117 protein-coding genes, 1 pseudogene and 1 riboswitch (2 of these 119 only partly in view) are annotated in these 111,491 nt (G+C 63.2%); of the genes and pseudogenes, 55 read left to right on the top strand and 63 right to left on the bottom strand.

Annotation, left to right across the window (positions count from 1 at the left end):
* Both NKI16_RS19635 and NKI16_RS19630 read right to left on the bottom strand, forming a co-directional pair.
* Positions 1–299 carry the 5' portion of a hypothetical protein gene (locus tag NKI16_RS19635; protein WP_023678490.1) on the bottom strand. The gene continues 109 nt to the left of window position 1, outside the view, so the window shows 299 of its 408 coding nt (coding positions 1–299); it begins with the start codon at positions 297–299; the stop codon falls past the left edge of the window.
* A gap of 141 nt (positions 300–440) precedes the next feature.
* Positions 441–608 (bottom strand): hypothetical protein, encoded by a 168-nt coding sequence (locus NKI16_RS19630; RefSeq protein ID WP_023678489.1) that lies wholly within the window; start codon positions 606–608, stop codon positions 441–443.
* A gap of 202 nt (positions 609–810) precedes the next feature.
* On the opposite strand from NKI16_RS19630, the gene NKI16_RS19625 reads away from it, so the two are divergent.
* Positions 811–972 carry a hypothetical protein gene (locus NKI16_RS19625; RefSeq protein WP_352454847.1) on the top strand — a complete coding sequence of 54 codons (162 nt, stop codon included), beginning with the start codon at positions 811–813 and terminating at the stop codon, positions 970–972.
* A gap of 13 nt (positions 973–985) precedes the next feature.
* On the opposite strand, the gene NKI16_RS19620 is transcribed toward NKI16_RS19625, so the two are convergent.
* The 7 genes from NKI16_RS19620 to NKI16_RS19590 form a co-directional block, all read right to left on the bottom strand.
* Positions 986–1,717 (bottom strand): SGNH/GDSL hydrolase family protein, encoded by a 732-nt coding sequence (locus NKI16_RS19620; protein ID WP_023678487.1) that lies wholly within the window; start codon positions 1,715–1,717, stop codon positions 986–988.
* A gap of 82 nt (positions 1,718–1,799) precedes the next feature.
* A complete protein-coding gene (locus NKI16_RS19615; protein ID WP_023678486.1) occupies positions 1,800–2,540 on the bottom strand; it encodes a DUF899 domain-containing protein in 741 nt (246 codons plus the stop codon).
* A 150-nt stretch (positions 2,541–2,690) separates the two neighbouring features.
* Positions 2,691–3,716 carry a class I fructose-bisphosphate aldolase gene (locus tag NKI16_RS19610; RefSeq protein WP_352782411.1) on the bottom strand — a complete coding sequence of 342 codons (1,026 nt, stop codon included), beginning with the start codon at positions 3,714–3,716 and terminating at the stop codon, positions 2,691–2,693.
* A 140-nt stretch (positions 3,717–3,856) separates the two neighbouring features.
* Complete coding sequence (locus NKI16_RS19605) at positions 3,857–5,053, bottom strand: phosphoglycerate kinase (RefSeq protein ID WP_352634159.1); 1,197 nt, start codon at positions 5,051–5,053, stop codon at positions 3,857–3,859.
* A 160-nt stretch (positions 5,054–5,213) separates the two neighbouring features.
* On the bottom strand, positions 5,214–6,068 hold the full coding sequence (locus NKI16_RS19600) for a lytic transglycosylase domain-containing protein (RefSeq protein ID WP_352634161.1): 855 nt from the start codon (positions 6,066–6,068) through the stop codon (positions 5,214–5,216).
* Between the two features lie 4 nt (positions 6,069–6,072).
* The gene (gene ispG / locus NKI16_RS19595; protein ID WP_352782410.1) at positions 6,073–7,326 is read right to left on the bottom strand and encodes a flavodoxin-dependent (E)-4-hydroxy-3-methylbut-2-enyl-diphosphate synthase; all 1,254 of its coding nucleotides are present in this window, start codon (positions 7,324–7,326) and stop codon (positions 6,073–6,075) included.
* Between the two features lie 200 nt (positions 7,327–7,526).
* A complete protein-coding gene (locus NKI16_RS19590) occupies positions 7,527–7,706 on the bottom strand; it encodes a YdcH family protein (protein ID WP_023678481.1) in 180 nt (59 codons plus the stop codon).
* A 239-nt stretch (positions 7,707–7,945) separates the two neighbouring features.
* On the opposite strand from NKI16_RS19590, the gene NKI16_RS19585 reads away from it, so the two are divergent.
* Complete coding sequence (locus NKI16_RS19585; protein ID WP_023678480.1) at positions 7,946–8,149, top strand: YdcH family protein; 204 nt, start codon at positions 7,946–7,948, stop codon at positions 8,147–8,149.
* A 34-nt stretch (positions 8,150–8,183) separates the two neighbouring features.
* Here NKI16_RS19585 and NKI16_RS19580 read toward each other — a convergent pair whose 3' ends face one another.
* On the bottom strand, positions 8,184–8,987 hold the full coding sequence (locus NKI16_RS19580) for an IclR family transcriptional regulator (protein ID WP_352589863.1): 804 nt from the start codon (positions 8,985–8,987) through the stop codon (positions 8,184–8,186).
* A gap of 128 nt (positions 8,988–9,115) precedes the next feature.
* Between NKI16_RS19580 and NKI16_RS19575 the strand changes: the two genes are divergently transcribed.
* The 12 genes from NKI16_RS19575 (at position 9,116) to NKI16_RS19520 (ending at position 18,487) form a co-directional block, all read left to right on the top strand.
* Positions 9,116–9,997, top strand: a complete 882-nt coding sequence (locus NKI16_RS19575; protein ID WP_031212143.1) for a transporter substrate-binding protein — start codon at positions 9,116–9,118, stop codon at positions 9,995–9,997.
* 66 nt (positions 9,998–10,063) lie between these two features.
* Positions 10,064–10,729 carry an amino acid ABC transporter permease gene (locus NKI16_RS19570; RefSeq protein ID WP_023678477.1) on the top strand — a complete coding sequence of 222 codons (666 nt, stop codon included), beginning with the start codon at positions 10,064–10,066 and terminating at the stop codon, positions 10,727–10,729.
* A gap of 1 nt (position 10,730) precedes the next feature.
* Positions 10,731–11,381 carry an amino acid ABC transporter permease gene (locus NKI16_RS19565; RefSeq protein ID WP_023678476.1) on the top strand — a complete coding sequence of 217 codons (651 nt, stop codon included), beginning with the start codon at positions 10,731–10,733 and terminating at the stop codon, positions 11,379–11,381.
* Between the two features lie 4 nt (positions 11,382–11,385).
* Entirely contained in the window at positions 11,386–12,180 is a 795-nt protein-coding gene (locus NKI16_RS19560) for an amino acid ABC transporter ATP-binding protein (RefSeq protein ID WP_023678475.1), read from the top strand.
* Positions 12,181–12,214: 34 nt separating this feature from the next.
* Positions 12,215–12,676, top strand: a complete 462-nt coding sequence (locus NKI16_RS19555) for a RidA family protein (RefSeq protein ID WP_352574784.1) — start codon at positions 12,215–12,217, stop codon at positions 12,674–12,676.
* 23 nt (positions 12,677–12,699) lie between these two features.
* Positions 12,700–13,905 (top strand): aminotransferase class V-fold PLP-dependent enzyme, encoded by a 1,206-nt coding sequence (locus tag NKI16_RS19550; protein WP_352782407.1) that lies wholly within the window; start codon positions 12,700–12,702, stop codon positions 13,903–13,905.
* A gap of 164 nt (positions 13,906–14,069) precedes the next feature.
* Positions 14,070–15,017 (top strand): metallophosphoesterase family protein, encoded by a 948-nt coding sequence (locus tag NKI16_RS19545; protein ID WP_352782405.1) that lies wholly within the window; start codon positions 14,070–14,072, stop codon positions 15,015–15,017.
* A gap of 116 nt (positions 15,018–15,133) precedes the next feature.
* Complete coding sequence (locus tag NKI16_RS19540) at positions 15,134–15,376, top strand: cupredoxin domain-containing protein (protein ID WP_502896695.1); 243 nt, start codon at positions 15,134–15,136, stop codon at positions 15,374–15,376.
* A 25-nt stretch (positions 15,377–15,401) separates the two neighbouring features.
* Positions 15,402–15,962 (top strand): sigma-70 family RNA polymerase sigma factor, encoded by a 561-nt coding sequence (locus tag NKI16_RS19535; RefSeq protein ID WP_502897610.1) that lies wholly within the window; start codon positions 15,402–15,404, stop codon positions 15,960–15,962.
* A complete protein-coding gene (locus NKI16_RS19530) occupies positions 15,959–16,792 on the top strand; it encodes an anti-sigma factor family protein (RefSeq protein ID WP_352782404.1) in 834 nt (277 codons plus the stop codon). The genes NKI16_RS19535 and NKI16_RS19530 overlap by 4 nt, the downstream gene beginning before the upstream one ends.
* A gap of 124 nt (positions 16,793–16,916) precedes the next feature.
* Complete coding sequence (gene purE / locus NKI16_RS19525) at positions 16,917–17,414, top strand: 5-(carboxyamino)imidazole ribonucleotide mutase (protein WP_023678468.1); 498 nt, start codon at positions 16,917–16,919, stop codon at positions 17,412–17,414.
* The gene (locus tag NKI16_RS19520; RefSeq protein WP_352621519.1) at positions 17,411–18,487 is read left to right on the top strand and encodes a 5-(carboxyamino)imidazole ribonucleotide synthase; all 1,077 of its coding nucleotides are present in this window, start codon (positions 17,411–17,413) and stop codon (positions 18,485–18,487) included. The genes purE and NKI16_RS19520 overlap by 4 nt, the downstream gene beginning before the upstream one ends.
* A gap of 92 nt (positions 18,488–18,579) precedes the next feature.
* Here the strand turns inward: NKI16_RS19520 and NKI16_RS19515 are convergent, their stop codons facing one another.
* A complete protein-coding gene (locus NKI16_RS19515) occupies positions 18,580–19,002 on the bottom strand; it encodes a lysozyme inhibitor LprI family protein (RefSeq protein ID WP_352621517.1) in 423 nt (140 codons plus the stop codon).
* Between the two features lie 235 nt (positions 19,003–19,237).
* Here NKI16_RS19515 and ykgO point away from each other — a divergent pair, with 235 nt between their 5' ends.
* Together ykgO and NKI16_RS19505 are read left to right on the top strand one after the other, a co-directional pair.
* Positions 19,238–19,363 (top strand): type B 50S ribosomal protein L36, encoded by a 126-nt coding sequence (gene ykgO, locus NKI16_RS19510; RefSeq protein WP_006203764.1) that lies wholly within the window; start codon positions 19,238–19,240, stop codon positions 19,361–19,363.
* A 94-nt stretch (positions 19,364–19,457) separates the two neighbouring features.
* Positions 19,458–20,057, top strand: a complete 600-nt coding sequence (locus NKI16_RS19505) for a tetratricopeptide repeat protein (RefSeq protein WP_352454860.1) — start codon at positions 19,458–19,460, stop codon at positions 20,055–20,057.
* A 219-nt stretch (positions 20,058–20,276) separates the two neighbouring features.
* Here the strand turns inward: NKI16_RS19505 and pyk are convergent, their stop codons facing one another.
* Together pyk and NKI16_RS19495 are read right to left on the bottom strand one after the other, a co-directional pair.
* Positions 20,277–21,707, bottom strand: a complete 1,431-nt coding sequence (gene pyk / locus NKI16_RS19500) for a pyruvate kinase (protein ID WP_023678464.1) — start codon at positions 21,705–21,707, stop codon at positions 20,277–20,279.
* On the bottom strand, positions 21,704–22,150 hold the full coding sequence (locus NKI16_RS19495) for a DUF1036 domain-containing protein (RefSeq protein ID WP_352489443.1): 447 nt from the start codon (positions 22,148–22,150) through the stop codon (positions 21,704–21,706). The genes pyk and NKI16_RS19495 overlap by 4 nt, the downstream gene beginning before the upstream one ends.
* A gap of 286 nt (positions 22,151–22,436) precedes the next feature.
* On the opposite strand from NKI16_RS19495, the gene NKI16_RS19490 reads away from it, so the two are divergent.
* From NKI16_RS19490 to NKI16_RS19475, 4 genes are all read left to right on the top strand, one after another.
* Positions 22,437–23,234, top strand: coding sequence for an N-formylglutamate amidohydrolase (locus NKI16_RS19490; RefSeq protein WP_352572000.1), 798 nt, complete (start codon positions 22,437–22,439; stop codon positions 23,232–23,234).
* Positions 23,235–23,260: 26 nt separating this feature from the next.
* Positions 23,261–23,569 (top strand): DUF1244 domain-containing protein, encoded by a 309-nt coding sequence (locus NKI16_RS19485; RefSeq protein WP_352589894.1) that lies wholly within the window; start codon positions 23,261–23,263, stop codon positions 23,567–23,569.
* A gap of 11 nt (positions 23,570–23,580) precedes the next feature.
* The gene (locus NKI16_RS19480; protein WP_352452498.1) at positions 23,581–24,042 is read left to right on the top strand and encodes a cupin domain-containing protein; all 462 of its coding nucleotides are present in this window, start codon (positions 23,581–23,583) and stop codon (positions 24,040–24,042) included.
* Between the two features lie 146 nt (positions 24,043–24,188).
* Positions 24,189–25,370 carry an MFS transporter gene (locus NKI16_RS19475; RefSeq protein ID WP_352703816.1) on the top strand — a complete coding sequence of 394 codons (1,182 nt, stop codon included), beginning with the start codon at positions 24,189–24,191 and terminating at the stop codon, positions 25,368–25,370.
* On the opposite strand, the gene NKI16_RS19470 is transcribed toward NKI16_RS19475, so the two are convergent.
* The gene (locus tag NKI16_RS19470) at positions 25,328–26,239 is read right to left on the bottom strand and encodes a LysR family transcriptional regulator (protein ID WP_352640807.1); all 912 of its coding nucleotides are present in this window, start codon (positions 26,237–26,239) and stop codon (positions 25,328–25,330) included. The two genes, NKI16_RS19475 and NKI16_RS19470, sit on opposite strands and share 43 nt — an antisense overlap.
* A gap of 93 nt (positions 26,240–26,332) precedes the next feature.
* Between NKI16_RS19470 and NKI16_RS19465 the strand changes: the two genes are divergently transcribed.
* On the top strand, positions 26,333–27,292 hold the full coding sequence (locus NKI16_RS19465; RefSeq protein WP_352621510.1) for an SDR family oxidoreductase: 960 nt from the start codon (positions 26,333–26,335) through the stop codon (positions 27,290–27,292).
* A gap of 65 nt (positions 27,293–27,357) precedes the next feature.
* On the opposite strand, the gene NKI16_RS19460 is transcribed toward NKI16_RS19465, so the two are convergent.
* From NKI16_RS19460 to NKI16_RS19435, 6 genes are all read right to left on the bottom strand, one after another.
* Positions 27,358–27,516, bottom strand: coding sequence for a DUF3309 family protein (locus tag NKI16_RS19460; protein WP_023678456.1), 159 nt, complete (start codon positions 27,514–27,516; stop codon positions 27,358–27,360).
* A 99-nt stretch (positions 27,517–27,615) separates the two neighbouring features.
* Positions 27,616–30,792, bottom strand: a complete 3,177-nt coding sequence (locus NKI16_RS19455) for an efflux RND transporter permease subunit (RefSeq protein ID WP_023678455.1) — start codon at positions 30,790–30,792, stop codon at positions 27,616–27,618.
* 2 nt (positions 30,793–30,794) lie between these two features.
* The gene (locus tag NKI16_RS19450; RefSeq protein WP_023678454.1) at positions 30,795–32,006 is read right to left on the bottom strand and encodes an efflux RND transporter periplasmic adaptor subunit; all 1,212 of its coding nucleotides are present in this window, start codon (positions 32,004–32,006) and stop codon (positions 30,795–30,797) included.
* Between the two features lie 279 nt (positions 32,007–32,285).
* Complete coding sequence (locus NKI16_RS19445; RefSeq protein ID WP_023678453.1) at positions 32,286–33,416, bottom strand: patatin-like phospholipase family protein; 1,131 nt, start codon at positions 33,414–33,416, stop codon at positions 32,286–32,288.
* Positions 33,417–33,442: 26 nt separating this feature from the next.
* Entirely contained in the window at positions 33,443–34,225 is a 783-nt protein-coding gene (locus tag NKI16_RS19440) for a 3-hydroxybutyrate dehydrogenase (protein WP_023678452.1), read from the bottom strand.
* Between the two features lie 184 nt (positions 34,226–34,409).
* Entirely contained in the window at positions 34,410–35,498 is a 1,089-nt protein-coding gene (locus tag NKI16_RS19435) for a citrate synthase/methylcitrate synthase (RefSeq protein WP_023678451.1), read from the bottom strand.
* Positions 35,499–35,590: 92 nt separating this feature from the next.
* Between NKI16_RS19435 and NKI16_RS19430 the strand changes: the two genes are divergently transcribed.
* Entirely contained in the window at positions 35,591–36,739 is a 1,149-nt protein-coding gene (locus tag NKI16_RS19430; RefSeq protein WP_352621508.1) for a citrate/2-methylcitrate synthase, read from the top strand.
* 68 nt (positions 36,740–36,807) lie between these two features.
* Here NKI16_RS19430 and phaR read toward each other — a convergent pair whose 3' ends face one another.
* The gene (gene phaR / locus NKI16_RS19425) at positions 36,808–37,416 is read right to left on the bottom strand and encodes a polyhydroxyalkanoate synthesis repressor PhaR (RefSeq protein ID WP_023678449.1); all 609 of its coding nucleotides are present in this window, start codon (positions 37,414–37,416) and stop codon (positions 36,808–36,810) included.
* A 278-nt stretch (positions 37,417–37,694) separates the two neighbouring features.
* Here phaR and NKI16_RS19420 point away from each other — a divergent pair, with 278 nt between their 5' ends.
* From NKI16_RS19420 to NKI16_RS19395, 6 genes are all read left to right on the top strand, one after another.
* Positions 37,695–38,879 (top strand): acetyl-CoA C-acetyltransferase, encoded by a 1,185-nt coding sequence (locus NKI16_RS19420; RefSeq protein WP_352471180.1) that lies wholly within the window; start codon positions 37,695–37,697, stop codon positions 38,877–38,879.
* 104 nt (positions 38,880–38,983) lie between these two features.
* On the top strand, positions 38,984–39,709 hold the full coding sequence (gene phbB, locus NKI16_RS19415; protein WP_352923607.1) for an acetoacetyl-CoA reductase: 726 nt from the start codon (positions 38,984–38,986) through the stop codon (positions 39,707–39,709).
* Positions 39,710–40,438: 729 nt separating this feature from the next.
* Entirely contained in the window at positions 40,439–43,846 is a 3,408-nt protein-coding gene (locus NKI16_RS19410; RefSeq protein WP_352621504.1) for a helicase-related protein, read from the top strand.
* A gap of 12 nt (positions 43,847–43,858) precedes the next feature.
* On the top strand, positions 43,859–44,245 hold the full coding sequence (locus tag NKI16_RS19405; RefSeq protein ID WP_023680553.1) for an RNA-binding S4 domain-containing protein: 387 nt from the start codon (positions 43,859–43,861) through the stop codon (positions 44,243–44,245).
* 148 nt (positions 44,246–44,393) lie between these two features.
* Positions 44,394–44,732, top strand: a complete 339-nt coding sequence (gene fdxA, locus NKI16_RS19400; RefSeq protein WP_023680554.1) for a ferredoxin FdxA — start codon at positions 44,394–44,396, stop codon at positions 44,730–44,732.
* Positions 44,733–45,100: 368 nt separating this feature from the next.
* Positions 45,101–45,682: a CarD family transcriptional regulator gene (locus tag NKI16_RS19395; RefSeq protein ID WP_006327799.1), complete on the top strand. Its 582-nt coding sequence runs from the start codon at positions 45,101–45,103 to the stop codon at positions 45,680–45,682.
* Between the two features lie 79 nt (positions 45,683–45,761).
* Here the strand turns inward: NKI16_RS19395 and NKI16_RS19390 are convergent, their stop codons facing one another.
* From NKI16_RS19390 to NKI16_RS19380, 3 genes are all read right to left on the bottom strand, one after another.
* Positions 45,762–46,532, bottom strand: coding sequence for an amino acid ABC transporter ATP-binding protein (locus NKI16_RS19390; protein WP_352621501.1), 771 nt, complete (start codon positions 46,530–46,532; stop codon positions 45,762–45,764).
* Positions 46,529–47,209, bottom strand: a complete 681-nt coding sequence (locus NKI16_RS19385; protein WP_023680556.1) for an ABC transporter permease subunit — start codon at positions 47,207–47,209, stop codon at positions 46,529–46,531. Before NKI16_RS19385 ends, NKI16_RS19390 begins: the two co-directional genes overlap by 4 nt.
* Positions 47,210–47,331: 122 nt before the next feature.
* Positions 47,332–48,105 (bottom strand): amino acid ABC transporter substrate-binding protein, encoded by a 774-nt coding sequence (locus tag NKI16_RS19380; RefSeq protein ID WP_023721021.1) that lies wholly within the window; start codon positions 48,103–48,105, stop codon positions 47,332–47,334.
* A 325-nt stretch (positions 48,106–48,430) separates the two neighbouring features.
* On the opposite strand from NKI16_RS19380, the gene NKI16_RS19375 reads away from it, so the two are divergent.
* Positions 48,431–49,288, top strand: coding sequence for an RNA polymerase factor sigma-32 (locus NKI16_RS19375; protein ID WP_023680558.1), 858 nt, complete (start codon positions 48,431–48,433; stop codon positions 49,286–49,288).
* A 13-nt stretch (positions 49,289–49,301) separates the two neighbouring features.
* Here the strand turns inward: NKI16_RS19375 and NKI16_RS19370 are convergent, their stop codons facing one another.
* The 4 genes from NKI16_RS19370 to thiB all read right to left on the bottom strand — a co-directional run bounded on the left by NKI16_RS19370 (position 49,302) and on the right by thiB (position 54,698).
* Positions 49,302–50,771, bottom strand: coding sequence for a M48 family metalloprotease (locus NKI16_RS19370; protein WP_352923604.1), 1,470 nt, complete (start codon positions 50,769–50,771; stop codon positions 49,302–49,304).
* A gap of 254 nt (positions 50,772–51,025) precedes the next feature.
* A complete protein-coding gene (thiQ, locus tag NKI16_RS19365; protein ID WP_352569612.1) occupies positions 51,026–51,817 on the bottom strand; it encodes a thiamine ABC transporter ATP-binding protein in 792 nt (263 codons plus the stop codon).
* Positions 51,814–53,433: a thiamine/thiamine pyrophosphate ABC transporter permease gene (gene thiP, locus NKI16_RS19360; protein ID WP_352569610.1), complete on the bottom strand. Its 1,620-nt coding sequence runs from the start codon at positions 53,431–53,433 to the stop codon at positions 51,814–51,816. Before thiP ends, thiQ begins: the two co-directional genes overlap by 4 nt.
* 251 nt (positions 53,434–53,684) lie before the next feature.
* The gene (gene thiB, locus NKI16_RS19355; RefSeq protein ID WP_352569609.1) at positions 53,685–54,698 is read right to left on the bottom strand and encodes a thiamine ABC transporter substrate binding subunit; all 1,014 of its coding nucleotides are present in this window, start codon (positions 54,696–54,698) and stop codon (positions 53,685–53,687) included.
* Between the two features lie 43 nt (positions 54,699–54,741).
* Positions 54,742–54,856: riboswitch (TPP riboswitch) on the bottom strand.
* 127 nt (positions 54,857–54,983) lie between these two features.
* On the opposite strand from thiB, the gene NKI16_RS19350 reads away from it, so the two are divergent.
* The 4 genes from NKI16_RS19350 (at position 54,984) to NKI16_RS19335 (ending at position 58,063) form a co-directional block, all read left to right on the top strand.
* Positions 54,984–55,628 (top strand): thiamine diphosphokinase, encoded by a 645-nt coding sequence (locus NKI16_RS19350; protein WP_023680563.1) that lies wholly within the window; start codon positions 54,984–54,986, stop codon positions 55,626–55,628.
* 15 nt (positions 55,629–55,643) lie between these two features.
* Positions 55,644–57,464 carry an ABC-F family ATP-binding cassette domain-containing protein gene (locus NKI16_RS19345; protein WP_023680564.1) on the top strand — a complete coding sequence of 607 codons (1,821 nt, stop codon included), beginning with the start codon at positions 55,644–55,646 and terminating at the stop codon, positions 57,462–57,464.
* Between the two features lie 117 nt (positions 57,465–57,581).
* Complete coding sequence (locus tag NKI16_RS19340; protein WP_023680565.1) at positions 57,582–57,764, top strand: type II toxin-antitoxin system CcdA family antitoxin; 183 nt, start codon at positions 57,582–57,584, stop codon at positions 57,762–57,764.
* Positions 57,764–58,063 (top strand): CcdB family protein, encoded by a 300-nt coding sequence (locus tag NKI16_RS19335; RefSeq protein ID WP_023680566.1) that lies wholly within the window; start codon positions 57,764–57,766, stop codon positions 58,061–58,063. Before NKI16_RS19340 ends, NKI16_RS19335 begins: the two co-directional genes overlap by 1 nt.
* A 31-nt stretch (positions 58,064–58,094) precedes the next feature.
* On the opposite strand, the gene NKI16_RS19330 is transcribed toward NKI16_RS19335, so the two are convergent.
* Positions 58,095–59,765: a hypothetical protein gene (locus NKI16_RS19330; protein ID WP_352621497.1), complete on the bottom strand. Its 1,671-nt coding sequence runs from the start codon at positions 59,763–59,765 to the stop codon at positions 58,095–58,097.
* Between the two features lie 72 nt (positions 59,766–59,837).
* Entirely contained in the window at positions 59,838–61,136 is a 1,299-nt protein-coding gene (locus NKI16_RS19325) for an adenylosuccinate synthase (RefSeq protein ID WP_023680654.1), read from the bottom strand.
* 321 nt (positions 61,137–61,457) lie between these two features.
* On the opposite strand from NKI16_RS19325, the gene NKI16_RS19320 reads away from it, so the two are divergent.
* On the top strand, positions 61,458–62,360 hold the full coding sequence (locus NKI16_RS19320; RefSeq protein WP_023680655.1) for a DMT family transporter: 903 nt from the start codon (positions 61,458–61,460) through the stop codon (positions 62,358–62,360).
* Between the two features lie 59 nt (positions 62,361–62,419).
* Here NKI16_RS19320 and serA read toward each other — a convergent pair whose 3' ends face one another.
* The 5 genes from serA to glmM form a co-directional block, all read right to left on the bottom strand.
* Complete coding sequence (gene serA, locus NKI16_RS19315; protein ID WP_023680656.1) at positions 62,420–64,018, bottom strand: phosphoglycerate dehydrogenase; 1,599 nt, start codon at positions 64,016–64,018, stop codon at positions 62,420–62,422.
* Positions 64,019–64,201: 183 nt separating this feature from the next.
* Entirely contained in the window at positions 64,202–65,377 is a 1,176-nt protein-coding gene (locus NKI16_RS19310) for a phosphoserine transaminase (protein WP_023680657.1), read from the bottom strand.
* A gap of 182 nt (positions 65,378–65,559) precedes the next feature.
* Entirely contained in the window at positions 65,560–66,309 is a 750-nt protein-coding gene (locus NKI16_RS19305; RefSeq protein WP_023680658.1) for an outer membrane protein, read from the bottom strand.
* A 234-nt stretch (positions 66,310–66,543) separates the two neighbouring features.
* On the bottom strand, positions 66,544–67,383 hold the full coding sequence (locus NKI16_RS19300; RefSeq protein WP_023680659.1) for an outer membrane protein: 840 nt from the start codon (positions 67,381–67,383) through the stop codon (positions 66,544–66,546).
* Positions 67,384–67,609: 226 nt separating this feature from the next.
* Positions 67,610–68,962, bottom strand: a complete 1,353-nt coding sequence (gene glmM / locus NKI16_RS19295; RefSeq protein ID WP_031213285.1) for a phosphoglucosamine mutase — start codon at positions 68,960–68,962, stop codon at positions 67,610–67,612.
* Between the two features lie 874 nt (positions 68,963–69,836).
* Here glmM and NKI16_RS19290 point away from each other — a divergent pair.
* Positions 69,837–70,499, top strand: a complete 663-nt coding sequence (locus tag NKI16_RS19290) for a hypothetical protein (RefSeq protein ID WP_352621115.1) — start codon at positions 69,837–69,839, stop codon at positions 70,497–70,499.
* Positions 70,500–71,083: 584 nt separating this feature from the next.
* On the opposite strand, the gene ftsH is transcribed toward NKI16_RS19290, so the two are convergent.
* The 16 genes from ftsH to NKI16_RS19210 form a co-directional block, all read right to left on the bottom strand.
* A complete protein-coding gene (ftsH, locus tag NKI16_RS19285) occupies positions 71,084–73,009 on the bottom strand; it encodes an ATP-dependent zinc metalloprotease FtsH (protein WP_023677989.1) in 1,926 nt (641 codons plus the stop codon).
* 105 nt (positions 73,010–73,114) lie between these two features.
* Entirely contained in the window at positions 73,115–74,527 is a 1,413-nt protein-coding gene (gene tilS / locus NKI16_RS19280; protein ID WP_352621495.1) for a tRNA lysidine(34) synthetase TilS, read from the bottom strand.
* A 54-nt stretch (positions 74,528–74,581) separates the two neighbouring features.
* Positions 74,582–75,691: a tol-pal system protein YbgF gene (ybgF, locus tag NKI16_RS19275; protein WP_352621494.1), complete on the bottom strand. Its 1,110-nt coding sequence runs from the start codon at positions 75,689–75,691 to the stop codon at positions 74,582–74,584.
* A 188-nt stretch (positions 75,692–75,879) separates the two neighbouring features.
* Positions 75,880–76,386 carry a peptidoglycan-associated lipoprotein Pal gene (gene pal, locus NKI16_RS19270; RefSeq protein WP_023677992.1) on the bottom strand — a complete coding sequence of 169 codons (507 nt, stop codon included), beginning with the start codon at positions 76,384–76,386 and terminating at the stop codon, positions 75,880–75,882.
* Positions 76,387–76,684: 298 nt separating this feature from the next.
* Entirely contained in the window at positions 76,685–77,956 is a 1,272-nt protein-coding gene (gene tolB / locus NKI16_RS19265) for a Tol-Pal system beta propeller repeat protein TolB (RefSeq protein ID WP_245274748.1), read from the bottom strand.
* 77 nt (positions 77,957–78,033) lie between these two features.
* The gene (gene tolA, locus NKI16_RS19260) at positions 78,034–79,191 is read right to left on the bottom strand and encodes a cell envelope integrity protein TolA (RefSeq protein WP_352569596.1); all 1,158 of its coding nucleotides are present in this window, start codon (positions 79,189–79,191) and stop codon (positions 78,034–78,036) included.
* Between the two features lie 7 nt (positions 79,192–79,198).
* A complete protein-coding gene (gene tolR / locus NKI16_RS19255; protein WP_023677996.1) occupies positions 79,199–79,657 on the bottom strand; it encodes a protein TolR in 459 nt (152 codons plus the stop codon).
* 9 nt (positions 79,658–79,666) lie between these two features.
* Positions 79,667–80,377, bottom strand: a complete 711-nt coding sequence (tolQ, locus tag NKI16_RS19250) for a protein TolQ (RefSeq protein ID WP_023677997.1) — start codon at positions 80,375–80,377, stop codon at positions 79,667–79,669.
* A gap of 296 nt (positions 80,378–80,673) precedes the next feature.
* Complete coding sequence (gene ybgC, locus NKI16_RS19245; RefSeq protein ID WP_023677998.1) at positions 80,674–81,144, bottom strand: tol-pal system-associated acyl-CoA thioesterase; 471 nt, start codon at positions 81,142–81,144, stop codon at positions 80,674–80,676.
* Positions 81,145–81,271: 127 nt separating this feature from the next.
* Positions 81,272–82,312, bottom strand: a complete 1,041-nt coding sequence (ruvB, locus tag NKI16_RS19240; RefSeq protein ID WP_023677999.1) for a Holliday junction branch migration DNA helicase RuvB — start codon at positions 82,310–82,312, stop codon at positions 81,272–81,274.
* A gap of 46 nt (positions 82,313–82,358) precedes the next feature.
* Positions 82,359–82,643 carry an AbrB/MazE/SpoVT family DNA-binding domain-containing protein gene (locus tag NKI16_RS19235; RefSeq protein WP_023678000.1) on the bottom strand — a complete coding sequence of 95 codons (285 nt, stop codon included), beginning with the start codon at positions 82,641–82,643 and terminating at the stop codon, positions 82,359–82,361.
* 40 nt (positions 82,644–82,683) lie between these two features.
* Complete coding sequence (gene ruvA, locus NKI16_RS19230; protein WP_023678001.1) at positions 82,684–83,304, bottom strand: Holliday junction branch migration protein RuvA; 621 nt, start codon at positions 83,302–83,304, stop codon at positions 82,684–82,686.
* A gap of 13 nt (positions 83,305–83,317) precedes the next feature.
* Positions 83,318–83,740 carry a type II toxin-antitoxin system VapC family toxin gene (locus tag NKI16_RS19225; protein ID WP_023678002.1) on the bottom strand — a complete coding sequence of 141 codons (423 nt, stop codon included), beginning with the start codon at positions 83,738–83,740 and terminating at the stop codon, positions 83,318–83,320.
* Positions 83,718–83,987 carry an AbrB/MazE/SpoVT family DNA-binding domain-containing protein gene (locus NKI16_RS19220; RefSeq protein ID WP_023678003.1) on the bottom strand — a complete coding sequence of 90 codons (270 nt, stop codon included), beginning with the start codon at positions 83,985–83,987 and terminating at the stop codon, positions 83,718–83,720. The genes NKI16_RS19225 and NKI16_RS19220 overlap by 23 nt, the downstream gene beginning before the upstream one ends.
* Positions 83,988–84,043: 56 nt before the next feature.
* Positions 84,044–84,556, bottom strand: a complete 513-nt coding sequence (gene ruvC / locus NKI16_RS19215; protein ID WP_023678004.1) for a crossover junction endodeoxyribonuclease RuvC — start codon at positions 84,554–84,556, stop codon at positions 84,044–84,046.
* A 265-nt stretch (positions 84,557–84,821) separates the two neighbouring features.
* Positions 84,822–85,676 (bottom strand): SDR family oxidoreductase, encoded by an 855-nt coding sequence (locus NKI16_RS19210; RefSeq protein ID WP_023678005.1) that lies wholly within the window; start codon positions 85,674–85,676, stop codon positions 84,822–84,824.
* A gap of 192 nt (positions 85,677–85,868) precedes the next feature.
* Between NKI16_RS19210 and NKI16_RS19205 the strand changes: the two genes are divergently transcribed.
* Positions 85,869–86,186, top strand: a complete 318-nt coding sequence (locus tag NKI16_RS19205; protein ID WP_245274745.1) for a winged helix-turn-helix transcriptional regulator — start codon at positions 85,869–85,871, stop codon at positions 86,184–86,186.
* Between the two features lie 38 nt (positions 86,187–86,224).
* Here NKI16_RS19205 and rcdA read toward each other — a convergent pair whose 3' ends face one another.
* A complete protein-coding gene (gene rcdA, locus NKI16_RS19200) occupies positions 86,225–86,752 on the bottom strand; it encodes a protease adaptor protein RcdA (RefSeq protein ID WP_023678007.1) in 528 nt (175 codons plus the stop codon).
* A gap of 579 nt (positions 86,753–87,331) precedes the next feature.
* Here rcdA and NKI16_RS19195 point away from each other — a divergent pair.
* On the top strand, positions 87,332–87,883 hold the full coding sequence (locus NKI16_RS19195; protein WP_023678008.1) for a DUF2269 family protein: 552 nt from the start codon (positions 87,332–87,334) through the stop codon (positions 87,881–87,883).
* A gap of 40 nt (positions 87,884–87,923) precedes the next feature.
* Here the strand turns inward: NKI16_RS19195 and NKI16_RS19190 are convergent, their stop codons facing one another.
* Together NKI16_RS19190 and NKI16_RS19185 are read right to left on the bottom strand one after the other, a co-directional pair.
* Complete coding sequence (locus NKI16_RS19190; RefSeq protein ID WP_023678009.1) at positions 87,924–88,694, bottom strand: sulfite exporter TauE/SafE family protein; 771 nt, start codon at positions 88,692–88,694, stop codon at positions 87,924–87,926.
* Between the two features lie 92 nt (positions 88,695–88,786).
* Positions 88,787–89,236, bottom strand: a complete 450-nt coding sequence (locus NKI16_RS19185) for an Lrp/AsnC family transcriptional regulator (protein ID WP_023678010.1) — start codon at positions 89,234–89,236, stop codon at positions 88,787–88,789.
* A 132-nt stretch (positions 89,237–89,368) separates the two neighbouring features.
* Here NKI16_RS19185 and NKI16_RS19180 point away from each other — a divergent pair, with 132 nt between their 5' ends.
* The 3 genes from NKI16_RS19180 (at position 89,369) to NKI16_RS19170 (ending at position 92,110) form a co-directional block, all read left to right on the top strand.
* A complete protein-coding gene (locus NKI16_RS19180; RefSeq protein ID WP_023678011.1) occupies positions 89,369–90,253 on the top strand; it encodes a DMT family transporter in 885 nt (294 codons plus the stop codon).
* Between the two features lie 176 nt (positions 90,254–90,429).
* Positions 90,430–91,077 carry a thiamine phosphate synthase gene (locus tag NKI16_RS19175; RefSeq protein WP_023678012.1) on the top strand — a complete coding sequence of 216 codons (648 nt, stop codon included), beginning with the start codon at positions 90,430–90,432 and terminating at the stop codon, positions 91,075–91,077.
* 1 nt (position 91,078) lies between these two features.
* Positions 91,079–92,110 (top strand): tetratricopeptide repeat protein, encoded by a 1,032-nt coding sequence (locus NKI16_RS19170; protein ID WP_352621490.1) that lies wholly within the window; start codon positions 91,079–91,081, stop codon positions 92,108–92,110.
* Positions 92,111–92,152: 42 nt separating this feature from the next.
* On the opposite strand, the gene NKI16_RS19165 is transcribed toward NKI16_RS19170, so the two are convergent.
* On the bottom strand, positions 92,153–93,169 hold the full coding sequence (locus NKI16_RS19165; RefSeq protein WP_023678014.1) for a zinc-dependent alcohol dehydrogenase family protein: 1,017 nt from the start codon (positions 93,167–93,169) through the stop codon (positions 92,153–92,155).
* Positions 93,170–93,282: 113 nt separating this feature from the next.
* On the opposite strand from NKI16_RS19165, the gene NKI16_RS19160 reads away from it, so the two are divergent.
* The 7 genes from NKI16_RS19160 to NKI16_RS19130 all read left to right on the top strand — a co-directional run bounded on the left by NKI16_RS19160 (position 93,283) and on the right by NKI16_RS19130 (position 99,371).
* Positions 93,283–94,140: a LysR family transcriptional regulator gene (locus NKI16_RS19160; RefSeq protein ID WP_198023577.1), complete on the top strand. Its 858-nt coding sequence runs from the start codon at positions 93,283–93,285 to the stop codon at positions 94,138–94,140.
* A gap of 138 nt (positions 94,141–94,278) precedes the next feature.
* Positions 94,279–94,845: an elongation factor P gene (efp, locus tag NKI16_RS19155; RefSeq protein ID WP_023678016.1), complete on the top strand. Its 567-nt coding sequence runs from the start codon at positions 94,279–94,281 to the stop codon at positions 94,843–94,845.
* A gap of 81 nt (positions 94,846–94,926) precedes the next feature.
* The gene (locus NKI16_RS19150) at positions 94,927–95,727 is read left to right on the top strand and encodes an inositol monophosphatase family protein (protein ID WP_023678017.1); all 801 of its coding nucleotides are present in this window, start codon (positions 94,927–94,929) and stop codon (positions 95,725–95,727) included.
* Between the two features lie 99 nt (positions 95,728–95,826).
* Positions 95,827–96,534, top strand: coding sequence for a PAQR family membrane homeostasis protein TrhA (gene trhA, locus NKI16_RS19145; protein WP_023678018.1), 708 nt, complete (start codon positions 95,827–95,829; stop codon positions 96,532–96,534).
* A gap of 115 nt (positions 96,535–96,649) precedes the next feature.
* Complete coding sequence (locus tag NKI16_RS19140) at positions 96,650–97,675, top strand: MotA/TolQ/ExbB proton channel family protein (protein ID WP_023678019.1); 1,026 nt, start codon at positions 96,650–96,652, stop codon at positions 97,673–97,675.
* A gap of 1 nt (position 97,676) precedes the next feature.
* Positions 97,677–98,708 carry a peptidoglycan -binding protein gene (locus NKI16_RS19135; protein ID WP_023678020.1) on the top strand — a complete coding sequence of 344 codons (1,032 nt, stop codon included), beginning with the start codon at positions 97,677–97,679 and terminating at the stop codon, positions 98,706–98,708.
* A 264-nt stretch (positions 98,709–98,972) separates the two neighbouring features.
* Positions 98,973–99,371, top strand: coding sequence for a hypothetical protein (locus NKI16_RS19130; RefSeq protein WP_023678021.1), 399 nt, complete (start codon positions 98,973–98,975; stop codon positions 99,369–99,371).
* A gap of 79 nt (positions 99,372–99,450) precedes the next feature.
* On the opposite strand, the pseudogene NKI16_RS19125 reads toward NKI16_RS19130, so the two are convergent.
* Both NKI16_RS19125 and NKI16_RS19120 read right to left on the bottom strand, forming a co-directional pair.
* Positions 99,451–99,708, bottom strand: a pseudogene (locus tag NKI16_RS19125) (DUF1304 family protein); the annotation flags it as partial.
* 15 nt (positions 99,709–99,723) lie between these two features.
* Positions 99,724–99,846 carry a hypothetical protein gene (locus tag NKI16_RS19120; RefSeq protein WP_280952106.1) on the bottom strand — a complete coding sequence of 41 codons (123 nt, stop codon included), beginning with the start codon at positions 99,844–99,846 and terminating at the stop codon, positions 99,724–99,726.
* A gap of 134 nt (positions 99,847–99,980) precedes the next feature.
* Between NKI16_RS19120 and NKI16_RS19115 the strand changes: the two genes are divergently transcribed.
* Both NKI16_RS19115 and NKI16_RS19110 read left to right on the top strand, forming a co-directional pair.
* Positions 99,981–101,465, top strand: coding sequence for a carboxypeptidase M32 (locus NKI16_RS19115; RefSeq protein ID WP_352640796.1), 1,485 nt, complete (start codon positions 99,981–99,983; stop codon positions 101,463–101,465).
* A 206-nt stretch (positions 101,466–101,671) separates the two neighbouring features.
* Positions 101,672–103,699 (top strand): DUF3857 domain-containing protein, encoded by a 2,028-nt coding sequence (locus NKI16_RS19110; protein WP_023678023.1) that lies wholly within the window; start codon positions 101,672–101,674, stop codon positions 103,697–103,699.
* Between the two features lie 118 nt (positions 103,700–103,817).
* On the opposite strand, the gene NKI16_RS19105 is transcribed toward NKI16_RS19110, so the two are convergent.
* On the bottom strand, positions 103,818–105,620 hold the full coding sequence (locus NKI16_RS19105) for an ABC transporter transmembrane domain-containing protein (RefSeq protein ID WP_023678024.1): 1,803 nt from the start codon (positions 105,618–105,620) through the stop codon (positions 103,818–103,820).
* 204 nt (positions 105,621–105,824) lie between these two features.
* Between NKI16_RS19105 and rpmE the strand changes: the two genes are divergently transcribed.
* Positions 105,825–106,046, top strand: a complete 222-nt coding sequence (gene rpmE, locus NKI16_RS19100) for a 50S ribosomal protein L31 (protein WP_006327661.1) — start codon at positions 105,825–105,827, stop codon at positions 106,044–106,046.
* Between the two features lie 68 nt (positions 106,047–106,114).
* On the opposite strand, the gene NKI16_RS19095 is transcribed toward rpmE, so the two are convergent.
* Positions 106,115–106,756, bottom strand: a complete 642-nt coding sequence (locus tag NKI16_RS19095) for a TetR/AcrR family transcriptional regulator (protein WP_023678025.1) — start codon at positions 106,754–106,756, stop codon at positions 106,115–106,117.
* 131 nt (positions 106,757–106,887) lie between these two features.
* On the opposite strand from NKI16_RS19095, the gene NKI16_RS19090 reads away from it, so the two are divergent.
* Entirely contained in the window at positions 106,888–107,367 is a 480-nt protein-coding gene (locus tag NKI16_RS19090) for an anthrone oxygenase family protein (protein WP_023678026.1), read from the top strand.
* A 26-nt stretch (positions 107,368–107,393) separates the two neighbouring features.
* Here NKI16_RS19090 and NKI16_RS19085 read toward each other — a convergent pair whose 3' ends face one another.
* From NKI16_RS19085 to NKI16_RS19075, 3 genes are all read right to left on the bottom strand, one after another.
* Positions 107,394–107,705, bottom strand: coding sequence for an Rdx family protein (locus tag NKI16_RS19085; RefSeq protein ID WP_023678027.1), 312 nt, complete (start codon positions 107,703–107,705; stop codon positions 107,394–107,396).
* Entirely contained in the window at positions 107,702–108,451 is a 750-nt protein-coding gene (locus tag NKI16_RS19080; RefSeq protein ID WP_023678028.1) for a YebC/PmpR family DNA-binding transcriptional regulator, read from the bottom strand. The genes NKI16_RS19085 and NKI16_RS19080 overlap by 4 nt, the downstream gene beginning before the upstream one ends.
* Before the next feature lie 237 nt (positions 108,452–108,688).
* Entirely contained in the window at positions 108,689–109,012 is a 324-nt protein-coding gene (locus NKI16_RS19075; RefSeq protein ID WP_023678030.1) for an ArsR/SmtB family transcription factor, read from the bottom strand.
* Positions 109,013–109,063: 51 nt separating this feature from the next.
* On the opposite strand from NKI16_RS19075, the gene NKI16_RS19070 reads away from it, so the two are divergent.
* From NKI16_RS19070 to NKI16_RS19055, 4 genes are read left to right on the top strand one after another with little or no spacing between them, the layout of a single operon-like run.
* A complete protein-coding gene (locus tag NKI16_RS19070) occupies positions 109,064–109,546 on the top strand; it encodes an SRPBCC domain-containing protein (RefSeq protein ID WP_023678031.1) in 483 nt (160 codons plus the stop codon).
* A gap of 28 nt (positions 109,547–109,574) precedes the next feature.
* On the top strand, positions 109,575–109,967 hold the full coding sequence (locus NKI16_RS19065) for a VOC family protein (protein ID WP_023678032.1): 393 nt from the start codon (positions 109,575–109,577) through the stop codon (positions 109,965–109,967).
* Positions 109,968–110,022: 55 nt separating this feature from the next.
* The gene (locus NKI16_RS19060; protein WP_023678033.1) at positions 110,023–110,385 is read left to right on the top strand and encodes a VOC family protein; all 363 of its coding nucleotides are present in this window, start codon (positions 110,023–110,025) and stop codon (positions 110,383–110,385) included.
* Between the two features lie 30 nt (positions 110,386–110,415).
* On the top strand, positions 110,416–110,883 hold the full coding sequence (locus NKI16_RS19055; RefSeq protein WP_023678034.1) for an SRPBCC family protein: 468 nt from the start codon (positions 110,416–110,418) through the stop codon (positions 110,881–110,883).
* Between the two features lie 21 nt (positions 110,884–110,904).
* Here NKI16_RS19055 and NKI16_RS19050 read toward each other — a convergent pair whose 3' ends face one another.
* Positions 110,905–111,491 carry the 3' portion of a TerC family protein gene (locus NKI16_RS19050; RefSeq protein ID WP_023678035.1) on the bottom strand. 178 nt of this gene lie beyond the right edge of the window, so the window shows 587 of its 765 coding nt (coding positions 179–765); its start codon lies off the right edge, out of view; its stop codon occupies positions 110,905–110,907.

Raw genomic sequence — 111,491 nt, 5'->3', positions numbered from 1 at the left:
ACGTCGCCCAGCGCCATACCACGCTCAAGATCCTCGTTGGCGGCCTCGGCGACGGTGCGCAGATGATAGCCGATGGTGACCGGACATGTCATCTCGGCATCGTGCTCGATGGCGAGAGCGGTGCGCAAAGCGCGGATATTCATGTCCATGCCTTCGGGGATGGAGCGGATGAATGCATGGACCTGGCGAGCTGTAGGAACCAGCATCGGCTGGCCTTCGACGACGTCGCCGATGGTGCGTGGCGACGGTCTTATGCCGTTGATGCCAGGCGTGTTCAGCCTGTCGTTCCAGCTTTTCATCGATCGTCCTCTCGGCCATCCGGCTCCGGCGGCCATCGCACTATGGCACGAGCCTCCTGACACCATACTGTCAGGAGGCTTCAGCATGCCCATTTCAGCTCGTCGCCAGGTCGCATCCAAACGCCACGCAGAAAGCTTGCCTCAATTGCCGCCATTGCGGCGGTCGCCATACATGTCCGGCCAACCAATATCCTTGCGGATGTCCGCCGGCAGGGTGTTCATGAATCGCTGGGTGCGGATCTCATTGCGGATCGTCCGGATCTTGCCGACATAGTGCTGCACGCTACGCAGAATGGTAATACCGTTCATGGCTGGTCTCCTCTCTTTCGATGCAGGCACTATCGCACACCCCTGCTGACAGCAGTCTGTCAGGAGGGTGCGGCTCTCATGACCGGCGTTCCGATTTATCCATCGAAGTGACAAGGCAGTGCTGAAAAGAGGCTTGCCGCAGTGGAAGCCGGCGATCCCGGAGCCGCTTTGACAGCCAGCCGCGATGCTGATCAAAGGCTGCATGTCGAAACTTCTCGCGCTCGTCATCATCCTCATGATGGTCATCCAGCTCATCAAGCCGCTCGGCTGGCCCGGGCTGAAGCGGCGCAGCGATTTCTGGAAGCTGGCGCTGCTGGCGATGGCGGCGATTTCGATTACGGCGGTGCTCGGGCACTGGACGTAGTGCGGGCGGCCCGCTACGCGACGCCCGGTTCGTTGGCGAGCACCAGGCTGACCAGATGTTCCGCCCAGGCTCGGTAGCCGGCTTCCGAAGCGTGAAATCCATCCGATGCGAAGCCGGCATCGGCATCCGTGATCGGCAGCCGGGGCGCCGGTATGGCGCCGCGTTCGAGGCAAAGGCGCTCGCCCATCCGGTTCATTTCGACGGCGCGGATTTCGAGGATCTTGCCGAGCAGCGGCGGCATTGCCGGAGCCCGGGTGAACTCCAGCACCGGCGACCACACGACGCGCGCTTCCGGCCATTTGGCGCGCAGCGCGTAGAGCAGGCCGCCAAACTCGCGCTTGAAGCGCGGTACCGAATGAAAATTCTTGGTGTCGTTGGTACCGATGGCCAGCACGATATGCGTCCACGGATCGGCCGATAGATTGGGCAGCACATGATCGCGGATCTGGCCAGAGGTTGCCGAGTTGAAGCCGGCCGCCCGCCAGCGCACGGTGCGGCCGGTGCGTTGCGCAATCAGAACTGCCAGTTGCGCGGCCAATCCGTTTTCGGAATTGCCGATGCCTACCGAGGCGGCGGAGGAATCGCCAAGCACCAGAACCGAGATTGCTGGCGCCAGGCCAGATATCTCGTGCATGACCGGACCTTGTGCCGGCAGCATGCGGGCGGTGCGGCGACGCACGCCAAGTCCTTGCCAGACATAGACCGGAAAGGCGAGCCAGGTGAGAAGGGTCGGAAAGCGCCGCATGGCAAGTCCCTTTTAGGGCATAGCGAACAGCACTTAGCGCATGTCGGGCCGAAGACGAAAGACCTTGGGTGACCGCCTGTCGTCAATGGCAGCAGCTGTCCTGCATTTCGGGCGTATCCGCATATTCGTCGTGCAGCCGCACCCAGTCCACCAGGCTATGGTGGGGACCGGTTTCGTTGCGACCCTTCGGCGTCAGGTCGAGATAGTGATAGGCGCCGATCAGCGGATCGCCGCCTCTGGAGCGCGAGATAAAAGTCAGGAAGATGTCGCCTTTCTCGTCGCGATAGAACACGCTGGTGCCGGGAAGATCCTTCGATTGCCGCGCGCGCCGCTCGAAATTGTAGGTCGTGTCGCCGGCCGCGATCTGCTTGTCGGTGAATGACACCTGCATGTCGAAGTTGAAGTCCGAAGCGTACGACGACACCCAGTCGAATTTCCAGCCCATGCGCTGCTTGTAGGGCAGAAGCTCGGCCAGCGGCGCCCGCGCCACCACCACGAGCGAGACGTCGTGGTGCCTGAGATGCTGGTTGGCACCGTCAATGTGGTCGGCAAGGAACGAGCAGCCCTCGCAACGATAATCGGCGCCCGGCCCGAACATGAAATGGTAGACGATCAGCTGGCTGTTGCCGCCGAACAGGTCGGGCAGTTTCTTTGGCCCTTGCTCGGTCTCGAAGACATAGTCCTTGCGGATCTTCAGCCACGGCAGTTCGCGGCGTTCGGCGGCGACGCGGTCGCGAAAGCGCGTCAATTCCTTTTCGCGCGCCAGATGCGCCTTGTGCGCCTGAAACCACTCTTCCTGCGAAACGGTCTTGTTGTTTGGCATCGGTCTGCTCCTCTTTTCACGGAGGACGTTCGGCAGCGAGGAATACCGACACAGAGCTGCATTTTCAGTAGCAGGAAATTGCAGACCTTGCTGCTTTCAAACGAACCCGGGCACATGGCCCGGGTCGGAGGGAACGCAACCTGAATTCCGTCAGGCGGCTTGCTCAAGCGTCGGCTGCCATTGTCCAAGCGCTGCCAGATGGTTCATGTGGGCGCGATGGGCGAAGGCGGCCTGCGCGGCGGCGACGTTCGCTGCCTTGCCGCCCCAGGCCTTCTGCGGAGCGGCCTGCAAGGCGCGGCCGTAGGAGAAGGTCAGCTTCCACGGATGCGGGCCGATGGCGTTGATGGCATTGAGGTTGGCGGTCGCCTGCTCGTCCGATTGTCCGCCCGAAAGGAAGGCGATGCCTCCAATCGCCGCCGGCACCGTCTCGCGGAACAGTTTTATGGTCTTTTCGGCGACTTCCTCGGGGCTGCTGACCTTGCCCGATTTCTTGCCGGCAAGGACCATGTTCGGTTTCAGGATGGTGCCTTCGAGGACGACGCGGGCCGCATAGAGCTCGGTGTACAACTTTGTCAGCGTCGCCTTGCTGATCTCGTAGCAGGTGTCGATGTCGTGGGCGCCGTCCATCAGCACCTCCGGCTCGACGATCGGCACGATGCCGGCCTCCTGGCAAAGCGCGGCGTAACGGGCGAGCGCATGGGCATTCGAGCCGATCGACGTGGCGGAAGGCACGCCCTTGGCAACATCGATGTCGATCACCGCGCGCCATTTGGCGAAGCGGGCGCCGAGCTTGTAATAGTCGGCAAGGCGTTCGCGCAGGCCGTCCAGGCCTTCGGTGATGGTGTCGCCGGGAAAGCCGGCCAGCGGCTTGGCGCCGGCATCGACCTTGATACCGGGGATAGCGCCTGATGCCTTGATGATGTCGACCAGCCGTGTGCCGTCGGCGGCCTTCTGGTGAATGGTCTCGTCGTAGAGGATGACGCCGGAAATGTACTTGGTCATTGCATCGCTGGCGCGGAACATCATCTCGCGATAGTCGCGGCGGCTGTCGGCGGTCGACTCGACGCCGATGACGTCGAAGCGCTTCTTGATGGTGCCGGAGCTCTCGTCGGCAGCCAGCAGGCCCTTGCCATTGGCCACCATCGCGGCGGCAATGTCCTCGAGACGTTCGCTCATCGTGCTTCTCCTGAAAGAATTGATCCGCGCCCAGCAGACCACCAGAGCAACGCAGGTTCAAGTCGAACCATTTCGCCGGGTAAGCGCGAATCGATTGAAAGTCGCGGGCGCACTCCTTCGCGCTGCTCTTGCGGCCGATCTCAGCGCTTCAAGACGTCGACGCCGGGCAACGGCTTGCCTTCCATCCATTCGAGGAAAGCGCCGCCGGCCGTCGAGACATAGGTGAAATCATCGCTGACGCCGGCATGATTGAGCGCCGCCACCGTATCGCCGCCGCCGGCGACCGAGACCAGTCTGCCGGCCCTGGTGCGCGCTGCCGCGTGCCTGGCCGTCGCCACCGTTGCATGGTCGAACGGCTCGATCTCGAAGGCGCCGAGCGGCCCGTTCCAGACCAACGTCGCGGCGCGGTCGATCCATTCGGCAATGGTTTTCACGGTTTTCGCGCCGACATCGAGGATCATGCCGTCGGCCGGCACGTCTGCTATGGCGACGGTCTCGTTGGCGGCGCCGGCCCTGAACTCCCTGGCGACAACGCCGTCGGCGGGCAGGATGATGGCGCAGCCGGCCTCGGCTGCCTCGATCATGATCTGCTTGGCGGTGGTCGCGAGATCATGCTCGCACAAGGATTTCCCGACGTCGGTGCCGCGCGCCGCTAGAAACGTATTGGCCATGCCGCCGCCGATGACCAGCGCGTCGACCTTCTTCACCAGGTTCATCAACAGGTCGATCTTGGTCGAGACCTTGGCCCCGCCGACGATGGCGACAACCGGACGGACAGGATTGCCGAGACCCTTTTCCAGCGCATCGAGCTCGGCCTGCATGGTGCGCCCGGCGAACGCCGGCAGCACATTCGCCAGGCCTTCCGTGGACGAATGGGCGCGGTGCGCAGCGGAGAAGGCGTCGTTGACGAAAATGTCGCCGTTGGCGGCGAGCTTTTCGGTGAAGGTCGGGTCGTTCTTCTCCTCAGCTTTGTAGAAGCGGGTGTTCTCGAGCAGCAGCACGTCGCCGTTATTCATGGCAGCAACGGCATTTGCCGCCTTGTCACCGATGCAGTCGGAGGCAAAGCCAACCGGACGGCCGAGCACGTCCGCCGTCGCCTTGGCGATCGGCTCGAGCGAGAATTCCGCCGCCGGTCCATCCTTGGGGCGGCCGAAATGGGCAAGCAGGATGACCTTGGCGCCCTTGCCGGAGAGCTCGGCGATGGTCGGCGCAATGCGCTCGATGCGGGTGGCGTCGGTGACCTTGCCCTCGGTGACGGGAACGTTGAGGTCGACACGGACCAGCACACGCTTGCCGCTGATATTGCCGATGTCGTCCAGTGTCTTGAAGCCGGCCATGCTGATCCCTTTCGCGAAAAATCGCGGGGACCTTACCCCGCATCGACGACGATGCAAGACCTGGCTAACGGTTCGCCGAAAATATGATTCACGTGTCGAGGACGAAGTGCCCACGGGGAGCAAGATGGCAGCAATGGCGCGAAACGCACCGACATATGGCTTACCGATTGCGCACCACGATGCATGCGCCGCCCACGCTGTGCAGTTTCTGGCAAATATCGTCGGCCTTGGCTTTGGTGTCGGCGCCGATCCGCACCGCATAGATGCCGCGCCTGCCGATCGGTGTGCGCACCCGGCTGACCACCGGATCGCGACCGCTGAGCAAGGCTGGAAACCGGCGCTTCACGTTGCTCCACTGGTTGAGCGCCGCGGCGCGACGGAAATTCCCGGCCACCTGCACCCCCCACGGCTTGATGTTGATCGACGACATCGGCACGGTTCTGGACATGATCACCGGCAGCTCGCGGCAAGCGGCAGCGAAACTCGCCTTCTTGTCGAGCGGCCGGATGACGCCGGCGTAGGCGGTATTGGTGAAGTTGTCGGCCGGCTCGCCCATGACGTCCAGAACGTAGCTTTCGGTCTCCATCGGCAAGAAGCCGCCGGAATTCAGCCAGCGCGTCACCCGGCTCTCGCCGGCATTGTAGGCTGCGGCGGCGAGGCCGAGATTGCCGAAACCGGATTTCATTTCGGCGAGGTATTTTGCCGAGGCCGGGATCGCCTGTTCGATGTCGAAGGAATTGGCGAGCCCGCGCATCCTGGCGGTGCCCGGCATGAATTGGGCGATACCCTCAGCGCCGACGGGGCTGACCGCATTGGGATCGAAACGGCTTTCCTTCCAGATCAGCCGGGCAAAGAAATCCCGGGGCAGGCCGTTCTGGTCGGCATGCGTCTCGATCAGGTTGCAAACCTGGTCGATCAGCTTCTTTTTGGCGGGCCGTGGTGGATCGGCCTGAACGGCTGTCGCCCAGATCAGCCCGCAAATGACAACCAGCGCCGCGCCCAGCAAACGCCGCATCGAACTACTCCGCCGCGGCTTTGCCGTGTTGCCCGAACCGCCGTTCGATATAGTCGGCGACCATCTTCTCGAAATCCGCGGCAATCGATGGGCCGCGCAGGGTCGCCGCCTTCTTGCCGTCGACGAACACCGGGGCGGTCGGCATCTCGCCGGTGCCGGGCAGCGAAATGCCGATATCGGCATGTTTGGATTCGCCCGGACCGTTGACGATGCAACCCATCACCGCGACTTTGAGGTTCTCGACGCCGGGATATTGTTCACGCCACACCGGCATGTTCTTGCGCAGGTCGGCCTGGATATTCTGGGCAAGCTCCTGGAACACGGTCGAGGTCGTGCGGCCGCAGCCCGGGCAGGCGGCGACGATCGGCACGAACTGCCGGAAGCCCATGGTTTGCAGCAGTTCTTGCGACACCTGCACTTCGCGTGTGCGGTCGCCGTTCGGCTCCGGCGTCAGCGAGATGCGGATGGTGTCGCCGATGCCTTGCTGGAGCAGGATGCCCATGGCAGCGGACGAGGCGACGATGCCTTTCGAGCCCATGCCGGCCTCCGTCAGGCCGAGGTGCAGCGCATGGTCGGATCGGGTGGCAAGCTCGGTGTAGACGGCGATCAGATCCTGCACGCCGCTGACCTTGGCCGACAGGATGATTTTCTCGCGCGCAAGGCCGATCTCTTCGGCCATTTCGGCCGACAGGATCGCCGACTGCACGATTGCCTCGCGCGTCACTTCCTGCGCGGTCAGCGGAAAGCCTTGGGCCTGGTTGTCATCCATCAGCCGGGTCAGCAGCTCCTGGTCAAGCGAACCCCAGTTGACGCCGATGCGCACCGGTTTGTCGTATTTGATCGCCATCTCGACGATCGCCGCGAACTGCCGGTCTTTCTTGTCCTTGAAACCGACATTGCCGGGATTGATACGGTATTTGGCCAGTGCCTCGGCACAGGCCGGGTGGTCGGCCAGGAGCTTGTGGCCGATATAATGGAAATCGCCGACCAGCGGCACGTCGATGCCGAGCCGTTCCAGCCGCTCCCGGATGGCCGGTACGGCGGCAGCGCTTTCGTCGCGATCGACGGTTATGCGCACGATCTCGGAGCCGGCGCGATGCAGCGCCGCCACTTGCGCGACCGTCTGGTCGACATCGGCCGTGTCGGTGTTGGTCATCGACTGGACGACGACTGGGGCGCCGCCGCCGACCATCACGCCGCCGACGTCGACACCGACCGACCTGCGGCGCGGGAAGGGTGAGGAAAAATATCCGGTCATGCCGGCTGCCTTTAATCTTGAAGGTCCGGGCATGAGGTGGAGGAGCAAAGATGGCTTGTCAATGGCGACTGGCGCGCAGGCCTAGCAAATCGGAAATAACAAGACGGCAGCTTGCCGCGAATCCATAGCGGTTTCCGGCAGCATAGCGATGCCACCGGAAAGATCGCGCGCCGGGCGGCGCTTCTAGTCCTGGAAGGGCTTCAGTGGGTCGTCGGTTTCGCCTTCAGTTTTTCAATCTCGTCCTTGAGCGCCAGCTTGCGCCGCTTGAGATTCACGATTTCGAGGTCGTCTACCGATGGATGGGTCATCGCATCATCGATTTCGCGTTCGATGTCGCCGTGTTTCCGCTGCAGCTCATCAAGATGGGATGCAAGAGACATGATTGGTTCTCCCTTTCATGGTTTCCTCGGATTGCAGCCGTCATGGCACGTCCACCGCAGGCTCGCTTCTGTGACGGCAGAATGACAGTGTGCCACCATCGCGCACCGATGTCGAATGCTGCGTGGTAGCATTCCACGCCAATATGAAATGTGATATGGGCTGCGCGCCGGTGCAAGAAGACCCGGTCCCGCCCAATCAGGCCCATAGTTTGGGCGCCGCAGACGTGCAGACGGTAAAAATGTCCGATCAGGAACAGGCAGATATCCGCCTCGAATATTCCCGGCTGAAGCAGGAACACGCCGATTTCGACGCCGCCATCAATGCGATGATCGCGATGAATTGCGACCCGCTGCAGATCCAGCGCATGAAGAAAAAGAAGCTCTTCCTTAAGGACAGGCTGATGGCGCTGGAAGACAAGATCATTCCAGACATTATCGCTTGAACGGACGCCGGCGCTGGCCTGCTGGAAAGGCGGCCTATGCCGCGATCGAAAGCCGCGCGGCGCGCTCGAGCAACAGCTCTATCAGGTCATCGGTCTTTTCGGTCGAGGTATCGATGGGAACCACCAGGCACATCGTCGCCTCGACCCTGCCCGGCGCTGAAAAGACCGGTGCGGCCAGACATTTCGTGTAGGCATCGACAAGGCCGGAGGTGACGCAGTAGCCGGCCGACTTGGCGACGGCGATGTCGTCTATGAAATCGTCGAGCTGCAATCTGCGGCCGTCCGGCAGCACGAGATCGTCCTCGGAGACCATATCCTCAATCGCTGCCCTGTCGAAGCCGGCGAGGAGCAGTCGCCCGGAAGCTGTCCAGGGGAGCGGTATTTGCAGACCGGTCGCCGAGCTGATCCGGAATGGCCTCGTTCCCGGGCTTGAATGGACGATGGTGTAGCGGCCGCTTTGCAGCATGCACAACTCCGAGGTCTCGCCGGTCTCGCGTGACAGATGGTCGACTTCCTGGCGCCCTCGCCTGAGCAGGTCGTTGCCCCGCACATAGTCCATTCCGTAGAGGTAGAGCTTCTTTCCGAAATAGACCCGATTGCCGTCCCCGGCCATTTCCAGCAGGCCTGCGTCGACCAGCGAGCGCACCAGCGTATAGGTCGTCGACCGCGGTGCATTCACCCCTCTGGCAAGGTCGCCAATGCCGATCGCACGCTGGGTCGTGTGGAGAAACTCCAGAATCTGGAGGACCCGGTTGAGGCCCTTCTCCCGAGAACCCGAGTTCTTGTCTTCGTCCAGACCGGCGTCCGGTCGAGCGGCCAAGGCATTGCCATCTTGCATTATCGATTCCTGATGTTAATCTGTCTTGTACAGAGTACAGGCGTCTCTTGTAAGGGACAATGACGTCAGTTGCAACCGATGCCTGTACTGCTGATCCAAAGGGGAACACAACACGAAAGGAGGTCGCCGTGAACGACACATCCAAAAGGCGTGAATTTCTGAAACTGGGAATGGCCGGGCTTGCAACGGCCGGAGTGATGAGCGCCGCTACCGCGGTCGACGTTCAGAAAGCGGCGGCCCAGGCAGCGCCGGACAGCCTGCTGCGCACCGTCCTCGAGCGCGGCAAGGTAATCGTCGGCACCGGCAGTACCAATGCGCCCTGGCATTTCGAGAACGACGCCGGCGAACTGGTGGGCATGGACATCACCATGGGTCGCATTCTCGCCAAGGGGCTTTTCGACGATCCGACCAAAGTGGAATTCGTCATGCAGGATCCGGCTCAGCGCATTCCAAACGTGACCACCAACAAGGTCGACATCACCATCCAGTTCATGACCATGACCGCCCAGCGCTCGCAGCTGATCCACTTCTCCCGACCCTACTACGTCGAAGGCATCGCCTTGCTGACCCTTCCGAACGCCGAAAACAAGACCTTCGACAAGCTGCTTGCCGGCGGTTCGGCGACGCGGATTTCCATCCTGCAAAATGTCGATGCCGAGGCTAACGTGCATATCGTCCTGCCGGAGTCGCAGGTGATGCAGATAGACACGCAGGCCAACGTGCTGCAGGCCTTGGAATCGAAGCGCGTCGACGCCGCCGCGGTCGATCTGTCAACGGTGCGCTGGCTCGCCTCGCGCAATCCGGATAAGTACTTCGATGCCGGCAAGAGCTGGTTCTCGATGCTTTATGGTGCCGCGCTGCGGCAGGGCGACCTCGACTGGCTGACCTTCGTCAACCAGACCTTCACCATCGCCATGTTCGGCCATGAAACGGCACTCTACGACGCTGCGTTCAAGGATTATTTCGGACAGGAGCCGCCGGCGCGCCATCCCGGTTTCCCGGTCATTTGATGCAAGCAGGCGGAAGGACAACGTCCTTCCGCCTTCTCTCATCACAGCCCTCCATGACGAGGACGCATGGGTTATACTCTCAACTTCAACCTTATCTGGCGGCATTTCGACAAGCTCTGGGGCGGACTGCTGCTAAGCCTCGAACTTGCCGTCATCTCGATCGCGATCGGCATCGTCATCGGGCTCGTTCTGGCGGTCTGGTACGTGTCGGCCGGACGTGCGGTGCGGACCATCATCGCGGGGTATGTCGAGTTCATCCGCAACGTGCCGCTGATCCTGCTCGTCTATCTGGTCTTCTACGGCTTGCCGACGGTGGTCGACATTGCCTACAGCGCGCAAACCTCATTCATTGCCACGCTGTCGCTCTACAGCGGCGCCTACCTGGTCGAGGTGTTTCGCTCGGGGCTCGAGGCGGTGCCGCGCGGTCAGCTCGACGCCGGCAAGGCAATCGGCCTGACGCCATGGCAAAGGCTGCTCGATGTGCGCCTGCCGACGATGCTGCGCATAACCCTGCCGGCGCTTTCCAACACATTCATATCGCTCTTCAAGGATACGTCCGTGGCGTCGGTCATCTCGGTACCCGAACTCACCTATGGCGCCCAGTGGATCAACTTCAACACGTTCCGCATTGTCGAAGTCTATCTGGTGGTGACGGCAATGTACCTGTTGACCGGCTACACGCTGCTTTTCGCGCTGCGGCTCGTCGAGCGCCGGTTCAAGGCGGCGCGCTGACATGCTGAGCCAGATCATCTACGCCTTGCCGTTCCTCGCCGAAGGCTTTGCCGTAACCTTGTGGGTGTCGCTGCTGGTCGTGGTGTTATCGCTCATCGCCGGCGTGCTGATGGGCGTCGGCCTTGTCTATGGTCCTTTTCCGCTGCGCTGGGCAGTGCGCATCTTCAGCGACACCATACGCGGCATTCCGATCCTGGTGCTAATCTTCTTCGTCTATTACGGCCTGCCCGCGGTGGGGCTGCATCTGGAATCCTTTTGGGCGGCCGTGTTCGCCCTCACCCTCTTCAAGACCGCACAAGTCGTCGAGTATCTCAGGGGCGCCGTCGGCTCGATTCCCAAGGGTCAGTCCGAGGCGGCGATGGCGATCGGACTGACCTTTCGCCAGCGGCTGGTCTACGTCATTTTTCCGCAGGCGTTCAGGCGCTTCCTGCCACCCTGGATCAATGGCGTCACCGACGCGGTGAAGGGCAGCGCGCTGGTCTCGCTGCTCGGCATCACCGACCTCATGCAGGCAATCAACCAGGTCATCGGCCGCACCTATGAGGCGATGCCACTCTACATTCTCGGTGCGCTCGTCTACTTCGCCGTCAACTACGCCCTCTCCTTGGCCAGCCGGCGCCTGGAGCGGCGTTTCTCCTTCATCCGGGAATAGCACGATGTCCAACGCCTCGCACCAGAATCCGGCACTTCTCGATGTCACCGAGGTTTCCAAAGCCTTTGGATCCGTCGAGGTCCTGCGCTCCGTCAGCCTGCAAGTGACACGCGGCGAGGTCGTGACTATCATCGGCCCCTCCGGCAGCGGCAAGACCACGCTACTGCGCTGCGTCAATTTCCTGGAGAGCTACGACAGCGGCTCGATCCGTATCGACGGCAAAGAAGTCGGCTATCGCGAGACGGGAACACGCCAGCGACGCAGCGAGCGCGACCTGGCGGCGATGCGAGCCGAGACCGGAATGGTGTTCCAGAGCTTCAATCTGTTTCCGCATTTGACTGCGGCCGGCAACATCATGCTTGGCCTGCGCAAGGTGCGCGGCAAGAGCAATGCCGAGGCCCGCACCATTGCCGAGCACTGGCTCGGCCGCGTAGGCCTCGCCCACAAAGCCGACAGTCTGCCGGCCGAGCTTTCCGGCGGCCAGCAGCAGCGCGTCGGCATCGCCCGCGCCGTGGCGATGGAGCCGAAGATATTGCTTCTCGACGAGATAACCTCGGCGCTCGACCCCGAACTGGTTGGCGAGGTGCTCGAGGTCGTGCGCAGCCTCGCCGAAGACGGCATGACGATGCTGATGGTCACGCATGAAATGGCTTTTGCGCGCGACGCATCGAGCCGCATCGTTTTCATGGCGGATGGCGGCGTCAGTGCCGTCGGACCACCCGCCGAGATTCTGGCGGCGGGGTTCGACAATGAACGCCTTCGCAGTTTCCTGGCGCGGTTTCGCGCCTCGCATTTTTGACATCGGACGGCGAAAGCTGTCGCAAGGAGCTTTTATGACGCCTTACATCCGGCTCGCGGAATTGGGCCTGACACTGCCCGAGCCGCCGAAGCCCATCGCCAACTTCGTCACCTATGCCGAGAGCGGACGGCTGATCTTCCTCTCCGGCCAGGGGCCGTTGCGCGCCGATGGCGCGCTCTGCACCGGCAAGGTCGGAGAGGATGTCAGCGTTGAAGAGGCTTACGGGCATGCGCGTCTGACCGGCCTGAACCTGCTCGCCGTCATGCATGCGGCGGCCGGCGACCTCGGCCGCATCGTGCGCGTCGTCAAGCTGCTTGGCTTTGTCAATGCGACGCCGACATTCGGCGAGCACCCCAAGGTGGTGAACGGCTGTTCCGATCTTTTCGCGGCCGTCTTTGATACGCTTGGCGGACATGCCCGTTCCGCGATCGGTGTCGGCTCGCTGCCGGGCAACATCACAGTTGAAATCGAGGCCGTCGTCGAGATCGCCGCCTGAAATCTTAAACAGGATCTACAGAGATGACGACCTATGCCGCTGACCGTTCCAACACGACAATCCGCGAACGGCTTGGCCTTCGCCCAATCATCAATGTCTCCGGCACGATGACGGCACTCGGTGCTTCGATCATCGTGCCAGAAGCGATTGCCGCAATGTCGGAAATGGCCTCGCAATGGGTCGAGATGGACGATCTGCAGCGCGCCGCAAGTAGGGTGATTGCACGCCTTACCGGCGGCGAGGCCGGCTTCATCACCGCATGCTGCGCCAGCGGCATAACAATGGCGATTGCCGGCGCGATGACCGGGACCAGCCTTCTTGCGATCGAGCGGCTGCCGGACGACACCGAGGGCCTCAAATCGGAGGTCATCGTTCAGCTTGGTCACATCGTCAATTATGGCGCGCCGATCGACCAGTCGATCCGGCTTGCCGGAGCCAAGGCAGTGCCTGCCGGCACGGTCAGCGTCACCCAGGATTATCATGTTGCCGAGGCGATCCGGGACCGGACGGCGGCAGCCCTCTACGTCGTTGCGCACCACACCGTGCAATACGGCATGCTCTCGCTTGAGGAGTTCTGCGAGATTTGCCACGCCAAGGGCGTGCCGGTGATCGTCGACGCCGCCTCGGAATACGATTTGCGTGGCTTTCTGGCGCGCGGCGCCGACATTGTTGTCTACAGCGGGCACAAATTTCTCTCAGGGCCGACAAGCGGCATCGTTGCCGGCCGCAAGGATCTGGTACGGGCCGCCTATCTTCAGAACCGGGGCGTTGCGCGCGCCATGAAGGTCGGCAAGGAGAGCATTGCCGGCACTATGGCGGCCCTGGAAGCCTGGGAGCGGCGCGACCATGCCGGCATTCGCCAGCGGGAAGACGCCGCACTGCATCTGTGGCAAACCGCATTGCAGGGCCTGCCTGGCATCGAGGCACGTGTCATTCCAGATCCGACCGGAAATCCTCTCGACCGCCTGCAGGTGTTTGTTGCGCCGGAAAGCCGCTTCACCGCCGCCGGCCTCGCCTCGGCGCTTGCGGCGGGTTCGCCGCCCGTGATCGTGCGCAACCACGAGGTCGAGCGCGGTCACTTCTTCCTTGATCCGTGCAATCTCCATCCCGGCGAGGCGGACATCGTTGCCGAACGCCTGCGGGCGGTGTTGAGTGCTGCCGATCGGCCCGCGGATGCGATGAAACCCGCTCGAAAGCAATCCGCCGGAGCGCTGCGCTGGCCGGACTAGACATCGCCAGAGCGTGGTCGAGCCAGTGCCTTCCAGCGCCGGCTTCGCATCGGCCAGTGCGCCATCACGGCAGTGTGAATGAACTTTTAGCCTTCGGGCGGAATAAACCACCCCGCCCATTGGTCTCCCAAACAGACGCCATTTCCGGCGTGCAGGAGACCGGTATGACCCACCACCACGACAATGAAGCTGACGGCATCAGCCGCCGTCATGCACTGGAATGCATGATCTGGGCCGGCACGGGAGTGCTGTGGACAATTTCGGCCGGCGTGCCGGTTTCGCTCAGCCTGCTCGGTGCGTCGCAAGCCGCCGAGGCCTTGGCCACCGGCTTCACTTTCCTCCAGATCTCCGACAGCCACATCGGCTTCGACAAGGCTGCCAACCCGCACGCCATCGACACGCTGAAGGAGGCCATCGGCAAGATCCAGGCGTTGCCGCAAAAGCCCGCTTTCATGATCCACACCGGCGACATCACCCATTTGTCGAAAGCCGCGCAGTTCGACAACGCTGCCCAGATCATCGGCGGCGCAGGCTTCGACGTGCATTATGTGCCCGGTGAGCACGACCTGATCGATGACGGCAATGGCCGGGCCTATCTCGACCGCTACGGCAAGGGCACCAAGGGCGCCGGCTGGTATTCGTTCGACCAGAACGGCGTCCATTTCATCGGCCTGGTCAACGTCGTCAACCTGAAGGCTGGCGGGCTGGGCAATCTCGGCGCCGACCAGTTGGCATGGTTGGCCGATGATCTGAAGGCGGTCACCGCCTCGACGCCAATCGTCGTCTTTGCCCACATCCCGCTATGGGCTGTTTATCCCGAATGGGGCTGGGGCACCGACGACGCGGCGCAGGCCTTGGCCCTGCTCAAGCGCTTCGGCTCTGTCACCGTACTCAACGGCCATATCCACCAGATCATGCAGAAGGTCGAAGGCAACGTTACCTTTCATACCGCGCGCTCGACCGCTTTCCCGCAACCGGCGCCGGGCACCGCAGCCTCACCCGGGCCGATGACGGTACCTGCCGGCCAGTTGCGCAGCCTGCTCGGCACAAGCAGCGTGACAGTCAAGCAAGGCGGGCAGGACCTCGCCATCATCGACAGCACGCTGGCCTGAGGGGAAATGCGATGATCCGCTTCCCATCCCGCGTCTTGGTCGTATCCCCTGTCACGTTCGGTTTGGCGGCGATCCTGATAATGGTTGCCATGCCACTGAACGCAGCAGACCAGCCAATGGTCAAGATCGAGAACTTTGCCTTCACACCGGCGGTGCTGACGGTAAAGCAGGGCACTACCGTGACCTTCGAGAATGACGACGACATCCCGCATCTGGTGGTCGCCAACGATGCCTCGTTTCGCTCCAAGGCGCTTGACACCGGTGACACATATGCCTTCACCTTCACCAAAGTGGGCGACTATGCCTATTTCTGCGGGCTTCACCCGCACATGCAGGGCAGGATCACCGTCGCTCCGTGAGGATTTTCGGAAGGTTCTGCCCGGGATGCCGGGCGATGCGACGGTGTTGAACCAAGAGGCCGTGACCGAGCGCTTTCGCGAGGTGGTTCTGCCCCATCTCGCGGATGCGCTTGCGCTCGCCCGCTGGCTGACCGGCAACGCCGCCGACGCGGAGGATGTGGTGCAGGAGGCCTGTTTGAAGGCGCATGCGGGCATCGCCGGCTATGCCGGCGGCAATGCGCGCGCCTGGCTGCTGGCGATCGTGCGCAACGCCTCTTACTCCTGGCTGGCGCGCAACCGGCCGCGCAGTATCGTCGCCGTCGGCGACCTGAGCGACCTCGATGACATGACGGCTGCACATGGCGCCGGCCTGCCGGATACGGCTAGTCCTGAGGCAAGCCTGATCGCCAAGGCCGACACGGCCGCACTCGAGGCGGCGATCGCCGCGCTGCCGCACCAATTTCGCGAGACTGTGGTGCTACGCGACATCAACGGCCTCAGCTATCGCGAGATCGCGACGCTGCTTGGCGTGCCGCTAGGCACGGTGATGTCGCGGCTGGCGAGGGCGCGCGGTCTGCTGATATCCCAACTTGGGAGGGCGCCATGAGCGCGCACAACGATGGACTGCCCGATGACCCGGCGGGCGTGGAACTGATGATCCATGCCTTGGTCGATGGCGAGCTCGACGCAGCAGCAGCATTGGCTGTCGAGCGACGCATCGCGGCCGATCCGGCGCTCGTCGCCGAGCATGCCCGCATCGCTGCGCTGCAGACGGTCGTCAGCGGGCTGCCGAGGCTCGATGTCCGTGAGGATTTCAAGGCTCGCATCGCTGCAATCGGGACAGCCGGTACGGAGAAAGTGCTGCCGGCGCCGGCGCCCGCCGCTCGAGTGCCGCCGGCACACAGAGCGGTGCACCGATTTGGCGCGTTCGACTGGCGCGCGCTGGCGGCGTCGATCATCGTTACCGCCGTGCTGGCCAGCGGTGCGACGCAATGGATGATGCTGAGCAGGGCGCCCGACAGCTTTGCCGCCGCGGTCGCCAGCGGCCATCGCCGCAGCCTGCTGGCAGCCAGCCCCGTGGACGTCGTCTCGTCGGACCGGCACACGGTCAAACCCTGGCTGGATCGCAGGGTCGGCCTGTCGCCGCCTGCGCCAGACCTTGCCAATGACGGTTTCGCATTGCTCGGCGGCCGGGTCGAGGTGATCGCCGACCAGCCGGTGCCGGCACTGGTCTACCGCCATCGCGAGCACCTGATCACCCTCGTCGCCGCGCCACAGCAAACCGGCTCGACAACCGCGCCGGTCGATCTTTCTGCCGGTGGCTTCTCGCTGGTGCACTGGAGCGACGGCGCCTTTTCCTATTGGGCGATTTCCGATACGGAACGGCCTGAACTTGACGACTTCGTCAACCGCTTCCGAGCAGCGGCCGCCCTATGACAGACCGCCCCTGTCCATGTGCGTAGCCACGGAGACGGCACAAGCGGCTTTGCCGTTTCCGGCCATCCTTGCGGCTCCCCTCGATTTCAGCTAATGCGCGCTTTTGCCGCCGGAGAGCAGAAGCTTGGACGATCACCGCGCCGACGTCGCCATCATCATGGGCAGCCAGTCCGACTGGGCGACGATGCGCCACGCCGCCGAAACGCTTGAGGCGCTTGGAATTCCGCACAAGCGCCTGATCGTCTCGGCCCACCGTACGCCCGACCGGCTCTATGACTTCGCCAAGGGCGCCAAGGCGGCCGGCTACAAGGTGATCATCGCCGGTGCCGGCGGTGCGGCGCATCTGCCCGGCATGACGGCGGCGATGACGCCGCTACCGGTGTTCGGCGTGCCGGTGGAATCAAAGACGCTGTCGGGCCAGGACTCGCTGCTATCAATCGTGCAGATGCCGGCCGGCATTCCGGTCGGCACTTTGGCCATCGGCAAGGCCGGCGCTGCCAACGCTGCCCTTCTGGCCGCCGCGGTGCTGGCGCTGAGCGACGAAAAGCTCGCCGCCCGGCTGGATAGCTGGCGCGCCGCGCAGACCGCCAAGGTGGCCGCCGAGCCCACGGACGCGCCGTGAGCCTGCCGGCGGGATCGAGCATCGGCATCATCGGCGGCGGCCAGCTTGGCCGCATGCTGGCGATGGCCGCGGCTCGCCTCGGCTACCGCATCGTCGTGCTGGAGCCGCAGCCGGATTGCCCGGCGGCACAGGTCGCCAACCGGCAGATCGTCGCCGCCTATGACGACGCGGCCGCGCTTAGCGAGCTGGCTGCGGCCAGTGCCGTCGTTACTTATGAATTCGAGAACGTACCGGTCGCGGCCGCCGCGGCACTTGCCTCTACGGTGCCGGTCTATCCGCCGGCACGCGCACTGGAAGTGGCGCAGGACCGGCTGGCGGAAAAGAAATTCCTCAACGGCATCGGCATACCGACCGCGGATTTCAGCCCCGTCGACAATGACGAGGAACTGACGGCTGCGCTGAAACAGTTCAACGGCAGCGGCATATTGAAGACGCGCCGCATGGGCTATGACGGCAAGGGCCAGCGTGTCTTCCGCAACATGGAAACAGGCGGCTTTGCCGGCACTTGCGAGGCGATGGGCAACGTGCCGTTGATCCTGGAATCCTTCGTCACCTTCGAGCGCGAGATTTCGGTGATCGCCGCGCGCGGCAGCGACGGCTCGCTCGCCGCCTACGATCCAGCGTGGAATGTCCATCGCAACGGTATTCTTCACAGCTCGACGCTGCCGGCCGGAGTAAAATCCGAGACGGCGGCTGCGGCTCAAACGGCGGCGGCAGAGATCCTTGCAGCGCTCGACTATGTCGGCGTCATCGGCGTCGAATTCTTTGTCCTTGCCGACGGTTCGCTGTTGGCCAACGAGATAGCGCCGCGCGTCCACAATTCCGGCCACTGGACGGAGGCCGCCTGCACCATCTCGCAATTCGAGCAGCACATCCGCGCCGTCGCCGGCCTGCCGCTGGGAAATCCCGCCCGGCAGTTCGACTGCGTCATGGAAAACCTGATCGGCGACGATGTCAGGCGCGTTCCTGAGCTGCTCGCCGAGCCCGATCTGATGCTGCACCTCTATGGCAAGGCCGAGGCGCGGCCCGGCCGCAAGATGGGCCATTTTACGCGCGTGAGCCGCCGCAGCTAGAGCATGATCCCGAACCGAAGGTCCGCGCTAGCGAAAAGTGGAATCCGGTTTTCGGAAAAGATCATGCTCAAACACAAAGTTAGAACCTACGCTTACTGGATTTCGCCGCTCTCGTCCTCGTCGGGGCTGGCGCAGCTCACATCGCCTTCCGCGCAGGTCGAATCGGCGGTGAGCTGCTTGGTGCGATCGTCGGTAAGCCGCGTCAGGCATTCCGATATCAGCATCGGATAGATCGAGCCGCCTTCGCTGTCCGCGGCGGAATAGCTGCATTCCGCGTCCCGAAAAGCGATCCAGGCGCGCTGCGCCGTCTGCAACAGCTTCCTGGCTTTTGCGTCACTTCCGCCGATGAGATCCTGGTAGGCCTTGTTGAGCTTGGCGTCGGCGGATTTGTAGTCCGCGTCGGCGCAGACGTTCATCATCTGCTGGCTGTCGTCGTTGCGGTCGCATTCCTGCGCATAGGCAACAGAACCTGCCGCGAGGACGACAAGACAGGCGGACACAAGAATTCGGCGCATGACGATCTCCAATTCGCAACCGCATCATTCCAGCCGTCTCAACCCTGCGCAACGCCGCAAGACGCCAGTGGCGGATATTTGATGATACGAAACGGTCCGTATCGTTTAGGCAACGCGCTTGCGGTTGACACGGGCAACGCTCCTCGTCTATGAGCCACGCACAGTTCAAAGGCGCGTCTGTGGGCGCGCCTTAATAATTCGGCCCGTGACCGGGCCCAGACCGACGGGCAAGACCATGAAGATCAAGAATTCGCTCAAGGCGTTGAAGGCGCGTCACCGCGACAACCAGCTGGTTCGTCGCAAGGGCCGCATCTACATCATCAACAAGACCGCGCCGCGCTACAAGGCGCGCCAGGGTTGAGTTTTCGACGGAGGCTGCGCGCCTCCGTCCGCATGATACGCCTCTCACGCTAAATTCAGTTTGACGATCCGGCGTCGGGGGCTAGATTCCCGCGATGCGGATTCTTTTTGCATTTTTCACGGCTTTCCTCGTTTCCGGCGCTGTCTCGCTGCCGGCGTGGGCTGAAGATCCGACCACAACTCCGCCGACAGCACCTCCGGTCGTCAAGACGAAACAGGCGCGGCTCGATCAGCTGTTTGCCGATCTCAAGCGCGAACGCAATGAAAAGGCGGCCGAGCGCATCGCCGGACGGATCGGCAGCGAGTGGTCCCAGTCGGGCAGCGCCTCTATCGACCTGATGATGCAATGGTCGCAGAAGGCGATCGAAAACCAGAAATTCGATGTTGCACTCGATTTCCTCGATCAGGTGGTGACTTTGCAGCCGACCTATGCGGAAGGCTGGAACCGGCGCGCCACTGTTCATTTCATGATGAAGAACTACGGAAAATCGATGGCGGACATCGACCGCACCCTGCAGCTCGAACCACGCCATTTCGGCGCGCTTTCGGGCCTGGCTCAGATCATGGCCGAAACCGGCCACAAGCAGTCGGCACTTGAGGCCTGGCAGCGCGTGCTCGGCATCTACCCGATGATGCGCAGCGCCCAGGACCAGGTCGCCGCGCTTTCCGAGGAGCTTGCCGGCGAAGGCATTTGAGACCAGTAAGGGAGTAGGGGAGCAAGGTAGTATGTGAGAGGTGCAGATTGCACTGTGGAACACCTACTCCCCTACTCCCCTACTCCTGAACCGGTCACAGGCTGATGCAAGCTGGCGGAGTTCGGCGTTGATCGCAGCCCAACTGCCGTCGATGCGCCCGGCTGGCGCCGTGTTTACGACGCGCCATGCAGCCGGCCTATCCGGCAGCCGCGGCCGACATTAGCGGCCGACTTCCGATCCGACATAGGCGATGCGCAACATGTTGGTCGAGCCCGGCGTCCTCAGCGGCACGCCGGCCGTGATGATGACGCGGTCGCCCGGCTTGCCGAAACCTTCATCGAAGGCGATGCGGCAGGCGCGGTCGACCATGTCGTCGAGGTCGCTGGCGTCGGGGGAAACGACGCAATGCGTGCCCCACAACAGCGACAGCCGCCGCGCCGTGTTGAGGATCGGCGACAGCGCCACGATCGGCACTTGCGGCCGCTCGCGCGCGGCGCGCAAGCCGGTCGTGCCGGACGCGGTATAGGTGATGATCGCCGACAGCTTCAGCGTCTCGGCTATTTCGCGGGCGGCGAGCGAGATCGCGTCGGCTCCGGTCGCTTCCGGTTCCGAGCGCTGCGCGTTGATAATTCCGGCATAGGTCGGGTCGGTTTCGACCTTGGTGGCGATCCGGTTCATCATCGCCACCGCCTCGACCGGATAGGCGCCGGCGGCGGACTCCGCCGAAAGCATGATCGCGTCGGCGCCTTCAAACACGGCGATCGACACGTCCGACACCTCGGCCCGCGTCGGCACCGGCGCGGTGATCATCGATTCCAGCATCTGCGTGGCGATCACCACCGGCTTGCCGGCACGGCGCGCGGCGCGGGTAATCTGCTTCTGAATGCCAGGCACGGCTTCGAGAGGCATCTCGACGCCGAGATCGCCGCGGGCGACCATCAGCGCATCCGAAAGCTCGATGATCTCGGCCAGCCGGGCGACGGCCTGCGGCTTTTCGATCTTGGCCATGATCAGCGCCCGGCCGCGTGCGATCTTGCGCGCTTCGGCCAGGTCCTCGGGCCGCTGCACGAAGGACAGCGCCACCCAGTCGACGCCGGTCGCCAGAACCGCGTCGAGATCCCGGCGGTCCTTTTCCGTCAGCGCGCCGACCGGCAGGTCGGTGTCGGGCAGGCTGACGCCCTTCTTGTCGGAAATGGTGGTGCCGGCGACGACGGTGCAGACGATCGCCTTGCCGTTGCTGCTGACCGCCTTGAGCTCGAGCTTGCCGTCGTCGATCAGCAGGCGATGACCAGCCTCGACCGAACGCAGGATTTCGGGATGCGGCAGGTAGACCCTCGTCGAATTGCCGGGCTCGGCATTGTCGTCGAGCGTGAAGGTCTGACCGGCGGTCAGCACCTCTTTGCCGTTGGCGAACTTGCCGACGCGCAGCTTTGGCCCTTGCAGGTCGGCGAGAACGCCGATCGGCCGGCCGACCGCCTCCTCGACGGCACGAATGCGGCCGACAAGCGTACGCATCAATTCATGGTCGGTGTGGCTCATATTGATGCGGAACACGTCGGCGCCGGCTTCGAACAGCTTCTTCAGCATCTCCTCGGACGAGGAGGCCGGACCGATGGTGGCGAGGATCTTGACCTTGCGGCTGCGTCTCATTGACTGTTTGTTCCCGGGGCGGCTGGAGCGCCATCCGTTGCGGGCTCGTCAGTCAGCTGGACCATCCAGCTTGCCTGCTCGCCCGTGTCATATTCCTGGAATCCGGCGCGCTGAAAGCCCCGGGCGACGCAATCGGTAACGCCGGCGATCTTGAACTCTTTTTCGGCCACGCACATGTTGATCGGGCCATCCCAGCGTCCGCCGCGCTCGGCGTCTTCTGCATAAAGATAGTAAAACCTTGATGACAACGGTCCCTCGATCAGCGTCTTGCAGCTCGATCCTTCGATGTGCCACCAGCCTTCGGTGATCCAGCCGGCCTTGGCGCGATAGCCGATGCCGACGCCGACCAGGTTCTGGGTGGCGTTGCAGACCCGGAAATCGGCCCGTGCCGGCGAGGCCGAAATCACCGCGAAAAGAGCCATGGCCGGTACCAGGAGCGGCATGGCCAAGGCGTGGCGCACACGCAGCCTGCCGGCGAAACCCATCCTGAAACCCCTCAAGAACCACATTTGCATCTCTCAACGCCCCTTTTCGGAAAAGTCCGTACGCATGTCAACGCGCCGATCTGTCCAATTCCAATCGATTTAGAAGGCTCTGGCGCGCTTGCGGTCGCCCCTGCTCAGTTTTTTGGCAGAAACCGTGGCCAAACAACGGCATTGCGCAAGCGTTCTCTTCGTGGAATGACGATACCACCCTCCCCGAAAGCCAGCGAACAGACCTTTCCCGCCAATGACCCGATCCACAGTTTTCGCGCCTTTCGATATCGTCGAAGGCGATCGCAAGCGCGGCATGGTGCTTCTGGCCGATCACGCCCGCCGCGACCTGCCGGAGGAGTATGGCAGTCTCGGCCTGCCGGCGGCGGAGTTCGACCGCCACATCGCCTACGACATCGGCGTCGAGACTGTAACCCGCGAACTCGCAAGTCTGCTCGGCGTTCCGGCGGTGCTTGCCAATTTTTCGCGACTGCTGATCGACCCCAATCGCGGCGAAGACGATCCAACGCTGATTCGCCAGCTCTATGACGGCACCGTCATCCCGGGAAATTATCCCATGGCCCCGGAGGAGCGCGAACGACGGCTGGACCGCTTTTACCGCCCCTATCATGATGCCGTCGGCGCCATGATCGCCTCTGTGGCGCGAGCATCCGCGCGGGCACCCTTCATCTTTTCGGTGCATTCCTTCACACCGACCATGCAGGGATTCGTGCGGCCGTGGCACGCCGGCATATTGTGGGACCTGGACGACCGCGTTGCGCGGCCGCTGATCGACATGCTCGCCGAGGACAAGAGCCTCATCGTCGGCGACAACGAACCCTATGACGGCGCACTGCGCGGCGATACCATGTTCAGGCATGCCATCGTCAACGGCTTTGCCCATGCGCTGCTCGAGGTCCGCCAGGACCTGATCGCCGACCGCAAGGGTGCCCTCGCCTGGGCCGAACGGCTGGCGCCGATCGTTGACGCGATAGATCGACGTGCCGATATACATGCGGTGAAAATATTCGGCTCGCGCACCGGGCCGGTATGATGAGGCCCAAGGGAGGCCAACATGACATGACCGAACTCAGCGAAGAACAAAAGCGCGATTTCGAAGCCGCTGCCTTCCGCCGGCTGGTCGCGCATCTGCGCGAGCGTTCCGACGTACAGAACATCGACCTGATGAACCTCGCCGGCTTCTGCCGCAACTGCCTGTCCAACTGGTACCGCGACGCGGCGCAAGCCGAAGGTGTCGAACTCAGCAAGGACCGGTCGCGCGAAATCATCTACGGCATGCCCTATGCCGAGTGGCAGGCACTGAACCAGGTCGAAGCCTCCGACGCCAAGAAGGCCGAGTTCGAGGCAAGACGCCCTAGGGATCACTAGGGGAGGACGCCGTGCCTAAGATTGACGTTGCCGACGTGCCCGGACGCAAGGGCTCATCCTATCCACCGCCGTTCGATGCACCCTGTGCCGAACGCGTGCGGCAGCGGCTAGGCAACGCAGGCGGGCTCACCGACTTCGGCATCAATCTCATGCGCCTGCCGCCGGGCAACTGGTCGAGCCAGCGCCACTGGCATTCGCACGAAGACGAATTCGTCTACGTGCTTGAAGGCGAGCTGACGCTCGTCGAAGATGCCGGCGAGACGGTGCTGCGCGCCGGTGATTGCGCGGCCTTTCCGAAAGGATCAGGCAACGGCCATCACATGATCAATAAATCGGGCGCGATGGCGATCTATCTCGAAGTCGGTTCGCGCTGGCCCGACGACGTCGCCACCTGCTCCGACATCGACATGATGAGCACCAACGCTGACGGCCGGTTTGTGCACAAGGATGGCGCGCCTTATCCCGAGCCGTAGGGATTTCGGAGTGGACCGCCGAGATGGTTGGCCGACGCGAGAGGACGTAGCGTCTGGTCCAAGCACTTTCGGCGAAGAGCGCTTGACTGTGAATTGAATCGATCTAATTTGCCGCGCAACGCCATTTCCGGACCGGATTCTACCCGATGGACGCGCAGAAAATCACGCAGATCGCGATTCGTGGACGCTGGGCAGTGGCCGGCATCTTCCTCGCCAACGGCTTCTTGACCGGCAGTTGGGCGCCGCAGATCCCGGTGTTCCTGACGCGACTCGACATTTCGAAGTTCACGCTCGGCTTGCTGATTCTTTTGTTCGGTGCCGGCGCCGTCACTGCCATGACCTGGTGCGGCCATCTGATCTCGAAGCATGGCTCGCGCACGGTGCTGCGCTGGTTCGGACTTGCCGGCAGCTTCGGCCTTTTGGTTGTGGCTCTGGCCCCCAACGTGCCCCTTGCGGCCGTCGCCATGTTCATCTTCGGCGGTTCGATCGGCGGCATGGACGTCGCAATGAATGCCAACGCAGTGGCAGTCGAACGGCGGCTGTCCCGTGCCATCATGTCGTCCTCGCACGGCTTCTGGAGCCTTGGCGGTTTCGCTGGCGGCGCTTTGGGCGGTTTCGCCATCCAGAACTACGGTCACCTCGCCCATGCGACAGTGGTGACGGCTCTTGCCTTTGCCGTAATCGCCGTAGCGGTCCGCTACCTGATCGCCGAGGACAAGCACCCAGTCGCCGAGCACCACAAATTCGCGCTGCCGGCAAACCCGCTGGTCTATCTGGTTGGGCTGATGGCGCTGCTGACGATGATCTCCGAAGGTGCGGTACTCGACTGGGCGGCGCTGTATCTCAGGCAGGAGCTCGGCGCCGATCTTGCCATCGCAGGCCTGGCCTATGCCGCCTTTTCCGGAGTCATGGCCATCATGCGCTTTCTCGGCGATGGCGTCCGCAACCGTTTCGGTGCCGTTACGACGTTGCGCGCCTCGGCCCTTGCCGCTGCTGCCGGCATGCTGGTGGCCGGGCTGGCTCCCTCGCCTTGGCTGGCCATTGCCGCCTTTGCCTTTTGCGGCCTCGGCATTGCCAACATGGTGCCGATTATCTTTTCGGCCGGCGGCAACCAGGAGGGCATGGCGTCCGGCACCGGCATGAGCGTCGTCACCACAATGGGTTACTCAGGCATTCTGGTGGCGCCGTCGGCGATCGGCTTCATCGCCGAACACTCGAGCTTCGGCCCGATCTTCGTCGCTCTGTCCGGGCTGCTGGTCGTCGTGCTGGTGATGGCTGGGCTCGCTCACCGCGCTGAATTTGCTGCCGAGCCTGCACCGGCTGAATAGCGCTTGAACTCTTCGTAGAGGAAATCCGCGACGCGGCGGATGCGCACGCTGGTACGCACGTCGCGATGCATGGCCAGCCACACCGGCAGCGTCGGCAGCGGGAGACCCGGCAGCACTGTCTCGACCAGCGGATCACGGTCGGCGAGCGGCTCCTGGCCAAAGCCGATGCCGTTTCCCGCCCGCACCGCTTCCCACAGCACGATCTGATTATCGGTCCTGAAGCGGAAGGCATTGCGGGCGAGCGGGACGCCGAACTGGGCAAAGCCGCGAATGATCTCGTCGCTGCGGTCGAAGCCGACCAGATCATGGCCGGCAAGATCGCGGGCCTCGCGCGGACGGCCACGCCGGTCCAGATAGGATTTTGCCGCGCAGGCGCGGAGCGGAATGTCGGTCACCTTGCGCGCGACCAGTTCATTCTGCGCCGGCTTGACCATGCGAATGGCGATATCGGCGTCGCGACGCAGCAGATTCTCGACCTGGTTCGAGGCGACGATCTCGACCTCGATGCCCGGCTCCTCGAACCCAAGCCTCGCTGTGATTTCCGGCAGCACATAGGCCGCCACCACTTCGCTGGCGGCAATGCGCACCGTACCCTCTATCGCCTCGACCGATCCCAGCGCCAGCAGCGAAAAGGCGCTCGCCTGCTCGCTCACCGCGCGGCCCCGTTCAAAGAGCGTGTTGCCCGCTTCCGTGAGCGCGTAGCCACGCCGCCCGCGCCGGAAGAGCGTGACACCGAGCGCCTGTTCCAGCTCGGTGATGTGGCGGCCGAGCGTCGGCTGGCTCGCGGCAAGTTTTCGCGCGGCGGCCGACAGGCTGCCGGTCTCCGCCACGGTGACGAAACTCTTGATCAGGTTCCAGTCAATATCCATTCAAAATTGAATATCATATCGCCAATCGTAGTCAATTTTCATTCGTTTGCGAAGAGACAATATTGGCGTCGTAACGCAACACGGAGACGAACAATGACCACGATCGCAATTCTCGGCGCCAATGGCCGCCTCGGCCGCACGGTCGCCAAGGCCTTCCTCGATGCCGGCTACGATGTCCGTGCCATCACCCGCAGCGGCAAGGTGCCGGCCGAGCTCAAAGGCGCTACGGCGATCGCCGGCGACGCGCTCGACCGTGCTGCGCTGATCCGCGCGACCGAAGGCGTCGATATCATTTTCAACGGCCTCAACCCGCTCTACACCGACTGGAGCAAATGCCTGCCGATGGCCGAGAATGTGATGGCTGCCTGCCGGGCGAACGGCGCGCTGCATCTCTTCCCGGGCACCGTCTACAATTACGGCTCGCAGATGCCGGCGGTGATAGCCGAAGACACGCCGTTTCGCCCGACGACGGAAAAGGGCCGTATCCGCGTCGCCATGGAGGACCTGTTTCGCCGCGAGGCCGACGCGGGTCGGGTGCGCACGATTCTGCTGCGCGCCGGTGATTTCTTCGGTGGTACCGGCAGCGGATCGTGGTTCGATCTGGTTGTTGCCGCCAAGATGACCAAGGGCGTCTATACCGCCCCAGGGCCGGTCGATCTCGTGCATGAATGGGCCTATCTGCCCGACTTGGCCAAGGCCTTCGTCGGGCTGGCTGACAATCTCGACAAGCTCGGCTCCTACGAGGCGCTGAACTTTCCTGGCCATGCGGTGACCGACCTGCAGATCAAGGCGGCCGCGGAGAAGGCGCTCGGGCGCTCGCTGAAACTGACGTCGATGCCGTGGTGGGTGCTGCGTGCCGGCGGCCCGTTCGTGGCGATGTGGCGCGAGATCGTTTCGATGTCCTATCTCCGCTTCGAGCCGCACCGGCTGGTTTCAGGCAGGCTGGAAAGCGTTATCGGTACGATCCCGCACACGCCGCTGGAAGATGCAGTGTCGGAAGCGCTCGAGGATATCGGCATCGCCACGCTCAAGACGACGCAAAAAGTTGCCTAACAACAAACCAAAAAAGGCGGATGGCCTCACGGTCATCCGCCGCTGGTCGGGGAGGAGGGTTGCGCTCAGATCCGGCCCATCAACAGCAGCACCAGGACAACGATCAGGATGACGCCGACGATGCCGGATGGTCCGTAACCCCAGGACCGGGAATGCGGCCATGCCGGAACCGCGCCGATCAGAATAAGAATAAGGATAATGATGAGAATGGTGCTGATCGTCATCAGAAAATCCTCGCTTTGAGGTTGCAATGACGGAACAATGCAGAAGGCCGCCCATTGTTCCCGGGCGGCCTTTGCTTGATCAGGATGGCGATCCGGACTCTATTCGGCGGCTTTCGGGAAGGCGATCGCCGGTTCGGCACCCAGATCGGCGTCCAGGCCTTTCGACGGGATTTCGGCCTTTCGACGCCCCAACAGGCGACTGAACCAGCCACGACGCGCACCGGGTTTGACCTTGGCGCGAGTGAACACCATCAGCATCGACGGCGTCACCACCAGCGTCAGCACGGTGGCGAAGGACAGCCCGAAGACGATCGCCGAAGACAGCGAAATCCACCATTGCGTCGACGGCGCGTTGATCGTCGTCTCGTGATGGAAGATTTCGAGGCCGAGGCCGAAAGCAATCGGCAGCACGCCGAGGATCGCCGACACCGCCGTCAGCACCACCGGACGGGCACGTTCGCGGCAGGTCTGCAGAACGGCTTCGTATTTGTCCCAGCCCTCTTCGCGCAACCGGTCATAGGTGTCGATCAGCACGATGTTGTTGTTCACCACCACACCGGCCAGCGCGATGACACCGATGCCCGACATGACGATGCCGAATGCCTCTCCCGTCAGCAGCAGCCCGAGGAACACGCCGATCGTCGCCATGACCACGCAGGACAGCACCAGCCAGACGCTGGTGAACTTGTTGAACTGCGCCAGAAGCACGATGAAGATCAGGAAGATCGCCGCACCGAAGGCTTTGCTGAGGAAGGCGCCGGCCTCCGCGCTGTCCTCATTCGAACCGGCAAGCTTCCAGCGAATGCCGCTGCCGAGGTTCATGTCGGCGACAGCTTTGGTGACCTCCTGCTGGACGGCTGCCACCTGGGCGCCGGCAGCGACGTTGGCCTGGACGACCACAGTTCGCGCGCCGTCGATGCGGTTGAGGATACCGACCGTCGGCTCCGGCTTGCGCACGACGAAGTTCGAGATCGGCACCGAGCCTTGCGCGGTCTGCACCCGCAGTTCGTCGAGCGTCGACAGCGTGCGCCGATCCTCGGGCAGGCGCAGCCTGATGTCGACTGCATCGTCGGCGCCGGCGGGCCGGTATTCGCTGAGCTTCAGCCCGTTGGTCACCAGTTGCACCACCGTCCCGACCGCGGTTGGGCTGATGCCGTACTGCGCCGCCTTGGCGCGATCGACTTCAAGCGCCCAGTCGACGCCGGGCGGCGCCAGGCCGTCGGAAATATCGATGACGCCGGGCACCTTGGCTATGCGCGCGGCGACGGCGCGGGCCTTGTCGTCAAGGCCCTTCGGATCGACGGCCGAAAGCCTGATCTGGATCGGCTTGCCGGTAGGCGGGCCGGCTTCCGGCACGCGAACCTCGACGTCGACACCGGGAATGCCGGCCATCACGCCGCGCAGTTCGTCCAGGATTGAGTTCGCCGATTTACGCTCGCGCCAGTCGACGAATTCGTACTGGATCACGCCAACCACGTCTTCCGGAACATCCTGGCCGCCGCCCTGCGTCTTGCCGACACGGGTATAGACAGACTTCACGCCCGGCCAACCGAGCAGCCGATTTTCCGCGGTCTTGGTGGCCGCGTCCATTTCGGCAAGCGAAAGATTGCCGCGGGCGTGGACATAGAGCAGGCCGTAGTCAGGCTCGACATTCGGGAAGAATTCGACGCCGGCACCGAATTTCGAATAGGCGTAGCCGACGCCGAACAACAGCGCCACAGTGAGGACAAGCACGGTGATGGGATAATGCACCGCCTGCTTGACCACGGCCATGTACCAGCCGTCGCGATTGTCGTCGGGGTGATGGGCCGGCGCCTTGGCAAATATCGCGCCCAGCGTCGGCGCGAAGACCAGCGCATAGAGCATCGAGGCCGAGAGCGTCACGATCAGCGTGATCGGCATGTATTTCATGAAGTCGCCGATAATGCCCGGCCAGAACAACAGCGGCGAGAAGGCGGCAATGCGCGTCATCGTCGCCGCGATGACCGGGCCGGCCATGCGCTTGGCGGCAAGCGCGAACGCTTGCTCCTTCGGCATGCCCTCGCTCATGCGTCGCTCGGCGAATTCGGTGACGATGATGGCGTCGTCGACCAGCATGCCGACCGCCAGGATGAGGCTGAACAGCACGATCATGTTGATCGTGTAGCCCATCATTGCCAGCAACAGGATGCCGATCAGGAAGGACGAGGGGATGGCCAATCCGATCAGCAGCGAGGCACGGCCAGACAGCGCGTAGAGAATGACGATGAACACCAGGATGACGGCGATCATCACGTGGTTCTGCAGGTCGCCGAGCAACTGGTTCACGAAGACGGACTTGTCTTGCGTGTAGGTGACGTGCATGCCCTCCGGCATCGTCTTGATGAAGGCGTCGGACACCTCCCTGACCTTGCCAATCGTATCGATCAGGTTGGAGCCGATGCGCTTCTTCACCTCGATGGCGATCGCCGGCTTGCCGTCGAGGCGGGTGACCGTCTCGGCGTCCTTGAATGTGGAGCGGATGGTGGCAATGTCCTTGGCCTGCACCACCGCATTGGGGCCGGCGACGACCGGAAGCGCCGCCACATCCTCTGGCGTCTCGATAAGCGACGGCACCTTGACCGCGTATTTGCCCTCGGATCCTTCGATGTTGCCGGCGGCGACAAGACTGTTGGAAGCGCCGACGGCACCGATCAACTGGTCGAGCTGCAGCCCGTAGGAAGACAGCTTCATCGGATCGATGACCACTTCGACGAGGTCGTCGCGCGCACCCTGCAGCGAGCCCTCGAGCACGCCAGGCACTTCCTCGATGCGGTCGCGCAGCTCGCGCGCCGCCGCCGTCAGCACGCGCTCGGGCACCTCGCCCGACAGCGTCACGACCAGGACGGGGAACTCGGAGATATTGACCTCGGAGACCACGGGCTCCTCAGCCGCTTGCGGCAGGTCGGCCTTGCCGTCCTGCACCTTGCTGCGTGTGTCCTGCAGCGCGGTGGCGAGATCCGTCTGTGGCTGGAATTCGACCAGCACATAACCGCCGCCCTGGAAGGCGGCCGAGCGCATCTCCTTGAGGCCTTTCAGGCTCTTCAGCTTGGCTTCCATCGGCCGCAGCAGGAGGCGCTCGGAGTCTTCCGGCGAGATGCCCTGGTAGATCAGGCTGACATACATCATCGGAATCGGAACGTCCGGTTCCGCTTCCTTCGGCGTCGACTGGTAGGCGACCGCACCGGCAAGGATGAGAAAGACCAGGACCGCAATGGTCAGCCGGGCATTGCTGATAGCAAGTTTGACGATGTCCATGATTACTGCGTCCCGGCCGTCGCTTCGCCCAACAGCTTTTGGATGGTCGCCTGGTCGGCTGCGACCGGCTTGACCACCTCGCCTTCCTTCACCAGCTCCTGGCCGGCGACGATGATGCGGGCGTCGGCCGCAATGCCGCCGAGCACCAGGCCGGTTGGCGTGTCGTCGACCAGATCGATCGGGAAGAACACGACCTTGTCATCCTTGTCGACGGCGCGGATGCCGAGGTCGCCCTTGTCGCCGAGCGTCACCACCGAGCGCGGCAGCATCACGGCGTCGGTCGGCTGGGCGCTGAGCGCGATTTCTGCCGTCATGCCGGCCGGTACGGACCCATCGGCATTGGGGATAGCGACTTCAACCCGAAAGGTACGGGTTGCCGAAGATGCATCCCGGCTGATGTAGCGCACCGTACCCTTGACGGTCTGGCCACTGACCAGGCGCACATTGGCTTCGTCACCGATCTTCAGATAGCCGAGATCGCGTTCGCTGACTTCGCCGCGTGCGATCACCGGATCGAGCTTGAGAATGGTCGCCACCTCGCCGCCCTGCATCACGGAACTGCCAAGCTCCACCGGCACCCGGTCGATGACGCCGTCGAAGGGCGCCTTCACCTCGTTGCGGTCGAGCTCGGCTTGCGCTGCGTCCAGTTGCGACTTGGCCAGCGTCAGGTTGGAGCGGGTTGTATCGAGCTGCAACTTGGGCAGATTGCCGGTTTTCATCAGCCGCAGGGCAGCTGCCAGCTCTGCCTCACGTTGCACGACAAGCTGCTTGGCATTGTCGACCGCCGAGATTTTTTCCTCGGCGGCAAGCATCAGGATCAGGTCGCCGGTCTTGACGTGCTGGCCCTGCTTGACCGGCAGCTTGTCGATGACGCCGGCGACGCGTGTCGCCAGGACGGCGCGCTTGTCGGCTTCGGTCAGTCCGGAAATGCGGATAGCGCGTGCATAGGTGCGCCGCGGCGGGGTTATGACCGCGACCGTGCGCAACGGCGCCTTGGGCTGTTCCGCCTCGGCAGTCCCCGGTTTGGCAGCCCCCTGTTCGCCAGCTTGGGGCTTGCCTGCGTCGGCTGCCTTGGGCTGCTCGACCTCTCCTGCCTTGGGCTTGTTGTCGGCGGACGCGCTGCCGACGGACGAGAACTCGCCTGTCGCCATCCAGCCGGCGAACCCGATGAGCACAACAATGGCTGCAAGCTTGTGAAACCTGAATTTCGGCATCGTCATTTTTCCAGTGCGCGGGGTTCGGCCAGGCCGCATCTTCTACTTGGGGCGCGTCGCCGATATGGGTGCGCGCGAGGCCGTATTCAAATTGCCGTGATCGGCGAAGCGCGCTTCTACCTCAAAGTTGCAGCGCAATATAGTCAGAAAAGTTGATGGGTTGTTGCTTTGTCCGCAAAGATGCGGCTGCAGCATCGGCTGTTGATCGCCAAAACAGCGGTATGGCAGCAAGTGTCAGGATGATTGACGGATTGCGAATGCCATCTGCTTGCGAAGCAGCTAGGCCGGACGGCGGGCGGCCTCGGGCTGCTTGCGCGCCGCAAGAAATTCCTTGACCCGCCGGCCCGGCGCCGGCCCGGTCACCGGCTTCAAGCCGTCGTCGAGTTCGCCGGACAGATCGATCGTCGGCCGCTTGCCGACGGCGTCATAATTTTCTTCCAGCCAATCACTGGCTGCGGTGCGGCCGAGGTCGCGCAGATAGGCAAGGAACGCCCATTCGGCATTGACCTTGGACGATGCCGACAGATCCTTGAACGCTTCGTCGGCATCGATGCGGTGCATGCGGATGTCGCGATATTCGCCGTGCGGCAATCGGCCGGCGGCGATCAGTTCCTTGACGAAGGCGATCGAGCGGAATTCGCGCAACAGCCCGGCATTGAAGGTGATCTCGTCGATGCGGTTCTGGATCTCATTGGCGCTCTTCGGCGTTCCCTCGCGGACCACCGGATTGATCTGCACCAAAAGCACGTCCTCGGTGGCCGCCGTCTTGAAGAACGGGAACAGTGCCGGGTTGCCGCCATAACCGCCATCCCAATAGGGCACGCCCTTGATCTCGACGGCACGGAACAATTGCGGCAAGCAGGCCGACGCCATCACCGTGTCGAGGTCGATCTCGCCGTCCGAGAAGACCCGCAACTGGCCGGTCTCGACATTGGTAGCGGAAATGAACAGTTCCATCGACTTGCAGGCGCGCACATTGTCGAAATCGATCTCACGTTCGACCACGTCGCGCAGCGGATTGATGGCGAGCGGATTGGCGACATAGGGCGAAAATACCCGAGACATCGTATCGAACAGGAAATAGCCGGGCGTGTTCTCGATCGACCAATTGCCCCAGGCGACGTCCCAAGGCATGCGCTGTACCGGGCTGAAGCGGCCCTTTGCCGCCACCGCACGCCAGAAATCGTCGAGCTTCCGCCGCGCGCCCTCGACACCGCCGCGGACAAAGCCGTCGGCCAGCGCCACGGCATTCATGGCGCCGGCGCTGGTGCCCGAAACCGCCGTTATGTCGAGGCGCCCGTCCTCGAGCAGCCGATCGAGCACGCCCCAGGAAAACGCCCCGTGCGAACCGCCGCCTTGCAGCGCGACATTGATCTTCTTTGGCTCTTCCGCCTTGCCATTTTTCGGCATGGCGTGGCCCTTGACCGCTGGAAGCCTCACTGAGCGGTCCAGCCGCCATCGACAGAGATGTGCGCGCCGTTGATCTGCGCCGCCGCATCCGAGCATAGGAACACCGCGGCCGCCGCAACCTGCTCGACGGTGACGAACTCCTTGGTCGGTTGCTTTTCGAGCATTACCTCACGGACCACCGTCTCGCGGTCCATCTTGTTGGCCTTCATCTGGTCGGGGATCTGCGCCTCGACCAGCGGCGTCAACACATAGCCCGGACAAATGGCATTGCAGGTGATCTTGTCGCGCGCCAGTTCCAGGGCGACAGTCTTGGTCAAGCCCATAATGCCATGCTTGGCCGAGACATAGGCCGACTTGAACGGCGAGGCGACAAGGCCGTGGGCCGAGGCGACGTTGACGATCCGGCCGCCACCGGCCTGTTTCATCAACGGGATGGCGGCTGCGATGGTGTGGAAGGCCGATGACAGGTTAATGGCGATGATCGCATCCCACTTCTCGATCGGGAAGCTTTCCACCGGCGCGACATGCTGGATGCCGGCATTGTTGATCAGGATGTCGACCGAGCCGAATGCCTCGGCTGCCTTCGCCACCAAAGCCCGGCACTCGGCCGGCTTCGACATGTCGGCTTTGACATAGGCGGTCTTCACCTTGTGGTGCTTCGCGATCGCGTCTGCGATGGCGCGGTCGTCGGCGGTGTCGGAAAAGGAATTGACGACGACGTTGCAGCCTTCGGCCGCGAGCGCGTGGGCAATGGCCAGGCCGATGCCCGAGGTGGAACCGGTGACGATGGCGGTTTTTCTGGCGGTCAAGGCGGCTTTATTCCTTTCGAGGCGGGCTCCCGTGGAACCATGCTGCACTGCAGCATATAGGCTCTCTGTCACCCAAGAACAGCGGATGTGTGGAGCAATGACATGAAATTTTTGTCATGTAGACCTCTCTCGTCCCCTAAGAGAGGTCGTCGCCTCGTTTCGCAAAGCATGCGCTGAAAGCTCGTCAGGCGACGAGGTCCGGCACCGTCCCGATATAGCGCGACTGCGGCCGGATCAGCCGTCCGCTCGTTTGCTGCTCGCGCGCATGGGCAATCCAGCCGGCGACGCGCCCGGCAGCAAAGACATTGGTGAACGCCTCTTTCGGAAAGCCCGCCGCTTCCAGCAGGAGCGCTGTGAAGAACTCGACGTTGGTCTGGAGCGAGCGTGACGGCTTGGCGATGCGGAGCACTTCGAGCGCCGCCTGCTCCACGCTTTCGGCGAAGGCCAGCCGGTGGCCGCTTTCGCCCTCGGCGCCGAGCTGGCGCACGACGGCTTTCAGCACGTCGGCACGCGGATCGCGCACGCGATAGATGCGATGGCCGAAGCCCATGATGCGGCCGCCACGCGCGATCTCGCCACGCAGCCAGCCGGCGGCGTCGCCATGCACCTCGATCGCATCCAGCATCTCGATCACCGGACCTGGCGCGCCGCCATGCAGCGGCCCCTTGAGCGCTCCGAGCCCGGCCAGCACCGCCGAAGTAAGCCCGGCCTGCGTCGAAGCGACCACGCGCGCGGCGAAGGTCGATGCGTTGAGGCCGTGGTCGCAAACCGTCACGAGATAGGCATCGAGCGCCTTCGCCAATTTAGGCGAGGCCACAATGCCGGTCAGCATCCGCAGCATGTCGGCTGCATGATCGGCCTTGCTATCGGGCGCAATCGGGCTTTCGCCGCGCTGCAAGCGCAGCAAGGCCGGCGTCAGCACGGCAGGTGCCGCAACCAGCCGCAGCGCGTCCGACAATTTGTCACCATCCGGCAGCAGGGCAATACCGGCGCGCATCGCGCTGTAGATATCGACGGATGCGAGAAACGGCAGCAAGGGTTTGATCTGCTCGAACACTTCGCTGCGCGCCCGACCGATCGCGTTCGCCAGCTCCCTGCCGTCGGGAAGATCGTCGAAAAAGCCGTCGAACAGCAGATGAACCACCTCGGCGTATTTCCAGCGGCCTGCCAGTTCGGGCAACGAATGGCCCCGGATGGTCAGGCGGCCACCAAGACCGTCAACATCGGAGAGCACCGTTTCCGCCGCCACCACATCATCGAGCCCATTCGCCATTGGTTTTCTCCTTGACCCTTTCCGGGTGGAAGATAAGGGTTGGTGACTGGACCATCAATCTTGATCAACGGAATCAACATGACAAGGCTGACATGACGGAGTGGCTGACGCGGGACGAAGCCCTGGAGCGTCTCAAGGTGCGAGCCCAGACCCTCTATGCCTATGTCAGCCGCGGACGCATCGGCGTGCGGCCGGACCGGGCGGATCCACGCCGCAGCCAGTATCGCGCCGACGATATCGCGGCGCTGGCGAGCCGCCGGGCTCGTGGCCGAAATCCCCAGGCAATCGCCGAAAGTGCAATTGCCTGGGGTGAGCCGGCGATCGCCACCACGATCTCGACCGTTTTGCATGGCCGCCTTGTCTATCGCGGCCAGGATGCGGTTGCTCTCTGCGAGGCTGCCACGCTGGAGCAGACGGCAAACCTGCTTTGGGCATCTGGCGCACCAGTGTCGTTCGTCTCGGCGAGCCGCCATGGCAACGGCGCAACTGGCCGGCCGGCTGCCTTCGCGGAATTGGCCGCGTTGGCGGCCAACGGCCGGCCTTCGCTCGGCCGAAGATCGGCTTCGCTCAACCACGATGCGGCCGGCGCCATCGCCGCTTTGGCCCAGGCGCTCGGCGCGATTCCCGGAACTGGTGCCGTGCACGAAAGGCTGGCGCGGGGATGGTCGCTCGATGCGGCCGGCGCAGACTTGATCCGCCGCTCACTGGTACTGTTGGCCGATCACGAATTGAACGCATCGACCTTCGCCGCGCGGGTCGCCGCGTCCACCGGTGCACCTGTTTCGGCCTGCCTGCTTGCCGGCCTCGCCACGCTCTCCGGTCCGCGCCATGGCGGCGCCGCGGAGGCGGTCATGATGCTGGCGGAAGATGCGCAGAGATTGGGGCCGGATGCGGCTGTCGGACGCTGGCTCGGTCACGACAGGCCGCTGCCCGGATTTGGCCATCCGCTTTATCCCGACGGCGATCCGCGTGCGGAACCGTTGCTGGCCGCGATAGATGTCGATGATGGGCTGTTACGGCTTTGCAATGCGGCCTTTGCGGCAACGGGCATGCGCCCGAACGTCGATTTCGCTTTGGCCGCGCTGACGCGCGGTCTCCGTTTGCCGTCCGATGCGCCGTTCCGCCTGTTCGCGCTCGGCCGCAGCGTCGGCTGGGCCGCGCATGCCGTGGAGCAGGTGACAAGCAACGGCCTGATCCGGCCACGCGCCCGCTACCAGGGACCGCTGCCGGAGCAGCTCTAGCCGCGCTGCTTGCGAAGTCTCAGCGGCACCCGAAGGAAGGTTCGACGCTGCACTTCGCCAGCCGGCAGTCAGGACATCGTGTCGAGCTTGCGCTGCATCGCGGCGATCTGCTCCTTCAGCTCCTGAAGGTCGTCGGGTTTTTCCGGCGTTTCCTTCCTGGCCGGTTCGGCCGGCGCTGCTGCCGGCGCCGAGCCCGCGGGCGGGAACGGCGTGAACAGCCGCATGGCGTTCTGGAACATTTCCATGTTGCGCCGCGTCTGCTCCTCCAGCACCTTGATTGGTGTCGCGATCTTCATCATGTCCATCGGCGACTTGCCGAGGGCGTCTTTCATCTGCTCGCGAAAGCGTTCCTGCTCCTTCGAGAAGGCCAGCATCGACTGTTCGAGAAAGCTCGGCACGATCATCTGCATCTGGTCGCCGTAATAGGCGATGAGCTGACGCAGGAACGGGATCGGCAGCATGTTCTGCCCGTCCTTGTTCTCCAGCTCGAAGATGATCTGGGTCAGTACCGGATGCGTGATGTCGTCACCGGTCTTGGCGTCCTGGACAGTAAAGTCCTCGCCTCTTTTGACCATTTCAGCGAGATCCTCGAGCGTCACATAGGTGCTGGTGCCCGTATTGTAGAGACGGCGATTGGCATATTTCTTGATAACAATAGGTTCGTCTTTTGCGGCCATCTGCATCCTCCCCGGACACCGGGCAGCTTAAGTAAGCCGCCGGTAACGATTGCGCCTTTTTAAAGGATATGCGCAAAAGCGTCATGAATCCAAGCAGTTTGTGCAGTGCGGGAACATTTTATGCTGCGCAGCACGGATGGGCCGTCATCGCAGCGACGCGCGGCCTGCTTGCCGCGGAGGAACGCCATGCCCATTTCGGGTTTGACTCGGGTTGTGGAAAGGGCAAGAAAAGTCCCCGACGGCACCCGAAATCGTTCCCCGAAAGCCTGGAGAAGAACATGTCCGCTTCCAACGCCATCGTTGTCGCCAGTGCGGCGCGCACGCCCGTCGGCTCCTTCAACGGCGCCTTCGCCAACACCCCAGCCCATGAATTGGGTGCCGTCGCCGTCAGGGAAGCGCTGGTCCGTGCCGGCGTCGACGGCAAGGAGGTGGACGAGGTCATCCTCGGCCAGATCCTGACCGCCGCTCAAGGGCAGAACCCGGCGCGGCAGGCGGCAATGGCTGCCGGCGTACCGCAGGAGGCGACCTCCTGGGGCCTGAACCAGCTCTGCGGCTCGGGCTTGCGCGCCATCGCGCTCGGCATGCAGCAGATCGCCCAGGGCGACGCGAGGATCATCGTTGCCGGCGGCCAGGAGTCGATGTCGATGGCTCCGCATGCGCAACATCTGCGCGGTGGCGTCAAGATGGGCGACTTCAAGCTGATCGACACCATGATAAAGGACGGCCTGACCGATGCCTTCTACGGCTATCATATGGGCAACACCGCGGAGAACGTCGCCCGCCAGTTCCAGATCACCCGCGACGACCAGGACCAGTTCGCACTGGCTTCCCAGAACAAGGCCGAGGCCGCGCAGAAAGCCGGGAAATTCAAGGACGAGATCGTTGCCTTTACAGTCAAGGGCAGGAAGGGCGACACCGTAGTCGACCAGGATGAATACATCCGCCACGGCGCGACAATCGATGCCATGACCAAGCTCAAGCCGGCGTTCGACAAGGAAGGCACGGTGACGGCAGCCAATGCCTCCGGCATCAACGACGGCGCCGCTGCCGTGGTGCTGATGACCGAAGCGGAAGCCGCAAGGCGCGGCATCACACCGCTGGTGCGTATCGTTTCCTGGGCGACCGCCGGTGTCGACCCGCAGATCATGGGGACGGGACCGATCCCCTCCTCGCGCAAGGCGCTGGCCAAGGCCGGCTGGTCGGTCGGCGACCTCGATCTGGTCGAAGCCAATGAGGCCTTTGCCGCGCAGGCCTGCGCCGTCAACAAGGACATGGGCTGGGATCCGGCCATCGTCAACGTCAATGGCGGCGCCATCGCCATCGGCCATCCCGTCGGCGCCTCGGGCGCCCGCATCTTCAACACGCTGGTCTACGAGATGCGCCGCAGAAGTGCCAAGAAAGGCCTTGCCACGCTGTGCATCGGCGGCGGCATGGGTGTTGCCATGTGCGTGGAAGCATTGTGATGAGATAAGCGATACGAATAGGATGCTGGCGCAAAGCGAGTAGGGAATAGAGGGCAAACCCCACCGCTTCAACGCTCAGTCATCTGCATTTCCCGGGAGGACATATGACAAAGGTTGCAATCGTCACAGGCGGGTCGCGCGGCATCGGCGCGGCGATATCGGTCGCCTTGAAAAGCGCCGGCTATTCGGTCGCCGCAAACTACGCCGGCAATGAAGAAGCGGCGGCAAAGTTCAAGGCCGTGACCGGCATCCCGGTCTATAAATGGTCCGTCGCCGACTACGAGGCCTGCGCCGCCGGCATCAAACAGATCGAAGCCGATCTCGGTCCCGTCTCGGTGCTGGTCAACAATGCCGGCATCACTCGCGACGCGATGTTCCACAAGATGACGCGCGAGCAATGGAAAGAGGTCCTCGACACCAACCTTTCCGGCGTCTTCAACATGACGCATCCGTTGTGGGGCGGCATGCGCGACCGCAAGTTCGGTCGCATCATCACCATCTCCTCGATCAACGGCCAGAAAGGCCAGGCCGGCCAGGTCAATTATTCGGCCTCGAAGGCCGGCGATATCGGCTTCACCAAGGCACTGGCCCAGGAAGGCGCGCGCGCCGGCATCACCGTCAACGTCATTTGCCCCGGGTACATCGCCACCGAGATGGTCAAGGCAATGGACGAGAAGGTCCTCAACGAGCGCGTCATCCCGCACATCCCGGTCGGCCGTCTCGGCGAGCCGGAGGAAATCGCGCGCTGCGTCGTCTTCCTCGCTTCCGACGATGCCGGTTTCATCACCGGCTCGACCATATCAGCCAATGGCGGCCAGTACATCGCCTGATCGTTTATCTTTACGTTGAGACAGATACGCGCTTGGACGAACGGGCCTGCAAAACGGCCCGTTTCTATAGCGGTCTTCCCGTTGCAAGATCTCGATGCAGCACGCTGCCCCAATCCGGCACGCAAAGGTTAACGGCAAACTCGCAGCCTGTGCAAAAACCGCCCGGCAGCCTGTGGATTCTAGGTGGAAAAGCTGTTCACAACACAACATGCTGCGGTGAACAAACCAAGAAACTTCGGCTATCTCTGATTCGTCGCCGATTCGTTCCGGCTTTGAGCGGAACGTTAACGGCGAGAGCTGAAAACACCCTCGAAATGATTAAAGCGCGTTAGGAAACATCAATAATTTCATAACGTTGTGCGAAGCAGATTGGCCGGCCACGACCATTCACCGGCAAAGGTTAACCGCAATGCTCGCTTGGATGCCGCTTGCATAAATCGGGCCAGTTTCCGTGATTCAGCATGTGGTGAGATTCGCCGAAAGAAAACCCAGATGTAGCCGTGAACAAACCCTGAATCAGCGCGAGTCAGTGATTCGTCGCTGATTCGTTCCAGACTCGTTCCAACTGTTAATCGGGAACAGATTTGAGGCTCGAACGAACCAATCGGCCTGCCCTCGGCATATTCCGCTTTCGCTTCGTGCCCGAAATCCCTATGTGTCGCCTGTCATACGCGGCCAATATGGGCGCGCTCCCGACAATGCGAGGCAGAGAGCCTTATTTCCAGGCCGATGAACATCTATCCGAAACACACTGAACCGCTGATCCTGTCGGGTCGAGACGTGACGGCCGTGCTCGGCCCGACCAACACCGGCAAGACCCACCTCGCCATCGAACGCATGGTGGCGCACGAAAGCGGCGTCATCGGCCTGCCGCTCAGGCTGCTTGCCCGCGAGGTCTATGCGCGCGTCTGCGAGAAGGTCGGCGCCCATAAGGTTGCGCTCATCACCGGCGAGGAAAAGATCCAGCCGGCTGGCGCGAAATACTCGGTCTGCACCGTGGAAGCGATGCCGCGCGAGACCGACGCCGCCTTCGTTGCCATCGACGAGGTCCAGCTCGCCGGCGATCTCGAACGCGGCCACATCTTCACCGATCGCATCCTGCATCTGCGCGGCCGGCAGGAGACGCTGCTGCTGGGCGCGGCCACCATGCACGGCATCCTGCAGCGCCTGCTGCGGGGCGTGTCGGTGGTGACCCGACCACGCCTGTCGCATCTTGCCTATGCCGGCTCGAAGAAGCTGACCCGCCTGCCGCGGCGCACCGCGATCGTCGCCTTCTCGGCCGACGAGGTCTACGCCATTGCCGAGCTGATCCGCCGTCAGCAGGGCGGTGCCGCCGTCGTGCTCGGCGCACTCAGCCCGCGCACCCGCAACGCCCAGGTGGCGCTGTTCCAGTCGGGCGACGTCGACTACCTCGTCGCCACCGACGCCATCGGCATGGGCCTCAACCTCGACCTCGACCACGTCGCCTTCGCCCAGAATCGCAAATTCGACGGCTACCAGTACCGCAACCTGACGGCGGCCGAGCTCGGCCAGATTGCCGGCCGCGCCGGCCGGCATCTGCGCGACGGCACCTTCGGCGTCACCGGCCAGGTCGATCCGCTGGATGATGAACTGGTCAACAAGATCGAGGCGCATGATTTCGATCCGGTGAAAGTGCTGCAGTGGCGTACCGCGCATTTCGATTTCGCCAGCCTCGATGCGCTGAAGCGCTCGATCGAGACCAACGCCCCGGTAGAAGGCCTGACTCGCGCACTGCCGGCAGTAGACGCGCAGGCGCTCGAGCATCTGTCGCGCGACGACGACGTCCGGGCACTCACCACCGATGCCAGGCGCGTGGCGCTGCTTTGGGAAGCCTGCGCGCTGCCCGACTACAGGAAGATCGCGCCGGCCCAGCATGCCGACTTGATCGCCTCCATCTACATGGACCTTGCCAGGCATGGCCATGTCGACGAGAACTACATGGCCGAGCAGGTGCGCCGTGCCGACACAACCGAAGGCGACATCGACACGCTGTCGCACAGGATTGCCCAGATCCGCACATGGACCTTCGTTTCCAACCGGCCCGGCTGGCTGGCCGATCGGGCACACTGGCAGGAAAAGACGCGCGAAATCGAAGACAGATTGTCGGATGCGCTGCATGAGCGGTTGACGAAACGTTTTGTAGACCGCAGGACTTCCGTCCTCATGCGGCGCCTTAGAGAAAACACGATGCCTGAAGCCGAAATCAGCCCAACCGGAACCGTCCTCGTCGAAGGCCATCACGTCGGCGAGTTGCAGGGTTTCCGCTTCACCGCCGACCAGAGCGCCGGCGGCGAGGATGCCAAGGCGGTGCGGGCGGCGGCGCAGAAGGCGCTTGCCGCCGAGTTCGAAGCGCGGGCCGAGCGTTTCGGCGCCTCTGCCAATGGCGACATTGCGCTGGGTTCGGATGGCACGCTGCGCTGGATCGGCGCCCCGATCGGCACGTTGGTTGCCGGCGAAGACGCTTTGAAGCCGCGTCTCGTTCTGCTCGCCGACGAGCAACTCACCGGCCCGGCACGCGACAAGGTTGCGGCGCGCGCCGAGCGCTTCGTCAATTTCCAGATCGAATCCCTGCTGAAGCCGCTGGTCGATCTCAAGAATGCCGAGCAGATCACCGGTATCGGCCGCGGCATTGCTTTCCAGCTCGTCGAGCATTTCGGCCTCATCAACCGTCGCGACATCGCCGACGAGATGAAATCCCTCGACCAGGAAGGCCGCGCGGCGCTTCGCCGTCTCGGCGTGCGCTTCGGCGCCTACCATGTCTTCGTCCCGGCGCTGATCAAGCCGGCGCCGGCCGGGCTGATAACGCTGCTGTGGGCGCTGAGGAACGACGGCAAGGACAAGCCCGGCTTCGGCGATGTCGTTCACGCACTGGCCTCCGGCCGCACCTCGGTGGTCATCGATCCGACCTTCGACAAGACCTTCTACAAGCTTGCCGGCTACCGCAATCTTGGCCGGCGTGCTGTACGCGTCGATATTCTCGAACGGCTGGCCGACCTGATCCGGCCGGCGACCAACTGGAAGCCGGGCCTCGGCCCTCGCCCCGACGGCGCCTATGACGGTCAGTCCTTCATGGTGACGCCGCCGATGATGTCGATCCTCGGCGCCACCGCCGACGACATGGAAGAGATCCTGAAGGGTCTCGGCTATCGCGCCGATGCCAAACCGGCGGCCGAGGTCAAGGCGCGGCTCGAAGCACAGGACAATGCCGCGCGTGAAGCTGCCGCTGCAAAGCAGGCGGCGGAAGAGGCTGCGCGAGTCGAGCAGGCGAGGATGGCGGAAGCATCTGCCGCGGCAGAGCCGCCGGCGGAGGCTTCGGAACCTGTGTCGGATGCGGCTCCTGTTGCGGAGGCGGCGGCCGAAGCTGTGACCGAAGCGACGGCAGAGCCTGTCGCGGAAGCTCCAGCCCCTGAAGCTGCGGCAGAAGTCACGCAAGAGACCCGGCCCGCCGCGGAGGCGACTGCTGAAGCGCCTGCGGAACCAGCGGCCGAGCCAAGGGCGGAACTTGGGGCGGAAACTGAGGCTGCGGCATCGGCAGAACCGCCGGTTTCCGACACTACGGAAGCATCGCCGGCCGAACCTGCAGCGACGGCGGAAGCCGTCTCCGGCGAAGCTGCTCCAGAAGCGGAGGAGCCAAAACCTGTCCTGTTATGGCGGCAGGGTCGTTTCGACCAGCGCCCGCGTCATCGCCAGCATGACAACCGCCCCCGGGACAATCATCGGGACAATCGCGCGCGCAATGGTCAAGCTGGGCCGGACAGCCGCAGCGATGCGCCGGCAGATGCCGGCGGGCAACCGGCGCCGGGCGACCGGCCCGCCCGTCAGGGGCGCCACGACCAGCGCGACGGCGCCGGCAAGCCGCGCTTCGATCGCAGCAAGTTCAAGCCCAGGCCGCAAGGCGAGGCGGCAGAACAGCGCGCCGGCAAGCCGCAAGGTGAACGCCCGGACCGGCGCGAAAACCGGCCCGACTGGAAGGCTGGCCGACAGGACGGCAAAGGCGGCGCCCAAGGCGCAAAGCCCGCCTTCCAGCCAAAGCCGCGTGAGGAACGCCCGGTCCGCTTCGATCCGGACTCGCCCTTCGCCAAGCTCGCCGCGTTGCGCGACCAGCTGAAGAAGTAGGCTGCTCGTCCAATGGTCACTGATGCCCGCCAGCGCATCGACAAGTGGCTGTTCTTCTCGCGCGCGGTAAAATCGCGCACGCTGGCAGCCAAGCTGGTCGTCGCCGGACGCGTCCGCATCAATCGCGACAAAGCAGCGCAGGCCTCCGATACGGTCCGGCCGGGCGACGTTTTGACCATCACGCTGGAGCGGCGGATCTTCGTCTGGAAAGTCCTTGGCACCGGCGTACGGCGTGGCCCGGCCGAAGAGGCCCGCCTGCTCTACGAGGACATGTCGCCGCCCCCCGCGCCCAAGGGCGAGGCGCTTCCGGATGCGGTGCCGCCGTTGCGCGAGGCCGGCAGCGGTCGCCCGACGAAGAAGGAACGCCGCCAGACCGACCACCTGCTCGGCGACGATTGAGCAAGGTCGAACGCCCGCTTTGCCGGCCTTCCGGAATTTCATTCCGGAAACCGCGGCACCGCTGGCAGGGGCCGCCCTTGCCACCAGCGGACAAAGGCGTTACCTCACCAAAAAAGCCCAATAAAATGGGACGTCCCGGAGCCGACCAATGACCTATGTCGTGACCGACAATTGCATAAAATGCAAATACATGGACTGCATCGAGGTCTGTCCGGTCGACTGCTTCTACGAAGGTGAGAACATGCTCGTCATCCACCCGGACGAGTGCATCGATTGCGGCGTCTGTGAACCGGAATGCCCGGCCGACGCGATCAAGCCCGACACCGAGTCGGGCCTCGACAAATGGCTGCAGATCAACACCGAATATGCCGACAAATGGCCCAACATCACCGCCAAGAAGGAGCCGCCGGCCGACGCTAAAAATTTCGATGGCGAAACTGGCAAGTTCGAGAAATATTTCTCCGCCGAGCCCGGCGAAGGCGACTGACGAGCCTGCCGGCTGCGGCGGCCTGACGCCGCGTAACAGACGTGATACATTAACTGCCTTGACAGGCGGCGACGGCGCGTGGCCTTCGCGCGTGCAGCAAAACCTTGATTCTTCCGACTTTTTGTGTTATATCAACCAAACATGCCGGTGACACAACGTCGATTTATGGCGCAAACGCCCCAAATCACTGAAAGGTGAATTTCTCAATCCGGACCAGAGCGATCTGGGGCAGGCGGTCGCAATGTTGCGATTTGCCGGTCCTGGCCTTTCCGGTGAGTTCATCGTTGTGTGGCTAAGGACCGGTCACCCCGGTCGCACGAGTTCGGGCCGGCACGATGCCGGTACCACAACAAGGAGTTCAGGGCGTAATGGCAACGATCACCCCGCAGAAGAAGTCCACCGCAGCGCGCCACGGTTTCAAGACCGGCGAGTACATCGTCTATCCGGCGCATGGTGTCGGCCAGATCGTCTCGATCGATGAGCAGGAAGTCGCGGGCCACAAGCTGGAGCTGTTCGTCATCGACTTCCAGAAGGACAAGATGCGCCTCAAGGTGCCGGTCGCCAAGGCGACCTCGATCGGCATGCGCAAGCTGTCGGAAGAGGATTATGTCGAGCGCGCGCTGAAGGTCGTGCAGGGCCGCGCCCGCGTCAAGCGCACCATGTGGTCACGCCGCGCCCAGGAATATGATGCCAAGATCAACTCCGGCGATCTGATCTCGATCTCGGAAGTGGTGCGCGACCTTTACCGCGCCGATAACCAGCCGGAGCAGTCCTATTCCGAGCGCCAGCTCTACGAGGCGGCGCTCGATCGCATGGCCCGCGAGATCGCGGCCGTCAACCGCATGTCGGAGACCGAAGCGGTGCGCCTCATCGAGGTGAACCTCAACAAGGGCCCGAAGCGCGGCGCCAAGGCCGACAACGAGGAAGCCGAGCAGGAAGAAGCCGCCTGAGCTTTTTTGCTTTCGAATTCAGAAAAACCCGGCCTTGCGCCGGGTTTTTTTTGTCTTAGCTGACCGGCGACGGGCATATCTAACCTTCGCCGCCCTCCCTTTCCGCCTCGTGCTTCAGCGTGGCAATGAACCGCTTGGTCCGCTGGCGTTCCGGGTTGCTGAACAGCACCGCGGCCGGGCCTTGCTCGACGATGTTGCCGGCATCGAGGAACACCACTTCCCGCGCGATCTTGGAGGCGAGCCGCAGATCATGCGTCGCCATCACCATGGTCGTGCCCTCGCTGGCGAGCTTGCCGAGCACGTCGACCACCTCCTGCGCCAGTTCCGGATCGAGTGCAGAGGTCGGCTCGTCGCAGAGCAGGACTTTCGGCGAAGGCGCCAGAGCCCGGCCAATCGCCACGCGCTGCTGCTGGCCACCTGACAGCGTCGCCGGCCAGGCATCGGCCTTGTGCGCCATGCCGACCTTTTCGAGCAGGGCCAGCGCCCGTTCGCGCGCCCTCTCCTCGGGCCATTTCAGCACCGTCACCAGCCCCTCCATGATGTTCTCGATCGCAGTGCGATGCGGAAACAACTGGAAATTCTGGAACACCATGCCGGTCTGCAGCCGCAGTCGCTGGATATCCCTGGTCGAGACCCTGCCGCCGGGGTGGAATTCGAGTGCATCGTCGCCGATCCGTACCGTGCCTGAAGTCGGCAGCTCGAGCAGGTTGATGCAGCGCAAAAGCGTGCTCTTCCCTCCGCCCGACGGCCCGACAAGCGCCGTGACGCTGCCTTCCTCGATGGTGACGGTCACGCCCTTCAGCACCAAATTGTCGCCGAAACGCTTTTCGATGTTGGTGAGGCCGATCATGCGCGCGCCTCCAGGAAGCCGCCATAACGGTTGAGCCGCGTTTCCAGCCGCGCCTGCAAGGCCGACAGCACGGAGCTCATGGCCAGATAGAGGGCCGCTGCCTCGACATAGAGGATCAGCGGCTCATAGGTGGTGGCGACGATGCGCTGCGCTGCCTGGAACATCTCCGGCACGGTGATGGCGGCGGCGAGCGAAGTGTCCTTGACCAGCGAGATGAAGGTGTTGGACAGCGGCGGCACGGCGACGCGCCCCGCCTGTGGAAGAATGGTGCGCCGCATTGCCTGGGCCCAGGTCATGCCGATCGAATAGGCCGCTTCCCACTGGCCCTTGGGCACCGAACCGATGACGGCGCGGATGATTTCCGACGAATAAGCACCGATGTTCAAGGTGAAGCCGATCAGTGCTGCCGGAAAGGCGTCGAGCAGGATGCCGACCGATGGCAGGCCGTAGAAGATAAGGAACAGTTGCACGAGAAGCGGCGTGCCGCGGAAGATCCAGACGTAGAAGCGGACCACGGCGACCAGCGGTTTGGGACCGAACAGCCGGACAAGCGCCACAACCAGGCCTAGGACAAGACCGAATGCAAACGACAGCAGCGTCAACGGCACGGTGAAGATCAGTGCAGCCCACAGCAGCGTAGGCAGGGATTCCAGCATCAATTGCAGCCAGTGCGGCACGAAGGCTCCTCCTTGCCAGATTGCCGTCGCTCATATCACGCGAAAGCGGCGGGCCGTCAAAAGACAGCTCGCCGCGATATGAACGACGCGGGCCGGCGTTCGGCCCACACGAGAAAGCCGTTTTACTTCGAAACGTCCTGGCCGAAATAGGTGTCGGCGATTTTCTGGTAGGTGCCGTCGGCCTTGATGTCGGCCAGCGCCTTATTGATGGCGGCCACCAGTTCCGGATCGCCCTTGCGTACGATGACGCCGGAATAGTCGGCGTTTTCTTCCTGCGCGGCAATCTTCACATTGGCGTCGGGCTTGTGCTTCTTGAAGTCGAGGAAGGACAGGCTGTCGTTGATGGTGGCGTCGGCGCGGCCGGTAAGAAGCAGCTGGATCGACTGGTCGAAGCCGTCGGTGCCGACGAGCTCGGCGCCGTTGGTTTCAGCCAGCTTGCCGAAATTCGAGGTCAACGACTGCGCCGCCTTCTTGCCCTTGAGATCGGCGAAACCCTTGATGTCGGTGTTGTCGCCGCGCACGATCAGCACCGCCTTGGAGGCGATGTAAGGATCGGAGAAATCATATTTGGCCTTGCGCGCCTCGGTGATGCCGACCTCGTTGATGACGGCATCGTAGCGGTTGGCATCGAGACCGGCGATCAGCCCGTCCCATTTGCCTTCGAGGAACTGGGCTTTGACGCCGAGGCGCTCGGCGATGGCCCGCGCGATCTCGACGTCGAAGCCAACCAGCGCGCCGGAAGCATCATGATAGGTGAAGGGCGCATAGGTTCCTTCCGTGCCGACCTTGAAGACGCCGGACTGCTTGATCTGGTCGAGATTGGCGCCGGCGTGACCGGCGGCGATGGCCAGAACCTGCAGCGTTCCGGCGATGATGAGCGATTTGAGCCATTTCATTTTTCTGTGATCCCGTCCTCGGCCGATGTCCGGCGTCATTGCGAGTGCCGGAAAATGACAGATGCGCGATGCCAGAATAAGAAACTAAATTTCAAAAATCTCGCGCCCTTGAAATCCAATTCTCAACCAGCATCTCCGGGCGCCATCCGGCTGAGTCAAGGCCGGTGGCGAATCGCCTGGAACAGCGCAATCGACATGACAGTCCGGGGGAACATTCCCCCGCATGGCACGTTCTTCGCTGTTGTAGGGCGCGGCGCCGCCATTTCAACCATCGGCGCCAACTCACGATTCGATCGCACCGCAACGCCTGGAGCAGGAGCGCGGCATGATGGAAGACAGTGCAGGACGGACCATGGTTCGCGCGGCGATGAAAGCCCCTTATCTGGAACGTGACGAAGAGCATCTCCTGGCGCTGCGCTGGAAGGAAAACAATGACCAGCACGCGCTGCACCGCATCACCGTCGCGCATATGCGGTTGGTCATTTCCATGGCGTCGCGGTTTCGCCACTACGGCCTTCCGCTGGGCGACCTGATCCAGGAAGGCCATGTCGGGCTGCTGGAGGCAGCGGCCCGTTTCGAGCCCGAGCGCGAGGTCCGGTTCTCGACCTACGCGACTTGGTGGATTCGCGCCTCGATGCAGGACTATATCCTGCGCAACTGGTCGATCGTGCGCGGCGGCACTAGCTCGGCGCAAAAGGCGCTGTTCTTCAACCTGCGGCGTCTGCGCGCCCGCCTGGCAAACGGCGCCGAGCAGATGTCGAATGCCACGCTCTACCGCGAAGTGTCGGCGGCTCTCGGGGTATCGGAGGCCGATGTGGCGATGATGGATTCCCGCCTTTCGGCGCCGGACAGCTCGCTCAACACGCCGCTAGCCGACGATGCGGGCGCAACCGAGCGGATGGAGTTCCTGGTTTCGGATGACCCGCTGCCCGATGAGGTCGTCGGCGATACGATCGACGTCGAACGCCGCTCGGTGTGGCTGAAGACGGCACTCGGCGCTCTCAATGCGCGCGAGCTCAGGATTATCGAGGAGCGCCGGCTGAGCGACGAGGGCGCGACGCTCGAAGCGCTCGGCGAGACGCTCGGCATCTCCAAGGAACGTGTCCGCCAGATCGAGGCGCGCGCCATGGAAAAGCTCAAGGCGGCGCTGGTAAAGCAGAACCCGGAATTTCTCGCAGCCTGAATTGCGTCGGCTGCTATTTGTCGGTGACGATCTTGACCTTGTCGCCGGCCGAAACCGCGGCACCCGGCGACAGCGCGTTGAGCACCCTGAACAAATCCAGCTTGCGGTCGACGCCGACCATCTGTGCGGCCAGGGAGCCCATTGTCTGGCCGGGCTGCACCGTGACGATGCGGATACGCAGTGGCTTCAACGCCGCCTTCTCGGCAGCACTCAGGATGCGGAACGAGCCGCTGACCGAGCGCGCCACCGTGCTCAGCGAGGTGCTGGCCGACGGTGCCGCGGTCAGCAAGCGGTAGACCTGGCCGCCGGCGCGGATCACCGCAATGTCGAATTGCCAGCCGTCGGCGCCGGCATGCGCGGTTGCCGCTTCGTTGCCGTTGATCGTCTCCTGGCGCACGCTGCTGTCGTCGAGGCCGGCAACCCAGCCGCTGCGGATGTAGTCGGTCAGCGAGCGGTTCTTGTCGATCGAAACGCCGTCGAAGCGGATCGCCATGTCGCCCGGGCCGGTCGCCGTCACCGCCGCCGCCGAATTGTCGATGACGAAGCCGTTGGGCACCGAGAACGACACGCCGAGGCCAGGGTGCAGGAAGGTTTCGCCGCGCACATAGCCTTCCTCCGGCGTGTCGCCGTAAAGTAGCCCGTCTACGCCGGCAAGAAATGAATCGCGGTCGCGCGACCCGACACCGGGCGCGCCGAACTGGCGGGCGTGGCGCTGCGCGAGGTCGATACGCTGCGGCGTGTTGGGGTGCGTCGCCAGGAAGTCGAGGCTGGCGTCGGTGGCGCCGCTGATCGAGCGGAAATCGGTATAGGCCGACATCGACTGCAGGAAGCGGCCGGCGGCGTAGGGATCGAAACCGGCTTCGCCGATCGACTTGATGCCGATGGCGTCGGCCTCCAGCTCCTGATTGCGCGAGAACTGGGCCAGCCTCAGCTTGCCGCGGATCAGCGCCGCCTTGGCCGTCGGGTTGTCGCCGAGCACATCCGAAACGACCTTGGTCGCCAACCCCTCCTCGGCTTCCAGCTGCTGGCGCTGCAGGCCGTGGTTGGCCGTAACGTGGCCCATCTCATGCGCGATGACGGCGGCAAGCTCGGCGGAATCGTTGGCCAGCGCCAGCAGCCCGCGGGTGATGTAGAGATAGCCGCCCGGCAGCGCGAAGGCATTGACGTTGGGCGAGTTGAGGATGGTGATGCGGTAGGTCTGGGTTGGGTTGGCCGACACCACGGTCAGTCTGCCGACGATCTTGGCCACCATGCGCTCGAGCTTGGGGTCGGAATACTCGCCGCCATAGGTGGCGAGGATGCGCGGGTGCTGCGCCTTCGCCAGTTGAGCGAGCTTGCCGTTGGCGGCGACATTGTCGACCGTGATCGGCTTGTCGGAGGGCTGGAAGCCCGATTCCTGCACGTCGGGAGGCGGGAACATCTGGCAGCTTGCCAGCGCCACGGCAAGACCGGCCAGCGCCAGAAAGCGCGCCAGCGGTTTCACCCTCCGATTGTCGATGCCGGTCGGCAGATCGGCGTCCTTTCAAGTCCTGGCACGTGACCGCGAAAATCGGGCGCGATTTCCGGAAAGCATCACGCGCAAAATCAAGTGCTACGGCGTCCTTCGTGCGTCCGACAGATACGAGGCAGCAAGGGCAAATCACGGTCTAGGCCGGACCAGCTCCTGGCGGACCTAGCCACACTACCTCGACCATGGCAAGCAAGCGCCGCTTCGCCTTCCGCCGGTTTGACCATAAATTATGTCCGCTTCCGGGCAACATCTCGTGATCCAGCCGCAAAGGGACCCGAGCCGATATAGCGTCGGAATGCCTCCGGTCCAGCCCCGACGAAAAAATCGGCCGCGGTGCCCGTCGCGGCAACCGTGCCACCATCCAGGAAAACCATGTTTTGGCCGATACGGCGCGCATCGTCCGGCTGGTGCGTGACGAATAGCACCGTCATGCGCTGCTCCGAATGGACGTCGGCCACCAGGTCGAGCATGTCGTCGCGCAGTGCCGGTCCGAGCGAAGCGAACGGCTCGTCGAGCAACAGCACCGGCCGGTCGCGCACCAGGACGCGGGCGAGCGCGACGCGCTGCCGCTCGCCGCCCGAGAGTTCGCGCGGCAGCCGGCTTTCCTTGCCGGCAAGGCCGACGCGCTTCAGCGCTGCGGCGATTGCGGCGCGGTCAGCCTCGCTCAGCCTGAGCGAAGGCGAGCGGCCGAGCCCGACATTCTGCTCGAGGGAAAGATGGGCAAACAGGTTGTTTTCCTGGAACACCATCGATACCGGCCGCGCTGATGGCGGCGCAGTGCTGACGTCGGCGCCGCCGATCAGCACGCGGCCCGACCGCGGCGTCTCGAAGCCGGCCACCAGATTGAGCAGCGTCGACTTTCCCGAACCGCTCGGCCCCATAATGGCGGTGATTTCCGACGCCGGGAAATCGACATCGAATATAAGCGGCGTTTCACCATAGCTGAACGAGACATTATCGAGTCGTACGGCCGCGCCTTTTTCCACCGAAATGGACCGTTCCGGGCTGGTCGGCATCATGATTTCTCGCCCCTTCCCAGCCAGTCCGCGGCCAACACCAGCGCCAGGCAGACAAGGCCGAGCAGCAGCGCCAGGCCGGCGGCATCCTCAGTGCGGTAACTGCCCATGCGCGCCAGCAGCAGATAGGGCAAGGTCTGCACGGAATCGCTGCCGAACAGCGCAATGACGCCGAGATCGCCAAGCGACAGCGCCATGGCGAAAGCGAAGCCGGTGGCGAGCGGCCGCCGCAGCGACGGCCAGTCGACCAGCCGCAACCGGTTCCAGCCCGAGATACCAAGCTGTGCGCAGAGCCGTTCGTGGCGTTCGCTCGACGCGTCATAGGCAGGGCGGATGGCGCGGATGGCGAACGGCATCGCCATCACCGCATTGACCGCAACGACCATGACAGGGGCGATCGCAAAGACATCGCTGACGGTGCGCAAGAGCAGGAACCAGCCGGCGCCGATGACGATGGGCGGCACCACCAGGACGAACCCCGCACCGGTGTCGGCCAGATGTTCGAGCAGTGTCCGCCGGCCTGTCCGCCGGGTGAGCGCCAGCGCCCGGCGCGCCATGACCAGCGACAGCGACAACGCCACAGAGAGCAGCGCCGATAGGAGGGAGAGCACGGCACTGGTCGCCGTCGCTTGCCGCACCGCGCTCTCGCCGGCCAGGCGGCCGAGATCGGCGCCAAGCCCGGCTGCCAACGTGGCCGCCATCGGCCCGGCGACAAACAGCAGTGCCAGCCCGATCGCCAATGCGTTCAGCACGGTCTCGGCCGCACCGGCTGAAAAATACCGGCGCGGCGCCACCGGCAGATTGGCATCCCCTACCATATTGGCGCCGAGCCGCGTCAAGGCCAGCACGACGACGAAGGTCAGGGCAATCTGCAGCAGGGTCAGCGTCACAGCCCGCGCCGGGTCGAAGTCGAAACGCAGCGCCTGGTAGATGGCAACCTCGAGCGTCGTCGCGCTGGGTCCGCCGCCGAGCGTAAGCACGATGGTGAAGGAGGTGATGCACAGCATGAAAACGAGCCCTGCAACGCCGGGCAAGGCCGCACGCAGCGGCGGCCATTCGATCAGCCGGAAGGCCGGCGCAGCGCCCATGCCAAGCTGGCTCGCCAGCCGCCATTGGTCGGCCGGCACGGTCTGCAACGCCTCCAGGAACAGCCGCGTCGCCAGCGGCAGGTTGAAGAAGACATGGGCGACGAGTATGCCCGACAGGCCATAGATGCCGGGCCAGCTCTGGCCGCCTAGCGCGCCCAGCGTGCCGGCAAAATAGCCGGCGCGGCCATAGAGCGCCAAGACACCGAGTGCGGCAACAATGGCCGGCAGCGCCAGCGGCACGGCGAAAAGCTGGAGGATGAAGCCTCGCCCGAAAAAACGTGGATGCCGCGACAGGGCACGCGCGACGAACAGCGCCGGTGCAACGGAGAGCAGGGTCGACAGCAGAGCCTGCCAGAGCGTGAAACGGACGACGCGCAAGAGATAGGAATCGAAAGCGGAGGCGGCGCCGGACAGGTCGCGTGTGGCTTCGACGACGAGCCCGGCGAATGCACCGCCGATCAGCAGCGCGATGGCGGCGAGCGCGACGATGCCGGCAGTGACGCGGGGATCGGCCGGATGACGCGTACGCATGTCGCGCTACCCGACACTACGACAGGTGTTGATCGAAGGAAATACCTGACAATGGCCGAGCCCACCCCTCTCTGGCCTGCCGGCCATCTCCCCCTCAAGGGGGGAGATTGCGCACTCAGCCGCCTTCGCCAATCTCACAAGTGGCAGGATGAGGAGAGGCGACAAAGCTGCCGATCTCCCCCCTTGAGGGGGAGATGGCCGGCAGGCCAGAGGGGGGTGGCTTGGCGCAAACATCCGACGAGGCTTGAGCCCTACTTGCTCATCACCGCCAGCCACTCGTCGACCCAGGCCTTGCGATTTGCGGCGACGTCTTCCGGGCTGAACAGCAAGGTCTTGGTCGGCTTGACCAGCTTATCGAACGCCGGGTTGAGCGGCTTGTCGGTTTTGCCGGCCGGGAACATCCAGTTGGTTTCGGGAATGACATCCTGGAACTTCGGTCCGGTCATGAAGGCAATGAACTTTTCTGCCAGCGGGTTCTTCGCACCCTTGGTGGTGATCCCCGCAACCTCGATCTGCAGATATTCGCCCTCCTCGAAGGACGCCGCCTGGTAGCGCTCGGTGTTTTCGGCGACCATGTGGTAGGCCGGCGAGGTGGTGTAGGACAGCACCATCGGCGCCTCGCCCTTGGTGAACAGGCCGTAGGCCTCGCTCCAGCCCGGCGTTACCGTCAGCACCTTCGCCTTGAGTTTGGCCCAGGCTTCCGGCGCCTTGTCGCCGTAGACCGACTTGACCCACAGCAGCAGGCCAAGGCCCGGCGTCGAGGTGCGCGGATCCTGGATGACGATCTTCTCTCCGGCATCGCCCTCGACCAATTCCCTGAGGCTCTTCGGCGGGCTCTTCAGTTTTTCGGTATCGTAGACGACGGCGAAATAGCCATAGTCGAACGGCACGAAAATATCGTCGCTCCAGCCGCCCGGCACACTGACGCCCGACACGGCGCCGTGCGGCGAAAACAGGCCGGTTGCCTTGGCGTCGGCGGTTACGTTGGTATCGAGGCCAAGTACGATATCGGCCTTGGTCGCGGCGCCTTCCAGCTTCACACGATTGAGCAGCGCCACGCCGTCGGCGACCGAGACGAATTCGACGACGCAACTGCATTCGGCCTCGAAGGCCTTCTTCACCGCCGGTCCCGGACCCCAATCGGCGGTGAAGCTTTCATAGGTATAGACCGTCAGTCTATCCTGTGCCGATGCCTGCCCTGGCAAGGCGAGCGCGGATGCCGCAAGCAGGACAATTGAGACAAGAGAGTGGAAAAAACTGCGCATCGGCGCCTCCTTCGTTCGCGTTGAAAGGAATTGAGGCGTCGGGCTGTCCGAAACGTCTAGTCCCTCCGCCGGTACAAACCGGATCAGGTTCAGCGGGTTGGCAGTCTTGCCTCTCAGCCGGTCCGCGAAAATCGCGTCCGGCACCCCGTTAGAGCGTTGCGACACATAGGCCCGGCCGAAGTGCTGCGCAAGCGGAAGTTTGCCGGGCATCCAAAGCCCAGCCTTCCGTTTCGTCTGCCGTTTCATCTTCCGTTTCCGGGGCAGGGCTGGTAAGGGCCACGAGATATGAGCACATTCACCATCCTGCTTGGCGGCGATCTCATCCGCACGCCGCTGCTCGACCGCCAGGTCGAAGGCTCGCGTGTCATCGCTGCCGACTCCGGCATCGGCCATGCCCGTATGCTGGGCCTGAGGCCGGAACTCTGGGTCGGCGATTTCGATTCGGTGCCTGCCGATTTGCCGGAAGATCTGGCCGCCGTGCCACGGCAGGTGTTTCCCGCTGAAAAGGACAAGACCGACGGTGAACTCGCTATCGCCGCCGCGCTCGAACGCGGTGCGACAAGCCTTGTGCTCGCAGGCGCCTTCGGCGGCAAACGCACCGACCACATCTTCCTGCATCTGGCGCTAAGCGTCCGGCTGGCGGAAGGCGGGACGGAAGTGCTTTTGACCAGCGGCGCACAGGAAGGCATTCCCTTGCTGCCGGGAAAGACTGGCTTCGACTATGCCGACGGCACGCTGTTTTCGGTGCTCGGCTTCTCCGATCTCGCCGGCCTGAGCGTCACCGGTGCCAAATGGCCGCTCGACCATGTCGAGGTTGCGTTCGGCTCGTCGCTGACCATTTCCAACGAGGTCAGGGGCCGGTTGGAAATCGCGCTGGCCAGCGGCCGCGCGCTGCTGCTCGCACATCCCTATCCTCTTCCGGAAAGCTGAGCCCAGAAAGCCGACATGGCGCCGCCAATTCTCAATCTCGACGGGATAAAGCTGACCTTTGGCGGCACGCCGCTGCTCGACGGTGCCGCCCTGACGGCCTCTGCTGGCGACAAGATCGCCCTGGTCGGCCGCAACGGCTCTGGCAAGTCGACGCTCCTCAAGATCGCCGCCGGGCTGATCGAACCGCAGGACGGCGAAGTCTTCCGCCAGCCTTCGGCGACCGTGCGCTACTTGCCGCAAATGCCCGACATGGACGGCTTTGCGACTGTCCGCGCCTATGTCGAGGCGGGGCTCGGGCCGGCCGACGATCCCTACCGCGCCACCTATCTGATGGAGCATCTCGGCCTGACCGGCGAGGAACGGCCGAACGATCTCTCCGGCGGCGAGGCGCGGCGCGCCGCCCTCGCCCGCGTCATGGCGCCGGAGCCCGACATTCTCCTCCTCGATGAGCCGACCAATCATCTTGACCTTTCGGTCATCGAATGGCTGGAGGAGGAGCTTGCCCGCACCTCCTCGGCACTGGTCGTCATCTCGCATGACCGCCGTTTTCTCGAACGCGTGTCGCGCGCCACAATCTGGCTCGACCGCGGCCAGACTCGCCGTCTCGACAAGGGCTTTGCCTATTTCGAGGAATGGCGCGACACGGTGCTGGAGGAGGAAGAGCGCGAGCAGCACAAGCTCGGCCGCCAGATCGTGCGTGAGGAGCACTGGCTGCGCTATGGCGTGACGGCAAGGCGCAAGCGCAACATGCGCCGGCTCGGTGAGTTGCAGATCATGCGCCAGCGCTTTCGCGGCCACCGCGGCGCCGAGGGTGCGGCGACGATGACAGCCAGCGACGCCGCCGAATCCGGCAAACTGGTGATCGAAGCCAAGAACATCGAGAAGAGCTTTGGCGATCTGACCGTGGTCAAGGGATTCTCGACCCGCATCCAGCGCGGCGATCGCGTCGGTCTGGTCGGGCCGAACGGCGCCGGCAAGACGACGCTGTTGAAGATGCTGACCGGCGAATTGAAGCCGGACGCGGGCACGGTGCGGCTCGGCACAAATCTGGAGATCGCCACGCTCGACCAGAAGCGCGAAGCCGTCGACCCGCAGGAGACATTGGCGCAGTATCTGACCGACGGGCGCGGCGAGAACCTCGTCATCAATGGCGAGCAGCGCCACGTCGTCTCTTACATGAAAGACTTCCTGTTCAAGCCGGAACAGGCGCGCACGCCGGTGCGCGAGCTTTCGGGCGGCGAGCGGGCACGGCTGATTCTCGCACGCGTTTTGGCGCGGCCGGCAAACCTGCTTGTGCTCGACGAGCCGACCAACGACCTCGACATGGAGACGCTGGAGCTGCTGCAGGAACTGGTCGCCGGTTTTGCCGGCACGGTGATCCTGGTCAGCCACGATCGCGATTTCCTCGACCGCACCGTGACCAGCATCATCGCGCCGGATAGCGACGGCCGCTGGATCGAATATGCCGGCGGCTATTCCGACATGCTTGGGCAGCGCGGCGGCACCAGGCTGGACGACCGCAGGGCGCGGCCAAAAGCAGAAGCCGGTGAAGCCACGGCGGCAAGCAGGAACGAAGCGGCCGCACCGAAGGGCCCGGCCAAGAAACTGTCGTTCAAGCAGAAATTCGCGCTGGAAACCTTACCCAAGAAGATCGAGGCGGTGTCGGCCTCGATCTCGCGGCTGGAGAACAACATCGCCGATCCGGCCTATTACGAGCGCGACCCGGCCTCGTTCCAGAAGACGATTGCCGCGCTCGACAAGGAGCGCGTCACACTGGCAGCGCTCGAGGAGGAATGGCTGGAACTCGAGATGCTAAGGGAAGAGATGGAGGGATGAGAGGTTGCATGCACGCTCATATGCGCCTACATTATGCGCATAAATGGGAGCGGCTGTATGCTGCAATCGAATCCAAAAACCCAAAGAAAGTCGGTTAATACATCGATCGACTCCCGATTGATCGAGGATGCCAAGGCGTTGGGCATCAATATATCCCGCGCTGCGGAAGAGGGCATCGCCAAGGCGATTTCGGCCGAAAAAAACCGCCGGTGGCAGGAGGAAAACAAGGAAGCGATCGACAGTTCGAATGACTATGTCAGGCGCAACGGCTTGCCTCTGGCCAAGCACCGGCTGTTTTGATGGCACGTTATGATTTCTACCAGAGTGCCGAAGGCGACGGTTACCTTCTCGATGTCCAATCCGACCTTCTGGGACGGCTCGACACGAAAGTCATCGTCCCGCTGATGCCAGCCAATAAGGCCCCAGTGCCGGGCCGCCGGCTAAACCCTATCTTCACCATCAACGGTAAGGACCATGTCATGGTCACTCAATTCCTGTCAGCCTTGATGACCTCTGAATTGCCCGTTGCCGAAGGAAATCTTTCTCGCCATCACGACGACATCGTGAGCGCGCTCGACATGCTGTTCCAAGGCTTCTGAGCCAGAGAGGCGTTGGGCTGGTGAGCCGGCCTCACCCCGCCGTCTTTGTCTGCCAGGCCTTTAGCGCCTCGTCGAACACCTTCTCGCCTGGAATGCCCTTTTCCATGGTGAGCAGCGCCCGCCGCCCGGTCTTGTAGACGACCGGCACGTCGATCCAGTCCTGGCCTCTGAGCAAGGTCAGATTGGCGTCTTCATCCGCCTTGGTATCGTTGAGCGCAACCAGGAAGAAACCGTCGGCGATCTTGGCCGGGATGCCGATCAGCGGGCTTCCGGCATCCTGCTCGGAGCCCTTCATGGCGACACGCAGGATGTTGTCCACGCCGCCGCCCTCGAAGCCGTCAGGCGTCAGGAAGATCATCTCGATAATATGGCTGGCCGGCAGCGTCTGGTCGGTGTTGCGACGGATCGTCATGCGCAACTGGATATCCTTGCCTGGAATGGTCGCCTCGGCGCGGATCGCCGGCTCGGGTGGCAGGTCGCCGCCGGGCGATTCCTGCACCAGCGACCAGACGATGTTGCCGGGCTCGGCCGAGCCTTGAGCGGTGCTGGTGCGCTCCTCGTAGAAGATCGCCTTCTGGCCGACGGCCAACGTGGCTTGCGGCGGAACTGCCGTTGGTGCCGCTGCCGGTGCGGGCGGCGGGGCGGCCGCTGCAGGCGCTGCTGCCCCGTTGGCGGGCGGCGTTGCGGGAGTTGGTGCAGCGGACCCATCGACTGCTGGAGCATTGGCCGTGGCTTGCGTGTCGGCGGGTGCGGCCGGTGCCGGCGCGGCGGGTGCCGGGGTGGTCGGCGCTTGTGCGGCCGATGGCGGCGTGGTCAGTGCAGCGACGGATTCGCCTTCGCCGATGCCCGCCTGCCCGGCCGCGGGGCCGGGATCGACTTCGTGGCCCTCGGGCGTCAGGCGCTGCGTGAACTTCGCGCCCTCGCCGGCCTCCGTCGGAGGCGCGGCGGCCGGTACGGCCGCATCGGCCTCCGGCTTGGGCGGGGCTGGTTTTACCAGCGGTTCGGTGGCGACGGCTTTGGTCGAGTCGAGGCCGAGCATGCTGCCGAACGCATCCTTGTTCAGCCAGATGCCATAGCCACCACCGGCAATGACGAGCAAGGCAATGGCGGCGGCGATCACACCGCCATAGCTGCGCCTGCGCTCGGCAGGATGGAGCCGCTGGAACCTGTCCTCCGCGGGGCCGCCGCCGTTGGAAAAGTCGTCGCCCCGAAAAACGCCGTCTTGGCCGTCAGCCGTCGGAAGATCCATATCGGACGGCGGCGGACCAGCGCGCTCCTGAGAAAGAGCGACGGGCTGCGGCTTTTGCCAGTTCGGCGCCGCCTTGGCGGGCGCGGGCTGCCAGGCCGGCCCGGTCTTTGCCGGCTCGGTCTTGGCCGGCTGCCATGCCGGCTCCGTCTTTGCTGGCTGTCGGATATGGCTGGACTGGTTCTTGTTGCGGTCGATGGAGGAGAAGATGTCCTCCAGTTCCGCCAGCGGGTCGGGTGGCGGCGCAGGCTTGGCATAGTCCCGCTCGACTTTGGCGATGGCGTCTTCCAGTGCACGCATCTGCCGGTCGACATCGGAAGGCGTCATCGTGGCCTTCTCTGCGAGTTGTTTCGCGATTGACGAACGGGCCCTGTCATAGACCCTGGCGCGCACTTCCGCCGACGGCTCACCGAGTTTGTCGAGCGCCTTTTTCAGAATAGGAACAAAATCTACCATACGTCAGTCGACCTGCATTTGTTTCTGGGCCGGCCCCCGCAAATCAGCCGCAATGCCCGGAAGGCTGAGAAACTAGTCTTGAAACGGATCGGTCACAAGTATCGTGTCGTCCCGTTCAGGGCTGGTGGAAAGGAGTGCGACCGGCGCGCCGATCAGCTCTTCGATGTAGCGGACGTACTTCACCGCCTGGGCCGGCAGGTCGTTCCAGCTGCGCGCGCCGGCAGTGGTGCCTTTCCACCCCTCCAGCGTCTCGTAGACCGGTTCGACGCGGGCCTGCGCACCCTGGCTGGCCGGCAGGTAATCGATCGCCTCGCCGTCGAGTCGGTAGCCGGTACAGACCTTGATCTCGTCCAGCCCATCGAGCACATCGAGCTTGGTCAGCGCAATGCCCTTGATGCCGTTGACGGCGACGGCCTGGCGGACCAGCACGGCATCGAACCAGCCGCAGCGCCGCTTGCGGCCGGTGACGACGCCGAATTCATGGCCGCGCGTGCCCAGGAACTCGCCGATCTCGTTCTTCTGTTCGGTTGGAAACGGGCCTTCGCCGACGCGCGTCGTATAGGCCTTGGTGATGCCGAGCACATAGCCGATGGCGCCCGGCCCGACACCCGACCCGGCGGCGGCCTGACCGGCAACCGTATTGGACGAGGTGACGAACGGATAGGTGCCGTGGTCGATGTCGAGCAACGTGCCTTGCGCGCCCTCGAACAGGATGCGCTCGCCGGCGCGGCGCTTGTCGTCGAGGATTTTCCAGACGCGGTCCATATAGGGCAGGATCTCGTCGGCCACCGAGATCAGCTCGCTCATGATCGCCTCATGCGTGACCTCGGCATGGCCGAGCCCGCGCCGCAGCGCATTGTGGTGCGTCAGCAGCCTGTCGACCTTCAAGGGCAGCGTTTCCAAATCCGCCAAATCCATCACCCTGACCGCGCGCCGGCCCACCTTGTCTTCATAGGCGGGACCGATGCCGCGACGGGTCGTGCCGATCTTCGTTCCGGAATTGGAAGCGGCGTCCTCGCGAAATCCGTCCAGCTCCCGGTGCAAGGACAGGATAAGCGCGGTGTTTTCGGCTATTTTCAGGCGGTCTGGCGTCACCTCGACGCCTTGCGCCTTCAATTTCGCAACCTCCGCGACGAAAGCGTGCGGATCGAAGACGACGCCGTTGCCGATGATGGAAAGCTTGCCTTGCCGCACCACGCCGGACGGCAGCAGCGACAGCTTGTAGACCTTGCCGTCGACGACCAGCGTGTGGCCGGCATTGTGGCCGCCCTGGAAGCGCACGACAACATCGGCGCGCTCCGACAGCCAGTCTACGATCTTGCCTTTGCCCTCATCGCCCCATTGCGAGCCGACGACCACCACATTGGCCATATTTCTTTTCCCTTGAGACGCCGCACGAGCAGCTTGAAACAATTCGAAACGATAGGCCTCTATCGCATCGGCCCCCAAAATCGGAATCGATTTTCGGAAAAGCACGACGCGAGATTAAAGCCTTCCGACGCGTACTTTGTAGCGTCCAATTGCACGCACGTCGCTCTATAGCGTCAAGACCCGGCGAGCGCGACCACTCTTTGCCGCCCAAAGCGCTCCGAGGCACAACAATTTTCGCCTTTGACATCATTTACTTGGGCTGGCGGTCGCAATAGGCCCACACCGACCGTCAAATTCCCTCTGCCTGGCCGGGAGTTCACGATGCATCGAGCCGCCTATCTGTTCCTGCTGTTCACCACCTTGCTGTGGGGCGGCAACTCCGTGGCGGGAAAGCTGGCGGTCGGTCATATCTCGCCGATGACGCTGGTCTTCCTGCGTTGGCTGCTGGCGGTTCTGATCCTGCTGCCGATCGGCTGGGGAACGCTACGCCAAGACTGGCCGGTGGTGCGCAGGCACTGGTTGCTGCTTGGCGGGCTCGGCGCTTGCGGCTTCGCCTTTTTCAATGCGATCTTCTACACGGCGCTCAACTACACGACGGCGATCAACGTCTCGATCGAGCAGGCGGCGATACCGATCGTGATCATCATCGCCAATTTCGTGCTGTTTCGCCTGCGGGTGAACCGGGTGCAGATAGCTGGCGTCGTGCTGACCATCATTGGCGTCGCGGTGACGGCGAGCCATGGCGACCTGCGCCAGCTTCTCAAGCTGGATCTCAACTTTGGCGACGCGATCATGTTGGTCGCCGTGCTTTGCTACTCCTTCTATTCGGTGGGGTTGCGGCTGAAGCCGGTCATCCGCTGGCAGAGCCTGATGCTGGCGCTGTCGGTTGCCGCACTCGTCACATCGCTGCCTTTCTTCCTGTGGGAGATTGCCGCCGGCAAGGTCATTGTCCCCGATGCCCGCGGCTGGGCGGTCGCGTTCTATACCGCCATCGGTGCTTCGGTCATCGCGCAGATCTTCTATATCAGGGGCAACGAGCTGATCGGCGCCAACCGGGCCGGCCTGTTCATCAATCTGGTGCCGATCTTCGGTACGCTGCTATCGGTGCTGATTGTCGGTGAGACATTCCAGCTCTATCAGGCGCTGGCTCTCGCGCTGGTGCTCGGTGGCATCAGCCTCGCCGAATACAGCGGACGGAAGATGGCGGCATCCGCTGCTGAATGAAGTCGCTTGCCGCGACGTTCCACCGCCCCGCGTGCTGCTGCACACGGGGCGACCGAATTTCAGGCTATCCCCACATCGAAATGCAGCCGCTTGGCGGAGTCGATCGACTTGTGCGAGCGCACCTGCGCCAACACGTTTTCCGGGAACGGCGCATCGAGATAGAGCAATGCGATGGCATCGCCGCCCGGCCGGTTGCGGCCGAGCTGGAAGTTGGCGATGTTGACGCCGTTCTCGCCGCACACCGTGCCGAGCAGACCGATGATGCCGGGCGCGTCGGCATTGGTCGTGTAGAGCATGTGCTGGCCGACCTCTGCGTCGAGATTGATGCCCTTGATCTGGATGAAGCGCGGCTTGCCGTCCGAGAAACAGGTGCCGGCGATCGAGCGCGTCCTGTGCTCGGTCTTAACCGTCAGCTTGATATAGCCGTCGAACACGCCCGACTTGTCACGCTTGACCTCGGCGACGATGATGCCGCGCTCCTTCACCATGATCGGCGCCGACACCATGTTGACGTCGGAGACCTGCGGCCGGATCAGCCCGGCAAGGGTGGCACTGATCAGCGCGCGCGTGTTCATCGTCGCGGTCGAGCCGTCGAACAGTATCTCGACCTCCTTGATCGGATCCTCGGTGACCTGTCCGACAAAGGCGCCGAGCACTTCGGCAAGCTTGACGAAAGGTTTCAGCCGCGGCGCCTCTTCGGCGGTGATCGACGGCATGTTGATGGCGTTGGAAACGGCGCCCTTGATCAAATAGTCGGACATCTGCTCGGCGACATGCAGGGCGACATTCTCCTGCGCTTCGGTGGTCGACGCGCCGAGATGCGGCGTCGCCACGACATTCTCCATGCCGAACAGTGCGTTGTTGTCCGCCGGTTCGACCTCGAACACGTCGATGCCGGCGCCGGCCACCTTGCCGCTCTTCAGCGCCGCGATCAGGTCGGCCTCGACGATCAGCCCGCCACGGGCGCAGTTGATGATACGCACGCCGTTCTTCATCTTGGCGATCGCCGCGGCGTCGATGATGTTGCGCGTCTTGTCGGTAAGCGGCGTGTGCAGCGTGATGAAGTCGGCGCGGGCGAACAGCTCGTCGAGCTCGACCTTTTCGACGCCGAGCTCCTCGGCGCGGCTGTCCGACAGGAATGGATCGAAGGCGATGACATGCATCTTCAGGCCGACGCCGCGCGTAGCGACGATCGAACCGATATTGCCGCAGCCGATGATGCCCAGCGTCTTGCCGGTGATCTCGACACCCATGAAGCGGTTCTTTTCCCATTTGCCGGCGTGGGTCGAGGCGTTGGCCTCCGGTATCTGGCGGGCCAGCGCGAAGATCATGGCGACGGCATGCTCGGCGGTGGTGATCGAATTGCCGAAGGGCGTGTTCATCACGATGATGCCCTTGCGGCTCGCCGCCGGGATGTCGACATTGTCGACGCCGATGCCGGCGCGGCCCACGACCTTCAGCCTGGTCGCGGCATTGATCAGCTTCTCCGTGACCTTTGTCGCCGAGCGGATGGCCAGCCCATCATACTGGCCGATCACTTCGAGCAGTTTTTCCTTGTCCTTGCCGAGATCCGGCAAATAGTCGACCTCGATGCCGCGATCCCTGAAGATCTGCACGGCGGTGGTGGAAAGTTTGTCTGAGACGAGAACGCGGGGCATTGGCTTGGTCCTTTGCGATTGGCGTCCCTCCCCCTTGAGGGGAGGGTCGGCGCGAAGCGCCGGGGTGGGGTCGTTGCGGCCGGATGCGGCCAAATCTTTTTCTTTCTGGATGGCGGATCGTTGAGCGGGTGGAGGCGACCCCACCCGGCCCTTCGGGCCACCCTCCCCTCGAGGGGGAGGGAGTCAGGCCGCCGCTTTGAGCGACGCCTTTTGCGCGGCAAAGGCCCAGTCGAGCCAGGGCAGCAGCGCTTCGAGGTCGGAGGTCTCGACTGTCGCGCCGCACCAGATGCGCAGGCCGGGCGGTGCATCGCGGTAGGCGCCGATGTCGTAGGCGACGCCTTCCTTGTCGAGCGCCGAGACAATTGCCTTGGCGAATGCAGCCTGTCCGTCGGCGTCGAGTGCAGCGACATCCGGATCGGTGAAGGAAAGGCAGACCGACGTGTTCGAACGCGTCGCCGGGTCTACGGCAAGATGGCCGAGCCAGGAAGATTTTCCGACAAAGCGATCGAGAACAGCGGCATTGGCATCCGCTCTGGTGACCAGCGCGTCGAGGCCGCCGATCGACTTCGCCCAGCGCAGCGCGTCGAGATAGTCCTCGACGCACAGCATCGACGGCGTGTTGATCGTCTCGCCCTTGAAGATGCCTTCGATCAGCTTGCCGCCCGAGGTGAGACGGAAGATCTTCGGCAGTGGCCAGGCCGGCTTGTAGCTTTCCAGGCGTTCCACGGCGCGCGGGCTGAGGATCAGCATTCCGTGCGCGCCCTCACCGCCCAGCACCTTCTGCCAGGAGAAGGTGACAACGTCGAGTTTCCTGAAATCGAGCTGTTGCGCAAAGGCCGCCGAAGTAGCGTCGCAGATGGTCAGGCCCTTGCGGGTGGCCGGGATGAAATCGCCGTTCGGCACGCGCACACCCGACGTCGTGCCATTCCAGGTGAAGACCACGTCGCGGTCGAAGTCGATTTTGGTCAGGTCCGGCAGTGCGCCGTAGTCCGCCTCTAACCTGCGAACATCGGCGAGCCTCAGCTGCTTGACCACATCGGTGACCCAGCCGGAGCCGAAGCTCTCCCAGGCGACCATGTCGACGCCGCGTTCGCCGAGCAGCGACCACAGCGCCATTTCGACCGCGCCGGTATCCGAGGCCGGCACGATGCCGATGCGGTAATCCGCCGGAACCTGGAGGATTTCCCGGCTCAGCTCGATCGCTTGTTCGAGCTTGGTCTTGCCGATCTTGGCGCGGTGCGAGCGCCCGAGCGCGGCATTTTTGAGCGCCTCGACCGACCAGCCGGGGCGTTTTGCACAGGGACCTGAGGAAAAATTGCGATTTGCCGGACGGAATCCGGGCTTCGTATGCGTGGTCATCGTGGTCTATCCTTCCAGATAGTGGCCCCTCGTTGGGGAGGGGTGGCCCACGGATGGCGATATGCGTTCAGGCTTTCGGCGTCAAGGGGAAAGTTTTTGTCGCTGTCAGGATATTGCCGGGGGCGAAACGCAAACGGCGGGCCTGCGACCCGCCATTGTCAACGCCTCGGCTTCGATCGAGCCTACCAGAGATCGTAGCGTAGTCCGACTTTGACTTGATGATTGTTGATCCCTTTGCGGATCGGAAAGGAAGTCAGGCTCTCGGCAGTCACATATTCGGCGTCTGGCGCGGAAAAATACTGATAGCCCAGATCGACTGAGACGTTCTTGGACACTTGGTACGCAAGCCCGGCATTCAGCGTGTAGGCGAAGGAGTACTGGGTCTTGTTGTCATGCCGGACGAAATCGTCGGTGGGGTCGGCGTTGTCGGTGAAGTAGCTCGCCGACAGGCGACGCTTGCTCTGCACGACACCGACACCGGCGCCGAGATAAGGTGTGATTCCGACATAGGTGCCAAGGTCGACATAGCCGTTGAGTATGCCTGAGAAGGCATAGTTCTTCAGGGTCGCCGATGCCACGGTCGTTCCGTCGTTATAGCCGACGTCGATCTTGTTGCCGGGAAGATAGCCGACATTGAGATCGGCGCGCAGATAGTCATTGAAATGGTAGCCGAAGCCGATGCTGGCGAAGATGGGATCTTCCTTTTCGTCGAAGCTCGCGGGCGTGAAGGCGAAATCCTTATCCTTGAAGCTCTTCTGCACCAGATAGGAGACATCGCCGCGCAGATACCATCCCGAGCCAACCTCGACCGGTACATAGTCGGGCGCCTGGTCGACATAGACCGGCGGATCGTAATCGGCGCCAAGCGCCGGCGTCAGCGGCATCAGGATGACTGCTGCAAGCGCCAGTGCTACAGGCGATTTGGATGTCATGGTCCTCGGCTCCCGAACTTGGCGCATTCGCGATCGCGCGCGCCGTTTCAGACAGCATTGTTAACCATAGTGGTTAAGTGCGGGTTAAGGATAACAAGGCGTTAGCAATTGATTTGATCCGTTTTCGCTCCTCGAGCTGGACGGTGTTACAGGGCAACGCAGCATCTTTAGGCAGCCAAACGAAACCGCCCGGCATCAGCCGGGCGGTCGACGAATTCCTCGATTTCGCAGCGACTACTTCGTGTAGACCGGCTCGGGTTCCGGGACGTAAGGCTCCGGCGGCGCGCAGTCCGACCTGCCGAACTGGTAGCGCAGGCCGCCGCGCACTTCGTGCACGTTGATGCCGCGGTCATAGCCCGGGCCGACATTGCTATCCGAAGCGTAGTCGAACATCTTGCCGCCATTGATGTGGCTGAAGCGGTAGCCGACGTCGAGTTTGACGCGGTCGGTCAGGCAGTAGGAGGCGCCCGCCATGGCAGCATAGGCAAAACGCCAGCCTTTGCCGCCGTGATGCTCGAACTCGCCGTCATCGTCGACGTTGTGGAGTGTATCCCACTTAACCCAGGCGCCGCCGATGCCGGCACCGACATAAGGCGTGACGCCATGCCAGGTGCCGATGTCGACATAGGCGTTGGCCAAGAGCAGCAGCGCCGAATAGGACGAGGTGTCGACGGATGTGCAAGGGGTTTGTAATACGCCGCAGAAGCCGTTGGTCGAGCCGCGGAATTTGGACTTGCTCATCCAGTCCAAGGTGAGATCGGTGCGGAAATGCTCGTCGATCTGGTAACCAACACCGCCGCCGGCCGAGAAGGCGCCATCCAGCTTGCCTGTATCGAACTTGCCGGGACTCTGGGGCGCCACACCGTAGGTGATGTAGTCGCCACCACGAAACTTCGACCAGTGATAGTCGATGTCGCCACGGATATACCAGCCGCCAAAGTCGGCCGGCTGCTCGTAGGCAACCGGTGGCGGCGCCTCCTCGACGACGGGCGGCTCGACGAAATCGGCGGCGAATGCCGGCCCGGCGCCGGCAAACAGCGCGGCCATGAGAGCCATTCTTGCTGTGTTGAACATGCTTATCACCCCTGAGAACCCTCGAACGGCGAACGCGCCCGAAATGTGATTGACTTCAGTTGTGGATAATGAATCGGAAAGGTTAAAAGGCGTTTAACCGTATTGATTAACCACGAATCTCTAAAAGTGGAGCAATCTGGCGACCGTTGCTGCAGGCGGAGCTGGCCGCGACCCAATAAAAAAGCCCGCCGGCAAGGCGGGCTTTTGAACCGATGTTGGAGGGAGATCAGGCGGCGCTGCGCGTTTCCGAAATGACCTCGACGATGTCGTTGACCACGGACTCGACAAGCTGCGGGTCGTCGCCCTCCGCCATGACGCGGATGAGCGGCTCCGTGCCGGATGGCCGGATGACCAGGCGCCCGGCCTTGCCGAGGCGATTGCGCGCATCTTCGATCGCCGCCTTGACCGGCGCCTCCTCCAGCGGCTTGCCGCCGGAAATATGCACATTCTTCAAAAGCTGCGGCACCGGCTCGAATTTCTTCGACAGTTCGCTGACCGGCCGGTTATGCCGCTTGATGCAGGCGAGCACCTGGAGCGCCGAGACGAGCCCGTCGCCGGTAGTCGAGAAATCGGACAGCACGATGTGGCCCGACTGTTCGCCGCCGACATTGAGCCCATGGGCACGCATGTGCTCGACGACATAGCGGTCACCGACCTTGGTGCGATGCAACTGCAGGTTCATGTCGCCGAGGAAGCGTTCGAGGCCGAGATTGGACATCACCGTCGAGACGACGCCGCCGCCGGCCAGCCGTCCGCTCTGGTGCCAGGATTCGGCGATCAGTGCCATGATCTGGTCGCCATCGACGATCGCGCCGTTTTCATCGACGATGACGACGCGGTCGGCATCGCCGTCGAGCGCAATGCCGATATCGGCGCGCACCTCGTGCACCTTCTTTTGCAGGCCGGCCGGATGAGTCGAGCCGCATTCCTTGTTGATGTTGAAGCCGTTGGGCTCGACATTGATGGCAACGACCTCGGCGCCGAGTTCCCACAGCGCGTCGGGCGCCACCTTGTAGGCGGCGCCATTGGCGCAATCGACGACGATGCGCAGGCCCGACAGCGACATCGAGCGCGGCAGCGTGCGCTTGGCGAATTCGATATAGCGGTCATGCACGCCGTCGACGCGTTTGGCGCGGCCGAGCCCATCGGAATCGGCGAGCGCCAGTTCGATATCCTTGTCGAGCATCCCCTCGATACGCTCCTCGATCTCATCGGACAGCTTGTAGCCATCGGGGCCGAACAGCTTGATGCCGTTGTCGTAATAGGGGTTGTGCGAGGCAGAGATCATCACTCCGATATCGGCGCGCAGCGAGCGCACCAGCATGGCAACAGCCGGCGTCGGAATCGGGCCGAGCAGGAAGACATCCATGCCGGCGGCGCACAGGCCGGATACCATCGCGTTCTCGATCATGTAGCCGGAAAGCCTGGTATCCTTGCCGAGCACGACGCGGTGGCGGTGGCTGCCGCGCTGGAAGGAGAGGCCGGCGGCCATGCCGACCCGCATGGCGACCTCCGCCGTCATTGGAAACTTGTTGGCTCGCCCACGAATGCCGTCCGTACCGAAATAATGTCCTGCCATGTTCGCCAGCTTCCCGATGGTTCTTTCCGAGCATCTCATGCCATAAAATGGCCCAAGCCCCGTCATCACATTGTATGATTATGGACGACCAATCCTTAGAAAATTATTGTTTTGTGTGTTTTGCGTCACGCTAGTGTGTTGATTTTCAAGTTCCGAGCCCTTGTTGCGGCAGCGACATCAGAAACGTCAACTCAAACCTCATCTGGATCCTTTGGTCTGTGGCAGTGTGGCCTTGAACCCGAATCCGCATCGTGCTGCTCCAGACAGCGGTAGGCTCAGGTCCGCCGCACCCGCCGATTTGACTGGCTGTCATGCGACGCAGTGTCCTCGCTGGGAACCAGCCATATGCGCGCTCTCCGTGCAATGCACCCGGACGAACTTGGCCGGGAGACGGTCCCGGCAACGAATTCATCACCTTAAAGAAAAGAATGCACTTCTAAATTTGTCTCTACGCTACTTAGCATCTGGCGCAACCAGCCGTTGAGCGCTATTGCTGCACTGGGACATATCATGAACCGCCGTAGGGAGAAAACGCATGCTCATCCACCGACTTGCCACTTTGACGGGTCTTGCCGTCGCGACCTTATTCCTGGCGGCGCCTGCCAACGCGCTGACCATGGCCGAGTGCAGCACCAAGTATAACGCGGCCAAGGATGCGGGAACGCTTGGCGGGCAGAACTGGAACCAGTTCCGCAAGGCCCAATGCGGCACCGATGCCACCGCCGCTACAACCGAACCCGCGCCAGCCAAAGCCACGGCCAAGGCCGCCGACACGACCAAGGCAGCCGCCGCCGACGATGCGGCGCCGGGCCTGACGGCGAAGGAGTGCAGCACCAAATACCAGGCCGCCAAGGCTGCCGGCACGCTCAACGGCATGAAATGGAACGATTTCCGCAAGACCCAGTGCGCCGCCGGCGCGACGGCAGCCGCACAACCCGCCGCCACGACCAAAGCAGCGGCGGCCAGCAGCGATGACGCGGCGCCTGGGCTGACGGCCAAGGAATGCAGCACCAAATACCAGGCCGCCAAGGCTGCCGGCACGCTCAACGGCATGAAATGGAACGACTTCCGCAAGAGTGAATGCGCCGCCGGCGCAACTGCAGCCGCACAGCCTGCCGCGGCACCTGCCAAGGCGACGACAGCCGCCGCGACCGATACCGGCAAAGGCCTCAGCATGGCGGATTGCAGCGCCAAATATCAGGCTGCCAAGGCCGGCAACACGCTGAATGGCATGAAGTGGAACGACTTCCGCAAGAGCCAATGCGGCGCCGGCGCAGCCGACGACGACACCCTGCCGGCTCCCGATGCCAAGTACACCGGCGATCCGCAACCGCCGACCATCACCGCCCCCCAGGGCGTGAAATTCCCGACGGCGATCTCCAAGAAGTATGCAACCGAGACCCCGGCCAAGGGCCGCATGCACACCTGCCTCGACCTCTACTACGCCAACAAGGACGCCAACACGCTGGGCGGCCTCAGGTGGATCCAGAAAGGCGGCGGCTTCTACAGCCTCTGCAACGCCAAGCTGAAGAGCTGACCGGCGCCACCATCCGACGACATGAGCCCGCGAGCCGCAAGGTTCGCGGGCTTTTTTTGCTGCCGAACACGTGCGAGGAGCGCCATCCGCGCGCAAGCGGCGCCGCTGCCAATCTGCCCCTCGTGGGGGAGATGTCCGGCAGGACAGAGGGGCACTGTCCAGGGCCCTGTCCCGCCGACATCGATGGTCGCCAGCACGCGCGACGCTTGGTCGAAAAGGAGCCTGAAATAAAAAACCCGCCTCGGCGGGCGGGTCATCAGCGCCAATTGGCACCATACCTAAATTAGTAGCATAGCTGCCGGCACAAAGCAAGAACAAAATGTGGCGCCGCCGGCAAAAAATGCGAGCTTCATTCTCCGGCGCGCTTTGTCGATCTTCCCGAAATCGTCAACGAGGAGGATAGAAGGCCCCGTTCCTTCGCGCCCCTCTCTGTCCTGCCGGACATCTCCCCCACGAGGGGGGAGATTGGCCGTTATCGTCACTTTCGCCAATTTCCAGCGATGCAGGAAGGGTCGCATTCCCCAAGAGAAAACGCCGCGGTTAGAGCCGCGGCGTTTCGAAGTCGATCTGTCCTGGGCCGGAGCCTAGCTTGATGGCTGGGGTTCCATGCCGCCTTCGGGCTCGGGGCCCTTCTTGCGGCGGCCGGACTTCGGCACGGCCGAGCCGCGGCTCGGCGGCGTGTCGTCGCCAAGGTCGCGCGCGGGCTTATTGCCGGCGATCAGCTGCTTGATCTCCTCGCCGGACAGCGTCTCGTATTCGAGCAGGCCCTGCGCCAGCGCGATCCATTCCTTCTTTTTCTTGGTCAGGATGGACCTTGCCGTCGAATAGGCCTCGTCGATCAGCCGGCGCACTTCGGCGTCGATGATCTGCGCCGTCTCTTCCGAGATGTTCTGCGTGCGCGCCACCGAATGGCCGAGGAACACCTCCTCCTGGTTGTCGCCATAGGCGACATGGCCGAGCTTGTCGGAGAAGCCCCAGCGCGTCACCATGGCACGCGCCAGCTTGGTCGCCTGCTCGATATCGGAGGAGGCGCCGGAGGTGATGTTCTCCTTGCCGAACTTGAACTCCTCGGCGACACGGCCGCCCATCATGATGGCGAGGCGCGAGATCATGTATTTGTAGCTCATCGAATAGCGGTCGCCTTCCGGCAGCTGCATGACCATGCCGAGTGCCCGGCCGCGCGGGATGATGGTTGCCTTGTGCAGCGGATCGGCCGACGGCACGTTGAGCGCCAGGATGGCATGGCCGGCCTCATGATAGGCGGTCAGCTCCTTCTCGGCCTGCGTCATCGCCGACGAGCGGCGCTCGGCGCCCATCATGATCTTGTCCTTGGCGTCCTCGAATTCGGCCATGGTGACGAGGCGCTTGTTGCGCCGCGCCGCCATCAGGGCGGATTCGTTGACCAGGTTCATCAGGTCGGCGCCGGAAAAGCCCGGCGTGCCGCGCGCGATCACCTTGAGGTCGACATTGGGCGCCAGCGGCACGTTGCGCACATGCACTTTCAGGATCTTCTCGCGGCCGACGATGTCGGGGTTCGGCACCACCACCTGGCGGTCGAAGCGGCCCGGCCTCAGCAGCGCCGGATCGAGCACGTCTGGCCGGTTGGTGGCGGCGATCAGGATGATGCTTTCGTTGGATTCGAAGCCATCCATCTCGACCAGCAGCTGGTTCAGCGTCTGCTCGCGTTCATCATTGCCGCCGCCGAGGCCGGCGCCGCGATGGCGGCCGACCGCGTCGATTTCGTCGATGAAGATGATGCAAGGCGCGTTCTTCTTGGCTTGGTCGAACATGTCGCGGACGCGGCTTGCGCCGACGCCGACGAACATCTCGACGAAGTCCGAGCCCGAAATGGTGAAGAACGGCACGTTGGCTTCACCCGCGACCGAGCGGGCGAGCAGCGTCTTGCCGGTTCCGGGAGGACCGACGAGCAGCACGCCGCGCGGGATCTTGCCGCCGAGCCGCTGGAATTTCTGCGGGTCGCGCAGGAACTCGACGATCTCTTCCAGATCTTCCTTGGCTTCGTCGACGCCGGCGACGTCCTGGAAGGTGACGCGGCCATGTGCTTCGGTCAAAAGCTTGGCCTTCGACTTGCCGAAGCCCATGGCGCGGCCGGAACCGGACTGCATCTGGCGCATGAAGAATATCCAGACGCCGAGGATGAGGATCATCGGCAGCCAGGAGATCAGGGTGCCGAACAGCGAATTGGAGCCGTCGGATTCAGGACGCGCATTGATGGTGACGTTCTTGTCCTGCAGCCGCGAAACCAGCGACGGGTCCCCAGGCGAATAGGTCTGGAAGCCGTTGGAACTGTCCGTGTAATTGCCGGAGATACGGGCGCCGGCGATGGTCACCGACTTGATCCGTCCCGCCGCGACTTCCTGCAGGAACTGCGAATAGGGAACATCGCTCGAGGCTCCACGCGTCTGGGGCGTCTGGAAAAGATTGAAGAGAGCGATGAGCAGGACCGCTATGATCGCCCAGAGCGCGAGGTTGCGATAATTCGGATTCATCAATTGTCCCGTTGGCGCCGCTGGGCGGACACGCGTCGTGAGAGGAAACTTGGCCCTAACATAGGGAGAGCGTTCCCCCTTGCCAAGCATAACAGCAGGTCTCGGTTAAGCATTCGCCCGTGGTAGGCCGGCACTGTGGCCACCGAATGGCGAGGCTGGAACCGGCGCCGCGCCAAGCAAGGCGGCGACGGCATCGGCCGGCGCCAGATCGAAGGACGGCAGGAAACGGGCGAAGGGCGCGACTGCCGGATATGCGGCGACAGCCGCCGGCATCGGGCCTTCCCCGAGCAAACCAAGGCATTCGCCGTCCCGCCAGAGCGCCGGCTCGGCGGCCAAGGCGGCACGTACAAGGCTTGCCGGCGTGCCATGCCCTTCAATTGCCCGCTTTGCGGCAAGAGCCGCCCCGAGCGGTGCTACCAACAGCGGCGCGATCAACAATGCACCTGAACTGTCGCCCAATGTGATCCGTCTGCGGCAGTCCCAAAGCGCATTGCCGGAAACCGCAACAGCGGGCGGCAGATCCCGCAATTCGCGGTGCAGAAAGATGCCCGTACGCCGGGCATCGATCACGGTCCGCGACAATGTGGCACAAAGCGGCCCGGTGCGGAACCGGCCGAAAAGGGCTTCGCTGCGGGCCTGGTCGGGAAGGAAGGCGGTGCCGCCGGTCGCCGCCAGCAGGATGCGCAGCGCATAAATGGCCGCCCGGCTGTCGGCGGCCGTCGCAAAATCCCGATCGAGGCGGACGAGGCCGGCGGCCGGCCTGGAGGCCAAGCTGCGGATCAGCATGGCCGCGCGATGTCCTAACTGCTCACGCTCGGCCGCCGCCTTTCTGGCCAGCGCTATCGCTTCAGCCACGCGAGGCGCACCATCGCCTTCGGCAAGTGCTGCGCGGACGCGCGGCCGCTCGAAAGCGGTGTCGGCATTGGTCGGATCTTCGATCCAGGCGACCTGTTCGCGTTGCAGCAATTCGCGCAGCTCAGCACGCCGCACGCCGAGCAGCGGCCGCACGATCCAGTGCCGCCAATCGTAGAGGGTTGCCGGCGCCATGCCGGCAAGGCCCCGCCCTTCGTCGCGCGGCCTCTCCTCACCTGGCCCGTCGTCACGTGCTTGCCGCATCAGCACGGTCTCGGCCTGGTCGTCGGCGGTGTGGCCGGTCAGGATCAGGCCGATGCCTGCCGCTTCGGCGGCCTCGGCGAGCAGCCGGTATCGGGCTTCGCGCGCGGCGGCGGGCAGGCCGGTCGATGGTTTGTGCCCCGACCAGCCGAGGATGCGATGGGCAATGCCGCGCGCCGCGCACAGCCTGGCCACGGCTTGCGCTTCCGCTGCCGCTTGCGGCCGCAATTGGTGATCGATCGTCACCGCCAGCAATTTCGTTGCCGGCGCGGTACGGTCGAGATGGGCTTTGAGGAGGAGGAGGAGGGCGGTCGAGTCGCTGCCGCCGGACACGGCGGCAACAGCGCCGTTGGAAAAGTCGATCTGCGAAAAATCCGAAAGGTCAGGCTCGGTGTCGAGCGTCATGCATGTCGTCCAAAAGTGGACCCGGTTTTGGGGCTACGACATGCAACAGAAAAACTAGCACGCCGCGAGTGCCCTTTCCTGCTTGACCCGCTCCTTGAGCGCGCCGGAAATATCGGGGTAGCGCTTGCCGATCTCGCTGAAAGTGGCGCAGGCCACGTCGCGCTGCTTCAGCCCGACCAGTGAAACGCCGAGTTTCAGCAGCATGTCGGGCGCCTTCTTGGCCTTGGGATAGTCCTTGCTGGCAGCGAGGAAAGTCTCGGCCGCATCGCGGTATTTCTGCTGGCCGAGCAGCGATTCACCGAGCCAGTAATGCGCGTCCGCCGCCTTGGCGTCTCTGGGAAAACGGGCGATATGGTCGCGGAAGCCCTGTTCGGCGGTGCTGTAGTCGCCCGACAGGATGAACTGGTAAGAATTGCGGTAAAGCTCTTCCGGATCGTTGGTCGACGGGAGTGCCGCGACCACCGTATCATCGGATTTACCGGCCTTGTTGCCGGCTGCGCTGGCGCCGTTGGCTGGGGCCGTATTCTGCTGCGGCGCATTCGCTTGCGCATTGCCGTCGGCTTCGACGACATTGCCGTTTTTGTCGACGGTGATGGTGCCGAACGTCTTGGGCGGCGCGCCGGGGATCAGCTTGCCGGGATCGCCGTTGGGCGATTCGACGATGACGTCCTCGACGCTCTTGTCGCCGTCTGCCGCCTTGCCCGCATCGGCCGGAGCCGGCGTCCCCGGCGCCTCCGCCACGTTACTGTCGCCGTTGGGGCTGTCGCTGCTAGGCGCCACCTCGGACTTCTTCTGCTCGGCCGGCTGCTGCGCGCCTTGCGGACCGCCTTCCAACTGCTGGAAGCGGAATTCGTTGTCTTCCTGCTGCTTGCGGATCTGCTCCTGCATCTGCAGGACCTGGAAATTGAGTTCCTCGATCTTGCCATTCATCTGCCGGAGCTGTTCCTCCAGCGCCGGAGTGCCGGTGCCATCCTGTTGCGCGAATTGAACCTGATCCGGCTTTTTCTTTTCGCCGAAAATGCCGGGCAGTTTGATCGTCGGCAGATGGAAGGAAAAACCGCTTTCCGATGACTGCCCGGTGCCGTTTGCCCCGTCAGCAAGTGCCGCGATACTTGATACGAGCAGCAGCGCAAGCGTGCCGCTCAAGACCGATCTGAAATGCATGTGCCTCTCGCCGTGAAACCATTGTTGCGCGCCTCTCATTCGAAGTAGACCAGTCAACTGGGGACTAGCCAGACGCTCTCGGCTCTTAACAGGACGTGAGACTTCGGCCAAATTTTGTTTGGAGCGAGGAGATATGAAAAAGGCGGCCTTTTGGCCGCCTTTCGCACCAAGTGTTGCATTTATGCCGATCAAGAACCGGCGCCGCCCAGCGTGGTTACGGCGCGGCGGTTCTGCGACCAGCAGGAGATGTCGTCGCAAACGGCGACCGGACGCTCCTTGCCGTAGGAAATGGTCTTCAGGCGCTGCGCCGAAACACCCTTAGCGACCAGGAAGTCGCGTGTGGCGGCAGCACGGCGGGCGCCGAGCGCCAGATTGTATTCGCGCGTGCCGCGCTCGTCGGCATGGCCTTCGATGACGATGGCGTACTGCTTGTATTGGTTCAGCCACTGCGCCTGGCGCGACAGAGTCGTCTGCGCATCAGCGCGGATCGAGGATGAATCGGTGTCGAAGAAGATGCGGTCGCCGATGTTGACGGTGAAGTCCTGGGCCGACCCGGGCGTTGCCGCGCCGGCGCCGTTGAGGCCGAGATCGGCGGCGCTGTTCGGCGTCTTCTTCGAGGCGCAACCGGTGATCGCGAGCATCGCGACCAGCGCGATCATGACCGGGTTTGTGGTAAGTGCTGCGATACGGCCCATGCCGCCTCTCCTTCGCAATTCGAGTGATTTCATTGATCGTCCAGTAACCACGTTTGGGTTAACCGGCGCTCAAGAAACACGGTTAAAATTTGGTTTCGGCTGCCGTCCGCAGCCCTTATGCAGGGGATATCCTGAGGAGCCACCCCGATGAGCCACAATGAGCGCGGACCGTAGGCGGAAATGCGGCCAAAACGCGACCGACACGTGGAAAACAGGCCGGAAACGGCGCTTTTCGGGCACCGTTGCCGGCGTGCAACTGGGAGCAAAGGATGCTCGAGTTGAACATCCTTGCCCGGGACTATTCGAGCAACGGCGACCAGGCCGGATCCGAGGCGAAGTTCGCCGTCGGGATCGACTGTTCGTTGCGGCCGGTGAGATCGACCGAAACAAGTTTTGGTCCACCGTTCGAATCGCGGAAGAACATCAGCACCCGGCCGTTGGGCGCCCAGGTCGGCCCTTCCTGCTGAAAGCCGGTGGACAGGATGCGCTCACCCGAACCGTCGGTGCGCATGACGCCGATCTGGAATTCGCCGCCGGTCTGCTTGGTGAAGGCGATGAGATCGCCGCGCGGCGACCACACCGGCGTCGAATAGACGCCGTCGCCGAACGAGATGCGGGTCTGGCCCGAGCCGTCGGCGCCCATCACATAGATCTGCGCGCGGCCGCCGCGATCCGAGGTGAACACCACCTTGCTGCCGTCAGGCGAGTAGGACGGTGAGGTGTCGATGGCGGTCGAGTTGGTGAGCCTGGTCGTCGAGCGGCTTCTCAGATCCATGGCGAAGATGTTGGAATTGCCGTCATCGCGCAGCAGGCTCATGATCACCTTCTGGCCGTCGGGCGAAAAGCGCGGCGCAAACGTCATGCCGGGGAAATTGCCGACCAGCTCGCGCTGCCCCGTCTCGATCTGCAAAAGATACACCCGCGGCTGACCGCTTTCATAGGACATGTAGGTGATTTCCTGCCGGTTCGGCGAGAAGCGCGGCGTCAGCACGATCGATTTGCCGTTCGAGAGATAGCGGACGTTGGCGCCGTCCTGGTCCATGATGGCAAGCCGCTTCTTGCGCGCATTCTTGGCACCGGACTCGTCGATGAAGACAACGCGCGTGTCGAAATAGCCCTTCTCGCCGGTCAGCCGCTCGTAGATCGCATCGGCGATGATATGGGCGACGCGCCTGGTATTGGCGTCGTTGGCGAAGAACTGCTCGCCCGACATCTGCTGGCCGGCAAACGTGTCCCACAACCGGTACTGGGCGCGAATGCGGCCGTCAGCCTCCTTGCCGACACTGCCGGTGACCAGCGCCTGCGCATTGATCACCTTCCAGTCTTCGAAGCGCGGCGTGGCATCCGGGTTCGAGATCTTTTCAATGAAAGCGCTTTTGTCGATCGGCGCGAACAGGCCGGAGCGTTTCAGGTCGGCACTGACGATGCCGGAAATCTCGGCGCCGAGCGCATCGCCGCCCTGGAAGTCCGTGATGGCGATCGGCAACGGCTCGACATTGCCCTTGTTGACGTTGAGCTCAACGAGCGCCCGCGCCGGCAGGGTGACAGCAACAGTCATACCCAGCGCCATCGCTGCGATCGTCAGGAGCGGCTTGAGGATGGATTTCATGTCTTCTCGCTTCTTTCGCTGATTCTGTAGCGCCGGGCCTAAAGACCGAGCATCTCCCTGGGGTCAAAAGTGACCCGAACGTCGGACCAGATGTCTTGCTTGCCCGCCGGAACCTGCAGGCCGGCCACATCGCATTTCTGAACCGCGCGCACTGCGCTTTCGTCAAACGGGCGGTTTCCGCTCGACTTTTCAACGCTCGGCCGGCCATCCAGCTTGCCGGAGGCGTCCAGATTAAACCGGACCACGACGACGAAATTCTCCGAACCCTCGAGCCCTGCCGGAAGCGTCCAGCAACCACCAAGCTGGGCCTCCAATGCCCCCTGCTCCGATTTCGAAAGCTTCTGGCCCTGATCCTTCTCGCCGCCGAGCGATGCCTGCTGGGTCGAGCGCTTGGCGCCGCCGCCCGACGGCTTGCGCTTGTCGAGCAAAGCCGAAATCTCGTCGGCGTTGAATTGCTTGTCGTCCGATTTCGGCTTGGATGAGGCTTCCTTGACCGGCTTGTCGGCGTCCTTGCGCTCCGGTGCCTTGGCGCTCTCGGCCTGGGCCGGCTGCGGCTTTGGCCGAGCCTCGGGTGCTGGCGCCGAGTCCGGAAGCTGCGCCTCCTCGGTTGGCGGTTGCTTGGCAATCGCCTCGGCGACGGCATCCGGCTTGACCTCGGGCTGCGGATCGATCGCGGCAGTCTTGTCCTGCGGCGGCGTGGGCGTCGGCTCCTTGGCCGGCGTCGGCTTGGGCTCGGTCTGCTTGACAGGTTCGGGCTTGACCTCTTCCTTCGGCTGCGGCACCGGCGCCACCTCCGTAGCGGGAATAGGCTTCGGCTCTTCCTTCGGCTTCGGCACGTCCTCGGGCTTGGGCTTTTCGACCGGCGTCGGCGCGGGTGGCGGAGCCGCCGTCATGTCGACTGGCTGGGGCTTGGGCTCAGGTGTCGGCGGCTTGTCGGTGTCGACGCTGTTATCGCCGACTTTCTGGGCATCGGGAACGATGTCGGGACGCTGCGTCGGTACCGGCGCCGGCTTGTCGTGCATTACAGCCTTCTTGTCGCCTTGCAGGACCTGTGCCGTCGCTTCCATCGGCACGATCTCGACCGACACCGATTCCGCATCGGACGCAGGCATCGCGGGCGGCGAGGACAACGTGAACAGCCCGAAGGCGATCGCCACCGTATGCAAGATCACCGATGTGGTGAGGCCGGTCCTCATCTCGCGTTTATTGATCCTGTTTCGGCAGTGTAATCAGGCCGAGGTTCTTGTAGCCTGCGTCCTGGATGAGACCCATCACCACCATCGCGTCGCCATAATTGGTGGTCTTGTCGCCCTTGACGTAAATGCGCTCTTCGTAGCCGGTCTTAGAAATCGCCTTCAGCTTGGCGATCAGCTCCTCCTGCGGGATTTCGGTCTCCTGCACGAAGATCTTGCCTGTGCCGTCGATCGTAATCGTAATCGGCTGGGTATCGGCGTTCATCGCCTTGGCCTTCGTCTCCGGCAGGGTGACCGGCACGCCGACCGTCAACATGGGTGCGGCGACCATGAAGATGATCAGCAGCACCAGCATCACGTCGACCATCGGCGTGACATTGATTTCCGATATCATCGCGTGATGGCGGCCGCGCCGCCTGTGGCCTCGACCACCGCGCCCTCCGCCACCCGCGCCTACAGACATTCCCATGATCGTTCCTCAAGCCTTCTGCGCGACTTTTTCATCGATTTGGCGCGAGAGTATGGCGGAGAACTCATCCGCGAACCCTTCCATGCGCACCGCGATCTTGCTCGCGTCGGACGACAGCTTGTTGTAGGCGATGACGGCCGGGATTGCGGCGAGCAGGCCGATGGCCGTCGCCAGCAGCGCTTCGGCGATGCCGGGCGCGACCACCGATAGGCTGGTGTTCTTCGAGGCGGCGATCGCCTGGAACGAGGTCATGATGCCGATAACCGTGCCAAACAGGCCGATGAAGGGCGCCGCCGAGCCGGTGGTGGCGAGAAAGCCGAGCCGCCCTTCAAGCTTTTCCATCTCGCGGGTCAGCGCCAGATCCATCGCTTTGTCGATGCGGGTCTGCAGGCCGAGTGGCGATTTCGCGCCTTTCTCGAAGCTCTTCTTCCATTCGCGCATGGCGGCGACGAAGATCGCGCTCATGCCGGTCGTCTTGCGGTCGGCGAGCGTGCGGTAAAGCTCTTCCAGCGACTGCCCCGACCAGAACACCTGTTCGAAGCGGTTGAGCGCCAGCCGCATGCGGGCATAGGCGACGAGCTTGTCGACGATGATCGCCCAGGTCCAGATCGAGGCACCAAGCAGCCCGATCATGACCAGCTTGACCACCCAACCGGCCTGCATGAACAAGGCCCAAATCGATAAATGCGCGCCCGGTTCGGCGAGAGCGATGTTTTCCATGTTACGTCCTTAAAGATTTTCCGGGCGTGGCTGGCGGCTGGCCCATGGGCATCCCTTGTGGTCCGTTCGCGTCAGGCTTGCGGAATAACCCCAAATGCACCGTTGGCGGCCTTTTCGGGGCAAATATTGGTGAAAGGAAGGCGCTTGGATTCTCCCAATCTTAACCAATCCCTTCATGGACCGTTATGGTTAAGGATGGGTTAGGACGTACAGCGCGGCGCATTGCCGCGCCCTGATAGGCCGCCTCGCGATTCTGGCCTGGACCGGGAGCTCCGGGATCGTCCGCCTCTGAACCTTTATTTGCGCGTTCTGGGCATGAAGGCTGCGATCCAGTCCTTGGGAAAGCGCCGCGGCCGCCCGTTCTCGCCGACGATCGCCGCTTCGACACGCGCCTCGACCAGCACTTCGCTGCCGCGCTTCAATTGCTGCGCCATGACGATGCGGGCGCCGGAAATCTCGTCGGTGCGCGTATCGATGGTCAGGATGTCATCCATGCGGGCCGAACCGCGGAAATCGATCTCCATGCGCCGCACCACCCAGACTATTTTCTCGCCATGCTTGCCGTCGGCAAGCTCGGTGTGGTGGACGCCGGCCAGCCGCAGATAGTCGGACCGGCCGCGCTCGAAGAATTCGAGATAGCGCGCGTGGTAGACGACGCCGGAAAAATCGGTGTCTGCATAATAGACCCGCGCCATCAGTCGATGGCCGAATTCCGTCAGCGCGCCGGAAAGTCCGGCGGACAATGCCGATTCACCGTGATCGTCCATTGCGCTGTCCTTTTGGCCCGACAGGCCCTGTTTCAAGCAACACCTGTTTTGCGCATAGACCGGCGATGATCAAGACCTGGAGGGCTGGGCCGGGGAACTGCCAGCACCGAGCCATAAGTAGCGGAACTTAGGGTTCTTCCTGGAACAGGCTGATCTGCTGCTGCGCCAGGTCCTTTGGCGCGTCGAGGCCGAGATGCCGCCAGGCATTGGCCGCCAGCACGCGGCCGCGCGGGGTACGCATGATGAAGCCTTGCTGGATCAGAAAGGGTTCGATGATGTCCTCGATGGCATCGCGTGGCTCGGAAAGCCCGGCCGCGATGGTCTCGATGCCGACCGGCCCGCCGCCGAAATTCCGTGCGATCATCGACAGATAACGGCGGTCGAGCGCGTCGAGGCCGAGCCCGTCGACCTCCAGCCGCGTCAGCGCCTCGTCGGCGACCTTGCGGTCGACATGGCCGTCGCCGGCAACGCTGGCGAAGTCGCGCACCCGGCGCAACAGCCGGCCGGCGATGCGCGGCGTGCCGCGCGCCCTCCGGGCGATCTCCAAAGCACCGTCGTCGCCGAGCGGCATGGCAAGGATGCGGGCGCCACGCCGCACGATCTGCTCGAGTTCCTCGACCGAGTAGAAATTGAGCCGCACCGGAATGCCGAAGCGGTCGCGCAGCGGGTTGGTCAACAGGCCGAGCCGGGTGGTGGCGGCGACAAGCGTGAAGCGGGCCAGGTCGATCTTGACCGAGCGCGCCGCCGGCCCCTCGCCGATGATCAGGTCGAGCTGGAAATCCTCCATCGCCGGATAGAGGATTTCCTCGACCGCCGGGTTGAGCCGGTGGATCTCATCGATGAACAGCACGTCGCGGTCTTCGAGGTTGGTGAGCAGCGCCGCCAGATCACCGGCCTTGGCGATGACCGGACCCGAGGTCGAGCGGAAATTCACGCCGAGCTCGCGCGCCATGATTTGCGCCAGCGTCGTCTTGCCGAGGCCGGGCGGGCCGACGAACAGCACATGGTCGAGCGCTTCGCTGCGCCCCTTGGCGGCCTCGATGAACACTTTGAGATTGGCCCGCACCGCCGCCTGGCCGACGAAGTCGCCAAGCGTCTGCGGCCGCAAGGTCTGCTCGGCGTCCTCGCCGCGTCTGTCGGGAGCAATGAGGCGTGGCGAAAGGCTCATGCGCATACCGCCCGAAAGAAAAAGTTTGTATCGATACCGATCAACGTCACCCGGCACCCTCTCGTTCGTCGCCGTGCTCCTCGCCAACAACATGGCGGCCCACTGCATCTCTTACCACCGCGTCGATCTGTTCCAGCGCAGCAGGCCCGTCAGGTGGATCGCCTAGAAATCCAGCGAGGTCGGCAAATTCGAGATTGCGCGGCGTTCCTATCAGGAGACCATCCACGACCGTCCACGCAACAGTATCGCCTGACTTGAGCGACAACTCGTTCCGGACTTTCTTTGGAATCGTAAGCTGCCCCCTGGAGGTCAAGCTTGCATATCCGACCATGCTCTTGTTCCTAGTCGGAATTTATTTGTCGGGCAACGTCTCACCGTGCCAGCTCCTTCAGCCCGAAGCGGATCAGCTTCGACGCGTCCGCCTCCTCGCCTGCCGTCTTCAGCGCCGCCGCCACCGCATTGGCGGCGGTGTCGCGCGAATAGCCGAGATTGACCAGCGCCGAGACGGCGTCGGTGATCGGCGCCGAGGCGACGCCCTCGCCGAGCTCCTGCTTCAGGCCGATGGTGCCGGAGGCAGTGCCCGCATAGGCCGGCGCCTTGTTCTTCAATTCGGTGACGATGCGCTCCGCCACCTTCTTGCCGACGCCCGGCGCACGGCTGACCATGGCGATATCGCGCAACGCAATCGCATTGGCGAGATCGGCCGGCGCCAGCGTCGACAGGATGGCCAGCGCCACCTTGGCGCCGACGCCTTGCACATTGTTCATCAACAGCCGGAACCATTCGCGCTCCAGCACCGACTGGAACCCATAGAGCCGCAGCATGTCCTCGCGCACATAGGTCTCGATGAACAGCACGACCGCCTCGCCCGGCCGCGGCAATGCCGCCAGCGTGCGCGCCGAGCAGTAGGCGACATAGCCGACGCCATGCACGTCGACGATGCAGAAATCCTCGTCGATCTCATCCAGCGTGCCTTTTAGCTTGCCGATCATTTGAGCGTGCCGATCATGCCGGGTGGGTTTCCGGAGAGATGATATCGAGGTCCGGGAAATAGCCGCGATAGCGCGCGGCATTGCGCGTCAGCAGGCGATGCCCGGCGACAACCGCATGGGCTCCAATAAAGAAATCCGGCAGCGTTCGTTCGCGAATGCCGCCGGCGCGGCGATAGCGGGAATGCGTGACACCGGCGAGGAAGGCTGCTTCCCACGGCAGGAATTCGCGATCCATCTTGAGCATGTCGGCTGCTTGACGAAGAGCCTGTTCGGTCGCAATCAACGGCGCGAGTTCGGACCAGACGATTGCATTGATAACAAGTGCGCCGTCGCGCCGGCATGCGGTAATCGCGGATGCCGACCATTTCGTCTCCCGTCCGGCAGGACCCCAAACGTCGATCAGGACATTTGTGTCAATCAATGTCGAGATCTTCACGTGGGCCCCTCAGCCATTCCATATATTCGTCCGTCGTCATGCCTCCCAGATCCAGCGTACCGGCCATACGATCGAGCATCTGGCTGAATCTGCGCGAGGCTTCCTCCTCCGACATGTTTTCGTCGACGGCTATGACACGAGCCCCGTCCTCGGTGGGGACGAACTCCACCTCCGAGCCCGGGCCGATACCCAGATGATCCCGTATTTCCTTCGGGATGGTCACTTGGCCCTTGGTGGTAACGCGCATGGTAATACCTCGTTGGTATTACTTATTGCCCACTGGAGAACAAGTCAAGAACATACTTATCCGGCCAGCGCCGCCATCCTGTAGGCGATGCTCTGCCGGTGATGCGCGTGACAGATGGCGATAGCCAGCGCGTCGGCGGCGTCGTCGCTGTCGAAAGTCGCCTTCGGCATCAGCACCTTGACCATCATGTGGATCTGCTTCTTGTCGCCATGGCCGACGCCGATCACCGCCTTTTTGACGGCGTTTGGCGCATATTCGGCAACGACAAGGCCGGCACGCGCCGGCACCAGCATGGCGATGCCGCGTGCCTGGCCGAGTTTCAGCGTCGCCGCCGCGTCCTTGTTGACGAAAGTTTGCTCGACCGCCGCCTCGTGCGGCATCGCGGCATGCAGGATCTCGGCGAGCCCGTCATGCAACTGGCAAAGACGCACCGCCAGCGCGGCCTTGTCGTCGGACCGCACCGTGCCGGAAGCGACGAAGCGAAGCGAATTGCCGAGGCTTTCGACTATGCCCCAGCCGGTGCGCCTCAGCCCTGGATCGATGCCGATGATGCGAATCGCTTCCCCCATCCGTCAACTTTAACCCCGGCGAGCAGCGATGCCAGCGAAATGTGAACAAACCAGAAACAGCAAGCCGAGTCTGGTTTAGAGAATGTTTGAGAATTCGCTCTGGCGAGACAGATAGCGTGGTTTTCGAGAACCGGAGCGGAGCGTACATAAGTACGCGAGCACCGGAAGCGCAGAAGGCTGCGCTAGTCTAGCCGTTTGAATAACTGTTGGCGCGAGCGACAGACGGTCCTCTGATCCTTTGGCGGATGTGACAGCCATCTCGGTTTCAACCGCGCAATGCTGCCGCAACGACGCTCTCCAGTGGCGTTGTCGGTCGACCGATCAGCCGGCTCATGGCGCCGCCGTCATCGAACAACGCTCCGCGTGAGGCTGCAATGTCGGCATCGGCCAGGATAGCGGCGAGATCGGCGGGCAGCCCGGCGCCTGTCAACACACCCTCATAGGCCGCCCCGGCAAGATCGTTGTAGGCGATCGCTTTGCCCGATTGCCGCGAGACCTTCGCCGCAAGCTCGGCGAGCGTGAAGGCTTGGTCCGCGGCGAGCTCGTAAGTCCTCCCTGCTTGATCCTCGCTCGTCAGCACCACGGCCGCGGCCTCGGCATAATCCTGCCGCGCCGCGGACGAGAAGCGCCCCTCATTTGCGGCGCCGATGAAGGCGCCGTGCTCCAGAGCCGCCGGGAGTGCCATCAGATGGTTCTCGGTGTACCAGCCGTTGCGCAGGATGACGGCGGGTAGGCCGGAGGCCGCGATGACCTCCTCCGTCTGCCGATGTTCGACCGCGAGCCTCGCGGGAGACGTGTCCGCATGCAGCATGCTTGTGTAAGCGATCAGCGAAACCCCCACCCGTTGGGCGGCCTTGATCACTGACCGATGCTGCGGCAAGCGGCCGCTGACTTCGGTCGAGGAAATCAGCAGCAGTCTATCGACGCCGGCCAGCGCCATCGGGAGCGTGTCGGGACGATTATAGTCCGCCTCCCGCACGACTACGCCGCGTTGGACAAGATCGCTGGCCTTTGCCGGATCACGAACCGCCGCAACGATCCGGCTGGCCGGAACTGTCTTCAGCAGTGCGTCGATCACGAGACGGCCAAGCTGTCCTGTTGCTCCAGTTATTGCGTACATCGTTCTGTCCATTTCGTGGTTGGATGGATTGAGAGCCTCAGATAGCGGCTCTCGTTACCGTCGGAAACCACGTATCTTGTAGTTACCATCATTTTCCGGTATCCAACTGGAAACTCTCATGGAAGATGCGCGATGGTCCTCAGGATGCGAACGAAGGTGAAGGCGCTTCCCGGCTGCCCCATGTCGAGGTGCATGGCGCTGCTTGGCGGGTGCTGGACACCCGAGGTGCTCTGGTCCTTGAGCGACGGCCCGCGCCGGTTCTCCGAATTGCGCCGCGATATCCCAGCCATTTCGGCGAAGGTGCTGACCGGCAGGTTGCGCGATCTCGAGGAGCGTGGCGTCCTCGCACGCCACGTGATGCCGACATCGCCGCCGACCGTGGAGTATGAGCTGACGTCATTGGGGCAGGAGCTGCTCCCAGCGATCAGGTCTATCGTGGAGGTCGGATCGCGCCTGCTGCTGCGTGATTCTCCCCGCCTGATGATCGCGAGCCCATCCCTTCGCGGTTAGTCTAGATGGCCGCCGGAGTAGAATTATGAAACGTTCTCTCAGCCGCGGGCGAAAGCCGTGTTGAGCAGCGTGATCTGGTCGGACACCGGATTGAGGCGACGGCTCGACGGCGGCACCTCGGCGAGGCCGCCATAGATCTCCTCGTCCATGCGGCGCACCAGCGCCTGCAGGCGCAGCGAGCGGTTGACGAGATCGATGAAATCCGTCGGCAGCTCGGCCCAGCCGGGCGCCTCCTCATGCGCGGAGGCGGTATCGAGACGCACCTTGGATTTTTCTGAGGCCACCTGATCGCGGGTCATCTCGCCGGAATTCGCCGCCCGCTGCAAAAGCAGCCACGAGGCGACCTGCATCAGCCTGGTGGTCAGCCGCATCGATTCGGCCGCATAAAGCGTCGCCGCCAGCCTCGACAGCTTCTTGGCCTCGGCGCGGCCCTTGCCGTCGAGATATTCGGCGGCCTGCTCGACCAGGCCCATGCCTTCCTGATAGAGCGGCTTGAAGGATTGGGAGAAAACCCGGCGCTCCGCCAGCTTGATGGTTTTCGCGCTCGCCTTCGAAGGCTCGTTCATCGCTACGCCCCTGCACTTGCCTGACAGCCGGCCGATTCGGCTCTTGGCCGCCATATCCGGCAGCCTAAACGACTGAAGCTTGAAAATGCGCTTCGCTGCCAGCGAAGGCAAGCACATGTTTAACAAACGGTTAACGGCCGCATTTAGCCGGAAGAACGCCCATGCCAGCGGACAAAAAAAGAGCCGCGGATAAGGCGGCTCTCAGGAGTTTAACAGGGAGGCGTCAAACAAAGTGGCTCCAACCACTCGGTAAGAATCCAGATCACTGGATGGACATAGTAAACGCCTGTAAAGCTTAACGAAGCTTTAACGCGGGGCATATTTTTCGATCAAGCGCCCAGCATCTGTGCCGTAACAGCACAGCTGACTGGCCACGGCGCCGTTCACACCACCGGCTGGAAAGTCGGGGCGACGCTTGCGCCATGGTTTCCTCCAAATGGTGACCGGCTTACCGAAACAAAACGGCACTGCGCGCGACATCGTTCCGAAACAGGCGCCGCGCTAAACGCCCGTTCCTCGCAACGAGGCGGAGCAAACCTTGCGCTCCGGCAAATCATCAAATCTCTCAAGGAGCGAATAATGGACTGGTACTCGGCCGTTAAATTTCTGCATATCGTCTCGGCGATCCTCTGGGTCGGCGGCGGCTTCACGCTGATGCTGCTCGCGGTACGCGCCGACCGCGCTGGAAACGTCGAAGGCATGCTGCAGGCGATGCGCGCCACCGGCGAGCTCGGCAACCGGTTCTTCGCGCCGATGTCGATGCTGACATTGCTTTTCGGCCTCATCATGTGCGGCTTCTGGGTCGGCTTTTCCGATCTGTGGGTGCTGATCGGCCTTGCCGGTTATGCGACGACCTTCTGCATCGGCATGTTCATCTTCAAGCCGACTGCCGACCGCATGGCAGGCATGATCGCCAAGGAGGGCGTGACGCCGGCAGTGCTTGCCCAGGGCCAGCGCGTTCTCAGCGCCGCGCGCTTCGACTATTCGGTGATGCTGGTGATCATCGCGGACATGGTGCTGAAGCCGACGCTGCACGACATCACCATTCTGGGCTGCATGGCGCTCGTACTGGCAACCGGCATTGCCCTGGCGCTTGGCAGGACGCGGCAGCTGCTGCCGAGTGCCGCCTGAGGTGTAAGGAATCCGGCGGCGGCCGAATGGGGCCGCCGTCTTACAGGAGGCCGGCGATGCCGTCCCACAGAAGCTTGACCGCGACGACCGCCACGGTCGCATAGGTGAAGGGATAGAACAGCTCCGGCCGCATCCGCCGCACCAGCCAGGCGCCGGCGATTGTCGACAGCGGCGCCAGCGGCATCAGCACCGCCGACGCGGTCAAATTGGTGGCGTCGAACTGGCCGAGCGCGAAATAAGGGATGAGCTTCAGCGCGTTGGTGACGGCGAAAAAGATCGCCGCGGTGCCCGACAGCACCTTCGGATCGAGCCTGATCGGCAGCGCATAGACCTGAAAAGGCGGGCCGCCGACATGGGCGACGAAGCTGGTGAACCCGGCAACAGTACCCCAGAAGCCCGCAGCGACGCGGTTGGGCTCCGCCGCGTGGCCGGCACCGTGGCGGAGTTGCAAATAGAGCCAGCGCAGCACGAAGATCAGGGCAACCGCGCCGACGATCAGCCGCACCATCTCTTCGGTTACAAGTGCCGCCGTCAGCCAGCCAAGGGCGATGCCGATCACGGCGCCCGGCATCATGTCGGCCAGCATCTTGCGGTCAAAGATACCCCACCACGTCCACACCGAGACAATGTCCATCAGGCACAGAATTGGCAGAAGAATTGCGGCAGCCTGAACCGGCGGCATGGTCAGCGCCATCAACGGCACGCCGACAAAGCCGACGGCGCCGCCGAAGCCGCCTTTCGACAGGCCGACGAGGATGACGGCCGGAATGGCCGCGGCATAGAACCAGGGATCGACGAGCAGGCCTGACATGGGAAAGGACGCTGGAGGGAAAGTGATCTCTGGAATAAACCAGAAATGATCGGACCGCGACCGCAAATACTTGGGCCACGCCACCGAACCCGTCACATGTTTGGCATGTCGAGCGGTGGCGGGCGTCTCCGGATCGGCTGCGCCTTGATGATGGCCGTGCTGGTTTCGGCCTTGTCGGCGATGCGGTCGAGAATCCCGTCGAGCTCGCCGATCGAGCGGACGAACAGCCGGGCAACGAAGCAGTCATCGCCCGTCACCTTGTCGCATTCGCCGAATTCCGGGATTTCCTCGATCAGCTTCTGGACGATGTGCAGCTTGCCCGGCAATGGCCGGATGCGAACGATCGCCTGCAAGGCGTAGCCGAGCGCCTGCGGATCGATGTCGATGGTGAACGCGCGGATGACGCCGCGATCCTCTAGCCGCCGAAGCCGCTCCGAAACGCTTGGCGACGACAGCCCGACCTGCAGCGCCAGTTCCTTCAGCGAGGTCCGTGAATCCTTGACCAGGATATCGAGGAGCTTTCTGTCGAGCTCGTCCAGCATTTTACAATTCCAAGAAAAAGCCGATGTTTACCTAATTTAATGAGGTTCATCATGCATATCACCAACTAGAAGTGATGGAAAGACCCGATCCGCTGTGGGATTATAAAATCTCAACGGATTTCAGGAGCATCCATGGACAACACGGTACGCGGCACGATCGAAATGACGGCGGCGATGGCGATCCTCGGCACGATCGGCTGGTTCGTCGTGCTTTCCGGCCAACCCATCATGGACGTGGTGTTCTGGCGCTGTGCTTTCGGGGCGGTAACGCTGCTGATCATCTGCGCGGCGCTGGGACTGCTGCGCGGCAGGCTGTCGCTTCGCATTGTCGCGATCGCGGCGCTCGGCGGTGCTGCCATCGTTATCAACTGGCTGTTGCTGTTCAGCGCGTTTTCCCGCGCGTCGATCTCGATCGCCACGGCTGTCTACAATACGCAGCCCTTTATGCTGGTGGGTTTTGGCGCGCTCTTCTTCTCCGAACGGCTGACGGTGACCAAGCTGACCTGGCTCGGCATCGCCTTCGCCGGCATGCTGCTGATCGTGCAGGCCGCGCCCGATGCAGGCGATCATGGTACGGATTACTTTACCGGCATTGCGATGGCGCTGGCCGCGGCTTTCTTCTGGGCCGTTGCGGCTATCGTCACCAAGAAGCTCAAAGGCACGCCGCCGCACCTGATCGCCCTGATCCAGGTCTGCGTCGGCGTTCTCATGCTGGCACCCTTCGCCAATCTCACCCACCTTCCCGTCGATGCGCGGAGCTGGGTCATGCTGGCGACACTCGGCATCGTCCATACCGGCCTGATGTACATCCTCATGTACGGTGCCATCCAGAAGCTGCCGACGCATCTGCAGGGATCGCTGTCCTTCATCTACCCAGTCGTCGCCATCCTCGTCGATGTCGTCGCCTTCGGCCATCGGCTGCATCCGGCGCAGATCGTCGGCGCCGCGGCCATCCTGGTCGCCGCCGCCGGCATGAATCTCGGCTGGTCGCTGTGGAAATCGAAGGTGCCTGCGTAGGGCCGCAAGCGACCAGGCGAGGAGAATTTCGGCTAACGGCAGCCATGCGCCGAACCCTATGGAATCGTTGCCGGCAAACGTGATCCCCCTGCCGCCTGTTCAATCCCCGCACTTTGCTCTATGCCGCAATGCAACCATCTTCGCCCGGCATAGGCGATAACCGGGACCGAACACCAATGAATGACGCAACGCCGCCCAACCGCTGCCGTATCGTGCTGATCGCGCCGCCGAACGTGCCGGCCGAGCGCATCGCCGCGGCCTTCGACGGCGGTGACGTCGCCTCGCTTATCCTGCCGGAAAACGGTATGGACGAGGCCTCTTTCCAAGCCTTTGCCGAGCAGATCGTGCCGGTGGCGCAAGCGGCCGGCATTGCCGTCATCATTGCCGGCGACACCCGCATCGCCGGCCGCGTCCAGGCCGACGGCATCCATGTCGAGGTCGGCAAGGACGAGCTCGCCGAAACGATCGAACACTTCCAGGCCAGGATGATGGTCGGCACCGGCGGCGCCAAGACCCGCGACGATGCGCTGGAACTCGGCGAGGTCAGGCCTGATTACATTTTCTTCGGCCGTTTCGGTTACGACAACAAGCCTGAGCCGCACCCCCGCAACCTGTCGCTCGGGCAATGGTGGGCGGACGTCATCCATATCCCCTGCATCGTCATGGCCGGATCGGATCTTGCCTCGGTGGAAGCGGTCGCCGCCACCGGCGCTGAATTCGTGGCGCTATCCAGCGCCGTTTTCGCCGACGGCGTCGATCCGAAGATGGCGGTCGCCGCCGCCAACGCGCTGCTCGACGAAACCGCGCCGCGCTTCGAGGACTGACGTGCTCTCGCGGAAAATCCTTTTCAGCGCCTTTCTTGCAACGGCCGTGACGCAGGCGATAGCGGCGGAACCCGTTCCGCTGCCGCAGCCCAGGCCGGATTCCAGCGAACCTGCCGACAAGCCCATCGCCGCACAATTGCCGCAGCCCGCCACCACCGCCCCGTTGCCGTCGGCCGATACCATCAACCCCGACCGCTTCGGCGCAAAGCCGTCCGACGCTGCCTACGGCGCCTTTCAGCGCGGGCTCTACAAGACGGCCTACAACCTTGCGCTTTCGCGCGCTCAAAACGGCGATCCGGCGGCACAGACGCTGGTGGCCGAGATATTGTCGCGCGGCCTCGGCGTGCCGGTCGACGCGGCAGGGGCGGCGAAGTGGTATGCGCTTGCCGCCGAGCAGGGCGTGCCGGAATCGCAATTCCAGTATGCGCTGATGCTGCTCGACGGCCGCTACGTCAAAAAGGACGAGAAGGAAGCCTATGCGCTGATGCAGGCCGCCGCCGAGGCCGGCAACCGCCTGGCGCAGTTCAATTTTGCGCAGCTGATGGTCGAACAGGAGCCCGGCGATGCCGGTATTGCCAAAGCCGTGTCCTATTACGAGCGCGCTGCCGCGACCGGGCTTGCCGACGCACAATATGCGATGGCACAGGTCTACGCCAATGGCGCCGGCGGCAAGCCGCGCGACGATGTCCGCGCCCGCGGCCTGCTGGCACAGGCCGCGCGGCAGAACTACGACACGGCACAGATCGATCTCGCAACCTGGATGATCGAGGGGCGCGGCGGCGCCCGCGACCTGAAATCCGGCTTCATCTGGATGAAGCAGGCCGCCGAGGGCGGCAATGTCGCCGCCCAGAACCGTCTCGCCAAGCTCTACATGAACGGCATCGGCACCGACCCGGATCTGATCCTCGCCGGCGCCTGGTATGTTGTCGCCCGCCGCGCCGGGCTCATCGACCAAGAGATGGACGATTTCCTGCAGGGCCTGACCGACGAGCAGACGCAGCAGGCGCTGCAACGGGCCAACCGCCTGCCCTGACCGCGGTCTCGCGACTCATTGCACCAGGCTCATCAGGCGGACTCATTGCGTATGATCGAGCACGACCTTGCCGAAGGGAGAGCCGTGTTCAAGGTACCGAAAGGCTTCGGCGGCCCGGCTCCATGGCACGACCCGGTCGATCACCGGTCTCAACCGGTTGACGACAATGGCGCGGTTCATCGCCTCGAAGGATTCGCGTGAGCCCACCGGTATGCCTCGCGCCCGGACCTGCCGGCGGAAGATGTCGAGCGGGTTGATGGCGCCGTCACTGCCGCCGAGATAGCCGATGACGTTGATCTGGGCGCCGCGCGCCGCTGCCCTCAGCGATTGTGCAAAACTCTGCGGTCCGCCAACCTCGATGATATGGTCGGCGCCGCGGCCATCCGTTAATCCCAGCACGGCCGATGCCCAATCGGGGACGCTGCGATAGTTCACGCCATCCTGCGCGCCAAGTTGCTTTGCCCGCGCAAGCTTCTCGTCGCTGCTCGACGTCACGATGACGCGCGCCCCGGCAGCGGCGGCGAACTGCACCGCAAACAGCGAAACGCCGCCGGTGCCGAGGCAAAGCACGGTGTCGCCGGGTTTGACGCTGCCCTCCGTAAACAGCGCGTGCCATGCCGTCACGCCGGCGCATGGCAGCGTCGCCGCTTCGAGGTCGCTCAGATTGGCCGGCGCCAGCACCGCCGCCTGTTCGTCGAGCCGGGCAAATTCGCTGAGCAGCCCGTCGATCGGGCCGCCACGTTGATAGGATGGCTCGGCCATGGCGAAACTGCCGCCGACCCAGCGCTGCCAGAACGTGCCGCAGACCCGGTCGCCGATCTTGAACCGGCTGACCTCGGCGCCGATGGCAACGACTTCGCCGACGCCGTCCGACAGCGGCACCAGCGGCAATGCAAACTTCGTGTGATAGCTGCCGCGAACGATCTCGGCATCGCGGTAGTTCAGCGCCGTCGCCTTGACCTTCACAATCATCTCCTGGCGCCCTGGCTCAGGCATCGGCCGCTCGACCATTCTGAGGTTCTCGAGGCCGCCCGGGCTCTGCAATTCGATCGCCTTCATCGTCGTTCCTTTCCAGCTGGGGTCCTGCCGGAAGAAAATCGCTTGCCATCCATCGGATTTCAAATTCATAATGTTCAGGATAATTATGCTTCTATGACATGTTCGGGTGTGTCGTGCTTGAAGAACTGAAAACACTGGCCCTCTTTGCCGAGGAGGGTTCGATTCAGAAGGTGGCGCAACGCCTGCCATTGACGCAGCCGGCCGTCACCCGCCAGATCCAGCGGCTGGAGGAGATGCTCGGCACGGAATTGCTCGACCGCCGGCTAAAGCCGTCGCGACTGACCCCGGCCGGCGTAGAGGTGCTGGCACGCGGCAAGGAAATTCTCGCCGCCGTCGCCGCGCTGAGATCATTCGCCAAGGGCGACGAGCCGGAGGGCCTGCTGCGGCTCGGCCTCGCGCATGGACTTTGCGACAAAGCCGTGGCCGCCGCCATTGGTGATGCCGTGGCCCGGTTTCCGAAGGTCTCGCTGCGTCTGAAGAGCGGCTGGAGCCTTGAGTTGGCCGACCAGCACAAGCGCGGACAGCTTGACCTCGCCGTCATCCTGGACGGCAGCAATTCCAAAGCTGGCGACGGCGTTGTCGGAACCGAGGCCCTCGGCGTCATCGCTGCCGAAAGCACTGTCCGGCAAGCCGACGTCAAGACCATGCCCTGGATCCTCAGCCCTGAGCCTTGCGACGCGCGCCGGCGGCTGACGGCTGCCCTTGCTGAGGGCGGGAACAGATTGACTGTCGGCGCCGAGATTCAGGACAGCGCGCTGCAGATCGACTGGGTTCGTCGAGGCCAAGGCCTTGGCCTGCTGCCCAGGCGGCTGCTGCGGGAAAAGCTGCCGCAGGGCATTGCCCTGGTCGACGCTCCCGGCCTCGAGCTGTCGCTGCGAATTGTCGTCCTGCGTTCGCCGCACCTGCATCTTTTGAGAGAGGTCGCCGACGCAGTGACCGAGGCCGTCACCGCGACTGTCAGGACGGACTGAGGCCGCCACGCCGCGCTGCCGGGCCAGCTTCGTTCCCGCTTCATCGGAAGGCGCTCCTTGCCTCTGCTGGCGATTTGTGGTCTTGGAGGCGCCAAATTGCCCTTTGCGGCGATCATCTCATTTCCGGATCACCTCACCATGGCCAAGATCAATGGCAACGAAATCCGTCCCGGCAACGTCATCGAGCACGATGGCGGCCTTTGGGTGGCGGTCAGGACCAACACCGTCAAGCCCGGCAAGGGCGGCGCCTACAACCAGGTCGAACTCAAGAACCTGATCAACGGCACCAAGCTCAACGAGCGCTTCCGTTCGGCCGAGACGGTCGAGCAGATCCGGCTCGATCTGAAGGATTTTTCTTTCCTCTACGAGCAGGGGGACGCGCTGGTGTTCATGGACACCGAAAGCTACGAGCAGCTCGAATTGCAAAAGGAGTTCGTCGGCGATCGCGCCGCCTTCCTGCAGGACGGCATGATGGTGACGGTCCAGCTCTATGACGAAAGGCCGATCGGCATTTCGCTGCCCGACCAGGTGACGCTGACCATCACCGAGGCCGACCCGGTGGTGAGGGGCCAGACGGCAGCCTCGTCCTACAAGCCGGCGATACTCGAAAACGGCATCCGCGTGCTGGTGCCGCCGTTCATCGGCTCGGGCGAGCGCATCATCGTCGATACCAACGAAATCACTTACGTGCGCCGCGCCGACTAAGGCGTGATCCCAAAGAGTTGCAGACTTTTTGGATAAGATGATGCGTCAAGGCAAATAGGCGCAGCGACAGGAAGAACAGCAATGGCGCGTTCCGCGATCCTCAATGTCATGGTCCAGGCCGCAATGAAGGCCGGCCGCTCGCTGTCGCGTGACTTCGGCGAAGTGCAGAACCTGCAGGTCTCGATGAAGGGGCCGGGCGACTATGTCAGCCAGGCCGACCGCAAGGCCGAAGACATCGTCTTTGCCGAACTCTCCAAGGCGCGGCCCGGCTACGCCTTCCTGATGGAGGAACGCGGCGTGATCGAGGGCGACGACGGCCAGCACCGCTGGATCGTCGACCCGCTCGACGGCACCACCAATTTCCTGCACGGCATTCCGCTCTTTGCCGTTTCGATCGCGCTGGAGCGCCAGGGCCAGATCGTCGCCGGCGTCGTCTACAATCCGGCGATGGATGAGCTCTATACCGCCGAGCGCGGCGGCGGCGCTTTCATGAACGACCGCCGGCTGCGCGTCGCCGGCCGCACCAAGCTGGTCGATGCGGTGATCGGCTGCGGCATGCCGCATCTCGGGCGTGGCCAGCACGGCAATTTCCTCATCGAGTTGCGCAATGTCATGGCCGAGGTCTCTGGCGTCCGCCGTCTCGGCTCCGCCTCGCTCGATCTCGCCTACGTCGCCGCCGGCCGCATGGACGGGTTCTGGGAAACCGGCCTGTCGGCCTGGGATGTCGCCGCCGGCATTTTGCTGATCCGCGAGGCGGGCGGTTTCGTCTCCGATTTCGCCGGGGGACAGGATGTGCTGAACGCCGGTTCACTGGTCGCCGGCAACGAACTCATCCAGCGCGCGCTGTTGAAGACTATCAAAAGGCCACTCTCAGCCGGCTGATACAGGCACGCCGCGCTGAACCGCCGCAGTCGCAAAACCGCAACCAAAGCTTGAAATACTGTCCCGCGGCCGCCCAGATAAGGTGGCGCAGGATCATCGATGACGAACAGCCGGCCCCAACCCCAGAGCGAACTCTCCCAGCTCGACATTCCCTTTATGGGGCGCTGGCATTACTCGCGCGCCGAGATCATCGCCGACGGCATTGTCCACGCCGTGGGCATCGTGCTGGCGATCGCTGCCGGCTCGACGCTGCTGGCACTGGCCGCCTATCGAACCGGCCCCGGCGAATACGTTGCCGCCGCCTTCTATGTAGTCTCGCTGCTCACCGTGCTGTCGGTTTCGCTGGCCTACAATGTCTGGCCGGTGTCGTCGCCGGCAAAATGGATATTGCGGCGCTTCGACCATGCCGCGATCTATCTGCTGATCGCTGCCACCTACACGCCTTTCCTGGCCCAGCTCGGCGGCTCGCCGCTGGCCGTTTCCATGATCGTCCTGGTCTGGACCGCCGCGGCGGTCGGCATCGCCATCAAGGTCTTTCTTCCCGGCCGTTTCGACCGGCTGGCGATCGTCTTCTACCTGGCCATCGGCTGGAGCGGTATCGTTCTGGTGGAGCCGCTCGTGCGGACGCTGCCGGCGACATCGATCGCGCTCATCGTTGCCGGCGGCATCGTCTACTCCTGTGGCGTGATCTTCTTCGCCTGGAAGGGCCTGCGCTTCCACAATGCGCTGTGGCATGGCTTTGTCGTCACCGGCGCCGGCCTGCATCTGGCCGCCATGGTCGACTGCCTGGTCATCAACCGGCTTTGACCTCCGGTCGCGGACAGTGGCAATATTGCCAAGCGCCATTCAATTTCGTCACAATTCCGTTTAGAGTCGCAAACACAAATTGATCGGCGGCGACGGCATCGGAAACGGGGCACGGATGACTCTTCTCAGATCCTTCGGCATGGGCAGGCGCTCCGACGTTCTGATCTACGACCCGCACAAATTGTCGAGCCCGCAGGTGTTTCTGCTGACCATGGTGATCTTTCTGTTCATCGTGGCCTTCATCGCCGCCATCCTGACCCGCCAGATCTCGACCGCCTTCGTCACCAATCCCGGCCTCAACGGCCTGATCATCGGCGTGCTGGCGGTCGGCATCCTGCTGGCCTTCGTCCAGGTCGGCCGGCTGTTCCGCGAGGTGCGCTGGGTCAACTCGTTCCGCGCCGGTTCCGAAACCACCGAACCGGTGTTGCTGGCGCCGATGAAGGCGATGATCGGCCGCTCCTCGACGATTGCTTTCTCGACCAGTTCGATGCGCACCATGCTGGATTCGATCGCCACCCGCCTCGACGAAAGCCGCGACACGTCGCGCTACCTTGTCGGACTGCTGGTGTTCCTCGGCCTGCTCGGCACCTTCTGGGGCCTGCTCAACACGATCGGCTCGATCCGCGAAACCATCGAGTCGCTCGATCCCGGCACCGGCGATGCCGCGGCCGTGCTCGAATCCCTGAAGCAGGGGCTTTCCGCTCCGTTGGCCGGCATGGGCACCGCCTTCTCGTCCTCGCTGTTCGGCCTCTCCGGCTCGCTGGTGCTCGGCTTCCTCGACCTGCAGGCCGGCCGCGCCCAGACGCGCTTCTATACCGAACTCGAAAACTGGCTGTCCTCGGTCACCGACCTGTCCTCCGACATCGTCGTTGCCGACGCGGCCAAGACCGAACCCTCCGAGGAAATCCGGCTGTTGTCGGAAAAGCTGCGCACTCTGCAGGAGAATGGCGGCGGCTCCAATCCGCGCGTCGCCACCGCCATGGCCAATCTCGCCGACGGCATTTCCGGCCTGGTCAAGAACATGCGCTCGGAACAGCAGATCATGCGCGACTGGGTCGAGGCCCAGTCCGACGAGCAGAAGGCGATGCGCAACACCCTGGAGAAGATCGCCGACGCCTTGAAGAAGCCTGGAGTGCATTGACGTGGCGTTGGCACGAGGCCGGCGCTCCGACCGCCGCATCGATTACTGGCCGGGCTTCGTCGATGCGCTGTCGACGCTGCTGTTGGCGATCATGTTCCTGCTCACGGTTTTCGTGCTGGCGCAGTTCCTGCTCGGCCGCGAGATCTCCGGCAAGGACACGGTGCTCAACCGCCTCAACTCGCAGATCAACGAGTTGACCCAGCTTCTGGCGCTGGAACGCTCGACGACGCAGGACAAGGAGGACACCCTTGCCAATTTGCAGGCGTCGCTGTCCGCGTCGGAGGCGGAAAAGAGCCGGCTCGAGCAATTGCTGGCGCAAGGCGCTGGTGCCGGCGATGCCGCCAACCAGCGCGCGACGGCACTTTCCGGCGAGCTCGACAGCCAGCGCCAGATCAGCCAGCAGGCGCTGAGCCAGGTCGAGATCCTCAACCAGCAGATTTCGGCGCTGCGCAGGCAGATCGCAGCGCTCGAACAAGCGCTCGACGTGTCCGAAACGCGCGACCGCGAATCCAACACCAAGATCGCCGATCTCGGCCGCCGCCTCAACGTCGCACTGGCGCAACGCGTGCAGGAGCTAAACCGCTACCGCTCCGATTTCTTCGGCCGCTTACGTGAAATTCTTGCCGACCGCGAGAACATCCGCATCGTCGGCGACCGCTTCGTCTTCCAGTCGGAAGTGCTTTTCCCGACCGGCTCCGAGGTGATCAACGATGCCGGCAAGGTCGAGATGAAGAAGCTCGCCGATGCCATCATCGAATTGCAAAAGGAAATCCCGCCGGAGATCAACTGGGTGCTGCGCGTCGACGGCCACACCGACAACAAGCCGCTCTCCGGTACCGGCCGCTACCGCGACAATTGGGAATTATCGACGGCGCGCTCGACATCGGTGGTCAAGTTCCTGATCGAGAACGGCGTGCCGGCCAACCGGCTGGTCGCGGCCGGCTTCGGCGAATTCCAGCCGCTCGACCCCGCCGATACCGAAGAGGCGCGCAACAAGAACCGCCGCATCGAGTTGAAGCTGACCGAGCGGTGATCTGCAGGCCTTTGGCTTGTATCATGCGCCAGGTCGGGCCGGCTCAAGTCGGCGGCATTTAGGGCACTGGTGCGGCAGCGGCAAGCGCTGAAAAAATTACCTTTTTTTAATTACACTTTGCCGCCATGGCCTTTTAGCCTTGGTCATGGGCCGAGAACCGCCGGCGGTGGAACCGCTCATCGCGACGCGACGGAACCTGACGGCCCGCGGCCGGAAGGCAAGACCCTCCCAACCACCGCCTTCCCCAGTAAAGGAGACGCAACCATGCGCTTCTTCGCTCCCACGAATCTCAGGACTGCTACGCTCGCCACACTTCTCCTCGCCGTTCCGTTTGCTGGCGCTCACGCCGGCCCGCGTGCGACGGCCCTGATCAATCAGATCCAGAGTGTGGAGACGGGTATCCAGGGCGCCATCCGGGCGAACAAGCTCGACCCGGGCGAGGCACGTGACTTGCGCACGCAGGTCGCTCAACTCGATCGGGCCGCCCAGAGGGCCGCACGCGATGGAACGATGCCGGGCACGCAATATCAGCAGTTGCTGGCGCAGCTCGACGATGTCAGCCAAAAGCTGCGCGCTGACACCGGCAGTGCCTTCCTCATCGGCAACGGCGCCGATGGCGGATACTATCCCAACGGCTACGGCCCAACTTATCCAGGCGGCTGAAATCGGCCGCAGTGCCCGGCACTGTGGCAATGGATTTTGCGCATGATCCTTTTCCAGCTTTCGGTTCGGGGATCATGCGCTAGCCCAACGCCAGTGCAATCAGCGCCAGCACTGCCGGCACTGTCTCGATGAACAGGATTTTACGGCCCGCCGTCGCTGCCGTAAAGGCCGGCGACGGCGACGCAGAGCAGGAAGAAGACTTTGAACTGGAAACCGGCTTCGCCGAGGTAAAGCCCCAGATCAGGCCGGCTGCGAGAAAGCCGTTGTAAAGCCCCTGATTGGCCGCGAGCACTTTCGAGGCACTGGCGAATTCCGGCGTCAGCCTGAATACCATATGGCCGCGCGGCGTGTCCTACAGCACCATCTCAAGATAGACGATGCAGAGGTGGATCACGGCCACCAGCCCGACCAGCACATTGGCGATCATGTTTCGTCTCCGCATCGCGGTCTGCCGCCGCCGGACGACATTGATCACGCACGCCACCGCTTCCACAAGATGCTTTTCGGCCGTTGCAGCCGGCAGTCAATGCGTCGATCGCGGACGGCTTCGGGGTTGCCAACACTTTTGCATTGGTATCTTTTCCCGCCGTCAAATCAGCGGAACCCACAATGTCCTTTCAAAAACTCGACGACCTCGGCCACAAGCTCGAAGCGCTGGAACACGCCCTCGCCATCCTCGGCGCCGACGAGGCGACCCATATGGCGGTCGGCGGCGGCGAGAAGCGCGCAGAGGCAATGTCGGCGCTTGCCGGCATGCACCATGCCCGGGCGGCTGCGCCGGAGATTGCCGACTGGATCGCGGCGGCCGAGCAGGAGGCGCTGAACGAAGAGCAGCAGGCCGCGGTCAGAGAATTCCGCCGGCAATACACCAACCTGACCTGCCTGCCGGTCGAGTTCGTCGAGCGCCAGACGACCGCGCGCATGCGCTCCGAGCAGCTCTGGCGCGACCTGCGCGCCAAGAACGACTGGGCCGGCTTCCTGCCGGCGCTGGAAGGCGTCGTGGCGCTGGTCCGCGAGGAGGCGGCACTTCGCGCCGAGGTGCTCGGGCTCGAGCCTTACGACGCGCTGATGGAGCAATATGACCCGGGCAATCGCACCGCCGACATCACGCCTGTGTTTGTCGAGTTGAAGACCTTCCTGAAAGGCTTCGTGCCGGAGGCACTGGCCGTGCAGGAAGAGCGGCTGGCGAAACATCCGCTGAAGCCGCTTTCCGGCAGATACCCCTTGGACAAGCAGCGCGAGCTTGGCCTCGCCATGATGGCGGCGGTCGGCTTCGACCTCACCCACGGCTCGCTGTCGGTTTCGCACCATCCCTTCTGCGGCGGCGTGCCGAGCGACGTGCGCATCACCACCCGCTACAAGACCTCGGATTTCCTGTCGGCGCTGATGGGCGTGCTGCACGAGACCGGCCATGCGCTGTACGAGCAGAACCTGCCGAAGGCGTGGGCGCACTGGCCTCTGGGCAGAGCGCGCGGCATGGCGGTGCATGAAAGCCAGAGCCTGTTCGTCGAAAAGCAGATCGGCCGCAATCCAGAATTCTGGCGCTGGGCACTGCCGGTGGTCGAAAGACACCTCGGCGAGAGCTGGACGATCGACGACATCCTGCCGCATGTACACCGGGTCGAGCGCGGCCTGATCCGCGTCGATGCCGACGAGGTCACCTATCCGCTGCACGTCATTCTGCGCTACGAGCTGGAGCAGGAGCTTGTCTCGGGACGGCTGGAAGCAGCCGACCTGCCCGAAGCCTGGGATGCCAAGATGCGCGATTATCTCGGCCTGTCGACATCAGACAATCCGGCTGACGGTCCGATGCAGGACGTCCACTGGCCGGGTGCCGCCTTCGGCTATTTCCCCTCCTACACGCTGGGCGCCATGATGGCGGCGCAGCAATGGGCGGCGCTGACCAGGGATCATCCTTCAGCCGACGAAGACCTCGCCAAGGGAGATTTCGCCGCGATCAACGACTGGCGCCGCAAAAGGATCTGGTCGCAAGGCTCGCGCTGGTCGACACCGGAACTGCTCGAACGCGCTACCGGCGAAAAGCTCGATGCCGCACATTTCACTGACCATCTGAAGAAGCGGTACGGGAACTGAGCCGCTTCGTCTATTCCAGGTTCTTGCCGCGGTGACTGCAGAAATCCGCGAAACTGGCCTTTACTTTGGTGGGAAAGCCTCTGAAAAAGGAGTTCTTCCAAGTTGGGCGAGCGTAGATGTCTGTCTGTTACAGTTTTCATAGGATGAAGTCTTTCTGGCCCCGCTTGGTATTTTTCATCTTATTGATCGGCCTGAGTTCTCCGGCCATGTCCGACGACATGGTTCTCAAGGGTCCGGCAGAAAGCTGGGTAAAGCAGCTTGATATTCCGGCTGCCGATCCCACCCGATCGGATCAAATCAAGAATGGCGTTTCATGGCTGCTCTCGGACGACCAGATCAAGCATCGCGCCGGCGGCTATGTCGAGTACTCGCGCACCGTCTATAAAATCGTCGACCGTCCCGGCCTGGATCGTGGCGCGAGTATCGATCTGCAGTTCGATCCGTCCCGGCACAAGGTCACGCTCAACCATCTTCACATCATCCGCGATGGCGCCGTTCTGGACCGGCTGGAAGGCGTCGAATTCGACATCTTCCGCAGGGAAAGAGACGCCGAGAAGGGTGTCTTCGACGGCTGGCTGACAGCACATGTCAACATCGATGATGTGCGCACCGGCGACATCGTCGATTACGGGTCGACCTACGAAGTAACACCGCTGGTCGGCAAGGACCTTTTCTTCAAGAATTTCTCCACCGAATGGGAAGAGCCGGTAGCGCTTATCCGCACAAGCATCATTTGGCCTTCGGGCCAGCCGCTCCAGATCAAGACAAGGGGAACGCGACTTAAGCCCTCAATCTCCCCGACTGGGCCGGACACCACCTATCTATGGGAAATTCCAAACCCGAAACCGGTCAATGTCGAGGACAACCTGCCCGTGACCTATCCAGGCTGGGGCTCCATCGATGTCGCGTCTACCGCGAATTGGCAAAGTGTGGTCGATGCCGTTGCGCCCTATTACAAGCCAGCGACCGTTTTTCCCCCGGCTTTTGCCGCAAAGCTCGACGACATCGCTCTGCGGCATCCGGTGCCCGAAGACCGGATGGTCGAGGCAATGCGGTTGGTGCAGGACCAGATCCGCTATGTAAGCCTGTCGATGGGTGCCGGTTCCTACGTTCCGCGTGATCCCGCGACGGTTATCCTGAGCGGGTTCGGTGACTGCAAGGACAAGGCCCTGCTGCTGGTTTCGTCGCTTGTGCGGCTTGGCATTGCTGCCGAGGTCGCCTTGGCCGATCTCGACGAGGGACGGGCCCTGGACCAGCATCTGCCGGCGCTCCGCGATTTCGACCATGCCATCGTCAAGGCAAGGATCGGAGCAAAGACATATTGGCTGGACGCCACGAACTATCTTCAGGGCGGCAGGGCGCACAATCTCGCACAGCCGGACTACGGCTTCGCGCTGCCGCTTTCCAGCACCGGCGGGTTGGAGAAGATGCCGAGCCCTGTGCTTACCAGCCCGTCGATCCAGATCGCCGAGGAATTCGACTTTCCGCGGAAACCGGGCGATCCCCTCGTGCTGACGGTCTTCTCGACATATGAGGACGCCGATGCCGATTGGATGCGCGGCAATTTCGCCAGCCGGTCGCTGAGCGAGGTGTCGGACGCCTACCTGAAATACTACAACAAGCAATATCCAGGCATCCAAACCATCGCCAAGCCGGAAATCGTGGATCGCCGCGACGGCAACATAGTGAGCGTGAAGGAAAGTTATCGCTTGCCGGCGGAGGCGCTGACGGCCAACGATCTGGCAAAGAATTTCCCGATCCGCGCGGCCGATCTCGGCAACAACTCTCTTCCAACCCCGACAATCGTCGACCGAACCGGGCCCGTCTCCCTCGGCCCCCAGTTCTACCGCCGCCACAAGGTGACCGTGCGCAACCTCAAGGCGAGGTTTTCCGGCGAGTCGATGAAAAACGTCGTGACGCCCTATCTGTCTCTCAAGGCATCCTGGTCCAACACGCCCACCGAATTGCAAGTTGAATGGAACTTTCAGACGCTGGCGACTGAAGTACCGGCCAAGGCGATTGCCGATTATCTGAAAACCGTCGATGACCTCGCAGACCAGGTTCGCTGGCAGTACGATTTTACCTATGAAGAGCCGCCTGCCGATGTGCAGCTCAGCGATCCGGCAAAGGAGCAGCGACAGACCGTCGCCAGCATGCTTTTGTTGTCGTTGCTTGTCGGTGTTCCCCTGTTCATCGCCTATCGACGCGGCAAACGCCGAGCTTTCGGTAGCTGAAGAATCTCGGCCGCCGCTGGGCACCATGATCCCGAAAAGTGGACGCCGGTTTTCGGAAAAGATCATGGTCAAACAAGAAGATGGAGCCTCATCCCGATTTCATCGGGATGGAGCGATGCTACTCGGCCGCGCCCCTGAAAGCATTCGCCCCGGTATCGAACTGCAGCTTGGCCAGCCGCGCATAGATGCCGCCCTTGGCGACCAGACTCTGATGCGTGCCTTCCTCGACAATGCGGCCGCCATCCATGACCAGGATGCGATCGGCCATCAGCACGGTTGCCAGCCGATGGGCGATGACGATCGTGGTGCGGCCCTTCATCAGCCGGTCCAGCGCCGTCTGCACCAGCGTCTCGCTTTCGGCATCTAGCGCCGAGGTCGCCTCGTCGAGCAGCAGGATGGGCGCATCGCGCAGAATCGCGCGGGCGATCGCCACGCGCTGGCGCTGGCCGCCCGACAGCGTCACGCCGCGCTCGCCGACCTGGCTGTCATAGCCCTTTTCGAGTTTCAGGATGAACTCGTCGGCAAGCGCGTCCTTCGCCGCCGCCTCGATCTCGGCCTGGCTGGCGCCAGGCCGGCCAAAGCCGATATTGTCGCGCGCGCTTGCGGCAAAGATGGTGACGTCCTGCGGCACGATGGCGATGCGCGCGCGGATCGCGGCCGGATCGGCCTCGCGCAGATCGACCCCGTCGATGACGATTCCGCCGGACTCCGGATCGTAGAAGCGCAGAAGCAGCGAAAACACGGTGCTCTTGCCGGCGCCCGAGGGTCCGACGATCGCCACCGTCTCGCCGGGTTTGACCTGAAAGCTCAGGCCATGGACGGCGGCGCGGTCGGGCCGGGCCGGATAGGAGAAGGAGACATCGTCGAAGCTGATCGCACCTCTCGCCTTTGCCGGCAGCGGCTTCGGATCGGCGGGCGCCTGGATCGCGGGTTTCTCGGCCAGGATCTCGGTCAGCCGTTCGGCAGCGCCCGCTGCCTGGGACAGTTCGCCCCAGACCTCCGACAGGGCGCCGAGCGCGCCGGCGGCGAACACCGAATAGAGCAGGAATTGACCAAGCGTGCCCGGCGACAGCGTGCCGTCGAGCACGTCGCGCGAACCGAACCACAGCACCGCCACGACTGACGAAAAGATCATGAAGATGGCGAAGAAGGTGAGAAACGAGCGGGCAAAGATCGAGGCCCGCGCCGCTTCGAACGCTGCTTCCACGGCGGACGAAAAATACCTGGTTACAAGCTTCTCGTTGGTGAAGGCCTGCAGGGTGCGCACCGCGCCGATCTGCTCGCTGGCATAGGCGGTGGCATTGGCCAGCGTATCCTGCGCCAGCCGTGACTTGCGCCGCACCGAGCGGCCGAAGGCGACCAGCGGCAGCACGATTAGCGGAATGGCCGCGATGACCAGGCCGGACAGTTTTGGGCTGGTGAAGACCATCATCGCCACGGCGCCAAGGCCGAGGATGACGTTGCGCAAAGCCACCGAGGCGGTGGCACCGACGGCCGATTTGATCTGTGTCGTGTCGGCAGCGAGCCGCGAGACGATCTCGCCCGACAGGGCCGTGTCGAAGAAGGAGGGCGACAGCGTGGTGACGTGGGCAAAGACATCGCGGCGGATATCGGCAACGACGCGCTCGCCGAGCGTGATGACGAAATAGTAGCGGCTGGCCGATGCCGCCGCCAGAACGGCGGCCATCACCACCAGCATGGCGAAATATTCGGCAATGAAGCTGGAATCGGAAGCGGAAAAACCGTGGTCGATCATCCGCCGCACGGCCAGCGGCAGCGCCAGCGTCGTCGCCGCCGCGACGGCCAGTGAGACGATCGCGCCGATGACCATTTTGCGGTAATGGGTGATGTAGGGAAACAGGCGCTGCAGCGGCTTCAGCGAGCGCCTGCGCTCGTCTGCATCGCCGCTGATGTTCGCCATGACCGTTTCCTTTGGCCCTTTGAGGCTTGCGCCATCAATATGCGCTTGCCGCGGCCTTGTGATTCAATTCCGGCTGATGTATAGGCTCGCCGACCGTTTTAGAAGCCGTGGCTCCTCAATAGCTGCGGCTTCGAGTTTTAAAAAGGGGCGCATCGACGCAGGCTTCAGCCCGTCGGCAGCACCCGGCAAGCCAGGAACAGACCCATGAAGACCGATATCCATCCCGACTACCACACCATCAAGGTCGTCATGACCGACGGCACCGAATACATGACCCGTTCGACCTGGGGCAAGGAAGGCGATACGATGAACCTCGATATCGACCCGACCACCCATCCGGCCTGGACTGGCGGCCAGCAGACCCTGCTCGACCGCGGTGGCCGCCTGTCGAAGTTCAAGAAGCGTTTCGAAGGTTTCGGCCTTTAAGCGCACTGGCGTTTCGCAGATCGAGAAACCCGCCTTCGTGGCGGGTTTTTTATTGCGAAAATACGGCCCTATTCGCCGACCAGCTCGCGCAGCGCCATCCGCTTGTAGGCGGCAACCAGCCTGTCGCCCTCTTGCCGCCCGACCGAGATCGCCAGCCGCATTGCGGCCTCGCCCATCTGCCAGATGAGAAACGCCGTCGTTTCCAGCGCTTCCGGATCGGCGGACGGCCGCAGCCGCTTCAGCACCGCAGTGAGGAATTCGGCGTTGGCCCGGCTGTCGGCGAGCTCGAGTTCGCGCAAGGCCTTGTCGGCCTGCGTGCCCGACCAGATGTCGCGCATCACCGGCTCAGCCAGGAACATTCCGTAGTAGATATCCACCAGTTCCGAAAATGCCCGGCGCAGGCCTTCGGCGTCATTGACCTCGGCTAGCGCTGCCGCAATGCAGGCCTGGCTTTCGGCGGTGTAGCGTTCGGCCAGCGCCCAGATGATCGCCCTCTTGTCGGGGAAGAACTGGTAGAGCGAGCCGATCGACACGCCGGCCCTCTCGGCCACCTCGCCCATGCGCATGGCGTCGCTGCCTTGCTCGGCGATCAGCGCCGAGGCGGCAGCCAGCATGCGCTCGACCCGCTCGCGGCTGCGCTGCTGGCTCGGCGCCCGGCGCGGCGATGCGGCCTGCTCGTTGCGGGAACCCGGTGCAGCGGTGCCTTCCATGACTGTCTCCAGAAAAATGGCTTGACTGACAAAATACGAGGGTTTATCACGTTTTGCAAATGTGAGGATAATTCATATTTTTAGACGACGCACCAATCGAACTGCTCGAATCTGAAACCGGAGCAACTGACATGATCATGAAACTGCTTCCCACCCTCACCTTCGTCGCTGCCATTGGCTCAGGCGTTGTCGGCGGCGTTTTCTTCGCCTTCTCCAACTTTATCATGCCGGCGCTCGCCCGCTTGCCTGCCGCAGGCGGCATCGCCGCCATGAATTCGATCAACATCACCGTGATCACGCCGACATTCATGACCGCACTTTTCGGCACCGGGCTGGTCTGTCTTGTCCTCGCCGCCGGCGCTCTTATCGGCTGGAGCCAGCCGGGTTCGTTCTGGCTTCTCGCCGGCGCCCTGATCTATGTCGTCGGCAATCCGATCGTGACGATGATGTTCAACGTGCCGCTCAACAACGCCCTGGCTGCGGTCGATCCGGCAAGCGCCAAGGGCGCCGCCGTGTGGGCCACCTATCTCAAGGACTGGGTGATGTGGAACCACGTCCGCACCATCACCGCCATCGTGGCGCTGGGCTGCTTCATCTTCGCGTGGCGGTGAATGCAGGACGGAAGTGTAAAAGGCCTTCAGGCAGGATCTTTTGACTTATCGCCCTTGCGGTCGGCATGGCCGAGATCGCGATCCGGATCGATGACATCGCGAACCAGTTGCTTGAGCTTTGCGGCGTCGGGAAAACCGCCATCACGCTTGCGGTCCCAGACCAGCGTGTCATTGCAGGAAATGGTGAAGATGCCACCGGTGCCGGGCACCAGCGTCACCTCGCCGAGATCGGTACCGAAGGTGGACAGCAGCTCCTGCGCCATCCAGCCGGCCCTGAGCAGCCACAGGCACTGGGTGCAATAGGTGATGCGGACTGTGGGCAGCGCGTGTTGGGTCATGCCGCGCTGAGCTTCGCCAAGGTCTCCTCGTCGACCTCGAAATTGGCGTAGACGCTCTGCACGTCGTCGTCGTCCTCAAGCGTCGCAACCAGCTTCATCAGCGATTGTGCCCGCTCCTCGTCGACCGCGATATTGGTCTGCGGCTTCCAGATCGGCTTCACCGATTCAGCCTCGCCGAGCGCGCCTTCCAGCGCCTTCGACACTTCGCCGAGATTCTCGAAAGCGCAGTAGATCGTGTGGCCTTCCTCGTCCGACTGGACGTCGTCGGCACCGGCCTCGATCGCCGCGTCCATCACCTTCTCGGCGCTGCCGGCCGATGCCGGATAGTAGATCTCGCCGACGCGGTCCCACATGAACGATACCGAGCCGGTCTCGCCCATCGCCCCGCCCGCCTTGGTGAAGGCAGCGCGCACATTCGACGCCGAGCGGTTGCGGTTGTCGGTCAGCGCCTCGACGATCAGCGCGACGCCGCCTGGCCCGTAACCCTCGTAGCGCACGGCTTCGTAGGTCTCGGCATCGCCCATCGACGCCTTGTTGATGGCGCGCTGGATATTGTCCTTCGGCATCGACACCGCCTTGGCGTTCTGCACCGCAAGGCGCAGGCGCGGGTTCATCGATGGATCGGGCGTGCCGCTCTTGGCGGCGACGGTGATTTCGCGCGCCAGCTTGGAAAACATCTTCGACCGCACCGCATCCTGGCGGCCCTTGCGGTGCATGATGTTCTTGAACTGTGAATGGCCAGCCATGGCACCCCTGTCATCTTCTCGGCTAGAGCATCTGCCGCCTGGTGAACCACCCGGCATCTTGCAAAATGCTCGAATTCAAAATTTCAGAACGTCCTGCTGCGTCCCTGACGGACGGACGGCGCTCGCTGTCGGAATGGCCGGCTTATAGATAAATCGGCTCAATTCGTCCAGCCGCGCCATTGCTGCCGGCACGCAAGGCTTTCAAGATCCGAAAATCGGCAGGCTTCGGCAAACCTTTCATCCCTCAAGATCGGATTTCAGCCGGTCGAGGATGCTGATCGCGTGCGTGGCATATTGACTGATCCAGCGGTCGTGGATGTGCTTGATCGGCAGCGCGTTGAGATGGTTCCAGCGTTCGCGCCCCTCGCGCCGCGCCACGACCAGGTCGGCCTCCTCCAGCACCTTCAGGTGCAGCATGACCGTGCAGCGGTCCATGTCGGGGAAGGCATCGCACAACATGCCGGTGGTCTGCGGCGCATCCTTCAGCCGGTCCAGCAACGCACGCCGGCGCGGATGCGCCAGCGCCTTGAAAACATTGTCGTCTCGCGATTGGCTTGACATGTTATGTTTCTATAACATATCCTTGAGCCATTCAAGGAAGGAGCTGTGGATATGTCTCTTGGATTCAGGGTTTCTGGCCGCATCGGCAAACCCGTCGCCGAAGTCTTCGATGCGGTCGTCAATCCGAAGAAACTTAGCGGCTACTTCACCACGATCGGCGGCGCCAGCGCACTGCTGGAGGCGGGCGCCACCGTCATCTGGTGGGGCAAGGTTCCCGTCGAGGTCGACGAGGTGAAGAAAGACAGCCGCATCGTGCTGCGCTGGGATGCCACCGACGCCGACGGCAAGCCAGCCTACAAGACCCGCATCGAGATGAATTTCGAGCCGCTCGACGATGGCGGCACCTTCGTCACCATCGCCGAAACCGGCTGGCACGAGAACGCGGTCGGCCTGAAGAAATCCTACCTCAATTGCGAGGGCTGGTCGCAGATGCTGGCCTGCATGAAGGCCTATGTCGAATACGGCATCAATCTGCGCGACGGCTATTACCGCAGCGAGATGAAGGGCGAGCCGGCCAACGAGAACAACATCTGAAAAGCCACCAAGATGACGGAGGCCTGCGATGAAGCAAGTGACGCCATTTCTGATGTTCGAGGGCAAGGCCGAAGAGGCAATGACCTTCTATTGCGAGACGATCCCCGACAGCAGCGTCCTTGACGTCACACGTTACGGCTCCGGCGAAGACGGCCCGGAAGGAACGGTCAAGCTGGCGCGCGTGTCCATAAGCGGTCTGGAAGTGATGGTCTACAACAGCCCCGTGCACCATGCCTTCACGTTCACGCCATCGGTCTCGCTGTATGTGAATTGCTCCACGGAGGCAGAGCTGAACGGCATTGTCGAGGCTCTGGCCAAGGACGGCAAATTTCTGATGGCGCTGGACAATTATGGTTTCAGCCGCCGGTTTGCATGGCTCAACGACAGGTTCGGAGTCTCCTGGCAAATCAATTTGGCATAGCGAGTTCTGGACCGAACCGGCCAATCGAACCTGAACACGGCAATGGAGTCAGCAAATGACCGCGAAGATCACCGGCGGCATCAACATCGCGATGAAAGTCCCGCCGCATCAATACCAGGCAACGATCGCCTTCTATCGCGACGTCATCGGCCTGAAGCCATTCACGGCCAAATCGCCGGCCGTCGGGTTCGAACTTGGTCCCAATCGGCTGTGGATCGACGAGGCGCCGATGATGAGCCAGGCCGAGATCTGGCTGGAACTGTTCACCGATGATTTTCCGGCCGCTGCGGAGCATCTCGCCGAGGCCGGCGTCGTGCGCTGCGATGCCATTGAGGCACTGGGTGAAGGCTTTCGCGGCGGCTGGATCACCAATCCGGCCAACATCATTCACCTCGTGCGCGAACCCGATGCCTGGTGAACAGGGCGGCGCCGTGGAAAGGAGGACGCTATGAAAATCCGTGAAACACCGACCGCCGAAGCCGGCATGCTGATAAGGCGGCCGGTCGCCGACGTATTCGAAGCCTTCGTCGATCCGGCGATCACGACGAAATTCTGGTTCACCCATGGCAGCGACAGGTTGGACAGCGGCAAGGAAATCAGTTGGGAATGGCGCATGTATGGCGTCTCGACGACGGTCAATGTCAGTGAGATCGTCGATAACAAGAAGATCGTCATGCAATGGAGCGATCCGCCGACCACGGTAGTGTGGACTTTCGCCGAGATGCCGGGCGGCACGACCTTTGTCGAGGTCCGCAATTTCGGCTTTGTCGGCAGCCCCGATGAGCAGGTCAAGCAGGCGATCGGCTCGACCGGCGGTTTTGCGCTGGTGCTCGCCGGCGCCAAGGCGTGGCTGGAGCAAGGCGTGATGCTCGGCCTGATCGGCGACCGCCATCCGAAGGGTGTGCCGGGGAATTAGGTCAGCCGCGGTGGGCCATCCTCAGTGCCCGCCGCCTTTTGCCTTCTTCCGCCGCCGCGCCAGCATGTTGAGCCCTTCGACCAGTGCCGAAAAGCCCATGGCGGCGTAGATGTAGCCTTTCGGCACGTGGTAACCCATGCCGTCGGCGATCAGCGTCATGCCGATCATCAGCAGGAAGCCGAGGGCCAGCATGACGATGCTGGGGTTCCTGGCGATAAAGTCGGCCAGCGGCCCGGCCGCCAGCATCATCACGCTCACCGCCACGATCACCGCGATGTACATGATCGCGATTTCGTCGGTCATGCCGACGGCGGTGATGATCGAGTCGATCGAGAAGACGAGGTCGAGCAGCAATATCTGGAAAATCGCGCCGGCCAGCGAAAGCTGCAGCGTCTCGCCCATCATGGTGTCCTGGTGATCATCGAGATCGACCGTGTGGTGGATCTCCTTGGTCGCCTTCCAGACGAGAAACAGGCCGCCGGCGATCAGGATCAGGTCGCGCCATGAAAAGCCGTGGCCGAAGGCGGTGAATATCGGCGTCGTCAGTTGGACGATGATTGAGATGGTGGCCAGTAGGATCAGCCGCATCACCAGCGCGGCCGAGATGC

This window comes from Mesorhizobium sp. M0698 (assembly GCF_040320455.1).
GTDB lineage: Bacteria > Pseudomonadota > Alphaproteobacteria > Rhizobiales > Rhizobiaceae > Mesorhizobium.
Note: the sequence above shows the minus strand (reverse complement) of the source record. Positions and strands in the feature narration are given on the sequence as shown.

Coding starts and splice junctions, on each gene's coding strand:
- NKI16_RS19630 (WP_023678489.1), bottom strand. CDS start 608: ATGAACGGTATTACCATTCTGCGTAGCGTGCAGCACTATGTCGGCAAG.
- NKI16_RS19625 (WP_352454847.1), top strand. CDS start 811: ATGTCGAAACTTCTCGCGCTCGTCATCATCCTCATGATGGTCATCCAG.
- NKI16_RS19620 (WP_023678487.1), bottom strand. CDS start 1,717: ATGCGGCGCTTTCCGACCCTTCTCACCTGGCTCGCCTTTCCGGTCTAT.
- NKI16_RS19615 (WP_023678486.1), bottom strand. CDS start 2,540: ATGCCAAACAACAAGACCGTTTCGCAGGAAGAGTGGTTTCAGGCGCAC.
- NKI16_RS19610 (WP_352782411.1), bottom strand. CDS start 3,716: ATGAGCGAACGTCTCGAGGACATTGCCGCCGCGATGGTGGCCAATGGC.
- NKI16_RS19605 (WP_352634159.1), bottom strand. CDS start 5,053: ATGGCCGGCTTCAAGACACTGGACGACATCGGCAATATCAGCGGCAAG.
- NKI16_RS19600 (WP_352634161.1), bottom strand. CDS start 6,068: ATGCGGCGTTTGCTGGGCGCGGCGCTGGTTGTCATTTGCGGGCTGATC.
- ispG (WP_352782410.1), bottom strand. CDS start 7,326: ATGACCGGATATTTTTCCTCACCCTTCCCGCGCCGCAGGTCGGTCGGT.
- NKI16_RS19590 (WP_023678481.1), bottom strand. CDS start 7,706: ATGTCTCTTGCATCCCATCTTGATGAGCTGCAGCGGAAACACGGCGAC.
- NKI16_RS19585 (WP_023678480.1), top strand. CDS start 7,946: ATGTCCGATCAGGAACAGGCAGATATCCGCCTCGAATATTCCCGGCTG.
- NKI16_RS19580 (WP_352589863.1), bottom strand. CDS start 8,987: ATGCAAGATGGCAATGCCTTGGCCGCTCGACCGGACGCCGGTCTGGAC.
- NKI16_RS19570 (WP_023678477.1), top strand. CDS start 10,064: ATGGGTTATACTCTCAACTTCAACCTTATCTGGCGGCATTTCGACAAG.
- NKI16_RS19565 (WP_023678476.1), top strand. CDS start 10,731: ATGCTGAGCCAGATCATCTACGCCTTGCCGTTCCTCGCCGAAGGCTTT.
- NKI16_RS19560 (WP_023678475.1), top strand. CDS start 11,386: ATGTCCAACGCCTCGCACCAGAATCCGGCACTTCTCGATGTCACCGAG.
- NKI16_RS19555 (WP_352574784.1), top strand. CDS start 12,215: ATGACGCCTTACATCCGGCTCGCGGAATTGGGCCTGACACTGCCCGAG.
- NKI16_RS19550 (WP_352782407.1), top strand. CDS start 12,700: ATGACGACCTATGCCGCTGACCGTTCCAACACGACAATCCGCGAACGG.
- NKI16_RS19545 (WP_352782405.1), top strand. CDS start 14,070: ATGACCCACCACCACGACAATGAAGCTGACGGCATCAGCCGCCGTCAT.
- NKI16_RS19540 (WP_502896695.1), top strand. CDS start 15,134: ATGGTCAAGATCGAGAACTTTGCCTTCACACCGGCGGTGCTGACGGTA.
- NKI16_RS19535 (WP_502897610.1), top strand. CDS start 15,402: ATGCCGGGCGATGCGACGGTGTTGAACCAAGAGGCCGTGACCGAGCGC.
- NKI16_RS19530 (WP_352782404.1), top strand. CDS start 15,959: ATGAGCGCGCACAACGATGGACTGCCCGATGACCCGGCGGGCGTGGAA.
- NKI16_RS19515 (WP_352621517.1), bottom strand. CDS start 19,002: ATGCGCCGAATTCTTGTGTCCGCCTGTCTTGTCGTCCTCGCGGCAGGT.
- ykgO (WP_006203764.1), top strand. CDS start 19,238: ATGAAGATCAAGAATTCGCTCAAGGCGTTGAAGGCGCGTCACCGCGAC.
- NKI16_RS19505 (WP_352454860.1), top strand. CDS start 19,458: ATGCGGATTCTTTTTGCATTTTTCACGGCTTTCCTCGTTTCCGGCGCT.
- pyk (WP_023678464.1), bottom strand. CDS start 21,707: ATGAGACGCAGCCGCAAGGTCAAGATCCTCGCCACCATCGGTCCGGCC.
- NKI16_RS19495 (WP_352489443.1), bottom strand. CDS start 22,150: ATGCCGCTCCTGGTACCGGCCATGGCTCTTTTCGCGGTGATTTCGGCC.
- NKI16_RS19490 (WP_352572000.1), top strand. CDS start 22,437: ATGACCCGATCCACAGTTTTCGCGCCTTTCGATATCGTCGAAGGCGAT.
- NKI16_RS19485 (WP_352589894.1), top strand. CDS start 23,261: ATGACCGAACTCAGCGAAGAACAAAAGCGCGATTTCGAAGCCGCTGCC.
- NKI16_RS19475 (WP_352703816.1), top strand. CDS start 24,189: ATGGACGCGCAGAAAATCACGCAGATCGCGATTCGTGGACGCTGGGCA.
- NKI16_RS19470 (WP_352640807.1), bottom strand. CDS start 26,239: ATGGATATTGACTGGAACCTGATCAAGAGTTTCGTCACCGTGGCGGAG.
- NKI16_RS19465 (WP_352621510.1), top strand. CDS start 26,333: ATGACCACGATCGCAATTCTCGGCGCCAATGGCCGCCTCGGCCGCACG.
- NKI16_RS19460 (WP_023678456.1), bottom strand. CDS start 27,516: ATGACGATCAGCACCATTCTCATCATTATCCTTATTCTTATTCTGATC.
- NKI16_RS19455 (WP_023678455.1), bottom strand. CDS start 30,792: ATGGACATCGTCAAACTTGCTATCAGCAATGCCCGGCTGACCATTGCG.
- NKI16_RS19450 (WP_023678454.1), bottom strand. CDS start 32,006: ATGCCGAAATTCAGGTTTCACAAGCTTGCAGCCATTGTTGTGCTCATC.
- NKI16_RS19445 (WP_023678453.1), bottom strand. CDS start 33,416: ATGCCGAAAAATGGCAAGGCGGAAGAGCCAAAGAAGATCAATGTCGCG.
- NKI16_RS19435 (WP_023678451.1), bottom strand. CDS start 35,498: ATGGCGAATGGGCTCGATGATGTGGTGGCGGCGGAAACGGTGCTCTCC.
- NKI16_RS19430 (WP_352621508.1), top strand. CDS start 35,591: ATGACGGAGTGGCTGACGCGGGACGAAGCCCTGGAGCGTCTCAAGGTG.
- phaR (WP_023678449.1), bottom strand. CDS start 37,416: ATGGCCGCAAAAGACGAACCTATTGTTATCAAGAAATATGCCAATCGC.
- NKI16_RS19420 (WP_352471180.1), top strand. CDS start 37,695: ATGTCCGCTTCCAACGCCATCGTTGTCGCCAGTGCGGCGCGCACGCCC.
- phbB (WP_352923607.1), top strand. CDS start 38,984: ATGACAAAGGTTGCAATCGTCACAGGCGGGTCGCGCGGCATCGGCGCG.
- NKI16_RS19410 (WP_352621504.1), top strand. CDS start 40,439: ATGAACATCTATCCGAAACACACTGAACCGCTGATCCTGTCGGGTCGA.
- NKI16_RS19405 (WP_023680553.1), top strand. CDS start 43,859: ATGGTCACTGATGCCCGCCAGCGCATCGACAAGTGGCTGTTCTTCTCG.
- fdxA (WP_023680554.1), top strand. CDS start 44,394: ATGACCTATGTCGTGACCGACAATTGCATAAAATGCAAATACATGGAC.
- NKI16_RS19395 (WP_006327799.1), top strand. CDS start 45,101: ATGGCAACGATCACCCCGCAGAAGAAGTCCACCGCAGCGCGCCACGGT.
- NKI16_RS19390 (WP_352621501.1), bottom strand. CDS start 46,532: ATGATCGGCCTCACCAACATCGAAAAGCGTTTCGGCGACAATTTGGTG.
- NKI16_RS19380 (WP_023721021.1), bottom strand. CDS start 48,105: ATGAAATGGCTCAAATCGCTCATCATCGCCGGAACGCTGCAGGTTCTG.
- NKI16_RS19375 (WP_023680558.1), top strand. CDS start 48,431: ATGATGGAAGACAGTGCAGGACGGACCATGGTTCGCGCGGCGATGAAA.
- thiQ (WP_352569612.1), bottom strand. CDS start 51,817: ATGATGCCGACCAGCCCGGAACGGTCCATTTCGGTGGAAAAAGGCGCG.
- thiP (WP_352569610.1), bottom strand. CDS start 53,433: ATGCGTACGCGTCATCCGGCCGATCCCCGCGTCACTGCCGGCATCGTC.
- thiB (WP_352569609.1), bottom strand. CDS start 54,698: ATGCGCAGTTTTTTCCACTCTCTTGTCTCAATTGTCCTGCTTGCGGCA.
- NKI16_RS19350 (WP_023680563.1), top strand. CDS start 54,984: ATGAGCACATTCACCATCCTGCTTGGCGGCGATCTCATCCGCACGCCG.
- NKI16_RS19345 (WP_023680564.1), top strand. CDS start 55,644: ATGGCGCCGCCAATTCTCAATCTCGACGGGATAAAGCTGACCTTTGGC.
- NKI16_RS19335 (WP_023680566.1), top strand. CDS start 57,764: ATGGCACGTTATGATTTCTACCAGAGTGCCGAAGGCGACGGTTACCTT.
- NKI16_RS19330 (WP_352621497.1), bottom strand. CDS start 59,765: ATGGTAGATTTTGTTCCTATTCTGAAAAAGGCGCTCGACAAACTCGGT.
- NKI16_RS19325 (WP_023680654.1), bottom strand. CDS start 61,136: ATGGCCAATGTGGTGGTCGTCGGCTCGCAATGGGGCGATGAGGGCAAA.
- NKI16_RS19320 (WP_023680655.1), top strand. CDS start 61,458: ATGCATCGAGCCGCCTATCTGTTCCTGCTGTTCACCACCTTGCTGTGG.
- serA (WP_023680656.1), bottom strand. CDS start 64,018: ATGCCCCGCGTTCTCGTCTCAGACAAACTTTCCACCACCGCCGTGCAG.
- NKI16_RS19310 (WP_023680657.1), bottom strand. CDS start 65,377: ATGACCACGCATACGAAGCCCGGATTCCGTCCGGCAAATCGCAATTTT.
- NKI16_RS19305 (WP_023680658.1), bottom strand. CDS start 66,309: ATGACATCCAAATCGCCTGTAGCACTGGCGCTTGCAGCAGTCATCCTG.
- NKI16_RS19300 (WP_023680659.1), bottom strand. CDS start 67,383: ATGTTCAACACAGCAAGAATGGCTCTCATGGCCGCGCTGTTTGCCGGC.
- glmM (WP_031213285.1), bottom strand. CDS start 68,962: ATGGCAGGACATTATTTCGGTACGGACGGCATTCGTGGGCGAGCCAAC.
- NKI16_RS19290 (WP_352621115.1), top strand. CDS start 69,837: ATGAAATGGAACGATTTCCGCAAGACCCAGTGCGCCGCCGGCGCGACG.
- ftsH (WP_023677989.1), bottom strand. CDS start 73,009: ATGAATCCGAATTATCGCAACCTCGCGCTCTGGGCGATCATAGCGGTC.
- tilS (WP_352621495.1), bottom strand. CDS start 74,527: ATGACGCTCGACACCGAGCCTGACCTTTCGGATTTTTCGCAGATCGAC.
- ybgF (WP_352621494.1), bottom strand. CDS start 75,691: ATGCATTTCAGATCGGTCTTGAGCGGCACGCTTGCGCTGCTGCTCGTA.
- pal (WP_023677992.1), bottom strand. CDS start 76,386: ATGGGCCGTATCGCAGCACTTACCACAAACCCGGTCATGATCGCGCTG.
- tolB (WP_245274748.1), bottom strand. CDS start 77,956: ATGGCGCTGGGTATGACTGTTGCTGTCACCCTGCCGGCGCGGGCGCTC.
- tolA (WP_352569596.1), bottom strand. CDS start 79,191: ATGAGGACCGGCCTCACCACATCGGTGATCTTGCATACGGTGGCGATC.
- tolR (WP_023677996.1), bottom strand. CDS start 79,657: ATGGGAATGTCTGTAGGCGCGGGTGGCGGAGGGCGCGGTGGTCGAGGC.
- tolQ (WP_023677997.1), bottom strand. CDS start 80,377: ATGGAAAACATCGCTCTCGCCGAACCGGGCGCGCATTTATCGATTTGG.
- ybgC (WP_023677998.1), bottom strand. CDS start 81,144: ATGGACGATCACGGTGAATCGGCATTGTCCGCCGGACTTTCCGGCGCG.
- ruvB (WP_023677999.1), bottom strand. CDS start 82,312: ATGAGCCTTTCGCCACGCCTCATTGCTCCCGACAGACGCGGCGAGGAC.
- NKI16_RS19235 (WP_023678000.1), bottom strand. CDS start 82,643: ATGGTCGGATATGCAAGCTTGACCTCCAGGGGGCAGCTTACGATTCCA.
- ruvA (WP_023678001.1), bottom strand. CDS start 83,304: ATGATCGGCAAGCTAAAAGGCACGCTGGATGAGATCGACGAGGATTTC.
- NKI16_RS19220 (WP_023678003.1), bottom strand. CDS start 83,987: ATGCGCGTTACCACCAAGGGCCAAGTGACCATCCCGAAGGAAATACGG.
- ruvC (WP_023678004.1), bottom strand. CDS start 84,556: ATGGGGGAAGCGATTCGCATCATCGGCATCGATCCAGGGCTGAGGCGC.
- NKI16_RS19210 (WP_023678005.1), bottom strand. CDS start 85,676: ATGTACGCAATAACTGGAGCAACAGGACAGCTTGGCCGTCTCGTGATC.
- NKI16_RS19205 (WP_245274745.1), top strand. CDS start 85,869: ATGGCGCTGCTTGGCGGGTGCTGGACACCCGAGGTGCTCTGGTCCTTG.
- rcdA (WP_023678007.1), bottom strand. CDS start 86,752: ATGAACGAGCCTTCGAAGGCGAGCGCGAAAACCATCAAGCTGGCGGAG.
- NKI16_RS19195 (WP_023678008.1), top strand. CDS start 87,332: ATGGACTGGTACTCGGCCGTTAAATTTCTGCATATCGTCTCGGCGATC.
- NKI16_RS19190 (WP_023678009.1), bottom strand. CDS start 88,694: ATGTCAGGCCTGCTCGTCGATCCCTGGTTCTATGCCGCGGCCATTCCG.
- NKI16_RS19185 (WP_023678010.1), bottom strand. CDS start 89,236: ATGCTGGACGAGCTCGACAGAAAGCTCCTCGATATCCTGGTCAAGGAT.
- NKI16_RS19180 (WP_023678011.1), top strand. CDS start 89,369: ATGGACAACACGGTACGCGGCACGATCGAAATGACGGCGGCGATGGCG.
- NKI16_RS19175 (WP_023678012.1), top strand. CDS start 90,430: ATGAATGACGCAACGCCGCCCAACCGCTGCCGTATCGTGCTGATCGCG.
- NKI16_RS19165 (WP_023678014.1), bottom strand. CDS start 93,169: ATGAAGGCGATCGAATTGCAGAGCCCGGGCGGCCTCGAGAACCTCAGA.
- efp (WP_023678016.1), top strand. CDS start 94,279: ATGGCCAAGATCAATGGCAACGAAATCCGTCCCGGCAACGTCATCGAG.
- NKI16_RS19150 (WP_023678017.1), top strand. CDS start 94,927: ATGGCGCGTTCCGCGATCCTCAATGTCATGGTCCAGGCCGCAATGAAG.
- trhA (WP_023678018.1), top strand. CDS start 95,827: ATGACGAACAGCCGGCCCCAACCCCAGAGCGAACTCTCCCAGCTCGAC.
- NKI16_RS19140 (WP_023678019.1), top strand. CDS start 96,650: ATGACTCTTCTCAGATCCTTCGGCATGGGCAGGCGCTCCGACGTTCTG.
- NKI16_RS19130 (WP_023678021.1), top strand. CDS start 98,973: ATGCGCTTCTTCGCTCCCACGAATCTCAGGACTGCTACGCTCGCCACA.
- NKI16_RS19115 (WP_352640796.1), top strand. CDS start 99,981: ATGTCCTTTCAAAAACTCGACGACCTCGGCCACAAGCTCGAAGCGCTG.
- NKI16_RS19110 (WP_023678023.1), top strand. CDS start 101,672: ATGTCCGACGACATGGTTCTCAAGGGTCCGGCAGAAAGCTGGGTAAAG.
- NKI16_RS19105 (WP_023678024.1), bottom strand. CDS start 105,620: ATGGCGAACATCAGCGGCGATGCAGACGAGCGCAGGCGCTCGCTGAAG.
- rpmE (WP_006327661.1), top strand. CDS start 105,825: ATGAAGACCGATATCCATCCCGACTACCACACCATCAAGGTCGTCATG.
- NKI16_RS19095 (WP_023678025.1), bottom strand. CDS start 106,756: ATGGAAGGCACCGCTGCACCGGGTTCCCGCAACGAGCAGGCCGCATCG.
- NKI16_RS19090 (WP_023678026.1), top strand. CDS start 106,888: ATGATCATGAAACTGCTTCCCACCCTCACCTTCGTCGCTGCCATTGGC.
- NKI16_RS19085 (WP_023678027.1), bottom strand. CDS start 107,705: ATGACCCAACACGCGCTGCCCACAGTCCGCATCACCTATTGCACCCAG.
- NKI16_RS19080 (WP_023678028.1), bottom strand. CDS start 108,451: ATGGCTGGCCATTCACAGTTCAAGAACATCATGCACCGCAAGGGCCGC.
- NKI16_RS19075 (WP_023678030.1), bottom strand. CDS start 109,012: ATGTCAAGCCAATCGCGAGACGACAATGTTTTCAAGGCGCTGGCGCAT.
- NKI16_RS19070 (WP_023678031.1), top strand. CDS start 109,064: ATGTCTCTTGGATTCAGGGTTTCTGGCCGCATCGGCAAACCCGTCGCC.
- NKI16_RS19065 (WP_023678032.1), top strand. CDS start 109,575: ATGAAGCAAGTGACGCCATTTCTGATGTTCGAGGGCAAGGCCGAAGAG.
- NKI16_RS19060 (WP_023678033.1), top strand. CDS start 110,023: ATGACCGCGAAGATCACCGGCGGCATCAACATCGCGATGAAAGTCCCG.
- NKI16_RS19055 (WP_023678034.1), top strand. CDS start 110,416: ATGAAAATCCGTGAAACACCGACCGCCGAAGCCGGCATGCTGATAAGG.